99 protein-coding genes (1 of these 99 only partly in view) are annotated in these 115,343 nt (G+C 62.5%); 46 read left to right on the top strand and 53 right to left on the bottom strand.

Annotated features, from left to right (window positions below):
- The 3 genes in view from ACP7E3_RS00755 to ACP7E3_RS00745 are tightly spaced (at most 43 nt apart) and all read left to right on the top strand, a layout consistent with a single transcriptional unit that may run on beyond the window.
- Positions 1-1,469, top strand: the 3' portion of a protein-coding gene (locus tag ACP7E3_RS00755) for a putative bifunctional diguanylate cyclase/phosphodiesterase (RefSeq protein ID WP_411220668.1). It extends 637 nt beyond the left edge of the window; only the last 1,469 of its 2,106 coding nucleotides appear in the window; the start codon falls outside the window, past its left edge; the stop codon is at positions 1,467-1,469.
- 43 nt (positions 1,470-1,512) lie between these two features.
- A complete protein-coding gene (locus tag ACP7E3_RS00750; protein ID WP_411220667.1) occupies positions 1,513-2,013 on the top strand; it encodes a M48 metallopeptidase family protein in 501 nt (166 codons plus the stop codon).
- Between the two features lie 19 nt (positions 2,014-2,032).
- Positions 2,033-2,329, top strand: coding sequence for a winged helix-turn-helix domain-containing protein (locus tag ACP7E3_RS00745; protein ID WP_046381788.1), 297 nt, complete (start codon positions 2,033-2,035; stop codon positions 2,327-2,329).
- Positions 2,330-2,364: 35 nt separating this feature from the next.
- On the opposite strand, the gene ACP7E3_RS00740 is transcribed toward ACP7E3_RS00745, so the two are convergent.
- Entirely contained in the window at positions 2,365-2,817 is a 453-nt protein-coding gene (locus ACP7E3_RS00740; protein ID WP_017844948.1) for a GNAT family N-acetyltransferase, read from the bottom strand.
- A gap of 202 nt (positions 2,818-3,019) precedes the next feature.
- Between ACP7E3_RS00740 and ACP7E3_RS00735 the strand changes: the two genes are divergently transcribed.
- Positions 3,020-3,757: a substrate-binding periplasmic protein gene (locus tag ACP7E3_RS00735; protein WP_046487940.1), complete on the top strand. Its 738-nt coding sequence runs from the start codon at positions 3,020-3,022 to the stop codon at positions 3,755-3,757.
- Positions 3,758-3,761: 4 nt separating this feature from the next.
- Here ACP7E3_RS00735 and yccS read toward each other — a convergent pair whose 3' ends face one another.
- From yccS to betI, 10 genes are all read right to left on the bottom strand, one after another.
- On the bottom strand, positions 3,762-5,945 hold the full coding sequence (yccS, locus tag ACP7E3_RS00730; RefSeq protein ID WP_108524899.1) for a YccS family putative transporter: 2,184 nt from the start codon (positions 5,943-5,945) through the stop codon (positions 3,762-3,764).
- Positions 5,946-6,106: 161 nt separating this feature from the next.
- A complete protein-coding gene (locus ACP7E3_RS00725; RefSeq protein WP_046487938.1) occupies positions 6,107-7,285 on the bottom strand; it encodes an NAD(P)/FAD-dependent oxidoreductase in 1,179 nt (392 codons plus the stop codon).
- 150 nt (positions 7,286-7,435) lie between these two features.
- Positions 7,436-8,773, bottom strand: coding sequence for an ATP-dependent RNA helicase DbpA (gene dbpA, locus ACP7E3_RS00720; protein WP_232566626.1), 1,338 nt, complete (start codon positions 8,771-8,773; stop codon positions 7,436-7,438).
- Positions 8,774-8,904: 131 nt separating this feature from the next.
- Entirely contained in the window at positions 8,905-10,332 is a 1,428-nt protein-coding gene (mdtD, locus tag ACP7E3_RS00715; protein WP_017844943.1) for a multidrug transporter subunit MdtD, read from the bottom strand.
- A gap of 35 nt (positions 10,333-10,367) precedes the next feature.
- The gene (locus ACP7E3_RS00710; protein WP_017844942.1) at positions 10,368-11,258 is read right to left on the bottom strand and encodes an alpha/beta fold hydrolase; all 891 of its coding nucleotides are present in this window, start codon (positions 11,256-11,258) and stop codon (positions 10,368-10,370) included.
- A 234-nt stretch (positions 11,259-11,492) separates the two neighbouring features.
- Entirely contained in the window at positions 11,493-12,809 is a 1,317-nt protein-coding gene (locus ACP7E3_RS00705; RefSeq protein WP_126585130.1) for a TldD/PmbA family protein, read from the bottom strand.
- Complete coding sequence (locus ACP7E3_RS00700) at positions 12,809-14,251, bottom strand: TldD/PmbA family protein (protein WP_046381792.1); 1,443 nt, start codon at positions 14,249-14,251, stop codon at positions 12,809-12,811. The genes ACP7E3_RS00705 and ACP7E3_RS00700 overlap by 1 nt, the downstream gene beginning before the upstream one ends.
- Before the next feature lie 206 nt (positions 14,252-14,457).
- Positions 14,458-16,161, bottom strand: a complete 1,704-nt coding sequence (betA, locus tag ACP7E3_RS00695) for a choline dehydrogenase (RefSeq protein WP_057003932.1) — start codon at positions 16,159-16,161, stop codon at positions 14,458-14,460.
- 143 nt (positions 16,162-16,304) lie between these two features.
- Positions 16,305-17,777 (bottom strand): betaine-aldehyde dehydrogenase, encoded by a 1,473-nt coding sequence (gene betB / locus ACP7E3_RS00690; RefSeq protein WP_017844938.1) that lies wholly within the window; start codon positions 17,775-17,777, stop codon positions 16,305-16,307.
- A gap of 110 nt (positions 17,778-17,887) precedes the next feature.
- Positions 17,888-18,481, bottom strand: a complete 594-nt coding sequence (betI, locus tag ACP7E3_RS00685) for a transcriptional regulator BetI (RefSeq protein ID WP_017844937.1) — start codon at positions 18,479-18,481, stop codon at positions 17,888-17,890.
- A gap of 390 nt (positions 18,482-18,871) precedes the next feature.
- On the opposite strand from betI, the gene ACP7E3_RS00680 reads away from it, so the two are divergent.
- Positions 18,872-20,806, top strand: coding sequence for a BCCT family transporter (locus ACP7E3_RS00680; RefSeq protein WP_231590018.1), 1,935 nt, complete (start codon positions 18,872-18,874; stop codon positions 20,804-20,806).
- A 174-nt stretch (positions 20,807-20,980) separates the two neighbouring features.
- On the opposite strand, the gene choV is transcribed toward ACP7E3_RS00680, so the two are convergent.
- The 3 genes from choV to ACP7E3_RS00665 form a co-directional block, all read right to left on the bottom strand.
- Entirely contained in the window at positions 20,981-22,159 is a 1,179-nt protein-coding gene (gene choV, locus ACP7E3_RS00675) for a choline ABC transporter ATP-binding protein (RefSeq protein ID WP_046381796.1), read from the bottom strand.
- On the bottom strand, positions 22,156-23,001 hold the full coding sequence (gene choW, locus ACP7E3_RS00670) for a choline ABC transporter permease subunit (protein ID WP_015886271.1): 846 nt from the start codon (positions 22,999-23,001) through the stop codon (positions 22,156-22,158). Before choW ends, choV begins: the two co-directional genes overlap by 4 nt.
- A gap of 69 nt (positions 23,002-23,070) precedes the next feature.
- Positions 23,071-24,018 (bottom strand): choline ABC transporter substrate-binding protein, encoded by a 948-nt coding sequence (locus tag ACP7E3_RS00665; RefSeq protein WP_017844933.1) that lies wholly within the window; start codon positions 24,016-24,018, stop codon positions 23,071-23,073.
- 415 nt (positions 24,019-24,433) lie between these two features.
- Here ACP7E3_RS00665 and ACP7E3_RS00660 point away from each other — a divergent pair, with 415 nt between their 5' ends.
- Complete coding sequence (locus ACP7E3_RS00660) at positions 24,434-25,810, top strand: L-serine ammonia-lyase (protein ID WP_017844932.1); 1,377 nt, start codon at positions 24,434-24,436, stop codon at positions 25,808-25,810.
- A gap of 516 nt (positions 25,811-26,326) precedes the next feature.
- Positions 26,327-27,430: a GlxA family transcriptional regulator gene (locus tag ACP7E3_RS00655; RefSeq protein ID WP_017844931.1), complete on the top strand. Its 1,104-nt coding sequence runs from the start codon at positions 26,327-26,329 to the stop codon at positions 27,428-27,430.
- Between the two features lie 94 nt (positions 27,431-27,524).
- On the opposite strand, the gene ACP7E3_RS00650 is transcribed toward ACP7E3_RS00655, so the two are convergent.
- The 5 genes from ACP7E3_RS00650 to ACP7E3_RS00630 form a co-directional block, all read right to left on the bottom strand.
- Positions 27,525-27,788 (bottom strand): hypothetical protein, encoded by a 264-nt coding sequence (locus tag ACP7E3_RS00650; protein WP_108524907.1) that lies wholly within the window; start codon positions 27,786-27,788, stop codon positions 27,525-27,527.
- 97 nt (positions 27,789-27,885) lie between these two features.
- A complete protein-coding gene (locus ACP7E3_RS00645) occupies positions 27,886-28,383 on the bottom strand; it encodes a thioesterase family protein (RefSeq protein WP_108524909.1) in 498 nt (165 codons plus the stop codon).
- Positions 28,384-28,396: 13 nt separating this feature from the next.
- Positions 28,397-29,362, bottom strand: a complete 966-nt coding sequence (locus ACP7E3_RS00640; protein WP_046381800.1) for an L-carnitine dehydrogenase — start codon at positions 29,360-29,362, stop codon at positions 28,397-28,399.
- 85 nt (positions 29,363-29,447) lie between these two features.
- Positions 29,448-30,335 (bottom strand): 3-keto-5-aminohexanoate cleavage protein, encoded by an 888-nt coding sequence (locus ACP7E3_RS00635; RefSeq protein ID WP_426122111.1) that lies wholly within the window; start codon positions 30,333-30,335, stop codon positions 29,448-29,450.
- An 87-nt stretch (positions 30,336-30,422) separates the two neighbouring features.
- Positions 30,423-31,367, bottom strand: a complete 945-nt coding sequence (locus ACP7E3_RS00630) for a choline ABC transporter substrate-binding protein (RefSeq protein ID WP_046381802.1) — start codon at positions 31,365-31,367, stop codon at positions 30,423-30,425.
- 193 nt (positions 31,368-31,560) lie between these two features.
- Here ACP7E3_RS00630 and ACP7E3_RS00625 point away from each other — a divergent pair, with 193 nt between their 5' ends.
- The gene (locus ACP7E3_RS00625) at positions 31,561-32,505 is read left to right on the top strand and encodes a GlxA family transcriptional regulator (protein ID WP_017844925.1); all 945 of its coding nucleotides are present in this window, start codon (positions 31,561-31,563) and stop codon (positions 32,503-32,505) included.
- A 68-nt stretch (positions 32,506-32,573) separates the two neighbouring features.
- A complete protein-coding gene (locus ACP7E3_RS00620; protein WP_128192439.1) occupies positions 32,574-33,752 on the top strand; it encodes an AAA family ATPase in 1,179 nt (392 codons plus the stop codon).
- Between the two features lie 444 nt (positions 33,753-34,196).
- Here the strand turns inward: ACP7E3_RS00620 and ACP7E3_RS00615 are convergent, their stop codons facing one another.
- Complete coding sequence (locus ACP7E3_RS00615; RefSeq protein WP_426122110.1) at positions 34,197-34,613, bottom strand: DUF3010 family protein; 417 nt, start codon at positions 34,611-34,613, stop codon at positions 34,197-34,199.
- Positions 34,614-34,815: 202 nt separating this feature from the next.
- Here ACP7E3_RS00615 and ACP7E3_RS00610 point away from each other — a divergent pair, with 202 nt between their 5' ends.
- The gene (locus ACP7E3_RS00610) at positions 34,816-35,778 is read left to right on the top strand and encodes a tyrosinase family protein (RefSeq protein ID WP_426122109.1); all 963 of its coding nucleotides are present in this window, start codon (positions 34,816-34,818) and stop codon (positions 35,776-35,778) included.
- Positions 35,779-35,818: 40 nt separating this feature from the next.
- On the opposite strand, the gene ACP7E3_RS00605 is transcribed toward ACP7E3_RS00610, so the two are convergent.
- The gene (locus tag ACP7E3_RS00605) at positions 35,819-36,220 is read right to left on the bottom strand and encodes a lysozyme inhibitor LprI family protein (RefSeq protein WP_046381806.1); all 402 of its coding nucleotides are present in this window, start codon (positions 36,218-36,220) and stop codon (positions 35,819-35,821) included.
- A gap of 219 nt (positions 36,221-36,439) precedes the next feature.
- Here ACP7E3_RS00605 and ACP7E3_RS00600 point away from each other — a divergent pair, with 219 nt between their 5' ends.
- The 6 genes from ACP7E3_RS00600 (at position 36,440) to ACP7E3_RS00575 (ending at position 44,199) form a co-directional block, all read left to right on the top strand.
- A complete protein-coding gene (locus ACP7E3_RS00600; RefSeq protein ID WP_017849539.1) occupies positions 36,440-37,417 on the top strand; it encodes a dipeptidase in 978 nt (325 codons plus the stop codon).
- A 51-nt stretch (positions 37,418-37,468) separates the two neighbouring features.
- On the top strand, positions 37,469-37,999 hold the full coding sequence (locus tag ACP7E3_RS00595; protein ID WP_017849540.1) for a DUF5943 domain-containing protein: 531 nt from the start codon (positions 37,469-37,471) through the stop codon (positions 37,997-37,999).
- A 16-nt stretch (positions 38,000-38,015) separates the two neighbouring features.
- Positions 38,016-40,076, top strand: a complete 2,061-nt coding sequence (gene dgcA, locus ACP7E3_RS00590) for a dimethylglycine demethylation protein DgcA (protein ID WP_046381808.1) — start codon at positions 38,016-38,018, stop codon at positions 40,074-40,076.
- Positions 40,077-40,249: 173 nt separating this feature from the next.
- A complete protein-coding gene (dgcB, locus tag ACP7E3_RS00585; RefSeq protein ID WP_046381809.1) occupies positions 40,250-42,193 on the top strand; it encodes a dimethylglycine demethylation protein DgcB in 1,944 nt (647 codons plus the stop codon).
- Positions 42,193-43,413, top strand: a complete 1,221-nt coding sequence (locus tag ACP7E3_RS00580) for an electron transfer flavoprotein subunit alpha/FixB family protein (RefSeq protein WP_046487912.1) — start codon at positions 42,193-42,195, stop codon at positions 43,411-43,413. Before dgcB ends, ACP7E3_RS00580 begins: the two co-directional genes overlap by 1 nt.
- Before the next feature lie 15 nt (positions 43,414-43,428).
- Entirely contained in the window at positions 43,429-44,199 is a 771-nt protein-coding gene (locus ACP7E3_RS00575) for an electron transfer flavoprotein subunit beta (protein ID WP_046381811.1), read from the top strand.
- A 685-nt stretch (positions 44,200-44,884) separates the two neighbouring features.
- Here the strand turns inward: ACP7E3_RS00575 and gbcA are convergent.
- Positions 44,885-46,177 (bottom strand): glycine-betaine demethylase subunit GbcA, encoded by a 1,293-nt coding sequence (gene gbcA, locus ACP7E3_RS00570; RefSeq protein ID WP_017847882.1) that lies wholly within the window; start codon positions 46,175-46,177, stop codon positions 44,885-44,887.
- 282 nt (positions 46,178-46,459) lie between these two features.
- Here gbcA and gbcB point away from each other — a divergent pair, with 282 nt between their 5' ends.
- Positions 46,460-47,560: a glycine-betaine demethylase subunit GbcB gene (gene gbcB, locus ACP7E3_RS00565; protein ID WP_017847881.1), complete on the top strand. Its 1,101-nt coding sequence runs from the start codon at positions 46,460-46,462 to the stop codon at positions 47,558-47,560.
- Between the two features lie 3 nt (positions 47,561-47,563).
- Here the strand turns inward: gbcB and ACP7E3_RS00560 are convergent, their stop codons facing one another.
- Both ACP7E3_RS00560 and ACP7E3_RS00555 read right to left on the bottom strand, forming a co-directional pair.
- Positions 47,564-48,379: a nitrilase-related carbon-nitrogen hydrolase gene (locus ACP7E3_RS00560; RefSeq protein WP_046381812.1), complete on the bottom strand. Its 816-nt coding sequence runs from the start codon at positions 48,377-48,379 to the stop codon at positions 47,564-47,566.
- A complete protein-coding gene (locus ACP7E3_RS00555) occupies positions 48,376-49,821 on the bottom strand; it encodes a purine-cytosine permease family protein (protein ID WP_426122108.1) in 1,446 nt (481 codons plus the stop codon). The genes ACP7E3_RS00560 and ACP7E3_RS00555 overlap by 4 nt, the downstream gene beginning before the upstream one ends.
- A 277-nt stretch (positions 49,822-50,098) precedes the next feature.
- On the opposite strand from ACP7E3_RS00555, the gene ACP7E3_RS00550 reads away from it, so the two are divergent.
- Positions 50,099-51,916 carry a flavin monoamine oxidase family protein gene (locus ACP7E3_RS00550; protein ID WP_261755669.1) on the top strand — a complete coding sequence of 606 codons (1,818 nt, stop codon included), beginning with the start codon at positions 50,099-50,101 and terminating at the stop codon, positions 51,914-51,916.
- Between the two features lie 59 nt (positions 51,917-51,975).
- Here ACP7E3_RS00550 and ACP7E3_RS00545 read toward each other — a convergent pair whose 3' ends face one another.
- Positions 51,976-53,016: a threonine aldolase family protein gene (locus ACP7E3_RS00545; protein ID WP_017847880.1), complete on the bottom strand. Its 1,041-nt coding sequence runs from the start codon at positions 53,014-53,016 to the stop codon at positions 51,976-51,978.
- Positions 53,017-53,106: 90 nt separating this feature from the next.
- On the opposite strand from ACP7E3_RS00545, the gene ACP7E3_RS00540 reads away from it, so the two are divergent.
- From ACP7E3_RS00540 to fdhA, 8 genes are all read left to right on the top strand, one after another.
- Positions 53,107-53,835: a TraX family protein gene (locus tag ACP7E3_RS00540; RefSeq protein WP_426122107.1), complete on the top strand. Its 729-nt coding sequence runs from the start codon at positions 53,107-53,109 to the stop codon at positions 53,833-53,835.
- Positions 53,836-54,086: 251 nt separating this feature from the next.
- Positions 54,087-55,340: a serine hydroxymethyltransferase gene (glyA, locus tag ACP7E3_RS00535; protein ID WP_017847878.1), complete on the top strand. Its 1,254-nt coding sequence runs from the start codon at positions 54,087-54,089 to the stop codon at positions 55,338-55,340.
- A gap of 22 nt (positions 55,341-55,362) precedes the next feature.
- Positions 55,363-56,613: a sarcosine oxidase subunit beta gene (locus ACP7E3_RS00530; RefSeq protein WP_426122106.1), complete on the top strand. Its 1,251-nt coding sequence runs from the start codon at positions 55,363-55,365 to the stop codon at positions 56,611-56,613.
- Positions 56,614-56,628: 15 nt separating this feature from the next.
- Complete coding sequence (locus ACP7E3_RS00525) at positions 56,629-56,931, top strand: sarcosine oxidase subunit delta (RefSeq protein WP_017847877.1); 303 nt, start codon at positions 56,629-56,631, stop codon at positions 56,929-56,931.
- Positions 56,928-59,945, top strand: a complete 3,018-nt coding sequence (locus ACP7E3_RS00520; RefSeq protein ID WP_046381816.1) for a sarcosine oxidase subunit alpha — start codon at positions 56,928-56,930, stop codon at positions 59,943-59,945. Before ACP7E3_RS00525 ends, ACP7E3_RS00520 begins: the two co-directional genes overlap by 4 nt.
- A 110-nt stretch (positions 59,946-60,055) precedes the next feature.
- Complete coding sequence (locus ACP7E3_RS00515) at positions 60,056-60,688, top strand: sarcosine oxidase subunit gamma (protein WP_046381817.1); 633 nt, start codon at positions 60,056-60,058, stop codon at positions 60,686-60,688.
- Between the two features lie 171 nt (positions 60,689-60,859).
- Positions 60,860-61,717 carry a formyltetrahydrofolate deformylase gene (gene purU, locus ACP7E3_RS00510; RefSeq protein ID WP_017847874.1) on the top strand — a complete coding sequence of 286 codons (858 nt, stop codon included), beginning with the start codon at positions 60,860-60,862 and terminating at the stop codon, positions 61,715-61,717.
- Between the two features lie 186 nt (positions 61,718-61,903).
- Positions 61,904-63,103, top strand: coding sequence for a formaldehyde dehydrogenase, glutathione-independent (gene fdhA, locus ACP7E3_RS00505; RefSeq protein ID WP_017847873.1), 1,200 nt, complete (start codon positions 61,904-61,906; stop codon positions 63,101-63,103).
- 274 nt (positions 63,104-63,377) lie between these two features.
- Here fdhA and ACP7E3_RS00500 read toward each other — a convergent pair whose 3' ends face one another.
- On the bottom strand, positions 63,378-63,836 hold the full coding sequence (locus ACP7E3_RS00500) for an anti-sigma factor (protein ID WP_057003918.1): 459 nt from the start codon (positions 63,834-63,836) through the stop codon (positions 63,378-63,380).
- Between the two features lie 136 nt (positions 63,837-63,972).
- Between ACP7E3_RS00500 and ACP7E3_RS00495 the strand changes: the two genes are divergently transcribed.
- Positions 63,973-64,545 (top strand): DUF2780 domain-containing protein, encoded by a 573-nt coding sequence (locus tag ACP7E3_RS00495; RefSeq protein WP_046381820.1) that lies wholly within the window; start codon positions 63,973-63,975, stop codon positions 64,543-64,545.
- Between the two features lie 66 nt (positions 64,546-64,611).
- Here ACP7E3_RS00495 and ACP7E3_RS00490 read toward each other — a convergent pair whose 3' ends face one another.
- On the bottom strand, positions 64,612-65,088 hold the full coding sequence (locus ACP7E3_RS00490) for a hypothetical protein (RefSeq protein WP_017847869.1): 477 nt from the start codon (positions 65,086-65,088) through the stop codon (positions 64,612-64,614).
- A 303-nt stretch (positions 65,089-65,391) separates the two neighbouring features.
- Between ACP7E3_RS00490 and ACP7E3_RS00485 the strand changes: the two genes are divergently transcribed.
- On the top strand, positions 65,392-65,595 hold the full coding sequence (locus ACP7E3_RS00485; RefSeq protein ID WP_017847868.1) for a hypothetical protein: 204 nt from the start codon (positions 65,392-65,394) through the stop codon (positions 65,593-65,595).
- Positions 65,596-65,598: 3 nt separating this feature from the next.
- Here the strand turns inward: ACP7E3_RS00485 and ACP7E3_RS00480 are convergent, their stop codons facing one another.
- Positions 65,599-66,504 (bottom strand): acyltransferase, encoded by a 906-nt coding sequence (locus ACP7E3_RS00480; protein WP_199918205.1) that lies wholly within the window; start codon positions 66,502-66,504, stop codon positions 65,599-65,601.
- Positions 66,505-66,676: 172 nt separating this feature from the next.
- On the opposite strand from ACP7E3_RS00480, the gene ACP7E3_RS00475 reads away from it, so the two are divergent.
- The 4 genes from ACP7E3_RS00475 to creD are packed head-to-tail and all read left to right on the top strand — an operon-like array spanning position 66,677 to position 70,719.
- Entirely contained in the window at positions 66,677-67,177 is a 501-nt protein-coding gene (locus tag ACP7E3_RS00475; RefSeq protein ID WP_046381822.1) for an ATP-dependent zinc protease family protein, read from the top strand.
- 9 nt (positions 67,178-67,186) lie between these two features.
- Positions 67,187-67,855 carry a two-component system response regulator CreB gene (creB, locus tag ACP7E3_RS00470; protein WP_057003915.1) on the top strand — a complete coding sequence of 223 codons (669 nt, stop codon included), beginning with the start codon at positions 67,187-67,189 and terminating at the stop codon, positions 67,853-67,855.
- Complete coding sequence (gene creC / locus ACP7E3_RS00465) at positions 67,855-69,294, top strand: two-component system sensor histidine kinase CreC (RefSeq protein ID WP_426122105.1); 1,440 nt, start codon at positions 67,855-67,857, stop codon at positions 69,292-69,294. The genes creB and creC overlap by 1 nt, the downstream gene beginning before the upstream one ends.
- 51 nt (positions 69,295-69,345) lie before the next feature.
- Positions 69,346-70,719, top strand: coding sequence for a cell envelope integrity protein CreD (creD, locus tag ACP7E3_RS00460; RefSeq protein ID WP_079444833.1), 1,374 nt, complete (start codon positions 69,346-69,348; stop codon positions 70,717-70,719).
- A gap of 84 nt (positions 70,720-70,803) precedes the next feature.
- Here the strand turns inward: creD and ACP7E3_RS00455 are convergent, their stop codons facing one another.
- The 8 genes from ACP7E3_RS00455 to ACP7E3_RS00420 form a co-directional block, all read right to left on the bottom strand.
- Positions 70,804-71,433 (bottom strand): glutathione S-transferase family protein, encoded by a 630-nt coding sequence (locus ACP7E3_RS00455; RefSeq protein WP_426122104.1) that lies wholly within the window; start codon positions 71,431-71,433, stop codon positions 70,804-70,806.
- Positions 71,434-71,831: 398 nt separating this feature from the next.
- Positions 71,832-72,014 (bottom strand): hypothetical protein, encoded by a 183-nt coding sequence (locus ACP7E3_RS00450; protein ID WP_046489074.1) that lies wholly within the window; start codon positions 72,012-72,014, stop codon positions 71,832-71,834.
- Positions 72,011-73,114 (bottom strand): PepSY-associated TM helix domain-containing protein, encoded by a 1,104-nt coding sequence (locus ACP7E3_RS00445; protein ID WP_046489076.1) that lies wholly within the window; start codon positions 73,112-73,114, stop codon positions 72,011-72,013. The genes ACP7E3_RS00450 and ACP7E3_RS00445 overlap by 4 nt, the downstream gene beginning before the upstream one ends.
- A 62-nt stretch (positions 73,115-73,176) precedes the next feature.
- A complete protein-coding gene (locus ACP7E3_RS00440; protein WP_177029896.1) occupies positions 73,177-75,606 on the bottom strand; it encodes a TonB-dependent siderophore receptor in 2,430 nt (809 codons plus the stop codon).
- A 228-nt stretch (positions 75,607-75,834) separates the two neighbouring features.
- Positions 75,835-76,803: a FecR domain-containing protein gene (locus ACP7E3_RS00435; protein ID WP_046381829.1), complete on the bottom strand. Its 969-nt coding sequence runs from the start codon at positions 76,801-76,803 to the stop codon at positions 75,835-75,837.
- On the bottom strand, positions 76,800-77,318 hold the full coding sequence (locus ACP7E3_RS00430; protein ID WP_426122102.1) for an RNA polymerase sigma factor: 519 nt from the start codon (positions 77,316-77,318) through the stop codon (positions 76,800-76,802). The genes ACP7E3_RS00435 and ACP7E3_RS00430 overlap by 4 nt, the downstream gene beginning before the upstream one ends.
- 97 nt (positions 77,319-77,415) lie before the next feature.
- A complete protein-coding gene (locus ACP7E3_RS00425) occupies positions 77,416-78,123 on the bottom strand; it encodes a 3'-5' exonuclease (RefSeq protein WP_057005411.1) in 708 nt (235 codons plus the stop codon).
- Positions 78,120-80,042: a DUF294 nucleotidyltransferase-like domain-containing protein gene (locus ACP7E3_RS00420; RefSeq protein WP_032804651.1), complete on the bottom strand. Its 1,923-nt coding sequence runs from the start codon at positions 80,040-80,042 to the stop codon at positions 78,120-78,122. Before ACP7E3_RS00420 ends, ACP7E3_RS00425 begins: the two co-directional genes overlap by 4 nt.
- A gap of 247 nt (positions 80,043-80,289) precedes the next feature.
- Here ACP7E3_RS00420 and ACP7E3_RS00415 point away from each other — a divergent pair, with 247 nt between their 5' ends.
- The gene (locus tag ACP7E3_RS00415) at positions 80,290-80,736 is read left to right on the top strand and encodes a response regulator (RefSeq protein ID WP_108524939.1); all 447 of its coding nucleotides are present in this window, start codon (positions 80,290-80,292) and stop codon (positions 80,734-80,736) included.
- A 156-nt stretch (positions 80,737-80,892) separates the two neighbouring features.
- Here the strand turns inward: ACP7E3_RS00415 and ACP7E3_RS00410 are convergent, their stop codons facing one another.
- Positions 80,893-83,070 (bottom strand): malate synthase G, encoded by a 2,178-nt coding sequence (locus ACP7E3_RS00410; RefSeq protein WP_046381831.1) that lies wholly within the window; start codon positions 83,068-83,070, stop codon positions 80,893-80,895.
- A 388-nt stretch (positions 83,071-83,458) separates the two neighbouring features.
- Here ACP7E3_RS00410 and ACP7E3_RS00405 point away from each other — a divergent pair, with 388 nt between their 5' ends.
- The gene (locus ACP7E3_RS00405) at positions 83,459-83,977 is read left to right on the top strand and encodes a glycine cleavage system protein R (protein ID WP_017847852.1); all 519 of its coding nucleotides are present in this window, start codon (positions 83,459-83,461) and stop codon (positions 83,975-83,977) included.
- 222 nt (positions 83,978-84,199) lie between these two features.
- Here ACP7E3_RS00405 and rarD read toward each other — a convergent pair whose 3' ends face one another.
- The 5 genes from rarD to ACP7E3_RS00380 all read right to left on the bottom strand — a co-directional run bounded on the left by rarD (position 84,200) and on the right by ACP7E3_RS00380 (position 90,050).
- Positions 84,200-85,084 (bottom strand): EamA family transporter RarD, encoded by an 885-nt coding sequence (rarD, locus tag ACP7E3_RS00400; RefSeq protein WP_017847851.1) that lies wholly within the window; start codon positions 85,082-85,084, stop codon positions 84,200-84,202.
- 119 nt (positions 85,085-85,203) lie between these two features.
- Positions 85,204-86,178: a serine/threonine protein kinase gene (locus ACP7E3_RS00395; protein WP_017847850.1), complete on the bottom strand. Its 975-nt coding sequence runs from the start codon at positions 86,176-86,178 to the stop codon at positions 85,204-85,206.
- Positions 86,179-86,500: 322 nt separating this feature from the next.
- Positions 86,501-88,399: a PhoX family protein gene (locus tag ACP7E3_RS00390; protein WP_046489087.1), complete on the bottom strand. Its 1,899-nt coding sequence runs from the start codon at positions 88,397-88,399 to the stop codon at positions 86,501-86,503.
- Positions 88,400-88,489: 90 nt separating this feature from the next.
- Positions 88,490-89,254 carry a TOBE domain-containing protein gene (locus tag ACP7E3_RS00385; RefSeq protein WP_126585116.1) on the bottom strand — a complete coding sequence of 255 codons (765 nt, stop codon included), beginning with the start codon at positions 89,252-89,254 and terminating at the stop codon, positions 88,490-88,492.
- A 58-nt stretch (positions 89,255-89,312) separates the two neighbouring features.
- On the bottom strand, positions 89,313-90,050 hold the full coding sequence (locus ACP7E3_RS00380) for a ComF family protein (protein ID WP_102618135.1): 738 nt from the start codon (positions 90,048-90,050) through the stop codon (positions 89,313-89,315).
- A gap of 92 nt (positions 90,051-90,142) precedes the next feature.
- Here ACP7E3_RS00380 and bioB point away from each other — a divergent pair, with 92 nt between their 5' ends.
- The 10 genes from bioB to ACP7E3_RS00330 all read left to right on the top strand — a co-directional run bounded on the left by bioB (position 90,143) and on the right by ACP7E3_RS00330 (position 102,436).
- Positions 90,143-91,198: a biotin synthase BioB gene (gene bioB / locus ACP7E3_RS00375; protein WP_017847846.1), complete on the top strand. Its 1,056-nt coding sequence runs from the start codon at positions 90,143-90,145 to the stop codon at positions 91,196-91,198.
- A gap of 154 nt (positions 91,199-91,352) precedes the next feature.
- Positions 91,353-92,534 carry an 8-amino-7-oxononanoate synthase gene (bioF, locus tag ACP7E3_RS00370; protein ID WP_017847845.1) on the top strand — a complete coding sequence of 394 codons (1,182 nt, stop codon included), beginning with the start codon at positions 91,353-91,355 and terminating at the stop codon, positions 92,532-92,534.
- Positions 92,527-93,258: an alpha/beta fold hydrolase gene (locus tag ACP7E3_RS00365; protein WP_426122100.1), complete on the top strand. Its 732-nt coding sequence runs from the start codon at positions 92,527-92,529 to the stop codon at positions 93,256-93,258. The genes bioF and ACP7E3_RS00365 overlap by 8 nt, the downstream gene beginning before the upstream one ends.
- On the top strand, positions 93,251-94,063 hold the full coding sequence (bioC, locus tag ACP7E3_RS00360) for a malonyl-ACP O-methyltransferase BioC (protein ID WP_426122099.1): 813 nt from the start codon (positions 93,251-93,253) through the stop codon (positions 94,061-94,063). The genes ACP7E3_RS00365 and bioC overlap by 8 nt, the downstream gene beginning before the upstream one ends.
- Positions 94,060-94,740 (top strand): dethiobiotin synthase, encoded by a 681-nt coding sequence (gene bioD / locus ACP7E3_RS00355; protein ID WP_046381837.1) that lies wholly within the window; start codon positions 94,060-94,062, stop codon positions 94,738-94,740. Before bioC ends, bioD begins: the two co-directional genes overlap by 4 nt.
- 104 nt (positions 94,741-94,844) lie before the next feature.
- A complete protein-coding gene (locus tag ACP7E3_RS00350) occupies positions 94,845-95,126 on the top strand; it encodes a hypothetical protein (protein WP_046381838.1) in 282 nt (93 codons plus the stop codon).
- Between the two features lie 249 nt (positions 95,127-95,375).
- Positions 95,376-97,181 (top strand): phenylacyl-CoA dehydrogenase, encoded by a 1,806-nt coding sequence (locus tag ACP7E3_RS00345; protein WP_046381839.1) that lies wholly within the window; start codon positions 95,376-95,378, stop codon positions 97,179-97,181.
- Positions 97,182-97,385: 204 nt separating this feature from the next.
- Complete coding sequence (locus ACP7E3_RS00340; RefSeq protein ID WP_057005403.1) at positions 97,386-98,675, top strand: GGDEF domain-containing protein; 1,290 nt, start codon at positions 97,386-97,388, stop codon at positions 98,673-98,675.
- Between the two features lie 90 nt (positions 98,676-98,765).
- A complete protein-coding gene (locus tag ACP7E3_RS00335) occupies positions 98,766-100,535 on the top strand; it encodes an acyl-CoA dehydrogenase C-terminal domain-containing protein (protein WP_426122098.1) in 1,770 nt (589 codons plus the stop codon).
- A gap of 122 nt (positions 100,536-100,657) precedes the next feature.
- Positions 100,658-102,436: an acyl-CoA dehydrogenase C-terminal domain-containing protein gene (locus ACP7E3_RS00330; RefSeq protein ID WP_046381842.1), complete on the top strand. Its 1,779-nt coding sequence runs from the start codon at positions 100,658-100,660 to the stop codon at positions 102,434-102,436.
- 226 nt (positions 102,437-102,662) lie between these two features.
- Here the strand turns inward: ACP7E3_RS00330 and ACP7E3_RS00325 are convergent, their stop codons facing one another.
- On the bottom strand, positions 102,663-103,562 hold the full coding sequence (locus ACP7E3_RS00325) for a LysR family transcriptional regulator (protein ID WP_046381843.1): 900 nt from the start codon (positions 103,560-103,562) through the stop codon (positions 102,663-102,665).
- A gap of 209 nt (positions 103,563-103,771) precedes the next feature.
- Here ACP7E3_RS00325 and ACP7E3_RS00320 point away from each other — a divergent pair, with 209 nt between their 5' ends.
- Positions 103,772-105,040 carry an aspartate aminotransferase family protein gene (locus ACP7E3_RS00320; RefSeq protein ID WP_046381844.1) on the top strand — a complete coding sequence of 423 codons (1,269 nt, stop codon included), beginning with the start codon at positions 103,772-103,774 and terminating at the stop codon, positions 105,038-105,040.
- Positions 105,041-105,222: 182 nt separating this feature from the next.
- Positions 105,223-105,381, top strand: coding sequence for a YqaE/Pmp3 family membrane protein (locus ACP7E3_RS00315; protein ID WP_010207008.1), 159 nt, complete (start codon positions 105,223-105,225; stop codon positions 105,379-105,381).
- 5 nt (positions 105,382-105,386) lie between these two features.
- On the opposite strand, the gene pqqE is transcribed toward ACP7E3_RS00315, so the two are convergent.
- From pqqE to ACP7E3_RS00265, 10 genes are all read right to left on the bottom strand, one after another.
- Positions 105,387-106,517, bottom strand: a complete 1,131-nt coding sequence (pqqE, locus tag ACP7E3_RS00310) for a pyrroloquinoline quinone biosynthesis protein PqqE (protein WP_017847834.1) — start codon at positions 106,515-106,517, stop codon at positions 105,387-105,389.
- Complete coding sequence (pqqD, locus tag ACP7E3_RS00305) at positions 106,510-106,785, bottom strand: pyrroloquinoline quinone biosynthesis peptide chaperone PqqD (protein WP_046381845.1); 276 nt, start codon at positions 106,783-106,785, stop codon at positions 106,510-106,512. Before pqqD ends, pqqE begins: the two co-directional genes overlap by 8 nt.
- Positions 106,782-107,534, bottom strand: coding sequence for a pyrroloquinoline-quinone synthase PqqC (gene pqqC, locus ACP7E3_RS00300; protein WP_017847832.1), 753 nt, complete (start codon positions 107,532-107,534; stop codon positions 106,782-106,784). Before pqqC ends, pqqD begins: the two co-directional genes overlap by 4 nt.
- Positions 107,535-107,639: 105 nt before the next feature.
- Complete coding sequence (gene pqqB / locus ACP7E3_RS00295; RefSeq protein WP_017847831.1) at positions 107,640-108,551, bottom strand: pyrroloquinoline quinone biosynthesis protein PqqB; 912 nt, start codon at positions 108,549-108,551, stop codon at positions 107,640-107,642.
- A 71-nt stretch (positions 108,552-108,622) separates the two neighbouring features.
- Positions 108,623-108,697 (bottom strand): pyrroloquinoline quinone precursor peptide PqqA, encoded by a 75-nt coding sequence (gene pqqA / locus ACP7E3_RS00290; protein ID WP_003194766.1) that lies wholly within the window; start codon positions 108,695-108,697, stop codon positions 108,623-108,625.
- A 159-nt stretch (positions 108,698-108,856) separates the two neighbouring features.
- Complete coding sequence (gene pqqF, locus ACP7E3_RS00285; RefSeq protein WP_426122096.1) at positions 108,857-111,247, bottom strand: pyrroloquinoline quinone biosynthesis protein PqqF; 2,391 nt, start codon at positions 111,245-111,247, stop codon at positions 108,857-108,859.
- 48 nt (positions 111,248-111,295) lie between these two features.
- Positions 111,296-112,090 (bottom strand): carbon-nitrogen hydrolase family protein, encoded by a 795-nt coding sequence (locus ACP7E3_RS00280; RefSeq protein WP_426122095.1) that lies wholly within the window; start codon positions 112,088-112,090, stop codon positions 111,296-111,298.
- Between the two features lie 11 nt (positions 112,091-112,101).
- Complete coding sequence (locus ACP7E3_RS00275) at positions 112,102-113,784, bottom strand: flavin monoamine oxidase family protein (RefSeq protein WP_169863694.1); 1,683 nt, start codon at positions 113,782-113,784, stop codon at positions 112,102-112,104.
- A 165-nt stretch (positions 113,785-113,949) separates the two neighbouring features.
- Positions 113,950-114,396: an Lrp/AsnC family transcriptional regulator gene (locus ACP7E3_RS00270; protein ID WP_046381848.1), complete on the bottom strand. Its 447-nt coding sequence runs from the start codon at positions 114,394-114,396 to the stop codon at positions 113,950-113,952.
- Between the two features lie 35 nt (positions 114,397-114,431).
- Positions 114,432-115,301 (bottom strand): LysR family transcriptional regulator, encoded by an 870-nt coding sequence (locus ACP7E3_RS00265; RefSeq protein ID WP_079444821.1) that lies wholly within the window; start codon positions 115,299-115,301, stop codon positions 114,432-114,434.
- Positions 115,302-115,343: the final 42 nt, after the last annotated feature.

Here is a 115,343-nt window from a genome sequence, read left to right as displayed (position 1 = left end):
TGTACGCCGGTTTCCGTCAAGGCCAAACCTGGCGTTTGCATGATGCGATCTTGCGTACCGGCCGCGGTCAGCAGGTGCCGGTGGCGCTCTCTTGTGCGCCGTTGCCCGCCGAGCAGAAGGCCATGGTGGTGACCGTGTTGGACATGTCCGAGGTCTGCCACCTGCATCAGCAACTGGAGTTCCAGGCGGTGACCGACCCGCTGACCGGGTTGTTGAACCGCCGTGGCTTTTACCAGGCCGTGGAAAACTCCCTGCTGCGCAGCGATCGTACCGAGCAGTCGCTGGTCTTGTTGTACCTGGACCTCGACGGCTTCAAACGGGTCAATGACTCGCTGGGGCATGACGCGGGTGATCGGGTGCTGCGCTGGGTTTCGGAACAGTTGCAGAGCTGCCTGCGTTCCTACGACATTCTCGGACGCATGGGCGGGGATGAATTCACGGCGTTGTTGGAGCTGGAGTTCCCCGAACAGGCGGCGAAGATTGCGGAAAAACTGATCGACCGGGTGTCTGTTTGCCAACAGGTGGATGGCTTGGAGGTGATGCTCGGGGTCAGCATCGGCATCGCGACTTTTCCGGATTGCGGCTCGGACTTGGGCGGCCTGTTGCGTGCGGCTGATATCGCCATGTATGAGGCCAAGCGTGCGGGGCGTCAGCAATATCGCTATTACGATCAGGAAATGAACGGTCGCGCCCGCTCGCGGCTGATGCTCGAGGACAGCGTGCGCAACGCCATCCAGAACAAGGATTTCACCCTGGTGTACCAGCCCCAGGTGTCTCTGGAGGACGGCCATCTGCGCGGCGTCGAGGCGTTGTTGCGCTGGCAGCACCCGAGTGTCGGCGATGTACCGCCGGGGCTGTTTTTGCCGCTGCTGGAAGAGGCGCGGCTGATCAGCCAGTTGAGTGCCTGGATCTACCACCAGGTCGCCGCCCAGCGTCAGGTGTGGCAAGCCATGTTCGAGGATGAACTGGTGTTGAGCGTGAGCCTGAGCAGCAGCCAGTTCAACATGCCCAACCTGGCGAGCCAACTGCAGCAGGTACTCGACCGACATGGGTTGCAGGGGCGCCAGTTGGAGGTGGAAATCGGCGAGGACAGCCTGATGCATAACCTCGAAGCGTCCGCCAAGCAGTTCAAGTTACTGCGCGCGGTCGGGGTACGCATCGCCCTGGATGATTTTGGTTCCGGCCACTGTTCCCTGGCCCATCTGCGCGACCTGCCATTCGACACGCTCAAGCTGGACCGCCAATTGGTCGCGGGCCTGCCGGGCTCGGCGCGGGATGCGGCGATGGCGCGCAGCATTATCGAGTTGTGCGGGCATTTCGGCGTGCTGGTAGTCGCCGAGGGCGTAGAGACGCTGGAGCAAGCCCAGTGGCTCAAGGCCAATGGTTGCCCGTTTGTCCAGGGGCCATGGGCGGCCCCACCGTTGATGGCCGGGGCGGTGGTCGACTGGTTGCGCGCCCGTTCCTGCTGAATTCGCTACACTGGCGCCCATTCGAACCCTGTTGCAGACCTCAATGACCGCGCTGAAATACCTCCAGGCCTATCCCGCTGCCCTTCAGGAGCAAGTGCGCCAACTGATCGCCAAGGACCAGTTGGGCGCCTACCTGGAGCAGCGTTACCCCGAACGTCACGCCGTGCAGAGCGACAAGGCCCTGTATGCCTACGCGCTGGCCTTGAAGCAGGAGCACCTGCGCAACGCGCCGGCTATCGACAAAGTGCTGTTCGATAACCGCCTCGACCTGACCCACCGTGCCCTCGGCCTGCACACCACGATTTCGCGGGTGCAGGGCGGCAATCTGAAGTCCAAGAAAGAAATCCGGATCGCCGCGCAGTTCAAGGAGGCCGCCCCGGAATTTTTGCGCATGATCGTGGTACACGAACTGGCGCACTTCAAGGAATCGGACCACAACAAAGCGTTCTACAAACTCTGTGAGTACATGATGCCGGGCTACCATCAGGTGGAATTCGACCTGCGCGTGTACCTCACGTATCGCGACCTGCAGGGCAAACCCTGACTTTCCAAGGCGGTTGACCATGGATGTGAGCAAGACCAAAAGCAGCTTCTACCGCCGCCTGTACGTGGCGTATCTGATCGACAGCGAGCAGGCCAGCAGCGTGCCGGCGCTGACCGAGGTGACGGGCATGCCCCGGCGCACCGCGCAGGACACGATTGCGGCATTGGCGGATCTGGATATCGTCTGCGAGTTCGAGCAGGAAGACGGCGCGCGCAATCATGCGGGGTGCTATCGGATTCGCGACTGGGGCGCGATCGATCGGCGGTGGATCGAGGCGAATCTGGCGTCGATCAAACAGGTTTTGGGTTATCCCTGAGGCTTGGCGGTCGCTGGGCTGACGCGATGGGGCCATCAGGCGCGCCGCATGCCGATGTGCGGAATGTCGTCCTCAAGGTATTCCTCACCCGCCACCAAAAAACCATACCGCGCGTAATACCCCTGCAAATGCGCCTGGGCTGAGAGAAAGATCGGCGTCTCTGGCCAGATATCGTCAATCTGCTTGAGCGTTTCTTCCATCAGCAGATGCCCCAGCCCGGTGCCGCGTGCCATCGGTGCCACGATCACCCGGCCGATCACCACATCCCCGGCCTGGGTCTCCGGGTCCAGCAGGCGCAGGTAGGCCACCAGGTCATCGCCTTTCCAGGCCATCAGATGGTGGGTATCGCCTTGCAGGTCCTGCCCGTCGATGTCCTGGTAGACGCACTTTTGCTCGACAACGAAGACCTCGCTGCGCAGGCGCAGAATGGCGTACAGCTGCTCCTTGCCCAGGTCGTTGTGATGTTTGCAGACCCATTCGACTGTCATGGTGTGATTCTCTTGGAAGTGTCTGTCCCGGATAGTAAGCGCGGCGGGCACTTCTGTCTAAATCGGTTGTTTGGAACAGTGACGTCAATCTGCCATCATTGTATGCATTCAGCGGCGGGTTCTTTGTGTAATCTGAGCTACTGTTACATCCTCAGGTACCGCCTGAGCCAGGGCCACCGCCTGCCTGCCAAGGACTTTAAGCATGCCGCGATTTTCTCGTGCCGTTGCTTTGATTGGAATGTTGTTGCTGGCCCAGCCGGCGTTCGCACAGCGTCTGCGCCTGGTGGCGGATGCCTGGCCACCCTTTACCGATGCCACCTTGATCAATGGCGGGCTGGCTACCGATATTGTCAGCACAGCCTTGGCCCGCGCCGGTTATGCCAGTGATTTCGAGCAGGTGCCCTGGGCTCGGGCGTTGATGGGGGTCGGCGATGGGCGCTACGACGTGGTGGTCAACGCCTGGTATGACGAGGCCCGCACGCGCCTGGGGCAGTTTTCCGCTGAATACCTGATCAACCGCCTGGTTTTTATCAAGCGTCGCGACGACCCGATCGAGTTCCAGAACCTTGAGCAACTGCACAACTATCCCATCGCCGTGGTGCGGGGGTATGCGTATTCCGCGGCGTTCGACCAGGACACGCAGTTACAGAAAGTCCCGGTACACAACTTCGCCATGGCGGTGCGGATGCTCGTTGCGCGTCGGGTACGCCTGACGGTGGAGGACGAATTCGTTGCCCGTTATTACCTGGCGCAGGAGTCGGCGCGGGTGCGCAATGCGGTGGAGTTTTTGCCGCAGCCGTTGAGTGAAAACAGCCTGCATATTCTGGTCAGCCTGAAGAACCCCGAGCATGAGCAGATCGTTGCCGGTTTTGACCGCGAGATTGCCAAGATGAAGGCCGACGGCAGTTATGCGCGGTTGATGAAGCAGCACGGCATGTAGTGGCCTACGCCGCGCTGGTGTCTTTGATCAGGTGGGCCGCCAGGGTGCGCAACGGCCCCAACTGCCGGCAAATCAACGCCAGTTGCGTCTGCACCAGACGTTGCCCCTCATCGATCTCATCCGGCATCTGTTCCAGCTCCGCAGCCAAGGCTTCCTCGGCATCGCTCTGAATCGAGATCGGCTGTTTATTGGCCAGCCCCGTGGCGATTTCGTCGATGCTCGCCGCCAGGGTTTTCCCCGCGCCGTCGATCAAGTGCTCGCGCACGTCGGCCGGCAGTTGGGTTTCGCGGTGCGCGCCGAGCCCCGACAGGTAGCTGAGCAAGGTGTGGGACAGCACCAGGAAGCGGAAGCCCACGTCGGCCTCCTTACGGAACTGCCCCGGCTCCATCAGCATATTCGCCAGGGTGGTGGACAGCGCCGCGTCGGCGTTGTGCGCGTTGCGTCGGGCCAGGCGGTAAGCCAGGTCGTCGCTTTTGCCGGCGGCGTATTGCTGCATGATTTGGCGCAGGTAGATGCTGTTGCAGGTCAGGGTATTGGCCAGCACTTTGTTCAGGCGCCGGCCTTGCCAGTCCGGCAGGAACAGGAACACGGTCAGGCCGGCAATCACGCTGCCGATCAAGGTGTCGAACAGGCGTGGCAGGAACAGCCCGTAGCCATCGCCCACCTGGTTGAAGCAGAACAGCACCATCAGGGTGATCGCCGCGGTGGCCAGGGTGTAGCGGGTGGTGCGGTTGATAAAGAACACCAGGCCCGCCGCGATGGCGAACATCGACTGCACCAGGGCGCTGGGGAACAGGTCGAACAGTGCCCAGGCCACGGTGAGCCCGATGGCTGTGCCGATGATCCGCTGGCCGAGCTTGCGCCGGGTGGCGCCGTAGTTGGGCTGGCAGACGAACAGGGTGGTGAGGATGATCCAGTAGCCCTGGGAAGCGTGGATCGCATGCAGGGTGCCATAGCCGATGGTCAACGCCAGGGCCAGGCGCAAGGCGTGGCGGAACAGCAGCGAAGTCGGCGTGAGCTGGGTGCGCAGGCGCGTCCACATTTCCTTGAGGTTGCGTGGGGCGCGGTCAAGCAGGTTGCTGTCGCTGGCGTCGGCCAGGGCGTCCGGGTTGCTCGCGTCGCCCAGCAGGCGGTCGAGGGTCGACAGGTTGGCCGCCAGCGCACGCAAGGAACGCAGCAGGCCGCGCCAGGCCGGGTTGCTCTGGATGCGCAGGTGTTCCATGGAGGCGTTCAGGTCGCCCAAGGCTTCGGCGAAGCTGGCGTCATAGATGAACGGCTGGCGCAGCTGGATCGATTCGGCCAGGGCCTCGCAGGCCTTGCCTTGCTGGCGCAGCAGGCGCTGGCAGCGGAACAGCACATCGCTGTGGAAGAAGGCCTCGGCCAGGGCGTTGTAGGGATAGTGCGACGAGCTGGCGCGTTCGTGGATGTCCTGGGCCAGGAAATACAGCTTGAGGTAACGACTGACCTTGGAGCCCGGCCGGCCATTGCCGACGCGGTGCAGGATGATTTCCTTCGCCGCATTCAGCGCGGCCACCACCCGGCCGTTTTGCTGGGCCAGCTCCAAGCGGCGCGCTTCCACGTCCAACTGGCGGATCGGCTCGAACAGCGACGATTTGAGCTTGAGGTAATGCCCCAACTCGCGAAACAACCGCGCCAGGCTCTGCTGCACCGGCTGGTTGGAAAACAGCACCTGCCACAGCACCGACAGCGCACCGTACCAGGCGGCGCCGGCCACCAGCAGCAGCGGTTCGTGCCAGAAATCCGTGACGGCACCGCCGCGCTGGTCCACGCCGATCATGGTGTAGACCGACAGGATCAAGGTGGCCGACGCGATCGCGCCATAACGCTCACCGAGGGCGCCGAGCATGGTCAGGCCGAAACTCGCCAGGGCCAGGGCGACCGCGAAGGCCCAGGGGTAGGGGAACAACAGCTCCACCGACAGCGCGGCAATGCTGAAACACACCAGCGTCACCGCCAGGGCGTTGAGGCGGCCTTGCCAACTGTCGTCGGTCTCGGCCAGGGCACTGGCGATAATCCCCAGGAACAGCGGGATCAGCAGTGTCATTTCATCCTGATACCAGCACAGCGTCATGCTGCCGGTGAGGGCGATGAATACCCGAACGCTGTAACTGAATTTATCCAGTGCCCATAGGCGCCGCATGGACTGCTTGAACGAGGTCGATGACATGAAGGCTGGAGTCTTCCGGGACGATGCCGCTAAATTGAGCTATCAAGGACGCTGCGGCAAGGGTGGTGATCACATCACTGCACAAAATTTCTCCCGGGCACACTGAAAATCAAAATGTGGGAGGGGGCTTGCCCTCCCTCCCACATTTTTACCGCGTTGTGTCAGGCATATTGCGCGGCGGCGTAGCCGGAAGCCCAGGCCCACTGGAAGTTGAAGCCGCCGAGGTGGCCGGTCACATCCAGCACTTCACCGATGAAGTACAAGCCCGGGCTTTTCAGCGATTCCATGGTCTTGGACGACACTTCCCGCGTATCCACGCCGCCCAGCGTCACTTCGGCGGTGCGATAACCTTCGGTGCCTGCCGGTACCAATTGCCAGCTCGCCAGTTTTTGCGCGATGTCGGCCAGTTCGGCGTGGGTGTACTGCTTCATCGGCTTGGACACGAACCAGGTTTCTGCCAGCAGGTTGGCCATCTTCTTGGTGAAGATTTCACCCAGCAGGGTTTTCAGCTCGCTGTTGGGGCGCTCGGCTTGTTGCTGTTGCAGCCAGGCGTGGGCGTCGTGGTCGGGCAGCAGGTTGATCTCGACCGTGTCGCCGGACTCCCAATAGGAGGAAATCTGCAGAATCGCCGGCCCGCTCAGGCCGCGATGGGTAAACAGGAGGTTCTCGCGAAAGCTCTGGCCGTTGCAGCTGACCAGGCAATCGACCGACGTGCCGGATAACTCGCCGCACAGCTCCTTGAGCTGGTCGGTGATGGTGAACGGCACCAGCCCGGCGCGGGTCGGCAGCAGTTCGTGGCCGAATTGCCTGGCCACCTGGTAACCGAAGCCGGTCGCGCCGAGGGTCGGGATCGACAGGCCGCCGGTGGCGATCACCAGGGATTCGCAGCGCAACTCGCCCAGGGTGGTCTGCAACTGGTAGCCGCTGTCGAGCTTGGCGATGGTTTCGATCGAGGTGTCCAGGTGCAGGCTCACGCCGGTCTGGATGCACTCGTCGAGCAGCATGCCGAGGATGTCGCTGGATTTGTTATCGCAGAACAACTGGCCGAGCTTCTTCTCGTGGTACGGCACGCCGTGCTTGGCCACCAGGCCGATGAAGTCCCATTGGGTGTAGCGGGCCAGGGCGGACTTGCAGAAGTGCGCGTTGTGCGAGAGGAAGTTCGCCGGTTCGGTGTACATATTGGTGAAGTTGCAGCGACCGCCGCCGGACATCAGGATCTTCTTGCCGGCCTTGTTCGCGTGGTCGATCAGCATCACCTTGCGCCCACGTCCGGCGGCGGTCAGAGCACACATCAAGCCTGCGGCGCCGGCGCCAATGATCACAACTTCGGTCGAGCGCACAACGGTGTCCTCATCTATGAATCAGTACGATCCCTGTAGGAGCGAGCTTGCTCGCGAAAACCCCATAGACGACACGGGCTACCTGATAGCGCAGCGTGATCGTTGAGGTTTTTCGCGAGCAAGCTCGCTCCTACAAGGGTGGTGGGTTTTTTACAGGATCCGCACGCGCAGCGAGCGGCCTTTGATCTTGCCGTCGTTCAAACGCTGCAACGCTTGCTTGGCGACGCTGCGTTCCACGGCCACAAACGCCTGGAAATCGAAGATCGCGATCTTGCCGACCTGGGCCCCCGGAATGCCGGCTTCACCGGTCAGTGCGCCGAGGATATCGCCCGGACGGACCTTGTCTTTACGGCCGGCGGCGATGCACAGGGTGCTCATCTGCGGCAGCAGCGGGCCACCGCTCTGTGGCTTGAGGTTGTCCAGTTGGTCCCAGTTCAGCGGCGACTTCTGCAGTTGCTCGATGGCCTGGGCGCGGTGCGCTTCGGACGGCGCCACCAGGCTGATGGCGATCCCGGTCTCACCGGCACGGCCGGTGCGGCCGACGCGGTGGATGTGGATTTCCGAGTCGCGGGCCAGTTCGACGTTGATCACCATGTCCAGCGAATCGATGTCCAGGCCGCGGGCAGCGACGTCGGTGGCGACCAGTACCGAGGTGCTGCGGTTGGCGAACATCGCCAGCACCTGGTCGCGGTCACGCTGTTCCAGGTCGCCATGCAGGCCGACGGCGGAGATGCCTTTGGAGGTCAGGTGGTCGACGGTTTCCTGCACTTGCTGCTTGGTGAAGCAGAACGCCACGCACGAGGCCGGGCGGAAATGCGCGAGGACTTTGGTGACGGCCTCCATGCGTTCTTCCGGCGAGATCTCGTAGAAACGCTGCTCGATCTGCTCATCGGAGTGGAACGCTTCGGCCTTCACTTGCTGCGGCGCGCGCATGAATTTTGAGGCCAACTGCTTGATGCTCACCGGGTAGGTGGCCGAGAACAGCAGGGTCTGGCGGCGGGCCGGGGTCTTGCTGATGATGTCTTCGATGGCGTCGTAGAAACCCATGTCGAGCATGCGGTCGGCTTCGTCGAGGATCAGCGTGTTCAAGCCGTCGAGCACCAGCGAACCCTTGCGCAGGTGTTGCTGGATGCGGCCCGGGGTGCCGACGATGACGTGGGCGCCATGTTCCAGGGAGGCGATCTGCGGGCCGAGGGACACGCCGCCGCACAGGGTCAGCACCTTGATGTTGTCTTCGGCGCGGGCCAGGCGACGGATTTCCTTGGCCACCTGGTCGGCCAGCTCGCGGGTCGGGCACATCACCAGGGCCTGGCAGCCGAAGTAGCGCGGGTTGATCGGGTTCAGCAGGCCGATGCCGAACGCAGCCGTCTTGCCGCTGCCGGTCTTGGCCTGGGCAATCAGGTCCAGCCCCTTGAGGATCACCGGCAAGCTCTGCGCCTGGATCTGCGTCATCTCGGCATAACCCAGCGAGTCGAGGTTAGCCAGCATGGCGGCGGAGAGCGGCAACGTATTAAAAGCGGTGGCGATGGTGGTCACGGGACTGGCTCTGCAAAAACAAAATGTCGCGCAGTGTAGCAGTCTCGTGGGATTTTCCCTGCAAGTTCTCGACGAGACGCCTGCTAGTGTTCGATGTCGTGTTCGCGGCTGCCAATGCGTTTGCCGTCTTTTGGCGACAGTTGCAGGAAGATCGCCGCCGCCAGCATTGCCATGATGCCCACGGTGAGGAAGGTCAGCTGGAAGGCGCCGAGTACTGTGCTCACGCCGTCATTGCCCGATTCGGCGGTGAACCCGCCGAGCAGCGCACCGGCGCAGGCTACGCCGAGGCTCAGGGACAGTTGTGCCACCACCGACAGCAAGCTGTTGCCGCTGCTGGCCTGGGCATCGTCGAGGTCGATCAGGGTAACGGTGTTCATCGCGGTGAACTGCAAGGAGTTGATCGCCCCGAGTATCGCCAACATGCCCAGCAGCAGCGGGTAGGGCGTCTGTTCGCTGACCAGGCCCATGCTCGCCAGCATCAGGCCCAAGGCCAGGGTGTTACCGGTCAGCACCACGCGGTAGCCCAGGCGTTCGATCAACGGCCGTGCAACCGACTTGGCCAGCATCGCCGCCGCCGCCAGGGGCAGCATGCTCATCCCGGCCTGGGACGGTGAATAGCCCAAGGCCACCTGCAACAGCAACGGCACCAGAAACGGCAAGGCGCCGCTGCCCAGGCGTGCGAACAGGTTGCCCAGGATGCCCACCGCAAAGGTACGGGTCTTGAACAGCGCCGGCGCAAACAGCGGGTTATCGATATGCCCGGCGCGCAGCCAATAGGCCGCCAGGCAGGCCAGCCCGCCGAACAGCAGCAACATTACCCGCAGGTGCGGCAGGTGCAATTCGCCCAGGCCTTCCATGGCGATGGTGATCAACACCATCGCCGCGCCGAACAGCAGGAAGCCGATGCCGTCGAACCGCGTGCGCTCGCTGCCGCGCAGGTCGGGGATCAGTTTCCACACGGCGTAGCAGCCGATCATGCCCACCGGCAGGTTGATCAGGAAGATCCAGTGCCAGGTCAGGTATTGCACCATCCAGCCGCCCATGGTCGGGCCGAGCAACGGACCGAGCAGGCCTGGGATGGTGATGAAGCCCATGATCCGCACCAGCTCGGAGCGCGGATAAGCGCGCAGCACCACCAGCCGGCCGACCGGCAGCATCAGCGCACCGCCCAGGCCCTGGACCACCCGCGCGCCGACGAGCATGGTCAAGCTGCTGGACAGCGCGCACAGCAGCGAGCCGATGCTGAACAGCATGATCGCGCCAAAGAAGATTTTCTTGGTGCCGAAGCGGTCGGCGATCCAGCCCGACGCCGGGATCAGCAAGGCGACGGTGAGCATGTAGGCGATCACCACCCCTTGCATGCGCAGCGGGTTTTCCGCGAGGTCCCGGGCCATCGCCGGCAGTGCCGTGTTGAGAATCGTCCCATCCAGCGATTGCATGAAGAAGGCAATCGCGACCACCCAGGGGAGCCAGCGGGCGGTCTTGGCATCGAGAGGGGCGCGATTTGGCATGGGATCCCTTTTGTTAGGAGGCTATGTGTCGGCGATTATGCGCCATTCGTCGCTCCTTTTCCCACTGAAGGTTCGTCTACATCCGACAACATCGCGTGCTCGCCCACCAGGAAGTCCAGCAGCGCGCGATGTACCGCCCGCGCCGCTTCGCGGGACTCCAGGTCGAGCAGATGCCCGGTATGTTCGGCGACGGCAAAGCTGCTGCGGCCTACGTAGTGCTGGAACAGTCGGGCCTCGGCGGCCGGGGTGTATTCGTCCAGCGTGCCGTTGAGGAAATGCACCGGCGTTTCGATCCGGCTGAGCTGTGGCAGGTAGTTGCCATCGCCCAGCGCCAGCACCTGGTGGATATGAAAGCGCGCCTGGCGGTATTCGGTGGTGGCCATGTTCGACAGGTGCCGATGGTTATTGCGCTTGAGTCGCGGCGACAGGTATTTGCCCACGGTGTCGTTGAGCAAATGGCCGACGGCGGATTTGTCGTCGGCTTCGATCAGCACGCGCACCCGCTCCACATAGTCGAGCATCGCCTGGTTGAGGTTCGGCGCCAGCGCCATCACCACCGAGCTTTCGATGGAGGGCGGGTTGTGTGCCAGGGTCAGCAGCGTGGAGATGCCGCCCCACGAGGCCGACACCAGGTGGTTGACCTGGAAGCGCTCCACCAGCGCCCGCAGGATTTGCACTTCGTCGTCCTTGGTCACCAGGTCCAGGTCGGTGTTGTGCTCGCGTGAATAGCCGGAGAACGGTAAATCGAACAGCAGCACATTGAAATGCTCGGCCAGGCATTTACTGGTGCGGGCGAAGGAGCGCGTGGTGGATAGCGCGCCATTGACCATCAGCACGGTTTTCTTTTGCGGATGGTGACCTAGTTGCTCAACATGAACGTTGTAGTGCTTGAACAGCTTTTCTATGACAAAACTTCCATGGTTCATGTCAGTGCTCCAGCTTGCCTTTTCCCGGGCGAGGTCATGCATCACGTGCGGGCACGTGGGTTAGGTGGCGGGGTGCCACTAACCGTTATAACGGGGTTTTTTACAGGCGACAACCGGCCTTGGGCGGGCGGTGAGAGAGGTCTGATTTAGCTGTAGGACATGTCGAAACAAGACGTCTGAAATCAACACAAAACAATGTGGGAGGGGGCCCTCCCACAAGCAGACTACTGTCGGTCAGAGGGTCAGGGTCAGGCGCTTGACCAATGCCCCCGGCAACAGATTGGACGCGGTGTTGCGCTGGCTGTAGGTACTGGCCGACAGCAACAGTTCGCGCTCTGCGGTCAGCGCTTCGAGTTGTGAGCCGAGCAGGCTGTAGACGCTGTCATCGAAGCGCATGGTGCTGACCGGCGCCTTGATCTCGCCGTCTTCCACCCAGAACGTGGCGAACCGCGTCATGCCGGTCAGGCGCGCTGCCGGCAGGTCGGAGTAGTTCAGGTACCACAGGTTGCTGATGTACAGCCCGGTGCCCAATTGCTTGAGGATATCGGCCTGGGCCAGGCTGCCCGCCGCCATCTGCAACGCGCTGGGGGACTCGTCGCTGCTGGCGCCGTTGGTGCTGAGGCCGTATTCGGCGGCGCTGCGCGAATTGACCAGTTGGCCGGCGCCCTGGCCGGCGTTGATCAGCGTGACGTCACTGCACGGGTAGCCTTCGCTGGAGAACGCCGGGCTCAGGGAACCGCTGATGTGCTCATCCACCGTCACCAGCGTGCTCAACGCCTGCTCGCCGGCATACAGCCGCTGTAGCGAGCTGCTTTTGCTGGCGATGGCCTGGGCGGAAAAACCGCCCCAGGTGATGATGCTGATGATTTCTTCCAGGGCCGCCGGCGCCAGGTAGGCGCGGTACTCGCCGGGCGCCAGCTTGTGCAGTGGCCGTCCGAGGAATTCCAGCTGTTCGCGAGCCTGCTGGAAGCGGCGGGCGAACTCGGCGCTGTTCCATTCATTGCCGGCGTAACTGGCTTTGACCGCTTCGCCGTTGGCGTGGAACAGGCTGAAGTCGAAGTTGAAACTATTGGCCTGATGCCAGCCGAACGCGCCGTCCGAACTGGCGAAGCCACGGCTGATCGGGCCAGCGGCGTAGAAACCGACCAGATCGACGCCGTGTGCCGCCTGGCTGATGTCTTCCAGCACCTGGCCCAGCTCGGGCAGCGGCCGGGCCTGTTCGTTTTGGCTCTGCCAGGCGTTGTGGTTCAGCAACAGGTACGGATCGTGCGGCAGCAACGGCAAGGTTTCGCGCAGCTGTTGCAGGCCAGCGGCGAGGCGCTGGCGGTCCAGCGCCGGCTCGCCGCCGAGGGTGATGCCGAGGTCGGCGTGGCGGCCATCGTTGATCAGTTTGAGGGTCAGGCTGGCCTGTTGCACCTGCCCGGCCTGACGCACCTTGGCGTGGTTGAAACGCACGAATTCGGAAGATTCCGCGGCGTAGCCCAGGTGAAATTGTTCTTTGTCGGTGAGGGCCTGCTTGAGCCACTCCACCAATGCCTTGAAGTTGTTCATCAGGCGTCTCCCCCAAATACGTCGACATGGCTGAATACACAGGCGGGCGAGGCATGGCCGACGCGGATCACCTGGTTGGGCTCGCCTTTGCCGCAGTTCGGCGTGCCCAACACCTGGAAGGTGCTGGCGTCGCCCACGGCGCTGAGCTTGCGCCAGAACTGCGCGGAAATGGCGCGGTAGTTGGGGTTTTTCACCACGCCTTTGAGTTCGCCGTTTTCGATCAACTGGCCCCATTCGCAACCGAATTGGAATTTATTGCGCGCGTCGTCAATGGACCACGAACGGTTGGTCGACATCAGGATGCCGTGTTCGATGCCGCCGATCAGTTGCGCCAGGTTCTGGTCGCCGGCCTCGATGTTCAGGTTGGCCATGCGGTCGATCGGCGGGCGGTTCCAGCTGCTGGCGCGGCTGTTGGCGACGCCGCTCATGCCCGCGCGAAATTGCGACAACGCCCCGCCCAGCGGTTTGAGCAGCAGCCCCTCGCGGATCAGGAATTGTTTGCTGGCCGGGGTGCCGTCGTCGTCGTGGCCGTAGCTGGCCAGTTGTTCGGGGATGTCCGGGTCGAAGGTCACGTTGAGCAGCTTGGAGCCGTATTGCAGGTGGCCGAAGTCGCTGGCCTTCACAAAACTGGTGCCGGCGTAATTGCGCTCGTCACCGAGGATGCGGTCGAGTTCCAGCGGATGGCCGATTGATTCGTGGATCTGCAGGATCATCTGGTCGGGCATCAACAGCAGGTCGCGCGGGCCCTGCGGCGTGTTCGGCGCCAGCAGCAGTTGCAGGGCTTCGTCGGCGATGCGCGGCGCGGCGCCGACCAGGCCGAAGCGCTCGATCACATCAAACCCGCCTTGCTGGCCGAAGTTACTGCCGCCGAGGGTGCGCGACTGGCTGTCGTTGCCGTCGTAGGCCGTGACGTTGACGCCAGGGAACACAAAACGCTGGGCCTGGCGCAGTTCCGCGCCGGCGCTGTTGAGGTAGATCTGTTCGACGTGGCTCAGGCCGAGGCTGACTTCCCAGTTCACCAGGCGCTCGTCCCGGGGCACGGCTGCAGATTCAGCGCCGAGCAATTGGTAGCAGTCGCTCAAGGAGGGGAAGGCTTGCTCAAGGTGGGGCGACAGGTAATCGGCGACGTCGCTGGACACGTGTTGCTCGCGCAGGTCGAGCAGGGCGTGGGGTTTTATCAGGCGTGCTTGCTGTTCGGCACGCTCGAGCGCGGCTTGCAGGCCGGGCAGGGAAATATCGTGGGTCGCGGCGTAGGTTTCGACACCGTTGACGCGCACGGTGAGCATGGCGCCTTCGTCGTGGTTCAGGTGCGGCGGTGCGGCGACGTTCTTGCGCACCGACAGGTAGTGGCCGGATTCGCGCACGTAACGCAGGGAGAAAAACTCGGCGGTGGTGCGCAGGGCACTGAAATGCTTTTTGAGTGTGGCGTGGTGTTCGAACATGGGGCCTTCCTTGTGGGCGGCTCAGCGCGGGCAGACGAACAGAGTAGGCCTGGGCTGGGGAGCGGATCAAGGAGAGTGTAGGCGTAAGGTTTGCGGTGTTGGGTCGGGCCCTATCGGGGGCAAGCCCCCTCCCACATTTTGAATGTATTCACAAATCGAAGTGTGGGAGGGGGCTTGCCCCCGATGCGGGCGACACGGTCTTCCAGTTACTGCGCAGTAGGCCCCACTTCACGCATCGGCTTGCCCCGCACCGGCGCATCGCCTGCCACGTAGTAGTCAGCGGTGCTGCGCGGCAGTGGCTTGCGGCCACGGATCTTGTCGGCGATTTTCTCGGCGATCATGATCGTCGGCGCGTTCAGGTTGCCGGTGGTGATGATCGGCATGATCGACGCATCGACCACCCGCAGGCCCTGCATGCCATGCACGCGGCCTTCGCCATCCACCACGGCCATCTCGTCGTTGCCCATCTTGCACGAGCAGGACGGGTGGAACGCGGTCTCGGCGTGTTCGCGGATGAACTGGTCGAGTTGCTCGTCGGTCTGCACCTCGATGCCCGGGCTGATTTCGCGGCCGCGGAACGGGTCGAGTGCCGGCTGTTGCATGATTTCGCGGGTCAGGCGGATGCCATCGCGAAATTCCTGCCAGTCCTGCTCGGTGGCCATGTAGTTGAAGAGAATGCTCGGGTAGTCCCGTGGGTTCTTCGACTTCAATTGCACGCGGCCACGGCTCGGCGAACGCATGGAGCCCATGTGCGCCTGGAAACCATGCTCTTTCACGCCGTTGCTGCCGTTGTAGTTAATCGCCACCGGCAGGAAGTGATACTGGATGTTCGGCCAATCGAAGTCTTCCCGGGTACGGATAAAACCGCCCGCTTCGAACTGGTTGCTGGCGCCGATGCCGGTGCCGTTGAACAGCCACTCGGCACCGATGGCCGGTTGGTTGTACCAGAGCAGCGACGGGTACAGCGACACCGGTTGGGTGCAGGCATATTGCAGGTACAGCTCAAGGTGGTCCTGCAGGTTTTCGCCGACGCCGGGCAGGTCGTGGACCACCGGGATGTCGAGGCTTTCGAGCAGTTTGGCCGGGCCGACGCCGGAGCGTTGCAGCAGTTGCGGCGAGGCGATGGCGCCGCTGCACACCAGCACTTCTTTACGCGCACGGGCTTCGACGCGTTCTTCGGCGGCGCCGATCAGGTAACGCACGCCGACCGCACGCTTGCCTTCGAACAAGACTTTGTCGGTCAAGGCGTGGGTGACGATGGTCAGGGTGGAACGCTTTTTAGCCGTGTCCAGGTAACCGCGTGCGGTGCTGGCGCGCCGGCCGTTTGGCGTGACGGTACGGTCCATCGGGCCGAAGCCTTCCTGCTGGTAGCCGTTCAAGTCTTCGGTACGCGGGTAACCGGCCTGTACGCCGGCTTCGACCATGGCGTGGAACAGCGGGTTGTTGCCGGCCTTGGGCGTGGTCACGCTGACCGGGCCGTCGCCGCCGTGGTAGTCGTTGGGGCCGATGTCGCGGGTTTCGGCTTTACGGAAATACGGCAGGCAGTCGAGGTAGGTCCAGTCTTCCAGGCCGGGCAGTTTCGACCAGTTGTCGTAGTCCATGGCGTTGCCACGGATGTAGCACATGCCGTTGATCAGCGAGGAACCGCCCAGGCCCTTGCCGCGCCCGCATTCCATGCGACGGCCGTCCATGTGCGGTTCTGGATCGGTCTCGTAAGCCCAGTTGTAGCGACGGCCCTGCAGCGGGAACGCCAGGGCGGCGGGCATCTGGGTGCGGAAGTCGAGACGGTAATCCGGGCCGCCGGCTTCCAGCAGCAGGACGGTGACGCCTTCGTCTTCGGTCAGACGGGTCGCCAGGGTGTTACCGGCGGAGCCGGCACCCACAATGATGTAGTCGTATTCTTGGGACATTGAATGCACCCTCTTTGAAGTGTGGTCAGGTCGGGCCTCATCGGGGGCAAGCCCCCTCCCACATTTGATCGGGTTTACACAGTCAAGGGTGGGAGGGGGCTTGCCCCCGATAGCGGCCTCACAGGCAACGCAAGGCTCAGGCTTTAGAACACCGAGGCGTAATCGCCCAACTCGACCTGTACCGATTTGATGCGGGTAAAGTTGTTCAGCGAGCTGATCCCGTTCTCACGGCCCACGCCCGACTGTTTGTAGCCACCGACCGGCATTTTCGCGTCGGACTCGCCCCAGGCATTGATCCAGCAGATGCCCGCTTCCAGTTGATGAATCACGCGGTGGGCGCGGTTCAGGTCCTTGGTCACCAGGCCGGCGGCGAGGCCGAAGTCGGTGTCGTTGGCGCGGCGGATCACTTCTTCCTCAGTCTCGTAGGTGAGGATGCTCATCACCGGGCCGAAGATTTCTTCACGGACGATGGTCATTTCGTCGGTGCAGTCGGTGAACACGGTCGGGGCAACAAAGGCGCCTTTGGCGAAGTCGCCGTCGGTCAGGCGGTCGCCGCCGCACAGCACGCGAGCGCCTTCGGCCTTGCCCTTGGCGATGTAGCCGAGCACGCTTTCCATGTGGGCGAAGCTGACCAGCGGGCCGAAGTTGGTGTTGTCGTCCTGCGGGTCGCCGATGCGGATGCGCGCAACACGTTCGGCGATCTTGGCTTCGAACGCGGCTTGCAGGTGCTTGGGCACGAACACGCGAGTACCGTTGGTGCAGACCTGACCGGAGCTGTAGAAGTTGGCCATCATCGCGATGTCGGCGGCGCGGTCCAGGTCGGCGTCTTCGAACACGATCAGCGGCGATTTGCCGCCCAGTTCCATGGTCACTTCCTTGAGCGAAGAGCTGGAGGCGCTGGCCATGACTTTCTTGCCGGTGTCGGTGCCGCCGGTGAACGAGACTTTCTCGATGCGCGGGTGCTCGGTCAGCCAGGTGCCGACTTCGCGGCCGCTGCCGGTCAACACGTTGAACACACCGGCCGGAACGCCGGCTTCGGTGTAGATCTCCGCCAGTTTCAGGGTGGTCAGCGAGGTGACTTCGCTGGGTTTGAAGATCATCGCGTTACCGGCGGCCAGGGCCGGTGCGGATTTCCACAGGGCGATCTGGATCGGGTAGTTCCACGCGCCGATACCGGCGACCACACCCAGCGGCTCGCGGCGGGTGTAGACGAACGAGGTGTCGCGCAGCGGGATCTGCTCGCCTTCGATGGCTGGCACCAGGCCCGCGTAATATTCCAGCACGTCGGCGCCGGTGACGATGTCGACGTACTTGGTTTCGGAGAAGGATTTACCGGTGTCCAGGGTTTCCAGGGCGGCCAGTTCGTCATTGCGCTCGCGCAGGATGTCGACGGCACGACGCAGGATGCGCGAACGCTCCATGGCGGTCATGGCGGCCCAGATTTTCTGGCCTTTTTCAGCGCTGACCACGGCACGTTCAACGTCATCGAACGTTGCGCGTTGCACTTGGGCGAGAACTTCACCGTTAGCCGGGTTGATGGCTTCGAAGGTGGCATCGCTGCCAGCGTCGCTGTAGCCGCCGTCAATGTAGAGTTTTTGCAGGTCGAAACGGGCCATAAAGTCCTCGCAAGTGCATAAGTGGTTGGCGTTAACCACTGAGGGGTGGCCAATAAGAGTCTGGCAACACCGATCAGTGGAGGTTCAGGGGTTGAGCGGTTATGTGTGCTCTAACTCACCTGCTTGGCCAATTGGAAATCCATGTATTCGTAAGCGATCCGTTGCGCCTGCGCCGTGTCGAATTCATCTCCCGACAGGGCGCCGCGCAACCACAAACCGTCGATCAAGGCCGCCAGGCCTCGGGCTGCGCTGCGTGCATCCGGCAGCGGCAACACGCGGCGGAACTGGCAGCACAGGTTGGAATACAGGCGGTGATCGTTGATCCGCTGCAACCTGTGCAAAGACGGGTGGTGCATGCTGGTCGCCCAGAAGGCCAACCAGGTTTTCATTGCCGGGCCGTTGACCTGGCTGGCGTCGAAGTTGCCGCCGATGATCACTTGGAGGTGCGCCCGTGGCGTGTCCTCCGTCAACGCTTGTCGCCGCTCGTGGACGTTCTCGATCAGCACATTCATCAAGTACCGCATCGTGGCCGCGATCAGGCCGTTCTTGTCCTTGAAGTAGTGACTGATGATGCCGTTCGAAACGCCGGCCAAACGGGCGATCAGCGCAATGCTGGCATCTCCCATTCCGACTTGATCGATGGCCGTCAGCGTGGCTTCGATCAGTTGTTGGCGGCGTATGGGTTGCATACCGACCTTGGGCATGGAGTACCTCTCCTCAGGCCTGCCGGCGGGCGATGACGTCCGTCGACTCGATGGCCAGTCTATTTTGTTTTGATTGAACGTTCAATCAACAAAGAATAAGCTCTGCGACAAATGGTCGCTGCCTGCCGGTATTTCCTACAGGTAGGTGGCGACATCTGACACCTGTGAAAACCCTTGAAACAGGCCATTTCAGAGCCTGAACACCGCTTCGGCGGGCTCAAGAATTTTCGGGGTGTCTTTATAACACCCGTCCGTCGACTGCCGAAAAATCGATGAGCACGGGATCACCGCTGCCTTGTGTTTCTCTCTCGCACTGCCTGGAGCATCTGCGCCATGAGTTCTGCCTCTCTAATAAAAACCCCACCGGAAAAGGTGCGGGTCAACGGTTGGGTGTTCTACACCTCCACCGCACTGATTCTGTTGCTGACCGCCATTTTGATCGTCGCCCCGCAAGAGGCCGGCCGGATGCTCGGCGTGGCGCAGGCGTGGTTATCGAAAAGCTTCGGCTGGTACTACATGCTGGTGATCGCCGCCTACCTGGTGTTCGTGGTCGGCCTGGCGTTTTCGTCCTACGGCAAGCTGAAGCTGGGCAGCAAGGACGACACCCCGGACTTCAGCTACGGCGCCTGGGCCGGCATGCTGTTTTCGTCGGGTATCGGCATCTCGTTGCTGTATTTCGGCGCATCGGAGCCGTTGGACCATTACTTCAACCCGCCCGAAGGCGCGGCCGCCAGCAACGGCGCGGCGCGCCAGGCGCTGCAATTGACCTTCTTGCACTGGGGCCTGCACGGCTGGGCGATCTATGCGCTGGTCGGCCTGGCCGTGGCGTACTTCGCGTACCGCCATAACCAGCCACTGGCCCTGCGTTCGGCGTTGTACCCGCTGGTGGGCGAGCGTTGGGTCAAAGGCGCGGCCGGCCATGCGGTGGACGGGTTCGGCATGTTCGTGACCCTGCTGGGCCTGGTGACCAACCTCGGTATCGGCGCGATGCAGGTGTCGTCCGGCCTGGAAAACCTGTTTGGCATGCAGCACAGCAACACCAACCTGCTGATCGTGATCATCGTGATGAGCACTGTGGCGACCATTGCCGCCGTGTCGGGGGTGGAGAACGGCATTCGTCGCCTGTCCAACCTCAACATCGTGTTGTTCAGCGGTTTGCTGATCTTCGTGCTGTTGTTCGGCCCGACCCTGCACCTGCTCAACGGCCTGGTGCAGAACACCGGTGACTACCTCAACGGCATCCTCCTGAAAACCTTCGACCTGTATGTGTACGAAGGCGACGCCGACAAGACCGAACGCTGGATGGGCCTGTGGACCCTGTTCTACTGGGCCTGGTGGATTTCCTGGGCGCCGTTCGTGGGCATGTTCATCGCACGGATTTCCCGAGGCCGCACGGTGCGTGAACTGGTGGCCGGCGTGCTGCTGATCCCGCTGGGCTTCACCCTGGCGTGGTTGTCGATCTTCGGTAACTCGGCGCTGGACCTGGTGTTGAACCAGGGCGCGGTGGCGTTGGGCAAGACGGCGCTGGAACAACCGTCGATGGCCATCTACCAATTGCTGGAGCATTACCCGGCGTCGAAAATCGTCATCGGCGTGTCGATCTTTGTCGGCTTCGTGCTGTTCCTGACCCCGGCGGACTCCGGCGCGGTGATGATGGCCAACCTTTCCTGCAAAGGCGGCAACGTGGACGAAGACGCGCCGCACTGGCTGCGGATCTTCTGGTCGGCGGTGATCACCCTGGTGACTATCGGCCTGCTGTTTGCGGGTAACTTCGAAGCCATGCAAACCATGGTGGTGCTGGCGGGGCTGCCGTTCTCGGTGGTGCTGATTGTCTTTATGTTCGGGTTGCACAAGGCGATGCGCCAGGACATGGCGACGGAACTGGAGCAGGCGCAATTGGCCGAGCGTGGCCGTCGTGGTTTCAGCGAGCGCTTGACCGCCCTGGACCTGCAACCGAGCCAGGCCACGGTGCAGCGCTTTATGGACAAGCACGTCACGCCGGCACTGGAAGACGCGACGAAGGCGTTGCGCGACCAGGGGCTGGATGTGCAGACCCTGTTGGGCAAATCCAAGCGTTGCATCGGCGTGCGTATCGAGATGGAAGAGGGCAACCCGTTTGTCTACGAAGTGAGCCTGGACGGCTACGCGGTGGCGTCGGACGAACTGCCCGAGGCGGAGCGCGCCCGTTACTACCGGGCCGAGGTGTACCTGCACAACGGGCCTCAGGAGTACGACCTGATGGGCTTCGCCCAGGAACAGATCACCCGGGACGTGCTCGATCAGTTTGAAAGCCATCGGCAGCTCCTTGGCCGTGTCTATAGCTGATGGTTGAAGCCTGGTGGTGTCCCCACTGACACCACTGGGGCAAAAAATGTGGGAGGGGGCTTGCCCCCGATTGCAGTGTGTCAGTCAGCTCATCTGTTACTGATACACCGCTATCGGGGGCAAGCCCCCTCCCACATTTTGACCCTGTTTCTCCAATGGGTTTTGCGGTGTTTGTTAGCCCAGGTTCTTGCCCAGCAGGGCATGGTAGAGCTCGCTGTCCCCCAGGATCCCCACCACCTGGTTGTTGTCGTGCAATACCAACTTGTTGCCCGTCTGGTAGCGGATCTGCAGCGCATCGCGCATGCCGATATTCGAGTCCACCAGTGTCGGCAGGCGGCCCAGGCCTTCCACGGGTTGCCCCGGTGCCCAGTTCTGCAGGTTCATCACCGCGCCATTCTGGCGTGCGCCCCGGATGGTGTTGCCTTCGGCCAGGTCGAGCCACGAGTCGCCGCCCGGATCGAGGCACACCGAGCCGTTGATGCGTTTGCAGTTGTCCAGCGTCCGCATCAGGCTGCGCCCGCACAGCACGTTCAGCGGGTTGGTATGTGCGACGAAGGTACGCACATAATCGTCCGCCGGGTTCAGCACGATTTCTTCCGGCACGCTGTACTGGATGATCTTGCCGTCTTTCATGATCGCGATGCGGCTGCCGAGCTTGAGGGCTTCGTCGAGGTCGTGGCTGACGAACACGATGGTCTTGCTCAGCTTGCTTTGCAGCTCCAGCAACTCGTCCTGCAGGCCTTGGCGGATCAGCGGGTCGAGGGCGGAGAAGGGTTCGTCCATCAGCAGGATGTCGGCGTCCATCGCCAACGCCCGCGCCAGGCCGACGCGCTGCTGCATGCCGCCGGAGAGTTCGTCTGGCTTCTTGTTACGCCATTGGCTCAGGCCCACCAGTTCGAGCTTTTCGTCCACCAGCTTGCGCCGGTCTTTCTCCGGGCGGCCCTGCATTTCGAGGCCGAAGCTGATGTTCTCGCGCACGGTCAGCCAGGGCATCAGGGCGAACTTCTGGAACACCATGGCGATGCGTTTGGTACGCATCATTTTCAGCTCGGCCGGGGTGCAGGAGGCGATGTCGATCTGGCGCCCTTCGTGCTCGACGAACAACTGGCCACGGCTGACGGTGTTGAGGCCGTTGATGCAGCGCAGCAGGCTCGACTTGCCGGAGCCCGACAGGCCCATCAGCACACAGATCTCGCCTTTTTCCACATCCAGGCTGGCTTTTTCAACGCCGACGATCTGGCCGGTCTTTTTCAGGATCTCGTTACGGCTCATGCCCTGGTCCAGCAGCTTGAGCGCTTCGCGTGGGTCTTTGGAGAAGATCACGTCGACATTGTCGAATCGGATAATGCTCATGCATCACCCCCTACTTTGGCGTCGGGTTGTTTGCAGATGCGGTCGAGCATGATGGCCAGCAGCACGATCGCCAGGCCGGCTTCAAAGCCCAGGGCGATGTCGGCGGTGTTCAGTGCGTTGACCACCGGCTTGCCGAGGCCGTCGGCACCCACCAGGGCGGCGATCACCACCATCGACAGCGACAGCATGATGCATTGGGTAATGCCGGCAGCAATGCTCGGCATGGCGTGGGGCAGTTCAATGCGCGAGAGCAATTGACGGCGCGAGCAGCCGAAGGCCTTGCCGGCGTCCATCAACTCTTGCGGTACATCACGGATACCCAGGTAGGTCAGGCGGATCGGCGCGGCAATCGCGAACACCACCGTGGAAATCAACCCGGGCACCACACCCAGCCCGAAGAGGGTCAGGGTAGGGATGAGGTAGACGAAGGTCGGTACGGTCTGCATCAGATCGAGCACCGGCCGCATCAGGGTGTAGAACATCGGTTTGTGCGCGGCAACAATGCCCAGCGGCACGCCGATGACCACGCAGACCAGGGTGGCGAACAGCACCTGCGCGAGGGTCTCCATGGTTTCCTGCCAGTACCCCAGGTTGAGGATCAGCAGGAAGGAGGCGATGACAAAAACAGTCAGGCCCCATTTACGTTGAATGAAGTGAGCCAGCAGCGCAATCAGACCGATCAATGCCAGCGGATTGAACCAGGTCAGCGCGAACGTCACGCCGTGGATCATCGTTTCCAGGGTCGATGCGATTGCGTCGAAGTAGTTGGCACCGTGTTGGGTCAACCATTCGACGAAGGCAGCGATGTACTGGCCTAGTGGGATTTTCTGTTCAGTCAGCATGGTAGTGAATGTCCACATGCGAAGGGGAAAACATCCCGGACCAGCGCACCAGCCCGGGGTCAGCAGGGATTACTTGGCGAGGTAAGCTTTGACGGCCTCCAGACCTGGTTTGCCATCGACGGTGGTGACACCGGCAAGCCAGGTATCGAGCACTTGCGGGTTCTTCTTCAGCCAGGCCTTGGCCGCGGCGTCGGGTTTCATCTTGTCGTCCAGGACGTTACCCATCAGGGTGCTTTCCATGTTCAGGGTGAACGACAGGTTTTTCAGCAACTGGCCGACGTTGCTGCATTCCTGGGTGTAGCCCTTGCGCACGTTGGTGTAGATGGTGGCCTGGCCGTAGTTGGGGCCGAACGAGTCGTCACCCCCGGTCAGGTATTTCATCTTGAAGCGGGTGTTCATCGGGTGCGGTTCCCAGCCGAGGAACACGATGGCCTTGCCGCGCTTGGTGGCGCGTTCGACCTGCGACAGCATCCCGGCTTCGCTGGACTCGACGACTTTGAAACCGGCCGACTTCAAGCCGAACGCGTCCTTGTCGATCAGGGTTTGAATGGTGCGGTTGCCGTCGTTGCCGGGTTCGATGCCGTAGATTTTGCCTTCCAGCTCATCCTTGAATTTGGCGATATCGGCGAAGTCTTTCAGGCCTTTGTCATACAGCGCCTCGGGAACGGCCAGGGTGTACTTGGCGTTTTCCAGGTTGGCGCGCACGGTTTCCACGGTGCCGGCATCACGGTATGCCTTGATGTCGTTTTCCATGGTCGGCATCCAGTTGCCGAGGAAGATGTCCATGTTCTTGCCGTCGGCCAGGGACTTGTAGGTCACCGGCACCGAAATCATCGTGGTGCGCGGCTTGTAGCCGAGGCCCTTGAGGATTTCGCTGGTGGTCGCGGTCGTGACGGTGATGTCGGTCCAGCCGACATCGGAGAAGTTGACGGTCTGACATTGTGCCGGTTCTGCAGCGTGCGCCAGGACTGGCAGACTCAGCATGGCGGCCAACAACAACGAGGGTGAACCTTTCATGGGGCTAGACTCCTGTGTGCTTTCTGGCGGCATTCGCCGCGCTTTATAAGTGTTGCGGTTGGAACGTGCTTTGAGGCGGCGGCACGGTGCCTTGCCAACGAGTCGAGACTGATCATGTACCAGTGAAAATCTGACGCCTACAGGGGGCGTCGTATCCAGTACAGGCAGGGTCGCATCCAGTGTCGGTGACGTCGTTTACAGATTTTTCCTAAGGTAAAACCGCTGTTTTTACCCATCTGCACCGCTAAAAACGCCCAAAACAGGCCCTTGCTCGTGAGCGACGCTGATGAGCATGGTTGCGTCGGTGTGAGACGCCGTGATGGCGGATAAAAGCCTGATGATGCCGCCATCTGGGCGATCTGAGCGTAGCACCTCGTTCAAGCCTGGCCTGTGCTTATCGAGGAGTTCCACGGCAATGGCTATCAGTGTTTTCGACCTGTTCAAGATCGGCATCGGGCCTTCGAGTTCTCACACCGTCGGCCCCATGCGCGCCGCAGCGTTGTTCGTTCAACGGTTGCGTGAACGTGAATGGTTGGAACAGGTACGACGCGTCGAAGTTCAGCTCTACGGCTCATTGTCGGCCACCGGCATCGGCCACGGCAGCGACACCGCAACCATCATGGGCCTGATGGGCGAGTGGCCGGACGCAATCGATCCGGCGCAGATCGGCCTGCGTATCCATACCCTGCGCGAGACCGACACGCTGCTGCTGGACGGGCGTTTACCGGTGCCTTTCGTGTGGGCGCGGGACATGCGCCTGCTCGACGAAAACCTACCGTTCCACCCCAATGCCATGACCCTGGTGGTGTTCGGTGCTGACGGCGAGTTGCACCGCGACACCTACTACTCCGTCGGCGGCGGCTTTGTGGTGGATGAAGCCCAGGCGCAAAGCGGCGTGGCGGATATGGACCGCAGTGCATTGCCCTATGAATTCTCCAGCGCGGTGGAGCTGCTGCAACTGTGCAAGAGCCACAACCTGCGCGTCGCCGAGCTGATGCTGGCCAACGAAAAAGTCTGGCGCTCCGAGGATGAAATCCGCAGCGGCCTGATGACGCTCTGGCGCGCCATGCAAGCGTGCGTCGAGCAGGGCCTCAAGCACGAAGGCATCCTGCCCGGCGGCCTGAATGTGCGCCGTCGTGCCGCCAAGTTGCACCGCAGTTTACTGGAGTTGAGCAAGCCCAACGTGATCGGCTCGACCTTGAGCGCGATGGAGTGGGTCAACCTGTTCGCCCTCGCGGTCAACGAAGAAAACGCCGCCGGCGGGCGCATGGTCACCGCGCCGACCAATGGCGCGGCGGGGATCATCCCGGCGGTGCTGCACTACTTTATGAAGTTCAGCGACGACGTCACCGAAGCCAACGTGGTCGACTACCTGCTCAGCGCGGCGGCGGTGGGCATTCTGTGCAAGAAGAACGCCTCGATCTCCGGCGCCGAAGTCGGCTGCCAGGGCGAGGTCGGCTCAGCCTGCGCCATGGCGGCGGCGGGGTTGGCGGAGATCCTCGGCGCCACCCCGGAGCAACTGTGCAACGCTGCCGAAATCGGCCTGGAACACAACCTCGGCCTGACCTGCGACCCGGTGGGCGGCCTGGTACAAGTGCCGTGTATCGAGCGCAACGCGATTGCCGCGGTGAAGGCGATCAACGCCGCGCAGATGGCCCTGCGCGGCGACGGCCAGCACTTTATCTCCCTCGACCGGGTGATCCGCACCATGCGCGATACCGGGGCGGACATGCATGACAAGTACAAGGAAACCTCGCGGGGTGGGTTGGCGGTCAGTGCGGTTGAGTGTTGAGACCGCGTCGCCGCTATCGGGGGCAAGCCCCCTCCCACAGGGGAACGCATTTCAGATGTGGGAGGGGCGGTGCGACGATTCGACTTGCCCCCGATAGCGCCAGTCCAAACAACCCTGCTCATAAAGTGAACACCAAAACCAAAAGCGCCACCTTTTAGCGCGTCGCAAACAGATAAGTACCCCCCAAACACTTTCCCCTCCGACCACCCGTCACCCGTGCCTGCGGTGACAGACGCTTGCTTCGCCCTCAAAGCGCCTACCCACAAGTGCTACCGATCTGCTCACAGCCCTTGAACGGGGCCGCTTGCGCCGCCGATTCGGGGCATATTCCGCACTTCGTGCAGGGGCTTGTCTAGACACATCAAGAGGTCGTTTTCAGGAGTTATTGAATGGCCATTCAAATTTAGGCATGGCAATTGCTCTATCAACTCAACGCCTCTCTCTGCATCAGAGACGAGCGCAATAACAAGAGCCTCGCCTGAGGCCATCACCCGCTTTGTGTGAGGAGATACCGCGATGACGTCGTTCAACTCCGGGGCCCAACCCCAGAACCGTGCGCCTCAATCCATCGGCTTTCTGCTGCTGGACAATTTCACGCTGATTTCCCTGGCTTCGGCAGTGGAACCGCTGCGCATGGCCAACCAGTTGTCCGGGCGCGAGTTGTATCGCTGGACAACCCTGAGTGTCGACGGCAACCAGGTGTGGGCCAGCGACGGTCTGCAAATCACCCCCGATGCCGCCATGCACAAAGCCCCGGCCCTGGACACCGTCATCGTGTGCGGCGGCGTGGGTATCCAGCGCACCGTCACCCGTGAACATGTGTCGTGGCTGCAAAGCCAGGCGCGCCAGTCCCGTCGCCTCGGCGCGGTGTGTACCGGCAGTTGGGCCCTGGCCTGCGCCGGGCTGCTCGATGGCTTCGATTGCAGCGTGCACTGGGAATGCCTGGCGTCTATGCAGGAAGCCTTCCCGCGCGTGTCGATGAGCACCCGCCTGTTCACCCTCGACCGCAACCGCTTCACCAGCTCCGGCGGCACCGCGCCGCTGGACATGATGCTGCACCTGATCAGCCGCGACCACGGCCGTGAACTGTCGGCGGCGATCTCCGAGATGTTCGTGTACGAGCGCATCCGCAACGAACAGGATCACCAGCGTGTGCCGCTCAAGCACATGCTCGGCACCAACCAGCCGAAGTTGCAGGAAATCGTCGCGCTGATGGAAGCCAACCTCGAAGAACCGATCGACCTGGATGAGCTGGCGGTGTACGTCGCCGTGTCGCGGCGCCAGTTGGAGCGGCTGTTCCAGAAATACCTGCACTGCTCGCCGTCGCGCTACTACCTCAAGCTGCGCCTGATTCGCGCACGGCAGTTGCTCAAGCAAACGCCGATGTCGATCATCGAAGTGGCGTCGGTGTGCGGGTTCGTGTCCACGCCGCACTTCTCCAAGTGCTACCGCGAATACTTCGGTATTCCGCCACGGGATGAGCGCGTCGGTTCCAACACCACCCAGCAGGTGGCGATGATGCCGATTCCGCCGGCGTTGGTGTTGTCCCCGTTGTCGGGGCCGATGTCGGCGTTGAGCCAGGCGCGCAATGAGTCGACGTTTGCCAGTGTGAGGCTCTAGACCGAGTCGCCTGCATCGGGGGCAAGCCCCCTCCCACACTCGAATTGTGAATACAGTCAAATGTGGGAGGGGGCTTGCCCCCGATAGCGGTCTGTCAGACGCCGGAGTTCTGTTTGAACTGCATCAGCGCCGGCAATAACTGCTTATCGATCGCCTGCCGCACCGCCGGCAGAATCGTCGCACTGCCGCTGTACATCTGCTCGACCATGCCCTTGAGCGCCTTGGCCCGCGCTTCGCTCAAACCGCGTACCGCACATTCACAGGCCTGCTCGGCGCTGGCGCCGCTGGATACCTCGAAACCGAGCGAGCGCAGTTTGCTCAGCAGGTCATCCTGGTCAATCAAATCCGCATGCATCATGACGTTTATCCTGGTGAAGGGAGCGGGGGGATCGATTTGGATTCTGGTAGCCGACCAGGCGGTCGGCAAGGGCAGAATGCATGAATGGCTCGGATGGCTATGAACAGGTCGTTTTCGGGCCATTTGGCGCGGGCAGGCCAATGACGCGGCCGAGGAGGGCGGGAGTGGGCAGGTCGACTTGCGTGGCGCGGATGGCCGCGAGGCGTTCCAGTGTCGCCTCGGTGAACGGCGTCGAGCGCGGCCCGGCGAGGTCGACGTGCAGCAGCATCTGTTCGTTGCCCGCCAGTTCCTTGTCGTCGCTCACCAGGTGCAGGCTGTGATAGAGGTGCAGGCGCTTGGCATCGTGGGCGATCAGTTGGGTACGCACCTCCACGTCGGCGCCGAGTTTCACTTCGTGCAGGTAGTTCAGGTGCAGCTCCAGGGTGAACAGCGAATGGCCGCTGGCGGCGCGGTTTTCGCTGTCCAGGCCGAGGGTGTCCATCAACGCGTCGGTGGCGTAGCTGAAGATCAGCAGGTAGAACGCGTCGCGCAGGTGGCCGTTGTAGTCGACCCAGTCGGGGTGGACCTGGGTGGTGTAGGTGGTCAGTGCCGGCATGCTGGGGGGTTCCTTATTCGGCGAAGGTCATGCCGTGCTTGGCTTTAGTGGTCTTCACCGCTTCCAGCACCGCCAACAGACAATCATCACGGTAGCGCTCCAGCGCCGAAATGCTGTGGTTACCCAACTGCTCGCGGGTGCCGTCGACCACATCGTCGATCAACTTGTCGGTCAGCTCCGGCGCCGGCAGGTGGGTCCACGGCAACTGCAACGCCGGGCCGAACTGTGCCATGAAGTGCCGCATCCCGGCATCGCCGCCGGCCAGGGTGTAGGTCAGGAACGTGCCCATGAACGACCAGCGCAAGCCGGCGCCAAAACGGATTGCGTCGTCGATCTCGCCGGTAGTGGCAACGCCATCGTTGACCAGGTGCAGCGCCTCACGCCACAGGGCTTCGAGCAGGCGGTCGGCGATAAAACCGGGGACTTCCTTGCGCACATGCAACGGGCGCATGCCGAGGGATTCATACACCTGGATCGCCGCCTGGATCGCCTCGGGCGCGGTGTGTTTGCCGCCCACCACTTCCACCAGCGGCAGCAGGTACACCGGGTTGAACGGGTGACCGACGACGCAGCGTTCAGGGTGGGTCGAGCCTTCATAGAATTCGCTGGGCAACAGGCCCGAGGTACTGGAGCCGATCAACGCATTCGGCTTGGCGGCCGCGCTGATTTTGCTGTGCAGCTCCAGTTTCAGCTCCAGGCGTTCCGGGGCGCTTTCCTGGATGAAGTCGGCGTCTTTCACGCACGCCTCGATCGTGGCGACAAAACGCAGGCGGTCCTGCGATGCGCCGGGGGCCAGGCCTTGTTTCTCCAGGGCGCCCCAGGCATTGGCGACGCGTTGGCGCAGCGCGGCTTCGGCACCGGGCGCCGGGTCCCAGGCCACCACATCGAGGCCGTGGGCCAGGGCGCGGGACACCCAACCGCTGCCGATCACACCGCTGCCGAGGGCGGCGAAGGTTTTGATATCTGTAATAAAACGCATGGCGACATTCCTGAATAAGGTGATGTTCCCCTGTGGGAGGGGGCTTGCCCCCTCCCACAGGTTTTGATCCGGTTTGGGCTGGGGGTTAGCCGCGTTTTTTGAGGCCCATTTTCAGGCGCCCTTCGGCCGGGGTCATGACCCGCGCGCCCAGGCGGCTGAGGATTTCACTGGCGCGTTCCACCAGTTGACCGTTGGTGGCCAGCACGCCTTTGTCCAGCCACAGGTTGTCTTCCAGCCCGACCCGCACGTTGCCGCCCAGCAGCACCGCCTGCGCCGCCATCGGCATTTGCATGCGGCCGATGCCGAAGCCGGCCCACACTGCGTCGGCGGGCAGGTTGTCGACCATGGCTTTCATGGTGGTGGTGTCGGCCGGCGCGCCCCACGGGATGCCCAGGCACAGTTGGAACAGCGGGTCGTCGAGCAGGCCTTCCTTGATCATCTGCTTGGCGAACCACAGGTGGCCGGTGTCGAAGATTTCCAGCTCGGCTTTTACGCCCAGTGCCTGGATGCGTTTGGCGCCGGCCCGCAGTTGCGCCGGGGTGGACACGTAAATGGTGTCGCCATCGCCGAAGTTCAGCGTGCCGCAGTCGAGCGTGCAGATTTCCGGCAACAGCGCTTCCACATGGGCCAGGCGCGTCAGCGGGCCGACCAGGTCGGTGTTGGGGCCGAATGCCATGGGCGTCTCGCCGCCGCCGATATCCAGGTCGCCGCCCATGCCGGCGGTGAGGTTGACGATGATGTCGATGTCGGCCTCACGGATACGCTCCATCACTTCGCGGTACAAGGCGACGTCGCGGCTGAACTTGCCGGTCTCGGGGTTGCGCACATGGCAGTGAACGACAGTGGCGCCGGCCTTGGCGGCTTCCACGGCGGCGGCGGCGATTTGTTTGGGGGTGACCGGTACATGGGGGCTTCTGGCGCTCGTGTCGCCAGCACCGGTGAGTGCGCAGGTGATGATGACGTCGTGGTTCATGGGGCAGGTTCCTTACAGGCGTGATTTCAAGGCGTAGCGAGGCCGTTCGCGGTCAGGCACGACCGCGAAACGGTGCGTCGAATACCGTTATTTGCTGGTCAGTTGCAGGTTGGCGGCGGCGGGTTTGCCGTCGAAGGTGGTCACGCCTTCGAGCCAGCGCTGCTGGTCTTGCGGGTGATCCTTGAGCCACTGCTTGGCGGACTCGAAGGCGTCCTTGTGTTCCAGCAACGGCTGCATCATTCGGCTCTCGTCGGCGGCGGTGAAGGTCAGGTTGGTCAGCAGCTTGTGGACGTTGGGGCACTGCTCGGCGTAGGTCGGCGAGGTGACGCTCCACACGGTGGCCATGCCTTCGTTCGGGCCCAGGGCGTCTTCGCTGCCGGTGAGGTAGGTCATCGCGATGTTGACGTTCATCGGGTGCGGCGCCCAGCCGAAGAACACCACGGCTTCCTTGCGACGCACCGCGCGGTCGACGGCGGCGAGCATGCCCGCTTCGCTGGACTCCACCAGCTGGAATTTGCCCAGGCCGAACTGGTTCTTGGCGATCATCGCCTTGATCTGGGTGTTGGCGCCCGAGCCCGGCTCGATGCCGTAGAGCTTGCCGCCCAGTTCTTTCTCGAACCTGGCGATGTCGGCGAAGGTTTTCAGGCCTTTGTCGGCCAGATAAGTCGGCACCGCCAGGGTCGCGCGCGCGTCTTCCAGGCTCGGTTTATCGAGGACCTTGACCTGCTTGGCGTCGACGAACGGGGCGATGGTCTGGGTCATCAGCGGGTTCCAGTAGCCGAGGAACAAGTCCAGGCGCTGGTCGCGGATGCCGGCGAAGATGATTTGCTGGGACGCGCTGGTCTGTTTGGTCTTGTAGCCGAGGCCATCGAGCAACACTTGGGTCATGGCGCTGGTGGCGATCACGTCGGTCCAGTTCACCACGCCCATACGCACGTTCTGGCAGGATGGCGCGTCGGCCGCGAAGACGCTGGTACTCAAGATGGCGCTGGCGCTGAAGGCGAGCACGCAGCGGCTGATCAGTCGGTTCATGGTGGTTCCCTCGGCAGGTCGTTATTGTGGGGGCCGGCGTCTTTGTGCGCCGTGGGGTCACGTTACGCAGCTTGAGGGGCGACAAAACGCACGGCGGCGACCCGCTCTTGCACTGCAGCGACCTGTGCTCTTGAATGGGCCGTTGAACTGGCGTATCACAGTGACCACGCTGCCGGTCCTACGAGAGCGCACCATGTCCCAGGATTTCTACTTTCTGCTGATGCCAGGGTTCTCGGCCATCGGCTTTATCTCAGCGCTCGAACCGCTGCGCGTGGCCAACCGCTTTCGTGGCGAGTTGTACCGCTGGCATGTGTTGAGCGCGGACGGCGGCGCGGTGCTGGCGAGCAATGGCATGTCGGTCAACGCCGACGCGGCGCTGGAGCCGCTGAAAAAAGGCGCGACGCTGATGGTAGTCGCCGGTTTCGAACCGCTTGAATTCGCCACTCCGGCCCTCGAACATTGGCTGCGCCGCCTCGACCATGACGGTGTGACCCTCGGCGCCATCGACACCGGCGCCTGCATCCTGGCCGAAGCCGGGCTGCTCGACGGCCACCGCCTGACCCTGCACTGGGAAGCCATCGACGCCTTCAAGGAAGCCTATCCGCACCTGAGCGTGACCCAGGAACTGTTCGAGATCGACCGCCGCCGCATTACCTGCGCCGGCGGCACCGCTTCCATCGACCTGATGCTCGACCTGATCGCCCAGGCCCACGGCCCCGACCTGGCGATCCAGGTCTCCGAGCAATTCGTGCTCGGGCGCATCCGCCCGCGCAAAGACCACCAGCGCATGCAGATCGCCACGCGCTACGGCATCAACAACAAGAAGTTGGTGCAGGTGATCGGCGAGATGGAACAACACACCGAACCGCCGTTGAGCACCCTGGCCCTGGCCGAGGCGATCAAAGTCACGCGGCGTCAGTTGGAGCGGCTGTTTCGCCTGCATCTGAACGACACGCCGAGCAACTTCTACCTCGGCCTGCGCCTGGAAAAAGCGCGGCAGTTGTTGCGCCAGAGCGACATGAGCGTGCTGGAGGTGAGCCTTGCCTGCGGCTTTGAGTCGCCGTCGTATTTCACCCGCAGTTATCGGGCGCGATTTGCCAAGTGTCCGCGGGAGGATCGGCGACGGGAGGTGGTTTGATCGGCGATTATAGTCAATTATACTCACGGCTATAATTTATAGTTAGTTCAATAATTGAGTATAAAAGCATGTCCAAGCCCAGCGGTTTTGTGTTCCGCCGCCCCACCCTGGCAAGCAGTATTGCCGATGGCCTGGTGGGCGTGGGTATCCAGGATTTCACCTCTGGCCTGTTTCTCGCGGCGCCGCGTCGTACCGGCAAAAGTACTTTTCTGCGCGAAGACCTTCTCCCCGAGTGCCAGGCTCGGGGTTGGCTGACGGTGTATGTGGACCTGTGGGCCGACAAGGAGAAAGATCCCGCCGAGCTGATTTCCAGCGCCATTGCCGGTGCGTTGGTGCCTTTCGAAAAGGGCATCCGCAAACTGGCGAAGAACATCGGCATCGAAAAACTCAGCTTCCTGCGCACCTTGTCCTGGGACTTCACCAAGCCTCAACTGCCCGTGGGCGCGACCCTTACGCAAGCACTGGAATTACTTCACCGCGCCGCCGAAAAAACCGTGGTGCTGGTGATTGACGAAGCCCAGCACGCGCTCACCACCGAAGCGGGCATCAACGCCATGTTCGCCCTCAAGGCCGCACGCGACCAGCTCAACCAGGGCCGCGAAGGCGAGGGCAGTGGCTTACACCTGGTGTTCACCGGCTCCAACCGCGACAAGCTTGCTCATTTGGTGCTGGGCAAAAGCCAGCCGTTTTTCGGCTCCAGCATCACGCCGTTTCCGTTGCTGGGTAAGGCGTTCACTCAGGCTTACACCGCGCATCTCAACGCGCACCTGGCCAAGACCAACCAATTCAACGCGGCGGATATCGACGAAGCGTTTGAGTTGGTAGGCCGGCGCCCCGAGATGCTGCGCACCATCATCGGTGAAGTGGCCCTGGAGTTGGGCGAGGCGAGCAACCTGGGCCAGTTGCTGCACAGCCGCGCGGAAGTGCTGCGCGCCGGCGTCTGGAACGAATTCGAAAGCGCCTGGAACGCCCTCACCCTTGCGCAACGTGCCGTGCTGCAAGTGATGGTGGAGCGTTCGCAACACAATCAACCCTTCGCCCCGTTCACCGACAGCACCCTCACTGCGGTCAGCAAGGCGCTGGAGGAGATGGGCAGCGACGTGGTGCCCGGCACTCAGACCATCCAGGCGTGTATCGATGCCCTGCGTGACAAGGAACTGGTATGGAAGTCCAGCCGCGGCGGTTATGCCCTGGAAGACAAGTCCTTCGGCGACTGGCTGCTGCACAAGCACCGTACACCCGGCTAAACACACCACAAAGCCAATGTGGGAGGGGGCTTGCCCCCGATGACGGTGGATCTGCGGCACCTGAGTGGCTGACACACCGCCATCGGGGGCAAGCCCCCTCCCACAGTAAATTGTCGGTGTGCCTATTGCTTTATCAGGGCCGAACACGCTGCCTTGAAGGCTTCATGCTGGTACTACACCCCTTCTCCTGTAAGCGACAAAGATCAAATGTGGGAGGGGACAAGCCCCCTCCCACAGTAAATTGCCGGTGTGCTTATTGCTTTATCAGGGCCGAACACGCCGTCTTGAAGGCTTCATGCTGGTACTACACCCCTTCACCTGTAAGCGACAAAGATCAAATGTGGGAGGGGGCTTGCCCCCGATGACGGTGGATCAGCGGCACCTGAGTGGCTGACACACCACCATCGGGGGCAAGCCCCCTCCCACAGTAAATTGTCGGTGTGCTTATTGCTTTATCAGGGCCGAACACGCCGCCTTGAAGGCTTCATGCTGGTACTTGTTCAGCGTCGCCGGCAGATCGAAATTGTGCTTCTTGTTCTGCGCATTGATGGTCTGCGGCGACAGCAGCGTCACTTCAACCCCCTCCAGCAGTTGAAACACCCCTTCAATCTTGAACGTGGTCGGGCCGCCGGCGAATTCGCCTTTTTTGCTGCGCTTTTTGATGGCGATGCGTTCGATGGCGTTGTCCTGCACGAACGCCTTCACCTGGGTGGCGAAGGCTTTGACGTTGGCCGCGTCATCGTCGTCTTCGAGGGCGATTTTCTTGGTGGCCAGGGCGACGTGGGTCAGCGTCTGATTGTCCAGGGAGGCAACGGCGATGATGGCTTCGCTGCCTTTGATTTCGATGCCGCAGAGAGTCATTGGGTCGCCTTGGGGCAAAAAAGAGAGGCCGCAATAGTATCAGGGTCGAGGGCTGAGACGGCCGCCGTCCACCCGTCGGGAACGTGCTTGACCTGTTATTTTTGACAGTAGACCGCCGCGTGCCCGGTCTCATAGATTCCCTGAAGGAGCCTGCCGAGGGTTCCGGCCTGTTCCATGGCTATTCCGACAAGGGAGTTATGCAATGAATATTCGCAAGGAAATTCGCGCACTGACCGCAACGGAACAACTGGAGTTTATCAACACGTTATTGGCGATGAAGCGTTCCGGTGTCTACGACAAGTATGTTCATTGGCATCACGCCGTCATGAAGGCCACGGTCTACCCGAACGAACCCCAAGATCCCAACTACCGTAACGGTGCTCACCGGGGGCCGGCATTTCTGCCGTGGCACCGTGAAATGTTGATGCAGTTCGAGGCGGATCTACAAGCGATCAACGTCGGCGTGACGTTGCCTTATTGGGACTGGACGCAGGATGCGGCCGCCCCTGAACAATCGCCGGTCTGGCGCCAGGGTTTCCTGGGGGGTGATGGCGACCCAGCCGATCAGTTTCGCGTGCAGGATGGGGTCTTTGCCCACAAATACGGGAACTGGCCCGTGCCGCCCTATGACGAGGAGGGTTTGCCCGGGCCAGGCCTCAAGCGTCAGTTCGGGCAAGTGATCAGCTCACTGCCAACCGAGGACGACCTGCGAGTGGCGATGAACGAAAGCCTGTATGACGAACCCAATTACAACTCGAGCCCTTTCATCCGCGGTTTCAGAAACCGCCTGGAAGGCTGGATCACCCAGCGCGGCGATCCTGCTGTCAAAACCTCCGGTTCGCAGCTGCATAACCGTGTGCATTTGTGGATTGGCGGCAATATGTTGCCCATGACCTCACCGGATGACCCGGTGTTCTTCCTGCATCACTGTTTCATCGACAAGATCTGGGCGGACTGGCAGGCGCAGAAGCGCCTGGATGAGCCGGACCTGGCCCCGCACTATTGCCCCATGCAGGACGGTCCGCCGGGCCACAACTATGATGATGTGATTAATCCCTGGACCCGCCGGATCAGTGAAGTGATGGATATCGCCGCGCTGGGCTACAGCTATGCGCCCAGCCGCCCATTGACGAAAAGCCGGTTCAAGTCGCCCTTCATGGCCTGACGCCTGTGAAGCGTTCCCGCGTTCAATGCGCGGGAATGCTTCACTCCTGGCCGATCGATTCCAAAAACTCCGACCGCTCATCACTCATCCGCGCCAGGCAATCGTTCAGTTCGATCGCATAGGGCTTGGTGCCGGTCGCCGCCGGGAAGGTGTCCACCGCGCAATCGGCGTCACGTAATTTTTCCCACTTCTGCTGGGCATCCTTCAGACGAGCGGTAATGTCTGCCAGCTGTGACTTGTTGCTGCCATAGGTCGAACCCATGCGCTCCAGCAACCCTTGATAGTTATCCTTGAGCAATTGCTCGGCGGTGGTTTTGTTGTAGGTGGCGCATTCCAGGGTTTGCTTGTCGTTTTCGATGCCGTCGCACGGCGTGCTGTCGGTGTCTTCGGCCGCGTGGACGCCGGTTGCGATGAGTGCCAAAGCCAGGAAAATCGATTTCATTGCGCCGTCTCATATCGGTTGATGCGGGAATTCTGGCCCAAGCGTAAGACAAAGAACAGCCGCCAGACAGACCTGTCTTAGCGACCTTCGTCGCGGATTGACGCTTTCGGCAATTCCCCTGTCGTTTTTGCACCCGGTCCGCTCGGCCCCTCGGCATATGCTGGCCCCAAAGCGCCGGCAGACGATTCGGCGCACGAATCGCCAATAAGGGGACGCCTGATGAGCCCAGCGCAATTACACGCCGACAGCATCGTTATCGACGGGCTGATCATTGCCAAGTGGAACCGCGAGCTGTTCGAGGACATGCGCAAAGGCGGCCTGACCGCCGCCAACTGCACCGTGTCGGTGTGGGAAGGGTTCCAGGCGACGATCAATAACATCGTCGCCAGCCAGACCCTGATCCGCGAGAACAGCGACCTGGTGATCCCGGTGAAAACCACCGCCGACATCCGCAAGGCCAAGGAACAGGGCAAGACCGGCATCATCTTCGGCTTCCAGAACGCCCACGCGTTTGAAGACCAGCTCGGCTACGTCGAGATCTTCAAGCAGCTCGGCGTCGGTGTGGTGCAGATGTGCTACAACACCCAGAACCTGGTCGGCACCGGTTGCTACGAACGCGACGGCGGGCTGTCGGGCTTCGGTCGCGAGATCGTCGGCGAGATGAACCGCGTCGGCATCATGTGCGACCTGTCCCACGTCGGCTCCAAGACCAGCGAAGAAGTCATCCTCGAATCGAAAAAACCGGTGTGCTACTCCCACTGCCTGCCCTCCGGGCTCAAGGAACACCCGCGCAACAAGTCCGATGAAGAGCTGAAGTTCATCGCCGACCACGGCGGCTTTGTCGGCGTGACCATGTTCGCGCCGTTCCTGGCCAAGGGTATCGATTCGACCATCGACGACTACGCCGAAGCCATCGAGTACACCATGAACATCGTCGGCGAAGACGCCATCGGCATCGGCACCGACTTCACCCAGGGTCATGGCCAGGATTTCTTCGAAATGCTGACCCATGACAAGGGCTACGCCCGCCGCCTGACCAGCTTCGGCAAGATCATCAACCCGCTGGGCATCCGCACCGTGGGCGAGTTCCCCAACCTCACCGAGACCCTGCTCAAGCGCGGCCACAGCGAACGCGTGGTGCGCAAGATCATGGGCGAGAACTGGGTCAACGTCTTGAAGGACGTGTGGGGCGAATAAGCCAAACACCCACGGGCAACACCACTACGAATTTTCTGGAGTTAAGTTTCCATGGCCAAGATCGCCCCGCAATTGCCTATCGAAGTCGACAGCGAAACCGGTGTCTGGACCTCCGACGCCCTGCCGATGCTGTACGTACCGCGTCATTTCTTCGTCAACAATCACATGGGCATCGAAGAGGTACTCGGTGCCGAGGCCTACGCCGCGATCCTCTACAAGGCCGGCTACAAATCCGCCTGGCACTGGTGTGAAAAAGAAGCCGAATGCCATGGCCTTGAAGGCGTGGCGGTGTTCGAGCACTACATGAAGCGCCTGTCGCAACGCGGCTGGGGCCTGTTCAAGATCCAGGACATCGACCTCGACAAAGGCACCGCCAGCGTCAAGCTCGAACACTCGGCGTTCGTCTACGTGTACGGCAAGGTCGGGCGCAAGGTCGACTACATGTTCACCGGCTGGTTTGCCGGGGCCATGGACCAGATCCTGCAAGCGCGCGGCAGCACTATTCGCACCGTGGCCGAACAAGTCTACGGCGGCTCCGAAGAGGGCCATGACGACGGCCTGTTCACCGTCAAGCCGTTGTAAGTCGAGGAACCCTGCCATGGCTTTCGAAGCAATGTTCGCGCCGATCCAGATCGGCAAACTGACCATCCGCAACCGCGTGCTCAGTACCGCCCACGCCGAGGTGTATGCCACCGACGGCGGCATGACCACCGACCGCTATGTGAAGTACTACGAAGAGAAAGCCAAGGGCGGGATCGGCCTGGCCATCTGCGGCGGGTCTTCCAGCGTGGCCATCGACAGCCCCCAGGGCTGGTGGAAATCGGTGAACCTGGCCGATGACCGGATCATCCCGCACTTCCAGAACCTGGCCGATGCCATGCACAAGCATGGCGCCAAGATCATGATCCAGATTACCCACATGGGCCGCCGCTCGCGCTGGGACGGCGAGCATTGGCCGACCCTGCTGTCGCCCTCGGGCATCCGCGAGCCGGTACACCGTGCGACCTGCAAGACCATCGAGCCGGAAGAGATCTGGCGCGTGATCGGCAACTACGCCAGCGCGGCAGCGCGGGCGAAAGCCGGTGGCCTGGATGGCGTGGAGCTGTCGGCGGTGCATCAGCACATGATCGACCAGTTCTGGAGCCCGCGGGTCAACAAGCGCACCGACGAATGGGGCGGCAGCTTTGAAAACCGCATGCGTTTCGGCCTGGAAGTGCTCAAGGCGGTGCGGGCTGAAGTCGGCCCGGATTTCTGCGTCGGCATCCGCCTGTGCGGCGATGAGTTCCACCCGGACGGCTTGTCCCACGAGGACATGAAGCAGATCGCCAAGTATTACGACGACACCGGCATGCTCGATTTTATCGGTGTGGTCGGCTCGGGTTGCGATACCCACAACACCCTGGCCAACGTCATCCCGAACATGAGTTATCCACCGGAGCCGTTCCTGCATCTGGCGGCCGGGATCAAGGAAGTGGTCAAGGCCCCGGTGCTGCATGCGCAGAACATCAAGGACCCGAACCAGGCCACGCGCATCCTCGAAGGCGGCTATGTGGACATGGTCGGCATGACCCGCGCCCACATCGCCGACCCGCACCTGATCGCCAAGATCAAGATGGGCCAGATCGACCAGATCAAACAGTGCGTCGGCGCCAACTATTGCATCGACCGCCAGTACCAGGGCCTGGATGTGCTGTGCATCCAGAACGCCGCGACCTCCCGTGAATACATGGGCGTGCCGCACATCATCGACAAATCCACCGGGCCCAAGCGCAAGGTGGTGGTGGTCGGCGCCGGGCCAGCGGGGATGGAGGCTGCGCGCGTCGCCGCCGAGCGTGGCCACGACGTGACCCTGTTCGAGAAAAAAGCCTTTATCGGCGGGCAAATCACTACCGCCTCCAAAGCCCCGCAGCGCGACCAGATCGCCGGGATCACCCGTTGGTTCCAGCTGGAACTGGCGCGGTTGAACGTCGACCTGCGCCTGGGCGTGGCGGCGGACGCGGCGGCCATCCTCGACCTGCGCCCGGATGTGGTGGTGCTGGCGGTGGGCGGGCATCCGTTCCTGGAGCAGAACGAACACTGGGGCGCGGCCGAAGGCCTGGTGGTCAGCAGTTGGGACGTGCTCGACGGCAAAGTCGCGCCGGGCAAGAACGTGCTGGTCTACGACACCATCTGCGAATTCACCGGCATGTCGGTGGCCGATTTCCTCGCGGACAAGGGCAGCCAGGTCGAGATCGTCACCGACGACATCAAGCCCGGCGTGGCCATCGGCGGTACGTCGTTCCCGACCTACTACCGCAGCATGTACCCCAAGGAAGTGATCATGACCGGCGACATGATGCTGGAAAAGGTCTACCGCGAAGGCGACAAGCTGGTGGCGGTGTTGGAGAACGAATACACCGGCGCCAAAGAGGAGCGGGTGGTCGATCAAGTGGTGGTGGAAAACGGCGTGCGTCCCGATGAGGAGATCTACTACGCCCTCAAGCCCGGCTCGCGCAACAAGGGGCAGATGGACATCGAAGCGCTGTTCGCGATCAAGCCGCAACCGTGCCTGAGCGAAGCGGGCGAGGGCTACTTGCTGTTCCGTATCGGTGACTGTGTGGCGCAGCGCAATACCCACGCCGCGATCTATGACGCCCTGCGCTTGTGCAAGGATTTCTGACCCGACACCGAACCAATGTGTACTCGGTCTGAAAATGTGGGAGGGGGGCTTGCCCCCGATGGCGGTGGGTCAGCTACAGCTGTATCAACTGACAGTCCGCCATCGGGAGCAAGCTCCCTCCCACATTCAGACCCGGTTTCACAGTAGATCCGTGTGGTCTGTGGGAGCTCACCATGTTGAATACTCTTCTTCCGATTCTGCTGTTCGCGGCGCTGGGCCTTGCTGTTCTGGGCGCACTGCGGCGGGCAGCCATGTGGCGCCGTGGGCGGGCGTCGAAGGTCGACTTGATCAAAGGCCTGCTGGCCATGCCCAAGCGCTACATGGTCGACCTGCACCACGTGGTCGCCCGCGACAAATACATCGCCAACACCCACGTCGCTACGGCGCTGGGTTTTGTGCTGTCGGCGCTGCTGGCGGTCCTGGTGCATGGTTTCGGCCTGCATAACCGCATCCTCGGCGTTGCCTTGCTGCTGGCGTCGGTGCTGATGTTTGTCGGCGCCACGTTTGTCTATCTGCGCCGGCGCAATCCGCCGTCGCGCCTGTCGAAAGGCCCGTGGATGCGCCTGCCGAAAAGCCTGATGGCGTTTTCTGTGAGCTTCTTCCTGGTAACGCTGCCGGTGGCCGGGGTGCTGCCCGCCGACTTCGGCGGCTGGTTGCTGGCCGCGTTGTTGAGCGTGGGTGTGCTGTGGGGCGTGTCGGAAATGTTCTTCGGCATGACCTGGGGCGGGCCGATGAAGCACGCCTTCGCCGGTGCCTTGCACCTGGCCTGGCACCGCCGCGCCGAGCGCTTCGGCGGGGGCCGTTCCACCGGTTTGAAACCGTTGGACCTGAACGATAAAAGCGCGCCCCTGGGCGTGGAAAAACCCAAAGACTTCACCTGGAACCAACTGCTCGGCTTCGACGCCTGCGTGCAGTGCGGCAAATGCGAAGCGGCGTGCCCGGCGTTCGCCGCCGGCCAGCCGCTGAACCCGAAAAAGCTGATTCAGGACATGGTGGTCGGCCTGGCCGGCGGCACCGATGCCAAGTTCGCCGGCAGCGCTTATCCTGGAAAACCGATCGGTGAACACCGCGGCAACCCGCACCAACCGATCGTCAACGGCCTGGTGGACGCCGACACGTTGTGGTCCTGCACCACCTGCCGCGCCTGTGTGGAAGAGTGCCCGATGATGATCGAGCACGTGGACGCCATCGTCGACATGCGCCGCCACCTCACCCTGGAAAAAGGCGCCACGCCGAACAAGGGCGCCGAAGTCCTCGAAAACCTGATCGCCACCGACAACCCCGGCGGCTTCGCACCGGGCGGCCGGCTGAACTGGGCGGCGGATCTGAACCTGCCGTTGCTCAGCGAAAAAGGTCGCTGCGAGGTGCTGTTCTGGGTCGGCGACGGTGCCTTCGACATGCGCAACCAGCGCACCCTGCGCGCCTTCGTCAAAGTGCTGAAAGCGGCCAAGGTCGACTTTGCCGTGCTCGGCCTGGAAGAGCGCGACAGCGGCGACGTCGCCCGCCGTTTGGGCGATGAAGCGACCTTCCAACTGCTGGCCACGCGCAATATCCAGACCTTGGCCAAGTACAACTTCACGCGCATCGTCACCTGCGACCCGCACAGTTTCCATGTGCTGAAAAACGAATACGGCGCCTTCAACGGTGACTATGTCGTACAGCACCACAGCACCTTCATGGCCGAGCTGATCGGCGACGGCGCGCTGAACCTGGGCCAGCACAAAGGCAGCAGCGTGACCTATCACGACCCGTGCTACCTGGGCCGCTACAACGGCGAATACGAGGCGCCGCGCCAGGTGCTGCGCGCGTTGGGGATCGAGGTCAAGGAGATGCAACGCTCGGGCTACCGTTCACGCTGCTGCGGTGGCGGTGGCGGCGCACCGATCACCGACATTCCGGGCAAGCAACGCATCCCCGATATGCGGATGGACGACATCCGCACAACCGGCGCCGAACTGGTGGCCGTGGGCTGCCCGCAATGCACCGCGATGCTCGAAGGCGTGGTCGAACCGCGCCCACTGATCAAGGACATCGCCGAGTTGGTGGCCGATGCCTTGCTCGACGAGCCGGCGCCGGCCAAAGCCCCGATCACGCGTGAACCCGCGGAGGTACACTGATGAGCGACATTATCCGCCGCGACCCACGCGCCGAATGGATCGCCCGTAACCGCCTGCACCCGCTGCATGCGGCGATGCAGCCGGTGCAACACAGTTGGATGGGACCCAACGGCGTCATCCGCAAGAACGTCCATGGTGTCGGTTTTATCGGCCCCAACGGCATCAAGCGCATCGACCGCAGCGGTGCCCAGCAGGGCGGGGCGGCCAAGCGCACGGCGGCGGTGGCGGTGCAGTTGCCGCTGCATCAGGTGGCGGCGCCCGCGTTCTACATCAACGTGGTGCCGGACATGGTCGGCGGCCGCCTGAGCAGCCACGACCGTGACCTGCTCGGCCTGGCCCGGCAACTCGCCGGCAGCGACGGTGCGGTGCTGGCCGTGGTGTTTGGCGAACACAAGGAAAACGCATTTGCCACGGCCGGCGTCGACCGCTTGCTGGTGCTCGAAGGCCATGCCTTCGACGGTTATTCACCGGAGCAACGCGTGCAGGGCCTGCGGGCTGTGGATAACCAGTTCAGCCCGCGCCATTGGTTGCTGCCGGACAGCCGCAGCGGTGGCGGCGAACTCGGTCGGCGTTTTGCCGCCAGCCTCAACGAGCGCCCGGCCACGCGGGTCTGGCAGATCCAGGGCGAGCAGTGCATCGGCCGTGCCGGTGCCGGTCAGCAAGACGTGGCCCGGCCGTTGCCGCGCCTGATCCTGGCGGCTGCCGAGTGCGCCGATCCGGTCAGCGACACTCGGCATGAAGTGCTGCCCGTGGAGTTATCCACAGCCCTGGCGCGCAGCCTGCCGCGTATCGAAGACCTCGGCGCGGTGGCGGTGGACCCGGCGGCGATTCCGATGGCTGAAGCCGAGTTTATTTTCTCCGGCGGCAACGGCGTGAAGGACTGGGCGCTGTTCCACCAGACCGCCGCCGCCCTGGGCGCTACCGAAGGCGCCTCGCGCGTCGCGGTGGACGATGGCTTCATGGCCCGCGATCGCCAGGTCGGCGCCAGCGGCACCTGGGTCACGGCGCGGGTGTATGTGGCCGTCGGTATCTCCGGGGCGATCCAGCACCTGCAAGGCATCGGCGCCTGCGACAAGGTGGTGGCGATCAACCTCGACCCCGGCTGCGACATGATCAAGCGTGCCGACCTCTCGGTGATCGGCGACAGCGCCGCGATTCTGCAAGCCTTGATCGCCGCGGTCGAGGCCTACCGCCACGGCGCCAAGCGCGATGCGGCTTAAGCAAAGGATAAGGGCATGAACACGCAGGTAATCAGTTTGGTCTCCATCGGCGCCCACCCCACCTCCGGGCGACCGCGCCGCGCCGAGCAGGATGCGCGCGCGGTCGAGTTGGGCCTGCAAATGGCTGGGGATAAGTTGCAGGTGCTGCATGCCGGCGACATCGCCGAACCCACGCTGCGCAGCTACCTGGGCATGGGGCTGGCGCAGTTGCATGTGCTCGAACAACCGCCTGGCGCCGATGCTTTGCCGGTGCTCAGTGAGTATCTGCGCGACGCCGGTGCCCAGGTGGTGCTCACCGGTAGCCAGGCCGAAACCGGCGAAGGTTCGGGGATGTTGCCGTTCCTGCTCGCCGAACACCTCGGCTGGCCGCTGATTGTCGGGCTGGCGCAGGTGGAGTCCATCGAGAGCGGCGTGGCCCTGGTGCTGCAAGCCTTGCCCCGTGGGCAGCGGCGGCGCTTGAAGGTGCGCCTGCCGTTTCTGGCCACGGTGGATAACGCCGCACCCAAGCCTCGGCAGAGCGCCTATGGCCCGGCGCAACGCGGCGAACTGGCGGCCCACGAGGTCGAGGTTGAAGCGGACGAGTTATTCACAGGCGCCGTGCTGCAACCGGCCAAGCCACGACCCAAGCGGCTCAAGGTGATCAAGGCCAAGAGCGGTGCGGACCGGATGAAGGCGGCCACGGCCAAGGCCAGTGGCGGCGGCGGGCAGGTACTCAAGGGCGTGAGCGCCGAAGAGGGCGCCCAGGCGATTCTCAAGTTGCTGGTTGAGGAAGGCGTGGTTCGCTGAGCCGCAACGGGGAGAATGGCTTACCCACAATCCCTGTTGACCCGTCTGTGGATAACCTGTTCGCGGTTGTCCACACCCCCTGTAAATCAAGCCCTGCAGCCCTCCGTACAAAAAACGACCAGGCTAACCCTCGGTTTTTCCTTGGGTTTCTGTGTGATCACAGCGATTACCCCGCGCAGAGTTTCCCCCAAAGTCTGTTGGCGCTTCTGTGGATAAGATGTTCGCTTACCGCTGCAGCCCTTATAAATAAAGGCTTACGCTAGGCTGATCGAAATTTGATCAATTGCGCGCATTTGCCCGCTGAAACGCGTGGATAGCCCGGTTTATGAAGGTTTGAAGGGGTTTTCCACAGCCGCGTCAAAGTTGCCCCCAAAGTCTGTTGGTGCTTCTGTGGATAAGGTGTTCGCGTACCGCTACAGGGCACGGTTCATATGGCTTACACGGAGTTGTTCAAAAATTGATCAGTGGCGCCTTAAAACGGCCAAGTCGAATAAGTCACGGATTTTCTTGATTTAATTTCGGCGGGCAGGCGCACTTGCGCACAATTGCTGTGGGTGGCTCTGTGGATAAGTTGTTGGGCAAAGGCTGGAGGGCAGGCGGCGAGAGGGGTTCAGTGTGCTTGAACAAATTTTGATCAGTGCGCAACCCAATGTAGGAGCGAGCAAGCCCGCTCCCACAGGGATGGTTACTGGGCGGCCACGCCTTTGAGGTAGGGCGCCGGCGCCGCGCCGAGGTTGCTCAGCATGCGCTCGCTGTACCAGTCGATGAAGTTCACCACGCCGAACTCATAGGTCTTGGAGTAGGGGCCCGGCTGGTAGGCGGTGGAGTTGATCCCGCGCTGGTTTTCTTCGGCCAGGCGACGGTCCTGGTCGTTGGTGGCGTCCCATACCTGGCGCATGCGCTCCACGTCGTAGTCCACGCCTTCGACCGCGTCCTTGTGGACCAGCCACTTGGTGGTGACCATGGTTTCCTGGGCGCTGATCGGCCACACGGTGAACACGATCACATGGTCGCCCATGCAGTGGTTCCACGAGTGCGGCAGGTGCAGGATACGCATCGAGCCCAGGTCCGGGTTCTTGATGCGGCCCATCAACTTCTTGCAGCCCTGTTTGCCGTCCAGGGTCATCGACACGGTGCCTTTGAGCAGCGGCATACGCACGATGCGGTTGCGCAGGCCGAAGCTGGCGTGGGCGTAAGGGATTTTTTCGGCTTCCCAGGCCGCGGCGCTGGCGGCCACGTGGTCCTTGAAGGCCTGGTCGGCGCGCGGGTCGGTGACGTCGTCCCACTCGAGCAGGGTTTTCAACAGCTCGGGGTGCGAGGCGTTGCAGTGGTAGCACTCGCGGTTGTTTTCCAGCACCAGTTTCCAGTTGGCCTTTTCCATCAAGGTGGTTTGCACCGCCACCTTGGTGTTTTCCATGTCGTAGGGTTCCATGTAGTGGTTCAGGGTCGACAGGAAGTCATCGATGGCCGGCGGGTTCTGCGCCAGGCTGATGAAGATGTAGCCGCCGGCGGTCTTCACGTTGATCGGCTTGAGGCCGTACTGCTTCATGTCGAAGTCGGCGCCCATCTCGGTGCCGGCGAACAGCAGGCGGCCGTCCAGTTCGTAGGTCCACTGGTGGTACGGGCAGACCAGCTTGGCGACCTTGCCTTTGTCGCTGGTACACAAGCGCGAACCGCGGTGGCGGCAGACGTTGTGGAACGCATGCACCACGCCATCGGCGCCACGGATCACGATGATCGGGTTCTTGCCCACTTGCAGGGTCAGGAAGTTGCCCTTGGTGGGGATCTCGCAGGTCATGCCGGCGATCAACCATTCTTTCTGGAAGATCTCCTGCATATCGATATCAAACAACCGCTCATCAGAGTAGAACGGCTGTGGCAGCGAGAACGTGCGTTCGCGCTCTTGCAGCATCTGCGCGGTGGCCTTGCGTGCGGGTTCCAGCGGATCGCCCAAGCTTAAGGTTGCGGTGACGTCCATCGTGTGTGTCCTCATGGCCATTCTGTGTGGCCGGCGAAAGTGGCTACGGTTAGTGCAGTGCAAGGCGTAAAGAAAGTGTCGTTGTTGGCAGCGAGTGTGCGGCCGCCGTTGCGGTGAACCTTATCCATGGGCGACATGGCCCAATCTGTTCCCGACGCGCAACCCCCTGTCGTTGGGGGCTGGTCGCGATAAGTATGTGAATGTCGCAGATAGGTAAATGGGTGGTTCTCGCGTTACGCAGAATCGCCACCATAAGGCCGAGCCTCGGCGGTGGAGAACAGCATGTCCAGTAACTTCCTGAATCCGGTAACCACCCAGACCTGGGCCAATGGTCGGCACATTGTCCGTTGCGTCAAAGTCATCCAGGAAACCTGGGACGTTCGCACCTTCTGCTTCATGGCCGACCAGCCGATCCTGTTCTTTTTCAAGCCGGGGCAGTTCGTCACCCTGGAGCTGGAAATCGACGGCCAGCCGATCATGCGTTCCTACACCATCTCCAGCTCGCCGTCGGTGCCTTACAGCTTCTCGGTGACGATCAAGCGCGTGCCGGGCGGCAAGGTCTCCAACTGGCTGCACGACACCCTGCACGAGGGCCAGGAGCTGGCGGTCCACGGGCCGGTCGGGCTGTTCAATGCCATCGACTTCCCAAGCCCCAAGGTGCTGTACCTCAGCGGCGGCGTCGGGATTACCCCGGTGATGTCCATGGCGCGCTGGTTCTACGACACCAACGCCAACGTCGACATGACGTTTATCCACAGCGCGCGCTCGCCCAAAGACATCATCTACCACCGCGAACTGGAGCACATGGCCTCGCGGATCGACAACTTCAGCCTGCACCTGATCTGCGAGAAGCACGGCCTGGGCGAGCCCTGGGCCGGGTATCGCGGTTACCTGAACCACAAGATGCTCGAATTGATGGTGCCGGACTTCCTGGAGCGCGAAGTGTTCTGCTGCGGCCCCACGCCGTACATGACCGCAGTGAAGCGCCTGCTGGAAGCCGCCGGTTTCGACATGACGCGTTATCACGAAGAGTCCTTCGGCGCGACGCCAGCGGAAGCCCGCGCCGATGCGGTGGAACAGGCCGAACAAGCCGCCGATGCGCCGGAAATCGACCTGGCGGACCTGCATCAGGTCGAGTTCATCACCTCGGGCAAGAGCATCCGCGTGGCGCCGGGCGAAACCGTCCACGCCGCTGCGGCCAAGCTCGGCCTGCTGATTCCCAAGGCCTGCGGCATGGGGATTTGCGGCACATGCAAGGTGCTCAAGCTGGGCGGCGAGGTCGAGATGGACCACAACGGCGGGATTACCGAGGAAGACGAAGCCGAGGGCTACATCCTGTCGTGCTGCAGCGTGCCGAAGGGCGACGTGCGGATTGAGTTCTGACGCTCAGTACAGCCCAGGCCGACGATCCCGGTGAACGTGGTTGTGCTCGCTGATTGACTTGTTCCTGGCCTGCGCCAAGGGCAAGTCAGCCACCAATTGTTGTTCCGTCGGGTGGGCGCTTGCTCCGGCCAGCGGGTAGCCATCGGCGTCGACGATGACCGAGCCGCCCACCCAGTTGACGCCACGTTCTTCGCCATGGCGGTCGCACGCCGCGATGAACATGCGGTTGACCGCCGCATTGGCCTGGACTCGCACGATCTCTGCCGGCCGCTCACCCACGGGGCGCGGGCCGTCCGGCCAGTTCACCGGGGTGCAGAGCAAGTCGGCTTGCGCCAGCGCGGCCAGGCGTACCCACTCGGGCAGCTCCAGGTCGTAGCAGATCATCATGCCGATCCGCCCGACGGCGGTGTCGACCACCGGTGGCGGCGCATCACCGGCGGTGAAGATCAGCTTTTCACGGTCCCACAGATGCGCCTTGCGATACACCGTCAGCCTACCGTCGGGCTCAATCAACGCGGCGCTGTTGGCAACTCGGCCGGCACTCAGACGCTCGCAGAAGCCGGCGACGACGATCAAGCCCAACTCGATAGCCAGGGCTTTCCACAGACACAGCGTCGGGCCGTCGAGCGGTTCCGACACCGCTCTGGCTTCTGCCAGGTCATTGAACGCGTAGCCGCTTTGCATGAGTTCGGGCAGCACCACCACATGGGCGCCCAGGGCGGCGGCGCTGCGGATCGCCGTTTCACTCAGACGACGGTTGTAGTCGGTGTCGCCCAGGTGCGGTTCCAATTGATGACAGACAACGCGTACCGGTGTCATGACTCTTCGCCTTCAAACAGGCGGTCGCTGGCTTCAATTGCGCGTTGCTCGGCGGTCAGGTCACGTGTACATGACAGCAGGCAGTAGGCGATTGCAGAAACTGCCAGGCCGACCACGAATGCAATATCGGCCCCGTCCAAAGCCGTCGCGATGGGCCCTTGGTAAAACCCCAGGGAGATGAACGGTGTCATCGCCCCCAGGCCGAGGAAATAGGAAACAAGCCCGGCACCCGACCAGCGGCCGTAGATCCCGTCCGGGTTGAAGATGTCGCTGATTGCGTATTGCCCCTTGCGGACAACATAGAAGTCCGCGAGGTTGACGGCGGTCCACGGCACCAGGAAATACAGCATCAGCAAGACGAAGGTATTGAAACTCTCCAGGTAGCTCTGCGGGATACTCAAGGCGATGGCGAAAATCACCCCGCCCACCAGGCTGATCCCCACGATGCGCCCTTTGATGCCCGGTTTGATCGACACGAAGCCGTCAATCGCGCTGATACCGGTCAGCATGGCGCCGTAACAGTTGACCGCCATGATGCCAACCAGCGCGGGTACTGCGATCAACACGGTAAAGGTGCCAAACCCTGGAAGCAGTTGGTTGCCCACCGCCTGCACGCTGCCGATGGCGTCGGGTGAGGGCAGCGCCGAGGCGAGAAACGCCCCCAGCGACATCAGCCACAGTGCCGAACTGGCAGCCCCCAGGTACGTCCAGGTGATGACCCTGCGCGACGGCGTGTCATGGGGCAGGTAGCGCGAGTAGTCCGAGACATAGACGGCGTAGCTGATCTGGTAACCGGCAGCGGCTGAAAGCTGGATCAGAAAGGCCGACCAGGAAAAATGCGCGTCGACCACCGCCGCGTCGGCCTGCAGGTTCATCACGGCAGCGACCGTGAGGACCGCGAACACACTGATCATCACGTAGGTCAGCCAGCGTTGCACGGTGTGCAGGAGGTTGTGGCCGATCACGGCAATCACCACGGCCAGGAGGATCATCAAGGCGTACCACGGTGCGCGGTTGCCGGGCAGCACGGTATTGATGGCGTCGGTCGCCAGGATCACGTTGAACACGTTAAAGCCGATATACACGAACACCACTGCGATAAAGGGCACGATTGCCCCGCGCAGGCCGAACTGTGCCCGCGACTGGATCATCTGCGGCAAACCCATGCGCGGCCCCTGGTTGGCGTGGAACGCCATGGCGAACGTGCCCAGGCACACGCCGATGACAATCGCCAGGATCGCATACACCAGGCTCAGCCCCAAGGCTGCGCCGGTAAACCCGGTGACCAGGGTGGTCAGTACGAAGTTACCGGTGAACCAGAACGGTGCCTGATGCCAGACCTTGCCGTGGCGCTCATTACGCGGCACGTAGTCAATGGAGCGGGTTTCGATTTTCAGTGTGGTGGATGGCGGAGCAGCCGAACGGTTGGGGGGCGTGTTCATAGGCATCACGGTCTGTTTTTATTAAGTGAGACTATGAAGAGTCTTGTAACTAAAAAGATTATTGAATCGGCATTTGCAAATAATCACTTCACGAATTTCTGAACTGATTGCCTGAAGCCTTCTGAAGCAAGGCTTGTATTACGCATTGGCTTTTTATTTCCAAGTGATATAGAGCCATTTCCTACAATTATCTACGCTGAGCAGCACATACGTCGTATTCGCCCTTCGCATTGAAGCAGTAGGTGGACGTCCTGATTACATACCAAGGACGATTGCCATGTCTGCTATCCCCTCCCGCAGTAAAGGCGCAGCGCGCTTGCTTGCCAAGAATGTCACTGCACTTGTTCCGGACTTTCCTTTTCATTACGCCCGGTTTCTTGAAACGGCTGACAGTTTAGGCACGCCGTTGGCGCAGGTATCCCGCCAGGCCTATGGCAAGCAGGTCTTGATCGTCGGCGCCGGCGTCGCTGGAATGGTCGCGGCCTATGAAGCCATGCGTATGGGGTTGCACCCGGTGGTGGTGGAGGCCAGTGACCGCATCGGTGGGCGACTGTATTCCTATGTGGCGGGTGATCCGCAAGATCCTGCTAACTGTGTTATCTGCGAAAAGGGTGCCATGCGCTTTCCTGTTTCAGGCAAAGCGTTGATGCACTATTTCAATAAAGTTGGCATGACGGCCAATTCGACAGACTTTCCCAACCCGGGGTCGCCTTTTACTCCCAGCACGGTCGTCGACTATCAGCAAAAACAGGTCTATTACGAAGGCGATAATCTGCCGTTTGAATACGCCGAGATCGAGCGCAAGCTATTCGAAGTGTTTCTTGAACAGGACCCGATCAAGTTCACGGAGATGGAAACCGCAATGTCCGAGGACAGCCTTGATCCGGTCAAGATCAAAGCCTTGTGGAACGCCATTCTTGATGCGGGTTGGGACAACCTGAGTTTTTTTGCCGCGATGGTCGAGCAGGCGGGGTGGAGTCGCGAAGATATCGATCTGTTCGGCCAGATCGGCTTCGGCACGGGCGGCTGGAACACCGATTACCCGAACTGTTTCCTGGAAGTGCTGCGGGTGCTGTATACCGGGCTGGATACCAACCACAAGCTGATGTATGACGGCTCCAGCGAGCTGCCGGGCCGGCTTTGGAGGCGCGCCCCGGATACCTTCGGCGACACCATGGTCCATTGGCCTGCGGGGACCACCGTCGAAGGCCTGACCACCCAGGTCATCTCTCAGCCTTTGAACCAGGAAGTGCGACAGATCGTGCGTCGGTCGGATGGCGAGTTCGATGTGTGGGTGTTTGATCGCACTCTGGGAAGCGAGCACTCATACACCTTTCCTGCCGTGGTCTATACCCCTCACAAACGGATCCTCGACAAATTCCGTTATATGGATGGCGCTGCCCGCTTTAACCAGATGAATGACCTGCTATCCCCCAAGGAATGGGAAGCGGTGATGTACACCCATTACATGCAGTCAGCCAAAATTTTCGCGCAAACCAAACGGCCGTTCTGGACCGATGTGGGGACTGATTTGCAATACAGGATGAGCGTGACGTTGTCGGAACGAATCACCCGTGGCACCTACCTGCTGGACTATGCTCAGAGCCAGGGACCTTACAAAGGCTGTGGCCTGTTTTTGTCCTACACCTGGAATGATGACGCCCTCAAATTCCTCGGTGATCGTGGTGCGCCGCTACCGTCCCACGTGCAGTTATGCACGACCCTGCTGGATAGCGTGTATGCCCCACATCAGTTGAATCTGGCCGCGGAGTTCGGCATGACCAACCCCTTTGTCGAAATCAACTGGGAGGAGCAGCCGTTTTTCCTGTGCGCGTTCAAAATGAACCTGCCGGGGCAGTACGAGTACCAGCGCTTGCTGTTTTCGCAGTTCATGAACGGAGTGTCGGTTTTGAACCCCGATGGGTTCATTCTCGCGGGTGACGACGTTTCGTGGACGGGTGGCTGGGCGGAAGGGGCGGTGACGACGGCCTTGAACGCCGTGAATAAACTGGCGGTGAAATTCAACGGTGGGACCCTTCTCACGAACCGCGGCCCCATTGATGAATGGCAAGCGCTTCAGCCGAAGGCCTTGTAAGCCCGCCAGTTACCGCCGGCCCGCGTCGCAGGTCATGACCTGCGACGTGGGCCGTCGTTTCAGGCCCCCATCACTTCGCGAATATCCGCCGCCAGCTCGCGCACGCGTTCTTCCTCGGTGTCCCACGCACACATGAAGCGCGCGCCGCCTTTGCCGATGAAGGTGTAGAAGCGCCAGCCCTTGGCCGTCAGCGCGGCGATCGCCGGTTCCGAGAGTTGCAGGAACACGCCGTTGGCCTGCACCGGGAACATCAATTCCACGCCGGGAATATCCGCCACCAGGCTGCTCAACAACTGCGCGCAGTGGTTGGCGTGGCGCGCGTGTTTGAGCCAGGCGTCGTTTTCCAGCAGGCCCACCCACGGCGCAGAGAGGAAGCGCATCTTCGACGCGAGCTGGCCGGCCTGTTTGCAGCGGTAGTCGAAGTCTTCGGCCAGTGCGCGGTTGAAGAACAGAATCGCTTCGCCCACGGCCATGCCGTTTTTCGTGCCGCCGAAGCACAACACATCCACCCCGGCTTTCCAGGTCAGGTCGGCCGGCGAACAGCCGAGGAACGCGCAGGCGTTGGCGAAGCGCGCGCCGTCCATGTGCAGGTTCAGGCCGAGCTCTTTGCAGGTGGCGCTGATGGCGCGGATTTCGTCCGGGGTGTACACGCTGCCGACTTCAGTGGCCTGGGTCAGCGTCACCACGCGGGGTTTGGGGTAATGGATGTCCTGGCGCTTGAGGGCGATCTCGCGGATCGATTCCGGGGTCAGCTTGCCGTTTTCGGTGCGCGCGGTGAGCAGCTTGGAACCGTTGGAGAAAAACTCCGGGGCGCCGCATTCGTCGGTCTCGACGTGGGCGGTTTCCGAGCAGATCACGCTATGGTAGCTCTGGCACAGCGACGACAGCGCCAGGGAGTTGGCGGCGGTGCCGTTGAAGGCGAAGAACACTTCGCAGTCGGTCTCGAACAGGTTGCGGAAACCGTCGGCGGCGCGGTGGGTCCATTCGTCATCGCCATAGGCGCGCTGATGGCCGTGGTTGGCTTGTTCCATGGCGGCCCAGGCTTCCGGGCAGATGCCGGAATAGTTATCGCTGGCGAATTGTTGGCTCTTGTCGGTCATGGCCCATTCCTGTGGTCGATGTTGGTGCACACTTTAACCAAGATTGTCTGGGGTGCACACGCACTGTAAATGCAAAGTCACTGGGGAATTATGCACGCTACTGAAACGATTCCTGTCGGACGTGTCCGCGATGGCGCCTTGGATTTGCTCAAGTGGCTGGCGCTGCTGAGCATGGTGCTGGACCACTTGCGTTATGTCGGGTTGAGCCTGGATGGCCTGTATGTGCCGGGGCGCCTGGCGTTCCCGTGGTTTTGCCTGGCGATTGCGGCGAATGTGCATCGGGTGCGAGACGCGCCGGTGAGCGGCCGCTGGCGTTACCTGGGCTGGTTGCTGTTGTTCAGCCTGATCAGTGAAGTGCCGTACCGGCTGTTCATCGAAGATGCCGATACGTTGAATGTGTTGCCCACCTTGGCGTTGGGCCTGCTGGTTGCCCGAGGATGGCAGCAGAAGGCGCTGGTTGATCGAGGATCGGCGCTGATTGCCCTGGCGATAGGCGCTGTGTTTTCCACGCAGCTGATGTTCGGTTTCTTCGGTGTATTGCTGCCGTGGGCGATGGTGTTGGTGTTTCGTCGGCCATGGTATTTCAGCGTATTTCCGGGGCTGCTGTGTGTGGCAGCCAATCAATGGCAGATTCTGCTCGATAGCGGCACGCCGGTGGCGTGGATGGGGTTGGCGGCATGCCTGATCGCGCCATTGGCCGGCCTGGTCCTGTTGCGACATGTCAAAAACGCCACGCCGCCGGCCATGCGCCGCTGGGCGTATGCCCTCTATCCTGTGCATTTCCTGCTGCTGCTACTCGTCCGTCAAATCATCGCCTAACCAGTGTGGGAGGGGCGGTGCGACGGTTCGACTTGCCCCCGATAGCGGTGGATCAGCTTGCACATGCCGTGGCTGACACACCGCTATCGGGGGCAAGCCCCCTCCCACATTTGTTCTGCGTTGTTCCAGCAATGTCGTAAACGCACCTTTGCGTGGCGTCCGTAGGCATTTGACCTGCCGGCGCCAGCCCTACCATCGCATCAAAGGGCCCTGCACGGGCCTTAACAATACGAAAGGCTGGGAGAGACGCGATGTTCAGCAAACAAGACCAGATCCAGGGTTATGACGATGCACTGCTCGCGGCGATGAATGCCGAGGAGCAGCGGCAGGAAGATCATATCGAGCTGATCGCGTCGGAGAACTACACCAGCAAGCGCGTGATGCAAGCCCAGGGCAGCGGCCTGACCAACAAGTACGCCGAAGGCTACCCGGGCAAGCGCTACTACGGTGGTTGCGAGCATGTGGACAAGGTCGAAGCCCTGGCCATCGAGCGCGCCAAGCAGTTGTTCGGCGCCGACTACGCCAACGTGCAGCCGCATTCCGGCTCATCCGCCAACAGCGCGGTGTACCTGGCGCTGTTGAACGCCGGTGACACCATCCTCGGCATGAGCCTGGCCCACGGCGGCCACCTGACCCACGGCGCCAAAGTGTCGTCCTCGGGCAAGCTGTACAACGCGGTGCAATACGGCATCAACACCGACACCGGGCTGATCGACTACGACGAAGTCGAGCGCCTGGCCGTGGAGCACCAGCCGAAGATGGTGGTGGCCGGTTTCTCCGCCTACTCCAAGACCCTGGATTTCCCACGCTTCCGTCAGATCGCCGACAAGGTCGGTGCGCTGCTGTTCGTCGACATGGCCCACGTCGCCGGCCTGGTGGCCGCCGGTCTGTACCCGAACCCGCTGCCTTACGCCGACGTGGTCACCACCACCACCCACAAGACCCTGCGCGGTCCGCGTGGCGGCCTGATTCTGGCGCGTGCCAACGAAACGATCGAAAAGAAACTCAACGCCGCTGTATTCCCTGGCGCCCAGGGCGGCCCGCTGATGCACGTCATCGCCGGCAAGGCGGTGTGCTTCAAGGAAGCCCAGGAGCCTGGCTTCAAGGCCTATCAGCAGCAAGTGATCGACAACGCCCAGGCCATGGCCGGCGTGTTTATCAAACGCGGCTACGATGTAGTGTCCGGCGGCACCGATAACCATCTGTTCCTGGTCAGCCTGATTCGCCAGGGCCTCACCGGTAAAGACGCGGACGCCGCCCTCGGTCGCGCCCACATCACCGTCAACAAGAACGCCGTGCCGAATGACCCACAGTCGCCGTTCGTGACGTCGGGCCTGCGTATCGGCACGCCGGCGGTGACCACGCGCGGTTTCAAGGTGCCGCAATGCATCGAGCTGGCCGGCTGGATCTGCGACATCCTCGACAACCTCGGCGACGCCGATGTCGAGGCCGACGTGGCCAAGCGCGTGTCGGCCCTGTGCGCTGATTTCCCGGTTTATCGCTGAGCGCGGTTTTGGAGTAATGACTATGCAACGCTACTCGGGCTTCGGCCTCTTCAAGCACTCACTCAGCCACCACGAAAACTGGCAGAAGATGTGGCGCACGCCGACCCCTAAAAAGGTGTACGACGTGGTCATCGTCGGCGGTGGCGGGCATGGTCTGGCGACCGCCTACTACCTGGCCAAGGAGCACGGCATCACCAATGTGGCCGTGGTCGAAAAGGGCTGGCTGGGCGGCGGTAACACCGCGCGCAACACCACCATCGTGCGTTCCAACTATCTGTGGGACGAGTCGGCGCACCTGTACGAACACGCGATGAAACTGTGGGAAGGCCTGTCCCAGGACCTGAACTACAACGTGATGTTCTCCCAGCGCGGCGTCTACAACCTGTGCCACACCCTGCAGGACATCCGCGATTCCGAACGTCGCGTCAGCGCCAACCGCCTCAACGGCGTGGACGGCGAACTGCTCAACGCCAAACAGGTTGCGGACGAGATTCCGTACCTGGATTGCTCGAAGAACACCCGCTACCCGGTGGTGGGCGCCACCGTGCAACGGCGCGGCGGCGTGGCCCGTCACGATGCCGTGGCCTGGGGCTTTGCCCGCGCCGCCGACGCCCTCGGAGTGGATTTGATCCAGCAGACCGAAGTGATCGGCTTTCGCAAGGAAAACGGCGTGTGCATCGGCGTCGAAACCAACAAAGGCTTTATCGGCGCCAAGCGCGTCGGTGTAGTCACGGCCGGTAACTCCGGGCACATGGCTTCGCTCGCCGGTTTCCGCCTGCCGATCGAATCGCACCCGCTGCAAGCACTGGTGTCGGAGCCGATCAAGCCGATTATCGACAGCGTGATCATGTCCAACGCCGTACACGGTTACATCAGCCAGTCCGACAAGGGCGACCTGGTGATCGGCGCCGGTATCGACGGCTACAACGGCTACGGCCAGCGCGGTTCGTACCCGGTGATCGAACACACCATCCAGGCCATCGTCGAGATGTTCCCGGTGCTCTCGCGCGTGCGTATGAACCGCCAGTGGGGCGGCATCGTCGACACCACGCCGGACGCCTGCCCGATCATCTCCAAGACCCCGGTGCCGAACATGTTCTTCAACTGCGGTTGGGGCACCGGCGGTTTCAAGGCCACTCCCGGTTCAGGCAACGTGTTTGCCGCGAGCCTGGCCAAGGGTGAAATGCACCCGCTGGCCGCACCTTTCTCCATCGACCGTTTCCACAACGGTGCGTTGATCGACGAACACGGCGCTGCGGCCGTCGCCCACTAACAGGAGAAATTCCCTATGTTGCATATCTTCTGTCCTCACTGTGGCGAACTGCGCTCCGAAGAGGAATTCCATGCCTCCGGCCAAGCGCACATCCCACGCCCGCTGGACCCCAACGCCTGCACCGATGAAGAGTGGGGCGACTACATGTTCTTCCGCGACAACCCCCGGGGCCTGCACCACGAGCTGTGGATTCACGCCGCCGGTTGCCGTCAGTACTTCAACGCGACCCGCGACACGCTGACCTACGAAATTCTTGAAACCTACAAAATCGGCACCAAGCCGCAATTCACCGCCAAGGCTGCTGGAGCGAAGGTATGAGCCAGATCAATCGCCTGTCCAACGGTGGCCGGATCGACCGTAACAAAGTCCTGACCTTCAGCTTCAACGGCCAGACCTACAAAGGCTTCGAAGGCGACACTCTGGCCGCCGCGCTGCTGGCCAACGGTGTCGACATCATCGGCCGCAGCTTCAAGTACTCGCGCCCACGCGGCATCTTTGCTGCCGGTGCCGAAGAGCCGAACGCGGTGCTGCAGATCGGCGCCACCGAAGCCACCCAGATTCCCAACGTGCGCGCCACGCAACAGGCGTTGTACCAGGGCCTCGTCGCCACCAGCACCAACGGCTGGCCGAGCGTGAACAACGACGTGATGGGTATTCTCGGCAAAGTCGGCGGCAAGCTGATGCCACCGGGTTTCTACTACAAAACCTTCATGTACCCGCAGTCGTTCTGGATGACCTACGAGAAGTACATCCGCAAGGCTGCAGGTTTAGGCCGCTCGCCGACCGAGAACGACCCGGACACCTACGACAACTTCAACCGGCATTGCGACGTGCTGGTGGTCGGTGCCGGCCCGGCCGGTCTGGCCGCTGCACTGGCCGCTGCGCGCAGCGGCGCCCGCGTGATCATCGCCGATGAGCAGGAAGAGTTCGGCGGCTCGTTGCTCGATTCGCGCGAAAGCCTCGACGGCAAGCCGGCCACCGAGTGGGTCGCCAGCGTCATCGCCGAACTCAAAGCCCTGCCGGATGTGGTGCTGCTGCCCCGCGCCACCGTCAACGGTTACCACGACCATAACTTCCTGACCATTCACGAGCGTCTCACCGATCACCTCGGCGACCGTGCGCCGATCGGCCAGGTGCGCCAGCGTATCCACCGTGTGCGTGCCAAGCGCGTGGTGCTGGCGACCGGTGCGTGCGAGCGTCCGCTGGTGTACGGCAACAACGACGTGCCGGGCAATATGCTCGCCGGTGCAGTCTCGACTTACGTGCGCCGTTACGGCGTGGCGCCGGGCAAGAAACTGGTGCTGTCGACCAACAACGACCACGCCTACCGCGTCGCCCTGGACTGGTTGGAAGCCGGCCTGAAAGTGGTGGCCGTGGCCGATGCCCGCCATAACCCACGCGGCGCGCTGGTGGAAGAAGCCCGCGCCAAAGGCATTCGTATCCTCACCGGCAGCGCCGTGATCGAAGCCCGTGGCAGCAAGCATGTGAGCGGCGCCCGTGTTGCCGCCATCGATGTCAAAGCGCATACCGTCACCAGCCCCGGCGAGTGGCTGGACTGCGACCTGGTGGCCAGCTCCGGCGGCTACAGCCCGGTGGTCCACCTGGCCTCGCACCTGGGCGGCAAACCGACCTGGCGCGAAGACATCCTCGGTTTTGTACCGGGTGAAGCACCGCAAAAGCGCGTGTGCGTTGGCGGTATCAACGGCGTCTACGGCCTGGGCGATTCCCTGGCGGACGGTTTTGAAGGGGGCGTGCGCGCCGCCAGCGAAGCCGGTTTTAGCCCGGTGGAAGGCACGCTGCCCAAAGCCTTGAACCGCTTGGAAGAGCCGACGCTGGCGCTGTTCCAGGTGCCTCACGAGAAAGCCACTGCACGGGCGCCCAAGCAATTCGTCGACCTGCAGAACGACGTCACCGCGGCCGCCATCGAACTGGCGACCCGCGAAGGTTTCGAGTCGGTGGAACACGTCAAGCGCTATACCGCGCTGGGCTTCGGCACCGACCAGGGCAAGCTGGGTAACGTCAACGGCCTGGCCATTGCGGCGCGTTCGCTGAACGTGACCATCCCGCAGATGGGCACCACCATGTTCCGCCCCAACTACACGCCGGTGACCTTCGGCGCGGTTGCGGGGCGGCACTGTGGGCACATCTTCGAGCCCGTTCGCTACACCGCGCTGCACGCCTGGCATGTGAAGAATGGCGCCGAGTTTGAAGACGTCGGCCAGTGGAAACGCCCGTGGTACTTCCCGCGCAACGGTGAAGACCTGCACGCGGCGGTCAAGCGCGAATGCCTGGCGGTGCGCGACAGCGTCGGCCTGCTGGATGCGTCGACCCTCGGCAAGATCGACATCCAGGGCCCGGATGCCCGCGAGTTCCTCAACCGCATCTACAGCAACGCCTGGACCAAGCTCGACGTGGGCAAGGCGCGCTACGGCCTGATGTGCAAAGAAGACGGCATGGTCTTCGACGACGGCGTGACCGCTTGCCTGGCCGACAACCACTTCCTGATGACCACCACCACCGGCGGCGCGGCCCGTGTGCTGCAATGGCTGGAAATCTACCAACAGACCGAATGGCCGGACCTCAAGGTCTACTTCACCTCGGTCACCGACCACTGGGCGACCATGACCCTGTCGGGCCCCAACAGCCGCAAGCTGCTGGCCGAAGTCACCGACATCGACCTGGACAAGGACGGCTTCCCGTTCATGACCTGGAAAGAAGGCCTGGTCGGCGGCGTACCGGCGCGGGTGTTCCGCATCTCGTTCACCGGCGAGCTGTCGTATGAAGTCAACGTGCAGGCCGACTACGCTATGGGCGTGCTGGAGCAAATCGTCGAGGCCGGCAAAAAGTACAACCTGACCCCGTATGGCACCGAAACCATGCACGTCCTGCGGGCCGAGAAGGGCTTCATCATCGTCGGCCAGGACACCGACGGCTCGATGACCCCGGACGACCTGAACATGGGCTGGTGCGTCGGCCGTACCAAGCCGTTCTCGTGGATCGGCTGGCGCGGCATGAACCGCGAAGACTGCGTGCGCGAAGATCGCAAGCAATTGGTCGGCCTCAAGCCGATCGATCCAGCGGTGTGGCTGCCGGAAGGCGCGCAACTGGTGTTCGACGCCAAGCAGACGATCCCGATGAAGATGGTCGGCCACGTCACCTCCAGCTACGCGCATAACTCCCTCGGTTATTCGTTTGCGCTGGCGGTGGTCAAGGGCGGCTTGAAGCGCATCGGCGAGCGGGTGTTTTCGCCGCAAGCGGATGGCAGCGTGATCGAGGCGGAGATTGTGTCCTCGGTGTTCTTTGATCCGAAAGGCGATCGCCAGAACATCTGATAGACCGAGGCGCGGCCATCGGGAGACAGGGGAATGCATTCCAAATGTGGGAGGGGGCTTGCCCCCGATGACGCCAGTAGCCACACAACAGAATTCAGCAAAGGTGCTCTATGACAGCAGCCAACGTATACCAACAACGCCCCACCACCGGGGCCAAGGCCGAGTCGTCGCTGCACCATGCCGACCTCGCCAGCCTGATCGGCAAGGGCCGCAAGAATGCCGGCGTGACCGTGCGTGAAAAGAAACTGCTCGGCCACCTGACTATTCGCGGCGACGGCCATGACGCCGCCTTCGCCGCTGGCGTCCACAAGGCCCTGGGCATCGAACTGCCCGGCGCGCTGACGGTGATTGTCAACGGCGACACCAGCCTGCAATGGCTCGGCCCGGACGAGTGGCTGCTGGTGGTGCCGAGCGGTGAAGAATTCGCCGCCGAACAAAACCTGCGTGCCGCCCTGGGCGATCTGCATATCCAGATCGTCAATGTCAGCGGCGGCCAACAGATCCTCGAACTGCGCGGCCCGAACGTGCGCGACGTGCTGATGAAGTCCACCAGCTACGACGTACACCCCAACAACTTCCCGGTGGGCAAGGCGGTGGGCACGGTGTTCGCCAAGTCGCAACTGGTGATCCGCCATACCGCCGAAGACACCTGGGAGCTGGTGATTCGTCGCAGCTTCTCGGATTACTGGTGGTTGTGGTTGCAGGATGCCTCGGCCGAATTCGGCCTGAGCGTTCAAGCCTGATATGACCCCCACCCCCCTCACCCGCCACCCTGTAGGAGCGAGCTTGCTCGCGAAAACCTCAAGGGCACTGCGGTCATCCAGGATGCCCGCGTTATCGTTGACGATTTTCGCGAGCAAGCTCGCTCCTACAGGGGTGGGTGAGGCCGGGCTTTGCTTGAGGAGTGACCTGTCATGAGCCGCGCACCCGATACATGGATTTTGACCGCCGACTGCCCCAGCGTGCTCGGCACGGTGGACGCGGTCACCCGCTACCTGTTCGAGCAGGGTTGCTACGTCACCGAGCACCACTCGTTCGATGACCGGCTGTCAGGGCGCTTTTTTATCCGCGTGGAGTTTCGTCAGCCGGAGGGTTTCGATGAGCAAGCGTTCCGCGATGGCCTGGCCGCGCGCGGGGAAGCCTTTGGCATGGTCTTCGAACTGACGGCGCCGAACTATCGGCCCAAAGTGGTGATCATGGTGTCCAAGGCCGATCACTGCCTGAACGACTTGCTGTACCGCCAGCGTATTGGCCAACTGTCGATGGACGTGGTCGCGGTGGTGTCCAACCACCCCGATCTGAAACCGTTGGCCGACTGGCACCAGATTCCCTACTACCACTTCGCCCTCGACCCCAACGACAAACCGTCCCAGGAACGTCAGGTGTGGCAAGTGATTGAAGACACCGGCGCGGAACTGGTGATCCTTGCGCGCTACATGCAAGTGCTGTCGCCGGAGCTGTGCCGCAAGCTGGATGGCAAGGCGATCAATATCCACCACTCGTTGTTGCCGGGGTTCAAGGGCGCCAAGCCGTATCACCAGGCGTACAACAAGGGCGTGAAGCTGGTCGGCGCGACGGCGCACTACATCAACAACGACCTGGATGAAGGCCCGATCATCGCCCAGGGTGTGGAGGTGGTGGATCACAGCCACTACCCCGAGGATCTGATTGCCAAGGGGCGCGATATCGAAGGGCTGACCCTGGCCCGGGCGGTGGGGTATCACATTGAACGGCGGGTGTTTTTGAATGCCAATAGAACGGTGGTGCTCTGACTGACGCCATCGGGGGCAAGCCCCCTCCCACAGTTGAATGTGTTCACAAATCAAAATGTGGGAGGGGGCTTGCCCCCGATGAGGCCCTAACAAACAACACAAGAAACAGCATCTGTACCCGAGCACTCAACGCGCTGCCCACCCACGGGCAACGCGCTTTCATAAAAACAACAGCGAGGTGAAAGCATGTCTGGTAATCGTGGTGTCGTGTATCTCGGCAACGGCAAGGTCGAAGTACAGAAAATCGACTATCCCAAAATGCAGGACCCCCGTGGCAGGAAGATTGAGCACGGCGTCATCCTGCGCGTGGTCTCCACCAACATCTGCGGCTCCGACCAGCACATGGTGCGCGGCCGCACCACTGCCCAGACCGGCCTGGTGCTCGGTCACGAGATCACCGGTGAAGTGATCGAGAAGGGCAGCGACGTCGAGAACCTGAAAATCGGCGACCTGGTGTCCGTGCCCTTCAACGTTGCCTGCGGCCGCTGCCGCTCCTGCAAAGAGCAACACACCGGCGTGTGCCTCACCGTCAACCCGGCCCGTGCCGGTGGCGCCTACGGCTATGTCGACATGGGCGACTGGACCGGCGGCCAGGCCGAATACGTGCTGGTGCCTTACGCCGACTTCAACCTGTTGAAACTGCCGGACCGCGACAAGGCCATGGAGAAAATCCGCGACCTGACCTGCCTCTCCGACATCCTGCCCACCGGCTACCACGGCGCCGTCACCGCCGGCGTTGGCCCTGGCAGCACCGTCTACATCGCCGGTGCCGGCCCGGTCGGCCTGGCCGCTGCCGCTTCCGCACGCCTGCTGGGCGCGGCGGTGGTGATCATCGGCGACGTCAACTCCATCCGCCTGGCTCACGCCAAGGCGCAAGGGTTTGAAGTGGTCGACCTGTCCACCGACACGCCGCTGCACGAACAGATTGCGGCCTTGCTCGGTGAGCCGGAAGTGGACTGCGCCGTCGACTGCGTGGGCTTCGAAGCACGCGGCCACGGGCATGACGGCGTCAAGCACGAAGCCCCGGCCACGGTGCTCAACTCACTGATGGGCGTGGTGCGCGTGGCGGGCAAGATCGGTATCCCCGGCCTGTACGTCACCGAAGACCCTGGCGCCGTCGACGCCGCCGCGAAGATGGGCAGCCTGAGCATCCGTTTTGGTCTGGGCTGGGCCAAATCCCACAGCTTCCACACCGGGCAAACGCCGGTGATGAAGTACAACCGCCAGTTGATGCAGGCGATCATGTGGGACCGCATTCACATTGCCGACATCGTCGGGGTCGAAGTCATCAGCCTGGATGACGCGCCGCGTGGGTATGGCGAGTTTGATGCGGGCGTGCCGAAGAAGTTTGTGATTGATCCGCATAAGTTGTTCAGCGCGGCGTAAACGCTAGAGCAAAAAACAAGGGCGCCTCGACGGGCGCCCTTATCAATTAGAGTGGGGCCGAGAGTCGAAGGTTAGCGGTCGATTTTATAGTTTCTGGCTTGCCCTCTTCATTTTCCGTCTGTACTTCAAGTGTTTTTCCACCATAGTTGCAGAATAGCTTTCCGTTAGCCTCCTGAACCCTGACCACGTTTTGCCATTGCCATTGGCGGTGTACGAACGGGGTTGATTGGATGCCGGAGCAGCAGGGCACTGCGAAATCCGCGGTGCCCGTGGCTTAGCGAATCGCCAGCGCGCCTTGATACACCGTCGGCCCGGTCGGCTGCTTGCTCACCGATCCACCCTTGGTTTCCGAGCTCACCATCAAGCCCACCGGTTTGCTGATGGATTCCTGCTGGCGTGGATTCAAGCCGATGATGCCTTTGCCATCTTCCGGCAACAGGCCGAGGGATACCGGCGTGCCGTCCTCGGGGATGGCCCACAGCTCCAGGCTCTGATCTGGGGCAGGGGCCGTGGAGGCAATCGGCTGCACTTCCAGGTAGTCCTTGTGGGCCATGATCTGCGCTGCCGGCTGCTGGGTGGTGGTCACCAGGGTGGCGGCGGATTTGACGCTGTCCTGGGTGTAGAGCGCGCCGCCGATACCGGCGGCCACTACAGCGCAGGCGCCGATGAACAGGCGCGGGCGGCTCCAGAATGAAGGCTTGTGATCAATCACTTGGGGGTGGATCGTCGTCATAAGTCTCTTCCTGACAAATTTTGTAGTCAGTTCATGGACCGGCTTATCGCAGTTGGGTTCCGGAGCGGGTTTGGAACAAGTGACGAAAAGGCCAGTCAAACGCCTGCTTTCACCCCTACATCCAGAGGTTGTTTCGATGAAGATTTCACGCGGTTTCGCCCTTTCCTGCCTGATGACCCTGGCAGCCGGCCCGGTATTCGCCGCCGGGTTCAGCCTTGGCGATGCGGCCAATGCGATTTCCGGTATGCAGGGCGGCAACAACAAAGCCGCTGCCGTTGCGCCGTCGTCCGAAACGGCCGGTTTGCTGAGTGCCCTGACCTCACAATTGAATGTCACCCCCGAGCAAGCCGTCGGCGGCACCGGCGCCATGCTGGGCCTGGCCAGGAACCAACTGAGCAGCAGCGACTATTCGCAACTGGGGAAAAGCGTGCCGGGTCTCGATCAACTGTCGGGCAGCAATGCGTTGGGCAGCCTCGGCGCCTTGAGCGGGATGCTCGGCCAGAGCGGCGGCAGCAAGACCAGCGGCCTCGACGGCCTGCTGGGTAACGTGAAGAACACCAACGACCTGAACACCGCGTTCAGCGCGCTGGGCATGGACAGCGGCATGATCGGCCAATTCGCCCCGGTGATCCTGCAATACCTGGGCGGCCAGGGTGCCAACAGTTCGCTGCTGGGCAAACTGGGCCAGGCTTGGGGCACCGGCAGCTAAGGCCGTGGTCCTTCAAAGCGGGTTCGCCCCCGCTTTGAAGTGGCCAGCAGGTTGCGGGGAACAGCGTTACGGTTGGTACTCAAAAGTACATTGGGAGGCGTCGATCGATACAGCGCCGCCTTGATTCCCGCAGCTGGTTCCTTTCCATGCTGTACCGGTCGCGGCCTTCGGGTTGTTAAACGGCAGGCCCAATTGAACATAGGGTTTGGAAACGTTGTTTACCGGCTCTGCGTTTTCTCTTTGCGTTGTACCGCCATAACTGCAGAGTATTTTCCCGTGGATCATTTCGGCACTGACTAACATCAGGTTGTATTTAGGTTCGAGGTAGGTCTCGCTTGTGGCCGTGGACTGGCCCTCCCACATCTGGCCACCGGGCCCGGGGGCTTCGTATTTGAAGCCTTGGTTGAAGTCCGGAGGAAGGTCCGGGTCGGTATACGGCGTAGCTTTTATTGAACTGACTGCGGGGCACGTGGCCATTTCTGCATGGGCAATGTTCGCTGCTGTCAGTAACGCTATGCCGGCGAAGAGGACTTTGATGGTCATGATCAGGGCACTCGACTGAGATGGAGTCCTTAGCCTAATCAGCCGCCCAAGGCGGGCGGAACTGTTAACTCTGACAGTTTTTTATGCGTTTTCAGACGATGCCCTATCGCGGGTTCGCTGCAGGGCAAGCGGGTCCAGGCGTGGGGCGCGGGTAGCCAAGGATTGAGTCAGCCCCTCGTTTGGCAATGCTGCGCAACAACTCCCGAGGAACTGTGTGGGATGTTTCACCACCTACGGGGACTGCTCCAGGAAAACCAACCCTCCTGGGGTGGATTCTTCAATCCGGTCAGGTAGGAGTCTTCCATGAACATCGTCAACACCTACAACGCTCTCGCTAGCGCTTCGTATCACGCCGCGACCCACAAGCCCGCTGCCGCAGAGCAAGGAAAAGCGCCCCACGACGCCAGCCAGGAGCAGGCTGATACCGTGAGCAGTCACGACACCATCGAGATAGCGCACGGGTGGCGTACCGGTGACGATTCGGCCACGTGGCCTAAGCGTCCGTAACGGTTACTTTGCCCATAAGGCCCCAGCGGTTTCGCCTCGCAGTTCCTGAATCCGCTGATCTTTCTCCATCCAGAGCCGGTTCACCCAGTTCTGTACGACCTGGCGAAACGCCGGGTCGTTTTCGTAGTCGCCCTGCCACAGCGCCGGGTCCAGCTCACGGGTGCGGATATCGATGATCACCTTCGGTACCGCCCCGCTGATCAGATCCCAGAACCCCGGCGTCTTCGCTTGCGGATAGACCACGGTCACGTCGAGCACGGCATCCAGTTGTTCGCCCAGTGCCGCCAACACAAACGCCACGCCGCCGGCCTTGGGCCTGAGCAGGTGGGCAAACGGTGAGCCTTGCTGGGCACGCTTGGCCTCGCTGAACCGGGTGCCTTCCAGGTAGTTGACCACCGTCACCGGCTGGCGCTTGAACAGCTCGCAGGCCTGGCGGGTGATCTTCAAGTCCTGGCCCGCCAGTTCCGGGTGCTTGGCTAGGAACGCCTTGGTGTAGCGCTTCATGAACGGATAATCCAGCGCCCACCAGGCCAGGCCCAGGAAGGGCACCCAGACCAGTTCTTTCTTCAGGAAGAACTTGAAGAACGGCGTGCGGCGGTTGAGGGCCTGGATCAGCGCGGGGATATCGACCCAGGATTGGTGGTTACTGATCACCAGGTACGAGGTGTCGCCGCGCAGGTCGTCTGCGCCGCGGATGTCCCATTGGGTCGGGATGCACCGCGCGAAGATCAGTTTGTCGATTTCGGCCCAGGTCTCGGCGATCCACATCACGGCCCATGACGCGTAATCGCGATAGCGACCGGGGGCCACCAGCTTGAGCAGGGCAAACACCGTCAGCGGCCCGATCAGGACCAGGGTGTTGAGCAGGAGCAGCAGCGAGACGAAACAGCCGGTGAGCAGGCGGCGCATAAGTAACTCTTGGAATCCTGTGGGCGGCACATAATAAGAGAGCGGCGTCTAGAGGCCAAATCGCAAATCGCCCGACGAATGTTTCACAATATGCCGGGTATGGTTGCAGAACTAACTAAGTGCTGCCTTTGCGGTCTAGAATTCGCCTACTTCTTTCCGAGGAAATCACTTCGTGAAACTGCTCCTTGCCTCGCTCGCCCTGGCGGCCTTGCCCGTTATGGCCGCCGAACCGACCGTTTACGGTCGCTACGAATACATCCAACTGCCGGAGATCGGCGAAACCTTCAAGGCCAAGATGGACACCGGCGCGCTGACCGCCTCGCTGTCGGCCCGTGACATCGAGACCTTCACCCGTGACGGCGACGATTGGGTGCGCTTCCGCGTCGGCGGCAAGGACGCCGGCAACAAAGTCTACGAACACAAGGTGGCGCGCATCAGCAAGATCAAGAGCCGCGCCGACGAAGACGAGGACAAGGAAGAAGCCACCGTGGCCACGCGCCCGGTGATCGACCTGGAAATGTGCCTGGGCAACGTCAAGCGCACCGTCGAGGTCAACCTCACCGACCGCAGCAGCTTCAACTACCCGCTGCTGATCGGCGCCAAGGCCCTGCGTGAGTTCGGCGCCGCGGTGAACCCGGCGCGTCGCTACACCGCCGACAAGCCGGACTGCTGACGGACCGCCATGCCGCATATCCTGATTGTCGAAGACGAAGCGGCGATAGCCGACACACTGGTTTTCGCCCTGCAAGGCGAGGGCTTTACCACCACCTGGCTGAGCCTCGGCCAGGAAGCGCTGGCCCACCAGCGCCAGACCCCGGCCGACCTGATCATCCTCGACATCGGCCTGCCCGACATCAGCGGCTTTGAAACCTGCAAGCAACTGCGGCGCTTCAGCGAAGTGCCGGTGATGTTTCTCAGTGCCCGCGATAGCGAGATCGACCGCGTGGTCGGGCTGGAGATCGGCGCCGACGATTATGTGGTCAAGCCGTTCAGCCCACGGGAAGTGGCGGCGCGGGTCAGGGCGATCCTCAAGCGCGTCGGCCCTGGCGTCGCTCCGGCGTTGTTCCAGGTCGACCTGGAGCGCATGCAGATCACCTACCGTGGCCTGGCACTGAGCCTGACCCGCCATGAGTTCCGCTTGCTGCAAAGCCTGCTGGAACAACCCGAGCGTGTGTTCAGCCGCGAACAACTGCTGGACGCGGTCGGCGTGCCGGCCGATGCCGGCTATGAGCGCAATATCGACAGCCATATCAAAAGCCTGCGCAGCAAATTACGCAGCGTGGCGGCGCAGGCCGAACCGATCCAGACCCATCGCGGCCTCGGCTACAGCTACAGCCCGAGCCACAGCTGATGCGCCTGGGGCTGCGGTTTTTCCTGGTCTACGCGCTGTTTATCGGCTTCACCGGTTACTTCGTGCTGAACACCGTGATGAAGGAAATCCGCCCCGGCGTGCGCCAGTCCACCGAAGAAACCCTGGTGGACACCGCCAACCTGCTGGCCGAAATCCTGCGCAACGACGTCAAGAACGGCACCCTCGCCCAAAGCCACTGGCCGGAGCTGCTCAAGGCCTACGGCACCCGTCAGCCGGGCGCGACCATCTGGGGCCTGCCGAAAAACCAGGTCAACCACCGCATCTACGTGACCGACGCCAACGGCATGGTGTTGCTCGACTCCAGCGGCGAAGCCGTGGGCCAGGACTACTCCAAATGGAACGACGTGTACCTGACCCTGCGCGGCGAGTACGGCGCGCGTTCCACCCGCAGCGCGCCGGATGATCCGGCCTCGTCGGTGATGCACGTGGGCGCGCCGATTCGCGACAACGGGCAGATCATCGGCGTGGTCACGGTGGCCAAGCCGAACAGTTCGCTGCAGCCTTATGTCGATCGCACCGAGCACCGGTTGCTGTGGTACGGCGCCGGCTTGGTGATCCTCGGCCTGCTGCTCGGCGCGCTGTTGTCGTGGTGGTTGAGCGTGGCACTGCGCCGGCTTACCGCGTATGCCGAGGCGGTCAGCGAGGGGCGGCGCGCCGAATTGCCGCATTACCGTGGCGGCGAGCTGAAGCAGTTGTCCACCGCTGTGGAGCACATGCGGACACAGTTGGAGGGCAAGGCTTATGTGGAGCATTACGTCCACACCCTGACCCACGAATTGAAGAGCCCGCTGGCGGCGATTCGCGGCGCGGCCGAGCTGTTGCAGGGCGACATGAGCCGCGAGCAGCAACAGCGCTTTTTCGGCAATATCGACAGCGAAAGTACCCGCCTGCAGCAGTTGATCGAGCGCTTGCTGAACCTGGCCCAGGTCGAGCAACGCCAGGGCCTGGAGGCGCAAGCCAGCCTGCCGCTGGCCGCGCTGGTGGACGATGTGCTCAAGGCCCAATGCGCGCGCATCGAAGGTGCCGGCTTGTGCATCGAACAAACGATCGGCGCTGAGGTGAAGGTCTTCGGCGAACCGTTCCTGCTGCGCCAGGCCCTGGGCAACCTGCTTGACAACGCCCTGGACTTCACGCCGGCGGGCGGGGTGTTGCGGTTCAGCGCACAGACCCGGCACAACGCTGTGCAGTTCAGCCTGTTCAACCAGGCCGCGCCGATTCCCGACTACGCCTTGCCGCGCCTGAGCGAGCGTTTCTACTCGCTGCCGCGTCCGGCCAGCGGGCGCAAAAGCACCGGCCTGGGCCTCAACTTTGTCGAGGAAGTGATGAAGCTGCATGGCGGCACGTTGCAGATCGGCAACGTACACGGTGGCGTGCAAGTGGTGCTGCATCTCCACACAGTCTCCACATTGCCCACATAAATTTCCCACATGCGCGGCTCACGCTTTCCCCATCAAAACAGGGAGAGTCCCATGAACCGCAGCCTGCTTTTCAAACTTGGCGCGATTGCGCTATTGATCCTGCTATTGCTGATTCCATTGCTGATGATCAACGGCCTCATCGCCGACCGCCAATACACTCGCGACAGTGTCCTGATGGATATCGCCCGTAGCTCCAGCTACAGCCAGCGCCTCACCGGCCCGGTGATGGTGGTGCCGTACCGCAAGACTGTCCGCGAGTGGAAGCTCAATGAAAAACTCAACAGGCGCTACGAGGAAACCCGTGAAGTGCGCGGTCGTCTGTATTTCCTGCCGGAGCGTTTTGAGCTCGACGGGCGGGTGCAGACCGAACTGCGCGCGCGTGGCATCTACCAGGCCCGGCTGTTCCACGCCGACAACCGCATCAGCGGACGCTTCGTCTTGCCGGAGCAATGGGGCATCAAGGAAAATTTCGCCGATTACCGCTTTGAGCCGGCGTTTCTGGCGGTGGGTATCAGCGATATTCGCGGTATCGAAAACGCACTGAAGCTGGAGCTGGGCAGCCAGCGCCTGGAGTTTGCGCCAGGCACCCACGTGGAGTGGCTGGGCGAGGGGGTGCATGTGGCGCTGCCGGAGCTGGACAGCAAAACCCCGGCCGCGCTGGACTTCGCCTTCGACCTGCGCCTGCAAGGCACCGAGCAACTGCAAGTGGTACCGGTGGGCAAGACCAGCCAGGTCACGCTGGCCTCCAACTGGCCGCACCCGAGCTTCATCGGCAACTTCCTGCCGGCGCAACGGGAAGTCACCGACAAGGGCTTCAGCGCCAACTGGCAGACCTCATTCTTCTCCACCAACCTCGAAGAAGCCCTGCGCGGCTGCCTGGACGAACGCGGCTGTGACGACTTCAACAACCGCAGCTTCGGGGTGAACTTCATCGACCCGGTGGACCAGTACCTCAAGAGCGACCGCGCGATCAAATATGCGCTGCTGTTCATCGCCCTGACCTTTGCCGGTTTCTTCCTGTTCGAAGTGCTCAAGGGCTTGGCGGTGCATCCGATCCAGTACGCCCTGGTGGGGTTCGCCCTGGCGTTTTTCTATCTGTTGTTGCTGTCGTTGTCCGAGCACCTGGGCTTTGCCTTGGCGTACCTGATCTCGGCCAGTGCCTGTGTGTTGTTGATTGGTTTCTACGTGTGCCATGTGCTGCGCAGCGTCGCCCACGGCCTGGGGTTTTCGGCCGGGCTGGCGGCGTTGTATGGCTTGTTGTACGGGTTATTGAGTGCCGAGGACTACGCGCTGCTGATGGGCTCGCTGTTGCTGTTCGGCCTGCTGGGGACGGTGATGGTGCTGACACGCAAACTGGATTGGTACGGCGTGGGCAAACGCAAGGCGGCCGAGCCTTTGGCATTTGATCTGGAGGCCGTGCAATGATCGGGTTGCGTGAGGACCAGCGGGAGCGAGCGCAGTTGGTGGCGAGGATTGTGGCGTTGTTTCCTGCGCCACCTATGCGCAGGGTCAAACCGGCGGCTGTGTCTCAAGCATCGAAGGGCGCTGGCTGACTTCGGCGTACCAGGCGGCAAGCTGGGGGTTGGCGTCGCGCCAGTGCAGGTCCGGGTGGCGGAAATCCAGGTAACCCAAGGCGCAGGCCACGCTGATCGCGGCGATATCGAAGTGGCTGGCCAGTTCGGCAATCGCATCCGCTTCCAGCTCCGCCAGGGTGCGCCGGATCTTGTGGCGCTGTTCGTCGAGCCACGGCGCCCAGTGTTTTTCCGGCGGGCGCAGGGCGCTCTCGTAACGCACCAGCACGGCGGCATCCATGATGGCGTCGGCCATCGAGGCCAGGGTCAGGCGGCGCCAGCGGGCCGAGCCGTCACGCGGGATCAGCGGGTTGCCGACGTGCTGGTGGTCGAGGTAATCGAGGATCACCCGGCTGTCGTGCAACACCGTGCCATCGGCCAGGCGCAAGGCCGGGATCTTGCCCGCCGGGTTTTCGTTGACCAGTTGCACGTCCGGGTTGACCGGTGTCGGCATGCAGAGCTGCAGGGCCACACGGTTCTGCTGGCCGGTTTCGGCCAGCAGCACGCGGACTTTGCGCACGAACGGCGAAGCGGGGTTGTGGAACAAGGTCATGCTGGGAGCGGACATAGGCATTCCTCTGGATGGGATGGGCAGTCGCTAGCCTAGTGGGTTGCGCCGTTGCTGGCGAGGGGGGCTGTGGTTCTTGAGGGCCTCATCGGGGGCAAGCCCCCTCCCACAGGGGAATGCATTCCAATGTGGGAGGGGGCTTGCCCCCGATGGCGTCCTCAGCCACGCCGCCTGAACAACGCCCAAGTCCCAATGACCGCAGGAATACCCAACCCGACCCAACTCAGCGCATCCCACAGCCAATCCCTCTGGATGGGATGGGCAGTCGCTAGCCTAGTGGGTTGCGCGGTGGCTGGCGAGGGGGGGCTGTGGTTCTTGAGGGCCTCATCGGGGGCAAGCCCCCTCCCACAGGGGAATGCATTCCAAATGTGCGAGGGGGCTTGCCCCCGATAGCGTCCTCAGCCACGCCGCCTGAACAACGCCCAAGTCCCAATGACCGCAGGAATACCCAACCCGACCCAACTCAGCGCATCCCACAGCCCATCCCCCAGCAACGCGGCAAACAAACCGACGGCGCTGAGCAGGCCGATCCCCAGCGGAATGCCGAACACTTTCCAGAAACTCGATTGACGCGGCCTCATGCCTTGCCCGCCTTGCGCCGCACCCACCACAGGTACACACCGCTGCCGAGCACGACGATGGTCAGCCCATCCAGCAGCGCCCAGAGGATTTTCATCGGCATGCCGCCGTAGTCGCCGAAGTGCAGCGGCTGCGACATGCCCATGGCGTCCATGTACCACGGCCGCTCGGCGATCGCGGTGACGGCCAGGCTGCTGGCGTCGATCAGCACCGGCGTGAGCAGGTGCGAGGTCAGGTGGGTGCTGCCCTTCATGAACACCGCGTAATGGTGTTCACTGGAAAAGCGCGTGCCGGGGAAGGCGATGAAGTCCGGCTGCATGCCGGGCGCGGCCGCGGCGGCGATCTTGAGCAGATCGTTGGCCGGTGCGCGCAGGGTCAGCGGCGGGGCGTGCTGGTACGGTTCGATCATTGCGCTGAGGCTGTCGTTGCGCCAGGCGGCGATGATCAGGTCGGCGCAGGCGCTGATCACGCCGGTCACGCCGACCACCAGCGCCCAGGTCAGGGTGACCACGCCGATCAGGTTGTGCAGGTCGAGCCAACGCAGGCGGGTGGATTTGTCCTGGCGCACGGTGGCGAACGTCAAGCGGCGCATGAACGGCAGGTAAAGCAGCGTGCCCGAGACAATCGCCAGCACAAACAGCAGGCCCATGAACGCCAGCAGCCACTTGCCCGGCAGGCCGGCGAACATATCCACATGCAGGCGTAGCAGGAACAGCGTCAAGCCGCCGTTGGCCGACGGCATCTCCACGGTTGCGCCGGTGCGCGCGTCGAGCATGAACGTGTGCGACGCATTGGGTTCGGTGCCGGCGGTGGCGGCCATGATCGCGATCACGCCGTGCGGGTCGTCTTCGTCCCACGCCAGGTACTGCATGACTTCGCCAGGGCGATGCGCCTGGGCTTTGGCCACCAGTTGCTCGAGGTTCAGCTGTGGTGTGTCGGCGGGCATCTGCTGCAACTCGGGTTCGTTGCCCAGCAGGTGATCGAGCTCGTGGTGGAAAATCAACGGCAGGCCGGTAAGGGCGAGCAACAGCAGGAACAAGGTGCAGATCAGGCTGGTCCAGGTGTGGATAAAGGACCAGCGGCGGATGGTTCGGCTTTTCATTTGTTGGCCTTCAGACACACCCAAGCCGCCCCTGGGGGCGGCCGGGAGGTCAACTCAGTCGTTTACCACTGGTAGGTGGCGCTGGCGACCACACTGCGCTGGTCGCCGAAGTAGCAGTAGGAACCGTCACAGGTGGAGAGGTAGTCCTTGTCGAACAGGTTGGTCGCGTTCAGTTTCAGCGAGGCGCCTTTGAGGCTGTTGTCCAGGCGGCCGAGGTCGTAATGTACGGCGGCGTCGAACACCGTGTAGGCGTTGGCCTTGCCCGTCCAGGTATTGCCCTGGTCGCCATAGGTATTGCCGGTGTAGCGGGCCCCGGCGCCAATGCCGAAACCGTCGAGCATGCCGCTGTGCCAGGTGTAGTCCGTCCACAGGGAGGCTTGCTGGTTCGGCATCAGCTGCAGGCGGTTGCCCTTGTATTGGCCTTTTTGCACTTCAGACTTGGCCAGGGTGTAGGCGGCTATCAGCTTGAGGTTTTCACTCACGTCAGACACGGCTTCGAGTTCCAGGCCCTTGACCTTCACTTCGCCGGTCTGGTCGGTCACCGATTCGCCCCCGGCGCCGAAGCTGGTGACCAGCACGTTTTTCTGGGTAAGGTCGTAAACCGCTGCGCTGAGCAATGTGTTGGAGCCGGGAGGCTGATACTTGACCCCCAGTTCCCATTGCTTGCCCTGCGTGGGCTTGTACGATTTGACCGGGTCGACGCTGGCATTGCTCGCCGGCTGGAAGGACTCGGCGTAGGACAGGTACGGCACGAAGCCCGAATCGAAGACATAGCTCAGCGCCGCGTTGCCACTGAAGTTCCGGCTGCGGTCGGTGTTGGTCGCGTCGTCCTTGTTGAAGTACGTGGTGCCCTGATGCACCCAGTCTTCACGCCCGCCGAGGGTCAGGCGCCATTTGTCGAGGGCCATCTGGTCTTGCACGTAGAGGCCGGTCTGTATGGTTTTCTGGTTGTAGTCGTAGTACGCGTCGGAGCGCGGCGGGCGGACGATCGTCTGGCCGTAGGTCGGGTTGAAGATATTGGTCGTCCCGGCGCTGCCGAAAATCGACAGATACGAAGTGTCGGTGCGTTGATGATCGAGCCCCAGCAACAGCGTGTGCGTGATGTCAGCCGTGTTGAAGTCAGCCTGGAAATGGTTGTCGACCGCGAATTGGCCGATGTTTTCGTCAACGTTGGTCGACGAACGACCGATGTTGCCCGCAGCGTCGGCAGGGCCGTAGATCAGTGAGCCCACGGTCAGTTGCTGGAACGCCAGCTCCGACTTGGTGTAGCGCAGGTTCTGGCGGAACTGCCATGTATCGTTGAAGCGATGCTCGAACGCATAGCCCAGCGCGTAGTAGGTGCGGTCGTAAAATTCATAGTCCGGATCGCCCAGGTTCTTGTGGTGGGAGACCTCGCCCAGCGGCGATTTGATCTTGGTGCCCTGGATCGGCAGGAACTGGCTGGTGGTGCCGGTATCGTCGCGGGTGAACTGCGAGAGCAGGGTCAGCTTGGTGTCGGTGTCGATGTTCCAGACCAGGCTGGGGGCGATGTTGTAGCGCTTGTTGTCGATATGGTCGACCTGGGTGCCAGCATCCCGGACCACGCCGCTGACGCCATAGAGGAACTGGCCTTCATCATCGATCTTGCCGGTGCTGGCGAAATTGATCTGGCGATAGTTGTCGCTGCCGTACTGCACTTGAATGGCATGGCTCGACTCCGCGCTGGGGCGCCGGCTGACCATGTCCAGCAGGCCGCCCGGCGGGGTCTGGCCATAGACCGAGGAGGCTGGGCCACGCAGCAGGGCGAGGCGATCCAGGTTCCAGGTTTCGGCCTTGGGGTTGGCGTACACGCCGCGTGGCAACGGCAGGCCGTCGAGGAATTGGGTCGGTTCGAAGCCGCGAACGCGCATCCAGTCGTAGCGGGTGTCGCTGCCGTAGCTGGCGGACACAATGCCGGGCATGTATTTGACGGCGTCATCCAGGTTCTGCACGTTGCGGTCCTGCATCTGCTCGCGGGTGGCGACGGAGATCGAGCGCGGTGCTTCGACCAGCGCGGTATCGGTCTTGGTGCCGGCGGCGGTGCGCGTCGCCAGGTAGCCCTGCACCGGGCCCCAGGCGCTTTCAGTGTTGCCCTGGGCAACGATGCTGGTTTGCGGCAACGCCACGACCCCGTCCGCAATCGCCACCAGCGTGTAAGTCCCCGCGCTGCTCTGCTCCACCTGCAAGCCGCTGCCGCGCAGTGCCTCGCGCAGTGCGCCTGGGGCGTCGAACTGGCCCTGGACCGGCGCCGAGGTTTTGCCCGCGGCCAGTGCCGGGCTGAGGGTCAGTGCGAGGCCGGCCTGGCTGGCGATCTGGTTCAGGGTGGCGGCCAATGGCGCGGCGGGCAGGTTGTAGGCGCGCACGCTGGACGCTTGCTCGGCGGCGATCAGCACGCTGCTGGTCAGCGGGGTGCTGAGGGCAATGGCCACGGCTAACAGGCTGGGGCGCAACAAGGTGTCTAGCGTGCGGGACATAGGGCGGCTCCTGAATGGAAGTAATTCGCAATTACCCATGTGCCGAGCGAGATTCGAAAAGTGATAGGGCTTGGGGAAAATAATTGTTGCCTGGGGCTATTCGGTGTTCTTGAGGGCCTCATCGCGGGCAAGCCCGCTCCCACATTCGACCGCGTTCAGCCTGATACAACGCGGTCGAAGGTGGGAGCGGGATTTCTCGCGCGAGCAATATCCCCGACACCGCCGGACCTAGGGCCTACCCTTCACCGTCACCCACCACGGCGTGCGCTGTTCGATCCGCACCGGCAGCGTCGGCAGCAGTGCGTTGAGCGCCAGGGTGGTGTCGTGCAGCGGGAAGCTGCCGGTGATGCGCAGGTCGGCCACGGCGTTATCCACACCCAGGTAGCCGCGGCGATAACGGCTCAGTTCCTCGACCACATCGCCCAGGCGGGCGTTGTCCACCACCAGCATGCCGCGGGTCCAGGCGTCGGTGGCGGGGGTGACGGCGAGCAGCGGGCCGAGGCTGTCGCTGCGCATCAGCACTTGCTGGCCGGCCTTGAAGATCTGTTCCTGATGCAGCGCCTCGGGTTGCGCGGCCACCGCCGATTGCAGCACGCTCAGGCGCGTGGCGGCGTCCTCGCGCTTGACGATAAACCGCGTGCCCAGTGCGCGCAGGCTGCCGTCGCGGGTCTGCACATAGAACGGGCGCGCATCGTTGTGGCCGGTTTCGACGAGGATTTCGCCTTCCTGCAACACGATCAGCCGGCGTTTTTCATCGAAGCGCACATCGATGGCGCTGTGGGTGTTGAGGTTGATCTGCGTGCCGTCCGCCAGTGTCAGCGTGCGTTGTTCGCCGGTGGCGGTGCGTTGATCGGCCAGCCAATAGTGGAGCGGTACATAACGTTCCCCGGCAAACAAGGCCAGGCCGCAGACCAGTGCGATACTCGCCAGGCCGCTGCCGAGTTTGCGCACGCGCTGGCGAATGCCCTCGCGTGACTGCAACAACGCCGCCCGCGCCGGGCCCGAGGCCACGCTGAAGCGCTGGTCGAGCAGGCCCAGTTGGCGCCAGGCGCGGGCATGTTCTGCATCGCTGGCCAGCCATTTGGCGAACTCCTCCTGTTCCACGGCGCTGCCGTCCCCTGAGTCGAGGGACAGCTGCCAGGCAATCGCCGCATCCAGCACCCGAGCTGACACCGGTTTGCAACTGATCGCACTCACAGCGGCTCGCCATACAACGCGATGTAGCACTGACGGATGCCCTGGGCCAGGTACTGGCGCACGCGCGGCACCGACACGCCGAGGCGCCGGGCGATGTCGGCGTGGCCCAGGCCGTCGATGCGGTTGTAGAGGAACGCGGCGCGGGCCTTGCTCGACAGCGTGCCGAGCAGGCGGTCGATGGTCTTGAGGTCTTCGAGGATCAGTTGCTGGTCTTCCGGCGACGGCTGTTCGCTTTGCGGGATCAGCATCAATTCGCTGAGGTAGGCCTGTTCCAGGGCGGCGCGGCGGAAGTAGTCGAACAGCAAGCCTTTGGCGATCGCCACCAGGAAGGCGCGGGGCTCGCGGGGTTCGCGCAACCCGTCGCGGCCGAGCAGGCGCATGAAGGTGTCCTGGCTCAGGTCTTCGGCGCGGCTCGGGCAGGCCACATTGCGCCGCAGCCAGGCCAGCAGCCAGCCGCGATGGTCGCGATACAACGCACCGACAAGCTCACTGTGTGGGGTCTGGACCGACGACAAGGCATCACCGAATAAACAAGTTTAAACTAACGAGAATTATTCGCGATTGTGTCAGAGGCGTGCAGCGGGCGCAATTGGCGTCTGTCCGGCGGTGCTATTAAAACGATGGCGCTTGCTTGCGCCGTTTCCATTGGCTCAAACGTGCTTGCAGGGCGCGCGGTGTGTCGATGTGCTGCTGGCGCGCGCGGCTGAGCAGGATCAGCATCAGCTCCGCAGTGGCCAGGGCGTCGGCGCTGGCGTGATGGCGTTCGCCCACCTGCAGGTGGAAGTGGTCGATCCAGTCGTCCAGCCCGGCTTCGCGCAGCAGCGCCTCGGGGTACAGCAGCGGGGCGATGTCGGCCACGTCGAGGAAGGTATGGGCCAGGCGATAACCCAGGCTGTCCTTGAGCGCCCGGGCCAGCATGTGTTGATCGAACGGCGCATGGAAGGCCAGCAACGGGCTGTCGCCGACGAACTCCATGAAATCCAGCAACGCGTCCACCGGGTCACTGCCGGCGGCGATCGCGCTGGGGCCGAGACCGTGGATCAGCACGCTGGGGCTGAGTTTTGTTTCGGCGCGTTGCAGGGTGCGCTCGAACATCTGGGAAAAATCCACCGCGCCGTCCTCGATCACCACCGCACCGATGGACAACACCTGATCGCGGTTGAGGTTCAGGCCGCTGGTTTCCAGGTCCAGCACCACCCAGCGCTGGCTGCGCAATGCCGCGTCGCCCAGCGCGACCGGCTGGGGTAACTGCGCCAGGCGCTGCTGTTGTGTTGCGTCGAGATGGGGTTTGGCCGTGCGCAACCAACCAAATAAGTTCACAGCTGATACCGCACGGTCAGGCTGCTTTGCAGGCGCTGGGCCTGGCGCAGGGATTCGCGCAGGATGCGCCGGTCCAGATGGTTGAGGCTGTCGGGGTCGACGCGGTTGGAATACGGTTGGTTTTCCCGCATCTGCAATTGGTGCTGCTGCATGCGGGTTTGCTGGATAAAGTGATACGCCTCTTCATAGGCGGCGCCATCCAGCGGCTCGATCACTTCCTTGACCACCAACTGGCGCAGGCGCTCCAGGGTGTTGATGGCGTGGACGTCGTTGGCCAGGGCCAGCAGGCGCGCGCCGTCGACAAAGGGCGTCAGGCCTTGCACCTTGAGGTCGAGGGTGGCTTTTTCGCCGCCTTTGCGCGTCAGCACGAAATCGCGGAAGCGCCCCACCGGCGGGCGCTGGCGCAAGGCGTTCTCCGCCAGCATGCGCTGGAACAGGCGGTTATCCGCGACCTGGTCGAGAATGCCCTGGCGCAGTTGTTCACAGCCCTGTTCATCGCCCCACACCACCCGCAGGTCGAAATAGATGGTCGACCCCAGCAGGTTCTCCGGCGTGGCTTCGCGGATGAACGCCGCAAACCGTCGCGCCCATTCGGCCCGCGACAGGCACAGCTCGGGGTTGCCGGCCATGATGTTGCCTTTGCACAAGGTGAAGCCGCACTGCGCCAGGCTCTGGTTGATCTGCTGCGCGAGGGGCAGCAGGCGCGCGCGGATCTCAGCCGCTTCGGCGGCGTCCTTGGCGTCGAACAGGATGCCGTTGTCCTGGTCGGTGTAGAGCGTCTGCTCGCGCCGGCCTTCGCTGCCGAAACACAACCAGGTGAACGGCACGCCGGGGTCGCCTTTGTCGGCGAGGGTCAGCTCGATGACTCGGCACACGGTGTGATCGTTGAGCAGGGTAATGATGTGGGTGATCTGGGTCGACGACGCGCCATGGGCCAGCATGCGCTCCACCAACTGGCCGATCTCGCCGCGTATCGCCACCAGGTTTTCCACCTTGGGCGCGTTGCGGATGGTACGGGCCAGGTGGACCAGGTCCACGCGTTGCAGGGAAAACAGGTCGCGCTCGGACACCACGCCGCACAGACGCTGGTCTTTGACCAGGCACACGTGGGCGATATGCCGCTCGGTCATCGCGATGGCGGCGTCGAAGGCGCTGTGGTCCGGGGTGAGGAAGAACGGCGCATGGGTCATGTGTGCGTCGATCGGCAGGGTGAAATCGCTGGTGCCGTCGGCCACCACCTGGCGCAGATCGCGCAGGGTGAAGATCCCCAGGGGCGCCTTGTGCTCATCCACGATCACAATGCTGCCGACCTGTTGCTCGTGCATCAGCGTCACCGCTTCGCGCAACGGTGTAGCCGGGCTGCACGTCACCGGGTGGCGCATGGCCAACTCACCGAGGCGGGTGTTCAAGGAATATTGGGTGCCGAGGGTTTCCACGGCTTTTTGCTGCACTTGCTGGTTGACCTGATCGAGCAGGCTGCTGACGCCGCGCAAGGCGAAATCGCGGAACTCGCTGGACAGCGCGAACAGCTTGATAAACGCCGGCTTGTTCAGTTGCAGGCAGAAGGTGTCTTCGGCGGCCTTGTGCTCGGTGCGCGTCGCACGTTCGCCCAGCAGTGCCGCAAGGGGGAAGCACTCGCCGGTGGCAATCTCAAAGGTGGGTTCGGCCGAATCCGGCCGTTCGCCGATGACCCGGCCCTGCTTGACGATGTAAAAGTGCTCCACCGGCCCGGCCGACGGCTTGAGGATGCTTTCGCCGGGGCCATAAAAGCGCAATTGGCACTGCTCTACCAGGAACGCGAGGTGCGCGTTTTCCATTTGGTTGAACGGCGGGAAGCGTTGCAGGAACTGCAAGGTGCCGTGGATGTTCTGCAACACCGCAGTTTTTCCCGCCTGGGCGAATGCATCAGCTTTACTCATAACTATGACCGCGATGTTTTTGTCGTTATCGTCCTGCATGGTCGACTCCTGCACGGCGGGTGCCCATTGGACGTAAGTCTAGGTCGATGAAAACGGCGCATAACTAGGGAAAAACCTTACATGACGATCGTCCAAACCCCGTAGAACGCCCACTAGGCAAACTTTCCGACGAAGTGCACATTGTTCGCCCTTCCGCAGATGTCTGACGAGTGTGCTGGGAGATTGATGAGAGCTAGCTGAGAACCGTATGTCCGACCACGATATTTTGAGTGATGCCGAGCGCGAAGCGCTGAGCGCTGTGATGCTGAAGCCTGATTTACCGCCACAACGCGTGTTGATCGTCGACGACGACAAGGATGCGCGCGAACTGCTGGCGGAAATCCTGGGCCTGGACGGGATTCGCTGCATGACCGCCGAGAGTAGTGAGGCAGCCTTGAAACTCTTGAAGTCGAGCCGCTCCATTGGGTTGCTGATCACCGACCTGCGCATGGCGCCGAGCAACGGCCTCCAGTTGATTCGCGAAGTGCGCGAATCCGAGCGCGCGGCGTTGCCGATCATCGTTGTGTCCGGGAACGCCGGAGCGCTGGATGTGATCGATGCGATGCATTTGAGCGTGGTGGACTTTCTGCTCAAGCCGATTGATAGCGTGAAGTTGGCGAAGATGGTCAAGCGCGAGTTGGGGATGAGTTCCTGATTTTTGCGGTGTATGTAATGGCCTCATCGGGGGCAAGCCCCCTCCCACAGTTGACCGCGTACATCCTGTGGGAGGGGGCTTGCCCCCGATGAGGCCATTCCGGACACCACAAGCCTCAAAGAAAAAGCCCTGATCGCAAGACCAGGGCTTTTTCATTTACAGGCCGTTTTTAGCCTTGAACTCCCGACGCCTGCGATGCAACACCGGCTCGGTATAACCGTTAGGCTGTTTGGTGCCTTCAATCACCAACTCCACCGCCGCCTGGAACGCGATATTGCTATCGAAGTCCGGCGCCAGCGGGCGGTACAACGCATCCCCGGCATTCTGACGGTCTACCACCGGCGCCATGCGCTTGAGGCTTTCCATCACCTGATCCTGAGTGACCACGCCGTGGCGCAGCCAGTTGGCGATGTGCTGGCTGGAAATGCGCAGGGTGGCGCGGTCTTCCATCAGGCCGATGTCGTTGATGTCCGGCACTTTCGAGCAGCCGACGCCCTGGTCGATCCAGCGCACCACATAACCGAGGATGCCCTGGGCGTTGTTGTCCAGCTCGTTGCGGATCTCTTCGTCCGACCAGTTAGGGTTGTTCGCCAGCGGGATGGTCAGGATATCGTCCAGCGACGCGCGCTCGCGCTTGGCCAGTTCGGCCTGGCGCGCGAACACGTCGACCTTGTGGTAGTGCAACGCGTGCAACGCAGCCGCCGTCGGCGACGGCACCCAGGCGGTGTTGGCGCCGGCCAGCGGGTGGGCGATTTTCTGTTCGAGCATCGCCGCCATCAGGTCGGGCATGGCCCACATGCCTTTACCGATCTGCGCACGGCCTTGCAGGCCGGTAGCGAGGCCGATATCGACGTTCCAGTTTTCGTAGGCGCCGATCCATTTTTCCGCCTTCATCGCGGCCTTGCGCACCATCGCGCCGGCTTCCATGGAGGTGTGGATTTCATCGCCGGTGCGGTCGAGGAAGCCGGTGTTGATAAACACCACGCGCTCGCTGGCGGCCTTGATGCAGGCCTTGAGGTTGACCGTGGTACGGCGCTCCTCGTCCATGATCCCGACCTTGAGGGTGTTGCGCGGCAGGTTCAGCACGTCTTCGATGCGGCCGAACAGCTCGTTGGTGAACGCCGCTTCTTCCGGGCCGTGCATTTTCGGTTTCACGATGTACACGGAGCCGGTGCGGCTGTTCTTGCGGCTGCTGTTGCCGTTGAGGCTGTGGATCGCCGCCAGGCTGGTGAGCAGGCCGTCGAGAATGCCTTCCGGTACTTCGTTGCCGTTTTTGTCGAGGATCGCGTCGATGGTCATCAAGTGGCCAACGTTGCGCACGAACAGCAGCGAGCGACCGTGCAGTGTCACGTCCTGGCCGTTCACGCCGGTGTAGACGCGGTCGGCGTTCATGGTGCGGGTGAAGGTCTTGCCGCCTTTGGCCACTTCTTCGGCCAGGTCGCCTTTCATCAGGCCGAGCCAGTTGCGGTAGATCACCACTTTGTCGTCGGCATCGACGGCGGCGACGGAGTCTTCGCAGTCCATGATGGTGGTCAGCGCGGCTTCCATTAGCACGTCTTTGACGCCGGCCGCGTCGGTCTGGCCGACCGGGGTGCTGGCATCGATCTGGATTTCGAAATGCAGGCCGTTGTGTTTGAGCAGGATCGCAATCGGCTGGGCGCTGTCGCCCTGGAAACCGATCAACTGGGCATCGTCGCGCAGGCCGCTGTTGCTGCCGCCTTTGAGGCTGACCACGAGTTTGCCGTCAACGATCTTGTAGCCAGTGGAATCGACGTGGCTGCCGGCGCTGAGCGGTGCGGCTTCGTCGAGGAAGGCGCGGGCGAAGGCGATGACCTTGTCGCCGCGCACCTTGTTGTAGCCCTGGCCCTTTTCGGCGCCGTCGGCTTCGCTGATGGCGTCGGTGCCATACAGCGCGTCATACAGCGAGCCCCAGCGCGCATTGGAGGCGTTGAGGGCGAAACGGGCGTTCATCACCGGCACAACCAGCTGGGGGCCGGCCATGCGGGCGATTTCGTCATCGACGTTTTGGGTCGAGGCCTGGAAGTCTGCGGCTTCTGGCAGCAGGTATCCGATATCTTGCAGGAAGGCTTTGTAGGCCACCGGGTCATGCGCCTGGCCGGCGTGAGTCTGGTGCCAGGTGTCGATCCGCGCTTGGAAATCGTCGCGTTTGGCGAGTAGGGCTTTGTTCTTCGGTGCCAGGTCGTGGATGACCTTGTCGGCACCGGCCCAGAACTGGTCGGCAGTGATGCCGGTACCGGGAATGGCTTCGTTGTTCACGAAGTCGAACAGGACTTTGGCGACCTGCAGGCCACCGACTTGAACGTGTTCAGTCATTGCTTGCCTCACTCTGCGGAGCTTATGCGCTTTTCAGCTTTTCAATTTACCAATGAAGCCTCTGGCCATTTAAACCGCGGGCACGCTGCGCCGGTACATGCCTGTGAAGGCGGCTGGGCAGGCTGTGTCGCGGAGCATGGTTGCCGTGGCAGACATCGACCCAACGTTATGTAGTGCGCGATTGCGCATACTACATGATGACTTGCGCTTGTGAAAATTAGACTAAATACGTCGTTTAGCGACCCACTTTGGTCGTATGGTCACAGTGGGGTCTTGGATGTTCTCAAGAAACAGATGGATTGTTCCAGATAAATATAAAAATGGTACACGATTTGTTTTCGGGGGCATCTGCGTCCACCTTGTAGATTGAATTCCAGAGGGCTTCGCCATGGACCATCTTGTACTCACTATCATTGCCGCCGACAAACCCGGCCTGGTTGAACGCATTGCGCAGAACATCGCGGCCCACGGCGGCAACTGGCTGGAGAGCCGCATGGCGCACATGGCCGGGCAGTTTGCCGGGATTCTGAGGGTCAGCGTTCCCGCCGAGAACCGTCAGGCCCTGGTGAATGCGCTGGAGGACTTATCCACACACGGCATTCGCGTGCTGGTGGGCGAGAGCGGCGCCGGGCAGGCGGCGGCGTCCAAACCGATCACCATGACGCTGGTGGGCAACGACCGGCCGGGGATCGTGCGTGAGATCACCGCGCTGTTGAGCAAGCAGGGGGTGAACCTCGAACGCTTGAGCACCGACGTGCGCCCGGCGCCGATGAGCGGCGATCCGCTGTTCCACGCCGATGCATCACTGGCGGTGCCGTCTGGCTTGGCGCTGGACACCCTGCAAGCGGCCCTGGAAACCCTGGCCGACGACTTGATGGTGGAGTTGGAACTGCGCCGCGAGGAATAGCCACCCACAAGGTTATGCATGGAAATCTTGCATGGGCCTGTGGATAACCTGTAGAGACCCGGCGCCAGGCCACGCCGGCCGTGCTTCTCCGTCAGCTGAGCAAAAAACGAGCAGTTTCAAGGGCTTGTACACAAATGGCGGGGATCAGGTTGTGGATAACCTTGGGGTGGATCTCTGCAAGCCATGCGGGCCGTGGCTTGCAGAAGTTTGTACGTTATTTGATCAGCGTTTGCGCACGGTCAGCCAGGCGTCCAGGCTGTAGACCACCAGGCCGGCCCAGATAAACGCGAAGGCGATCAGCGTGCTGGTTGCCAGTTGTTCACCAAACAGCAGCACCGCTTCGAGCAGCACCAGGGTCGGCGCCACGTACTGCAAAAAGCCCAGGGCGGTGTAGGGCAAATGCCGTGCGGCGGCGTTGAAGCACACCAGTGGGATCAGCGTCACCGGGCCGGCGGCCACCAGCCACCAGGCTTCGGACGTACTCCAGAATGCCAACTGCGCGCTGTGCGCCGACGGGTTGAACAGCAACCAGGCGACGGCGATCGGCACCAACATCCAGGTTTCCACCACCAGCCCCGGCAGTGCCTTGACCGGCGCCTGCTTGCGGATCAGGCCATAGAAACCGAAGGTCAGCGCCAGCGCCAGCGACACCCACGGCAAACTGCCCACCTGCCACACCTGTTGCGCCACCCCCGCGGCGGCGAGACCGACGGCGAGCCATTGCAGGCGGCGCAGGCGTTCGCCGAGGAGCAGCATGCCGAGCAACACGTTCACCAGCGGGTTGATGTAGTAACCCAGGCTGGCTTCGAGCATGCGTCCGCTGTTCACCGACCACACATAGGTCAGCCAGTTAGCCGCAATCAACGCCCCGCTGAGCGCCAGGATCGCCAGGCGCCGCGGGTTATCGCGCAGTTCGCGGAACCAGCCGGGGTGTTTCCAGACCATCAGCAACAGCGTGCCGAACAGCGCCGACCAGAGCACGCGGTGTACGATGATTTCGGCGGCGGGGACACTGGCGATGGCTTTGAAATAGAGCGGGAACAGACCCCAGATGACATAGGCGCTCAGGCCCAGGATGTAGCCCTTGCGGGGGTTGGCGGCGTGCATTGCAGAATCCTTGCTTAGGCAGCTAACAAAGCGCGATTGTAAGGATATTTGTCTGCTCGTGGGGCCTGCAGTGCTTTATGTGGGAGGGGGCTTGCTCCCTCCCACAGGAAGCAACGCCGTCAGAACAGTTTCAGCGGTTCTTCGTTGAGCGCCGACAACTGTTCGCGCAACGCCAACACCTGATCACCCCAATACCGCTCGCTGCCGAACCACGGAAAGCTGTGGGGGAACGCCGGGTCATCCCAACGCCGCGCCAGCCAGGCGCTGTAGTGCATCAGGCGCAAGGCCCGCAGCGGTTCGATCAGCGCCAGTTCGCGCGGGTCGAAATCGTGGAATTCCTGGTAGCCGTCCATCAACTCCGACAGCTGGCCCAGACATTCCTGACGGTCGCCGGCGAGCATCATCCACAGGTCCTGTACGGCCGGGCCCATGCGGCAGTCATCGAGGTCGACGATGTGGAACATCTCGTCGCGGCACATCATGTTGCCGGGGTGGCAATCGCCGTGCATGCGGATGTTCTTGTGCGGCGTGGCCTTGTACACCTCTTCCACACGCTTGAGCAGGTCGCGGGCCACGGACTCGTAGGCCGGCAGCAGGCTTTTGGGAATGAAGTTGCCTTCGAGCAGGGTGGTGAGGGAGTCGTGGCCGAAGTTCTTCACGCCCAGGGCTTCGCGGTGTTCGAACGGGCGGGTCGCGCCGACCGCGTGCAAGCGCCCGAGCAACTGGCCAAGGCGATAGAGCTGGTCCAGATTGCCCGGCTCCGGCGCCCGGCCGCCACGGCGCGGGAACAGAGCGAAGCGGAACCCGGCGTGTTCGAACAGGCTTGAGCCGTTATGGATCATCGGCGCGACCACCGGCACATCGCACTCGGCCAGCTCGAAGGTGAAGCTGTGTTCTTCGAGGATCGCTTCGTTGCTCCAGCGCTGCGGTCGGTAGAACTTGGCGATCAGCGGCTCGGCGTCTTCGATGCCCACTTGATACACACGGTTTTCGTAGCTGTTGAGCGCCAATACGCGCGCATCGCTGAGGAATCCGATACTTTCGACAGCATCGAGCACCAGGTCGGGGGTGAGTGTTTCAAACGGATGGGCCATGCGAACTCCTGCGCGCAGCAGGGCGCCGCGTCCGGCCGGGTATGGTAACGCACCGGGCTTGAGATAGGGGGCGGCTGTGCCATTGCTATCGGGGGCAAGCCCCCTCCCACAGTTGAAGGTATTCACAAATCAAAATGTGGCAGGAGGCTTGCCCCCTCCCACAGTTGAAGGTATTCACAAATCAACATGTGGCAGGGGCAAGCCCCCTCCCACAGTTGAAGGTATTCACAAATCAACATGTGGCAGGGGCAAGCCCCCTCTCACAGTTGAAGGTATTCACAAATCAACATGTGGGAGGGGGCTTGCCCCCGATAGCGGTCTGTCAGGCGCCCACGATCCCACCATCATCCCGCCGAATCGCCATCACCGACGAACGCGGCTTGCCATTGGGCAGATGCTCCGGCCACGTCGAACCACCGGTTTCGCCGGGATGCTGAATCCCCACGAACAAGGTCTTCTGATCCGGCGAGAAGCTGATCCCCGTCACCTCGCACGCCACCGGCCCGACCATGAAACGGCGGATTTCGCCGGTGTTGGGGTCGGCGCAGAGCATCTGGTTATTGCCCATGCCGGCGAAGTCGCCGCCGTTGCTGTAGTCACCGTCGGTCAGAATCCACAGGCGCCCGGCTTTGTCGAAACCCAGGCCATCGGGGCTGTTGAACATGTTCTGTGGGTTGATGTTCGACGAGCCGCCCTTCGGCGTACCGGCATGCACGCCGGGGTTGCCCGCGACCACAAACAGATCCCAGGTGAAATCGGCGGCGCCGTGGTTATCGGCGTTGGGCTTCCAGCGCAGGATCTGGCCGTAGACGTTTTTCTCGCGTGGGTTGGGCCCACCGACCGGCTGGCCGTCTTCGCCGCGCTTGGCGTTGTTGGTCAGGGTGCAATAGACCTGGCCGTCGGTGGGGCTGACCACGATCCATTCCGGGCGGTCCATGCGCGTGGCTTTCACCACACTGGCAGCCAGGCGTGCATGGATCAGCACTTCGGCCTGGCTGGCGAAACCGGTGCTGGCGTCGATGCCGTTCTTGCCATGGGTCAGCTCGACCCATTGGCCGTTGCCCTTGGGGTGGTCGGCGTTGCCGTCGCCGGCGTCGAAGATCGCCACAAACAACGTGCCATGGTCGAGCAGGTCTTTGTTGGCCTTGGGGTTCTGGTGGTCGATCGGGTCGCGGCTGACGAACTTGTAGATGAATTCGCCGCGCTCGTCGTCGCCCATGTACACCACGGCGCGGCCGTCGCGGGTTTCCGCGAGGGCTGCGTTTTCATGCTTGAAGCGGCCAAGGGCGGTGCGTTTGACGGGAGTGGAGTGCGGGTCGAACGGGTCGATTTCCACCACCCAGCCATGGCGATTGAGTTCGTTGGGATTCTTGGCCATATCGAAACGCGGGTCGTGCAGGTGCCAGTTGATCTCTTTGCTCGCCGCCACCACGCCGTAGCGCTTTTGCCCGGCGTCGAAGGTTTGTTGTGGGTTGCTGCTGCCGAAGCAGTCGGTGAAGTTCTCTTCGCACGTCAGATAAGTGCCCCACGGCGTCTTGCCGTTGGCGCAGTTCTGGAAGGTGCCGAGGGCTTTTTTGCCGGATTTGTCGGCGCTGGTTTTCAGCCAGTCATGGCCGGCCGCCGGGCCGCTCAGGCGGATCGGCGAGTTGCCGTGGATGCGCCGGTTGTAGCGCGAGTCCTGGACGAACTGCCAGGTGTCGCCCTGGCGGCGCACTTCGATCACCGACACACCTTCGCTGGCCTGGGCCTTGCGCACGTCTTCGGCCGATTGCGGCGCGCCGCCGTGGGCGAAGAGGTAGCGGTAGTTGGTGTATTCGTTATTGATCGCCATCAGCGCGCGGTTGTCGTCGCCGGGGAAGGCGAACAGGCTCATGCCATCGTTGTTGTCACCGAACTGCTGCTCCTGGGCCTTGGCCGTGCCGTTGCCGGACGGGTCGAACGCCGGGGCATTCTTGTGCAGCGGCTGGCCCCAACTGATCAGCACCGAGGCGCTGTAGCCGGGCGGCAGGGTGATGCTGTCGCTGGTGGCGGCGGCGATGCTGGCGAACCCCAGCAGCGGGCTGGCGTTGGCGGCATTCACGGCCAGCGCGCTGCGGGTCAGCAGGTTGCCGCCGAGGAACATCGCGGCTCCGCACAGGGCACCGGCGCCGATGAAGCGGCGGCGGGTGAGGCCGACCATCTGTTCGAGGTCGGTGGCTTGGTTTTCTTCTAATAGGCTCATGTCAGGCTCCCTGCGGTTTTTGCAGACACCATAAGGAGCGGGCATGACGAAATTGTTGCAGTTTGACGGCGGGCGCAGCAGGCCCGGCGCTTAGACGGGCGTGCCGAGCAATACATTGCTCGGCGCGAATTGCACCTGGATCGGCTGACCTTCGGCGGCATCCAGGGCCTTGAGCGCGTGGGGCTGGGCCAGGGCGCAAAGTACCTGGCCGTTGGGCAGGGCGATTCGCACTTCGCTGGGGCCGTCCTCGGCGTCGAGAATGGCGTCGACGCTGCCGATCAGGCAATTGTGTCCAGGTGTTTCTGGGTGCTGGCTGGCACACACCTCCAGCCAGCCGGCCTTGATCAGGGCGACCACTTCGACACCGGCTTCCAGCTCCAGCCGTTGCGTGCTGTCGTGGGTGATCTGCGCGCTCAGGCTCAGGCCGCCGGCCAGTTGCAGGCGGATCAGATCATTGCGGCCGTGACGCTCGATGGCGACGACCTGGCCATGCAGTTGGTTGCGCGCACTGGTGCGCAGCATCAGGCGGCCCAGCAGGTTGAAGTCGCTGGCAGCTTCGTCCGAGCCGAGCACTTCGGCCTGTAACACTTGCAGGCGCTGATAGAGACGCAGCACGCGCTCGCCTTCGGCCGTCAGCCTGGCGCCGCCGCCGCCCTTGCCGCCGACGCTGCGTTCCACCAACGGGTTTTGCGCGAGGTTGTTCAGTTCGTCGATGGCGTCCCAGGCCGCTTTGTAGCTCAAGCCGGCGCTTTTCGCCGCGCGGGTGATCGAGCCCTGCTCGGCGATATGCGCCAGCAAAGCGATGCGCTGCGGGCGACGGATGATGTGTTGGCTGAGGGAGGTCGGCAGAGACATGGGGTTACGCTTCGATGAGATGAGCGGAACGTTGCGGGCAAGGCCGGCCGGAGTCAAGTCAGGCACCCGGTTTGGGCGTGCGCGCCAGGCAGTACACGTCGACCTGCCGCGCTCCGGCCTCCATCAACAGACGTGCCAGGCTATGGGCGGTCGCACCGGTGGTGAGCACGTCGTCGACCAGCGCAAAGTGGCGGTCGTGTACCGGTATGTCGCGCGCCAGGGCGAAGGCGCCGCGCAGGTTGCGTTGGCGGCTCTTGGCGTCGAGCGCCTGTTGCGCGACGGTTTCACTGGGGCGTAACAACAGGTGTTCATTGTAGGCAATGTGCAGTTCGGCGCTGAGCCAGCGTGCCAGCATCAACGCCTGGTTATAACCGCGCTCGCGCAGGCGTTTGCGCGCCATGGGCACCGGCAGCAGGCAGTCGGGGCGCGGCAGTTCGGCGTTGTCGAAGCGGTGTTGCAGATGGCGTCCCAGCAAGCGCCCCAGCAGATGCCCGAGGGGCCAGCGCGCCTGATGCTTGAAGCGGCTGATCAGGCTATCGACGGGGAAGCTGTAGCGCCAGGCGGCGATGACCTGTTTAAAGGCTGGCGGGTGTTTCTGGCATTGGCCGCAGATCAGACCGTCCAGCGGCAGGGGCAGGGCGCAGACCTCGCACTGCTCCATCAGCCAGGGCAGCTCGGTTTCGCAGGCGTTGCACACACAATCGGCCGACTCAGTGGCTTCATCGCAGATTAAACAGTGCTGTACGTTTTTTGACCATATGTAAACTTGGTGTTTGTATCCAGGTTGACAGTGCATGAATCTTCCTTAAATATGCCGAGCATCCGTGTCGTGCCTGTGGGTATTGCCCTTCCCACAGCGTTTGCCAAAGCATAATCAAGGAATCGCCCATGAGCGCCAGCACCACTGCCACCCTGCGTCACGATTGGTCCTTGGCCGAAGTCAAAGCACTGTTCGTGCAACCGTTCAATGACCTGTTGTTCCAGGCGCAGACCGTGCACCGCGCGCATTTCGATGCGAACCGTGTGCAGGTGTCGACCCTGCTGTCGATCAAGACCGGCGCCTGCCCGGAAGATTGCAAATATTGTCCGCAGTCGGGCCACTACAACACCGGCCTGGAAAAAGAAAAGCTGATGGAAGTGCAGAAGGTCCTCGAAGAGGCGGCCCGCGCCAAGGCCATCGGTTCGACCCGCTTCTGCATGGGCGCGGCGTGGAAACATCCGTCGGCCAAAGACATGCCCTACGTGCTGCAGATGGTCAAAGGCGTGAAGGCCATGGGCCTGGAAACCTGCATGACCCTCGGCCGTCTCGACCAGGACCAGACCGAAGCCCTGGCCCAGGCCGGCCTCGACTACTACAACCACAACCTCGACACGTCGCCGGAGTTCTACGGCTCGATCATCACCACCCGCACCTACGCCGAGCGCCTGCAAACCCTGGCCTACGTGCGTGATTCGGGGATGAAGATCTGCTCCGGCGGCATTCTCGGCATGGGCGAGTCCCTCGACGACCGCGCCAACCTGCTGATCCAGCTGGCCAACCTGCCGGAGCATCCGGAATCGGTGCCGATCAATATGCTGGTGAAGGTGGCGGGCACGCCGCTGGAAAACGCCGAGGAGATCGACCCGTTCGACTTTATCCGCATGCTGGCGGTGGCGCGCATCCTGATGCCGCAGTCCCATGTGCGCCTGTCGGCCGGCCGTGAGGCGATGAACGAGCAGATGCAGGCCCTGGCGTTCTTTGCTGGCGCCAACTCGATCTTCTACGGCGACAAACTGCTGACCACCGCCAACCCGCAGGCCGACAAGGACATGCAACTGTTCTCGCGCCTGGGCATCTTGCCGGAAGCGCGGGAAGAGCACGCCGACGAAGTCCACCAGGCGGCGATCGAGCAAGCGCTGGTGGAACAGAAAAGCAGCGAGCAGTTCTACAACGCCGCGGTTTAAAGCACCACGGCGATCCAAATGTGGGAGCTGGCTTGCCTGCGATAGCGGTCTTTCTGACACTTCGGTGGTGACAGTCCTGCCGCTATCGCAGGCAAGCCAGCTCCCACAGGGGATCGCGCCCTGTCTTACATTTCTCTGATCTGCCGAGGCCTGCATGTCTTTCGATCTCGCCGCGCGTCTCGCTGCCCGTCGTGCCGAACACCTTTACCGCCAACGCCCTCTGCTGGACAGCCCGCAAGGCCCGGAAGTGGTGGTGGACGGTCAACCGTTACTGGCGTTCTGCAGTAACGATTACCTGGGCCTGGCCAATCACCCGCAGGTGATCGAGGCCTGGCGTGCCGGTGCGTCCCGTTGGGGCGTGGGCGGTGGCGCTTCGCACCTGGTGGTCGGGCATGCCACGCCGCACCATGCGCTGGAAGAAGCCCTGGCCGACTTCACCGGACGCCCGCGTGCGTTGTTGTTTACCACCGGTTACATGGCCAACCTCGGCGCGGTCACGGCGCTGGTGGGGCAGGGCGATACGGTGCTGGAAGACCGCCTCAACCATGCTTCATTGCTGGATGCCGGCCTGCTGTCCGGGGCGCGCTTCAATCGCTACCTGCACAACGACGCCGCCAGCCTGGCCAAGCGCCTGGAGAAAGCCACCGGCAATACTCTGGTGGTCACCGATGGCGTGTTCAGCATGGACGGCAACCTCGCCGACTTGCCGGCGCTGGCCCGTGAAGCGCGGGCCAAAGGCGCCTGGTTGATGGTGGACGATGCCCACGGTTTCGGCCCGTTGGGCGCGAACGGCGGCGGTATCGTCGAGCATTTCGGCCTGAGCCAGGCGGATGTGCCGGTGCTGGTCGGCACCCTGGGCAAAGCGTTCGGCACTGCGGGCGCCTTTGTCGCGGGCAGTGACGATTTGATCGAAAGCCTGATCCAGTTCGCCCGGCCCTACATCTACACCACCAGCCAACCCCCGGCCCTGGCCTGCGCCACCCTCAAAAGCCTGGAGCTGCTGCGCACCGAGCATTGGCGGCGCGAGCACCTCAACGGCCTGATCCGCCAGTTCCGCCACGGTGCCGAGCAGATCGGCCTGACGCTGATGGACAGTTTCACGCCGATTCAGCCGATCCTGATCGGCGACAGTGCCAAGGCCATGGCGTTGTCGCGGATGTTGCGCGAGCGCGGCCTGATGGTCACCGCGATCCGCCCACCCACCGTGCCCGCCGGCAGCGCCCGTTTGCGCGTGACGCTGACCGCGGCCCACAGCGCGGCGCAGGTGCAGCTATTGTTAAACGCATTGGAAGCGTGTTTCCGCTTGTCCGGTACGACGGAGCCCGACCATGCGTGATCGCTTGATCCTGCTGCCCGGCTGGGGCCTCGGCGTGTCGCCGCTGGAGCCGTTGGCCGCCGCCCTGCACGGCCTGAACGAGCACCTGCGCGTACAGGTCGAGCCGTTGCCGGCGTTGGCCTCCAGCGACCTGGATGAATGGCTCGACGAACTCGACGCGAGCCTGCCGGACGACGCCTGGCTCGGTGGCTGGTCGTTGGGCGGCATGCTCGCTTCCGAGCTGGCCGCGCGGCGCGGCGAGCGTTGTTGTGGGTTGCTGACCCTGGCGAGCAACCCGTGTTTCGTCGCCCGTGATAGTTGGCCGAACGCGATGCCCGGCGCAACCTTCGAGGCGTTCCTCGCCGGTTGCCACGCCGACGTCCCGGTCACCCTCAAGCGCTTCGGCCTGTTGTGCGCCAAAGGCGCCGCGGACCCTCGCGGCTTGGCGCGTCTGCTGACCAGCGCGGCACCACAGACGCCGTCGAACGTGTTGATGAACGGCCTCGAGCTGCTTGCCCAACTGGATACCCGCGACGCCTTGGTGGCCTTCCGCGGCCCGCAATTGCACCTGTTCGCGGGCCTGGATGAATTGGTGCCCGCCGAAGCCGCCAGCGACCTGCTGAGCCTGCTGCCCGATGTCGAAATCGGCCTGATTGAACAGGCCGGCCACGCTGTTCTCCTGGAGGACCCCCACGGTGTAGCGGGGGCCATCCAGGCTTTTTTGCACGAGTGCGTTGATGACTGATTTAGCCCATGCCTGCCTGCCAGGCGCGTTGCCGGACAAGCGCCAGGTGGCGGCCTCCTTTTCCCGTGCCGCCGCCAGTTACGACAGCGTGGCCGAGTTGCAGCGCGCGGTGGGGCATGAATTGCTGACCCGTCTGCCGCCGGCCTGCAGTGCGCAGCGCTGGTTGGACATGGGCTGCGGCACCGGTTATTTCAGCCGCGTGCTGGGCGAACGGCTGCCGGCCGGCCAAGGCGTGGCGCTGGATATTGCCCAAGGCATGCTCGACCATGCGCGGCCGTTGGGCGGCGCGCAGCATTTCATCGCCGGTGACGCCGAGCGCCTGCCGTTGCAGGCGGCCAGCTGCGGGTTGATCTTCTCCAGCCTGGCGGTGCAATGGTGCGCGGATTTCGCGGCGGTGCTCAGCGAAGCCCATCGCGTGCTGCAGCCGGGCGGCGTGCTGGCGTTCGCCAGCTTGTGCGTGGGCACATTGGACGAGTTGCGCGAAAGCTGGCGGGCGGTGGACGGGCGGGTCCACGTCAACCGCTTCCGCAGCTTCGAAGCCTATCAACAGCTGTGCGCGACCAGTGGCTTCAAGGTGCGGAGCCTGGAGCGGCGTGCTCATGTGTTGCATTACCCGGATGTGCGCAGCCTGACCCACGAATTGAAAGCGCTTGGCGCGCACAATCTCAACCCGGGGCGGCCGGGAGGGTTGACGGGCCGCGCGCGGATTGTTGCACTGATCGACGCCTACGAGCAGTTCCGCCAGGCCCAGGGCCTGCCGGCCACCTACCAAGTGGTGTACGCCGTACTGGAGAAGCCTCTATGAACGCCGCTTATTTCATCACCGGCACCGATACCGATGTCGGCAAGACCACCATCGCCGCCGGCCTGCTGCATGCCGCGCGCCTGGCCGGCAAAAGCACCGCCGCCGGCAAGCCGGTGGCTTCCGGTTGCCAGGTCACCGCCAAAGGCTTGCGCAACGCCGATGCGCTGGCACTGCTGGCCGAGTGTTCGTTGCCGTTGAGCTACGCCGAGGTCAACCCGGTGGCGTTCGAGCCGGCCATCGCGCCGCACCTGGCCGCGCGCGAGGCGGGCGTTGCGCTGACGGTGCAATCGCTGCTCAAACCCATGCAACAGATCCTGGCGCGAAAAGCGGATTTCACCCTGATCGAAGGCGCGGGCGGCTGGCGCGTGCCGTTGGCCGACCAGGACAACCTGTCCGACCTGGCCATGGCGCTGCAATTGCCGGTGATCCTGGTGGTGGGCGTGCGCCTGGGGTGCATCAGCCATGCCCTGCTCACCGCCGAAGCGATCGCGCGCGATGGCCTGCCGCTGGCCGGTTGGGTGGCGAATATCATCGAGCCGAAGACCTCTCGTCTGGAAGAAAACCTCGCCACCCTGGCCGAACGCTTGCCCGCGCCGTGCCTGGGCCGGGTGCCCAAACTCAAGCACGCCAGCAGCGCCGCGGTGGCTGAGTACCTGCACTTGGACTTGCTTGACTGATTTTGGCTATCGATAAGGCATTATGCCATTAGTGTTTTTGACGGGCCTTTTGCCCGGATGTCTGTTTCAATTCAACTTCACGATTCTCTCAGCAGGTCCACGCCATGGAAATCTCTGGCAGCAGCGCGTTTTATTCAGGCCTGAGCACCATTCAGGCCGGGCAGAGCCGCGTCGACCAGGCCGCCGGCAGGATTGCCAGCGCCGCCACTACCCAGCCGTCGGACGCCCAGAGCGACCTGCTGCAGGCCAATGACCGCGCCCAGCCGACCAACTCGGCGAGCAATATGGTCGAAATGGCCCAAGGCAAGTTTCAGGTGGAGCTGGGCGCGAAAGTCGCCAAGGCTTCCGATGAAATGCTCGGCACGTTGATCGACACCTTCGCCTGACCCCCTGAAGCAACGCGGTGTGCCAGGCACACCGCTCGCGCCTGCACCTTCGCCTTTTTCCCGATAACCCTTGTGGCGCCTCGCCGCAGGCATCGTCGTGCGCGCTCTTGAGCGGTGTCATGACAAACGGCAGCGGGACGACGCTTGACATCCCCAGGTCGTAAACGTATGTTTCAAACACCTGTTTGACCGCCATAACAAATCCCACGCGGTTGTTCATCCCAGACACATCAGCAGAGGTTTATCGCTATGCCTGACTACAAGGCCCCCTTGCGTGATATTCGCTTCGTTCGTGACGAACTGCTCGGCTATGAAGCGCATTATCAAAGCCTGCCGGCTTGCCAGGACGCTACTCCGGACATGGTTGACGCCATTCTTGAAGAAGGCGCCAAGTTTTGTGAGCAAGTACTGGCACCGTTGAACCGCGTGGGTGACATCGAAGGGTGTACCTGGAGCGAGTCAGGCGTTAAAACCCCTACTGGTTTCAAAGAAGCCTACAAACAGTTTGTCGAAGGCGGCTGGCCGAGCCTGGCCCACGACGTGGAGCACGGTGGCCAAGGCCTGCCGGAATCCCTGGGCCTGGCGGTCAGCGAAATGGTCGGCGAAGCCAACTGGTCGTGGGGCATGTACCCAGGCCTGTCCCATGGCGCGATGAACACCATCTCCGAGCACGGCACCCCCGAGCAACAAGACGCCTACCTGACCAAGCTGGTGTCGGGCGAATGGACCGGCACCATGTGCCTGACCGAGCCTCACTGCGGCACCGACCTGGGCATGCTGCGCACCAAGGCCGAACCTCAGGCCGACGGCACCTACAAAGTCTCCGGCACCAAGATCTTCATCTCGGCCGGCGAACACGACATGGCCGACAACATCGTCCATATCGTCCTGGCCCGCCTGCCGGACGCACCGGCCGGTACCAAAGGCATCTCGCTGTTCATCGTGCCCAAATTCCTGCCGAACGCCGATGGCTCGATCGGTGCGCGCAACGCGGTGACCTGCGGTTCCCTGGAACACAAGATGGGCATCCACGGTAACGCCACCTGCGTGATGAACTTCGACGCAGCCACCGGTTTTCTGATCGGCCCGGCGAACAAAGGCCTGAACTGCATGTTCACCTTTATGAACACCGCTCGCCTGGGCACCGCGCTGCAAGGCCTGGCCCACGCCGAGATCGGCTTCCAGGGCGGCCTGAAATACGCTCGCGATCGCCTGCAAATGCGTTCCCTGACCGGCCCGAAAGCGCCGGACAAAGCGGCCGACCCGATCATCGTCCACCCCGACGTGCGCCGCATGCTGCTGACCATGAAAGCCTTCGCCGAAGGTAACCGTGCGATGGTGTACTTCACCGCCAAGCAAGTGGACATCGTCAAGTACGGCACCGACGACGAAGCCAAGAAACAGGCCGATGGCCTGCTGGCCTTCATGACCCCGATCGCCAAGGCGTTCATGACCGAAGTCGGCTTCGAGTCCGCCAACCACGGCGTGCAGATCTACGGCGGTCACGGCTTCATCGCCGAGTGGGGCATGGAGCAGAACGTGCGCGACAGCCGCATTTCGATGCTGTACGAAGGCACCACCGGCATCCAGGCGCTGGACCTGCTCGGCCGTAAAGTGCTGATGACCCAAGGCGAAGCGCTGAAGGGCTTCACCAAGATCGTCCACAAGTTCTGCCAAGCCAACGAAGGCAACGAAGCGGTCAAAGAGTTCGTGACACCGCTGGCCGCGCTGAACAAAGAGTGGGGCGAGTTGACCATGAAGGTCGGCATGGCGGCGATGAAAGACCGTGAAGAAGTCGGTGCCGCGTCGGTGGACTACCTGATGTACTCCGGTTACGCCTGCCTGGCTTACTTCTGGGCCGACATGGCACGCCTGGCGGCCGAGAAACTGGCCGCCGGCACCAGCGAAGCGGCGTTCTACACCGCCAAGCTGCAGACCGCGCGCTTCTACTTCCAGCGCATCCTGCCGCGTACCCGTACTCACGTGGCCACCATGCTGTCGGGCGCCAATAACCTGATGGACATGAAAGAAGAGGACTTCGGCCTGGCTTACTAAGCCTCACCGAGCCCACTTGAAAAACCGTCGCTCCTGTTGGGGGCGACGGTTTTTTTTTGCCGATAAAAAACGCAGCGGGGCGCTCAGGGATTGCGATTGGCTGCCGTTACAGTGATGGCAATGTGATACAGGCCGGGCAGGGTATGTTTAACTGTCTGGAGTAAGGCACAGTGCCATCATTCCTGGCGGGTCGGAGTTTTACCCTTGTCACGCGCGTCCGCTTTACGTTTCAGTCATTTCCTCCCTTCATTGCTGCTGTTACTGGCCGGGCTCTCGGCTGCGTATGTCAAGGACCTCAACGTCTTCTTCACCTCGCTGTTCAACGTGTTGCCGACCCTGGTGCTGTTGCTCGGCGGTTCGTATTGCGCGGTCTATCGTCGCCAGCGTGAACTGTTCCTGATGATCACGGTGTACATCGCCTACTTCCTGCTCGACACCCAGACCGACTACTACCGCGACAACGGCCGCGTGCGCGAAGACGCCGCGGTGGTGTTCCACTTGTGCTGCCTGTTGCTGCCGCTGCTGTTCGGCCTCTATGGGCTGTGGCAGGAAAAAACCCACTTGTTCCGTGATTTTGTCGCGCGCTGTGCGGTGCTGCTGGCGGTCGGCAGTGTCGCGTTGGCGCTGGAGCAAAGTTATCCCCAGGCGCTGCTGAACTGGCTGGCGGAAATTCGCTGGCCGGCGCTGCATGGCGCCTGGATGAGCCTGATCCAGCTGTCGTACCCGATGTTCCTGATCGGTTTCCTGACCCTGGTGGCGCAATACTGGTACCAGCCGCGCCCGCTGCACGCGGCGCAGATGGTGGGGCTGGTGGGATTGTTCTGGATGTTGCCGCAGACGTTTATCCTGCCGTTCACTCTGAACATCATGTGCAGCCAGGTGATGCTGATGATTGCGGCCGCGGTGGCCCACGAGGCCTATCAGATGGCGTTTCGTGACGAGTTGACCGGCCTGCCGGGGCGTCGCGCACTCAATGAGCGCATGCAGCGACTGGGGCGCAACTATGTGCTGGCGATGAGCGACGTCGATCACTTCAAGCGCTTCAACGACACCCATGGCCACGATGTCGGCGACCAGGTGCTGCGCCTGGTCGCCAGCAAGCTGTCGAAGGTCAATGGCGGCGGACGCGCCTACCGTTATGGCGGTGAAGAGTTCGCCGTGGTGTTTGCCGGCAAGACCCTGGATGAATGCATGCCGCACCTGGAAGAAATCCGCGAGATCATCGCCAACTACGACATCAAGCTGCGCAACCCGGACCGCCCGCAGGATGACCTGCAAGGTCGCCAGCGGCGCGCGGGCAGCGGTGCGTCGAGTGTCTCGGTGACCGTCAGCATCGGCGTGGCCGAGCGCCAGGCCGAGCATCGCACCTCCGAAGAGGTGCTCAAATCCGCCGACCAGGCGCTGTATGCCGCCAAGGGCGCGGGGCGTAACTGCGTGATTGCGGCCGGGCAAACCCGCCGTGGCGCGGTACGCACGCAGAGTGCTGCCGGTTGAGTGATGGTGCTGTATTCAGCGGCGCTACAGTGATTGTCCGGGGCGGTGGCCGGCAGTAGGTTGAAACCATCTGCTGCCGGAGACATCGCCATGCCTGAGTACAAAGCTCCCCTGCGCGACATGCGCTTTCTGATCGACAACGTGTTTGATTTCCACGCTCACTACGCCGCCCTCGGCGCGACGGACGCCAGCCCGGACATGGTCAGCGCGATCCTCGAAGAAGGTGCGAAATTCTGCGAGAACGTGCTCGCGCCGCTCAACCGCAGCGGCGATGAAGAAGGCTGCCATTTCGACAAAGGCGTGGTGACCACGCCCAAGGGCTTCAAGGAAGCCTTCGCTCAGTATGTGCAAGGCGGCTGGCACGGCGTGGCAGCCGACCCGGCCTACGGCGGTCAAGGCCTGCCGCAATCCCTGGGGTTGGTGCTCAGCGAAATGATCGGCTCCAGCAACACCTCCTGGGGCATGTACCCGGGGCTGACCCACGGCGCGATGTCGGCGATCCACGCCCACGGCAGCGCCGAACAGAAAGCCACCTACCTGAGCAAACTCACCGCTGGCGAATGGACCGGCACCATGTGCCTGACCGAAGCCCACTGCGGCACCGACCTGGGCCTGATCAAGACCCGCGCCGTGCCCCAGGCGGATGGCAGCTATGCGGTCAGCGGCAGCAAGATCTTCATCTCTGCCGGTGAGCACGACCTGAGCACCAACATCATCCACCTGGTGCTGGCCAAGCTGCCGGACGCCCCGGCCGGCACCAAAGGCATCTCGCTGTTTATCGTGCCCAAGTTCCATGCCGATTCGGGCGAGCGCAACGCGGTGCATTGCGGCTCCATCGAGCACAAGATGGGGATCAAGGCCTCGGCCACCTGCGTGCTGAACTTCGACGGGGCCAAGGGCTTTTTGATCGGCGAGGCGAACAAAGGCCTCAACTGCATGTTCACCATGATGAACCACGCGCGCCTCGGCACCGGGATGCAAGGGCTGTGCAACGGCGAAGCGAGCTTCCAGGGCGCGATCAGGTACGCCAACGACCGCCTGCAAATGCGCGCGCTGACCGGCGCCAAGGCCCCGGAAAAAGCCGCCGACCCGATCATCGTCCATCCCGACGTGCGGCGCATGCTGCTGACCATGAAGGCGTTCAACGAAGGCAACCGGGCGCTCACCTATTTCACCGCGCAACTGCTCGACACCGCGCACTTGAGCGCCGACGCCGGCCAGCGCCAGGAGGCCGAAGACCTGTTGGCATTCCTCACGCCGATCTGCAAAGCCTTCATGACCGACACCGGGCTGGAAGTGACCAACCACGGCATGCAGGTGTTCGGCGGCCATGGTTTTATTCGCGAGTGGGGCATGGAGCAGTTGGTGCGCGATTGCCGCATTGCGTCGATCTACGAAGGCACCAACGGCATCCAGGCGCTCGACTTGCTGGGGCGCAAGGTGTTGGGCAGCCAGGGCAAGCTGCTGCGCGGTTTTACCCGGATTGTGCATAAGTTCTGTGAGGCGAATGCCGAGCATGCGCAGCTCAAGGCGTATGTGGCGCAGCTCGATCAACTGAACCGGCAATGGGGCGAGCTGACGACCGAGGTCGGCATGGCCGCGATGAAAAACCCTGACGAAGTGGGCGCCGCCGCGGTGGACTACTTGATGTACAGCGGTTACATCGTCCTCGCCTATTTGTGGCTGCGCATGGCGATCGCGGCGCAGACCCACGACGATGCCGACTTCGCCAAGGCCAAGCTGGCCACCTGCGACTTTTACTTCAAGCGCCTGCTGCCGCGCACTGCCACCCATCGGGCTGCCGTGCAAGCGGGCAGCGAGTGCCTGATGAGTCTGCCTGCGGAGGCATTCGGCGGCTGATGACTTAAAAATACCAATCAGTCAAAAGTGGACCCTATGTGTCTGAAAAGTTGTTCGGGTACACTCGGCGCCTGTAAAACCGACCCTATCGAATTACTTTTCACGTTCTCACGAGGTTTGCCATGGCTGATTACAAAGCGCCGTTGCGTGATATGCGCTTCGTCCTCAACGAAGTTTTTGAGGTCGCCACACTTTGGGCCCAATTGCCGGCATTGGCAGACACTGTCGACGCCGAAACCGTTGAGGCAATCCTCGAAGAAGCCGGTAAAGTCACCGCCAAATCCATCGCCCCGCTCAGCCGCAGCGGCGATGAACAGGGCTGCCGCTGGGCCGACACCGTTGTCAGCACCCCGGACGGCTTTCCACAGGCCTACACCACCTACGCCGAAGGCGGCTGGGTGGGCGTAGGCGGCGATCCGGCGTTTGGCGGCATGGGCATGCCCAAGGCGGTGTCGGCGCAAGTCGAAGAGATGATCAACTCGTCGAGCCTGGCGTTTGGCCTGTACCCGATGCTGACTTCTGGCGCCTGCGTGTCGATCAACACCCACGCCAATGAAGCACTCAAGGCCACTTACCTGCCGAATATGTACTCCGGCAAGTGGGCCGGTTCCATGTGCCTGACCGAGGCGCATGCCGGCACCGATCTGGGCATTATCCGCACCAAGGCCGAGCCTCAGGCGGACGGTTCCTACACCATCAGCGGCACCAAGATCTTCATCACCGGCGGCGAACACGACCTCACCGAGAACATCATCCACCTGGTCCTGGCCAAACTGCCGGATGCGCCTGCGGGGCCGAAGGGCATTTCGCTGTTCCTGGTGCCGAAGTTCATGGTCAATGCCGACGGCAGCCTGGGCGCGCGTAACCCGGTGAGCTGCGGCTCCATCGAACACAAGATGGGGATTCAAGCGTCGGCGACCTGTGTGATGAACTTCGACCAAGCCGTGGGTTACCTGGTGGGCGAGCCTAACCGGGGCCTGGCGGCAATGTTCACCATGATGAACTACGAGCGTCTGGGCGTAGGCATCCAGGGCCTGGCGTCCGGTGAGCGGTCCTACCAGAACGCGATTGAATATGCGCGCGACCGCCTGCAGAGCCGTGCGCCGACCGGTGCCCAGGCCAAGGACAAAGTCGCCGACCCGATCATCGTCCACCCCGACGTGCGTCGCATGCTGTTGACCATGAAGGCGTCGAACGAAGGCGGCCGTGCATTCTCCACATATGTGGCGATGCAGCTGGATATCGCCAAGTTCAGCGAAGACGCCGCCGCCCGCGAGCGCGCGGATAACCTGGTGGCCTTGCTGACCCCGGTGGCCAAGGCATTCCTCAGCGATCTGGGCCTGGAAACCACGGTGCTCGGCCAACAAATCTTTGGCGGCCACGGTTACATCCGCGAGTGGGGTCAGGAGCAATTGGTGCGTGATGTACGCATTACCCAGATCTACGAAGGCACCAACGGCATTCAGGCCCTGGACCTGATGGGACGCAAGATTGTCGGCAGCGGCGGCGCGTTCTACACCCTGTTCGCCGACGAGATCCGCCAGTTCACCGCCACCGCGGGCGCGGAGCTGGCTGAGTTCACCGCGCCGCTCAATGCCGCGGTGGATAGCCTGGATGAGTTGACGGCCTGGGTGCTGGACCGTGCCAAGAGCAACCCGAATGAAATCGGTGCGGCCTCGGTGGAGTATTTGCATGCATTCGGTTACATGGCCTACGCCTACATGTGGGCAAGGATGGCCAAGGCGGCGCTGGGCAAAGAAGCCGAGGAAGGTTTCTACGCCAGCAAGCTGGGCACCGCACGTTTCTACTTTGCCCGTCTGCTGCCGCGTATTCAGTCGTTGAGCGCGTCGGTAAAAGCCGGTAGCGAATCGCTGTTCTTGCTGGATGAGGCCCTGTTCTAAGGGTGTAGAGGCTTTGTAAGCATTCTCTTACATGACGTGCTGCTAATCGTCCTCTATCGCCAAATTGGATCCACGGATAATCTACTTCACATGGACGTCGCGCAGGAAGCGCAAAGCAACAACACGGACACGTAGGATTCTGCCAGGATGGCGGAGTGAAATGGATGTCAGGGAAACAGTCTGCAAAGCCCCGCTTCGGCGGGGTTTTCTTTTGCCCGCGAAAAAGTCAGCCCGGCACCTGCGGAGCGTTCATCACGTCCTCCAGCAAGGTGCGCAGCAGTGCCAACGTCGCTTGCTGGCGCTGCACATCGCGGCACACCAACCCGACTTTCAGCGGCACCCTCGGTTCACTCAAGGGTTTCCACAGCAGCGCCTGGCTGTTGTGTTGGTCCTGGGAACGTCCCGGCAGTACCGTGGCCAGTTTGGTATGCGGCAGGCTGTCGAGAATCCCCACCATGGTATTCAACTCCGCCTGCACCTGCGGGCGCCGCCCGAGGTTGGATAGCTGGCCCTGCCAGATCTGCCGGATTTGAAACTCCTCCCCGAGCAGCAACATCGGCAACTCGGCCGCTTGTGTCAGGGAGACTTTCTTGAATTCACGCAGGGGGTGATCCTCCGGGATGACCACCTTCAGCTCATCTTCATACAGCAGCACGCCGTGCAACCCTGGCTGGCGGGGCGGCAGGTAACTGATGCCGATGTCCAGCGAACCATTGAGCAGGCGCCGTTCAATCTCCAGCCCGGTCAGTTCGTAGATTTGCACCACCAGGTGCGGCTGGGCCTTGCGCACACGCTCCAGCATCTGCGGCACCAGGCTGGTGTGTACGGTTTGCAACACACCGATGGCCAAGGTGCGCAATGCCTGGCCCTTGAAGTTGCGCAACGCCTCCACGGCTTGCTGCATGCCATCGATCAACGGCAAGGCGTGGTTGTATAACGTATGGGCCGCGAGGGTCGGCAGCAGGCGCTTGCTGCTGCGTTCGAACAGGCTCACATCGAGGTTTTGTTCGAGCTGGCGGATCTGCTGTGACAGGGCCGGTTGGGAGATCGACAGACGCTCAGCGGCACGGCCTACGTGGCCTTCCTCATACACCGCGACGAAATAACGCAGTTGCTTAAAATCCATAAGTAATTCTTATCGAAAAAGCTGGAAAATCGAAATGGCCGTTGGCCCCCAAGACGCCTAGTCTAGCGCCTATCCACAAGGCTTACAGGGCCAGATCGGGCGATGATTAGCGTTTATGTTGATGGTGTTTGCATAGGCAAGTCAAAAAACCTCCAGGTAGGTTTTGCGGGGTACACCGACCACGGCATGGTTGCCATGGGAGGAAAAGTGTGAACCTGTTCAATTTGCGCCGCTCGGCGGCCAGTCTGGATGACCTGATCCTGGATGCTTGTGGCGAAGATTTTCCCAGTGGATGCCTGATGCCTACCGTAGCGCGCCCCCCGCAGGTCTTTGTGCGCGGCCAGGGTTCCTGGTTGTGGGACAGCGATGATCGCGCCTATCTGGACTTCAGCCAGGGCTGCGCGGCCAACAGCCTCGGCCACAGCCCGCAGGTATTGATCCGGGCCCTGGCCGATCAGGCCCAGGCGCTGATCAATCCCGGTAACGGCTTGCATAACCGTCCCCAACTCAACCTCGTCGACCGCCTGTGCCACCGCACCGGCAGCGACCAGGCGTATTTGCTCAACAGCGGCGCGGAAGCCTGCGAAGCGGCGATCAAACTGGCGCGCAAGTGGGGTCAGCTGTATCGCGGCGGTGCTTATCGCATCATCAGCGCCAGCAACGGTTGCCATGGGCGCAGCTTCGCGGCGATGTCGGCCTCGGCGAGCAGCCGTGAAAACCGCTTTGAACCGCAACTGCCGGGCTTCAGTCACGTCCCGCTCAACGACCTGGCGGCGCTGCACGCGGCCGTTGACGCGCAAACCGTTGCCATCATGCTCGAGCCGATCCAGAGCGAAGCCGGCGTCATCCCGGCGACCGAGCATTACCTCAAGGGTGTCGAGCGGCTGTGCCGCGAGCTGGGCATTCTGCTGATCCTCGACGAAGTGCAAACCGGCATCGGCCGTTGCGGCACCTTGCTCGCCGAAGAGTACTACGGTGTACGCGCCGACATCATTGCGCTCGGCAAAGGCCTGGGCGGTGGCGTACCGCTGGCGGCACTGCTGGCGCGTGGCAAGGCTTGTTGCTTTGAAGTCGGTGAGCTGGAAGGCACCCATCATGGCAATGCGCTGATGGCCTGCGCCGGGGGGGCGGTGCTCGATGCTGTGCTGGGGCATGGCTTCTTCGAGCATGTGCGTGAGTCTGGTTGTTACCTCGGCGAAGGTCTGGCTCGCCTGGCTTATCGCTATGGCCACGGTCAACTGCGCGGCCAGGGCCTGATGTGGGGACTGACGTTATCGGATGATTCTGCGGATGCCGTAGTAAAAGCGGCTCTGGACGAAGGACTGATCCTCAACGCCCCGCAACCCAACTGCCTGCGCTTCACCCCGGCCCTGACGGTGAGCAAAAGCAACATCGACGAAATGCTCCTGCGCCTGGGGCACGCCTTTTCCCGGGTACGCACCGCACAACTGCAATGCCGCAAGGGCATCGCCGTCTGACCCCTTATTCCTGAACCGTCTCGCGGTATACGCGGCGCCCCCAGCTTGTTTTTTTTGGCTGGGGGCGTTTTTTTTTGTGCAGCGAACGATGGTCGCGGTGCCAGATCCTACTGAACCCTCACGAACGTCCAAGGTCGATTAGCTAGACGGCTCACACGAGCCGATTTTCAGGAGCTGAACCCATGGACATCATTCGTATCATCATCGCCATTCTGTTGCCGCCACTGGGTGTGTTCCTGCAAGTGGGTTTCGCCGGCGCGTTCTGGCTGAATATTCTGCTGACCTTGTGCGGTTACTTCCCAGGCATCATTCACGCGGTGTACATCATCGCCAAGCGCTGAGGCCCTCAGCTTTTTGCGATGAGTCGTGAGTTGCGCTCGTTGCGAAAGGCCAGTTGCTCGATGGTCTGGGTGGCGTGTTCGGCCTCTTCCCGTGCTTGAAGGATGATGCCGTGGTGCTCGGACTTGCTGCACACCGGGTCGGCATTGCTCGCATCCCCGGTCAGCATGAACGCCTGGCAGCGGCAGCCGCCGAAGTCCTTTTCCTTTTCATCGCATGAACGGCACGGCTCGGGCATCCAGTCGTAGCCGCGAAAGCGGTTGAAACCGAAAGAGTCGTACCAGATGTGCTGCATGCTGTGGTCGCGCACGTTGGGAAACTGCACCGGCATCTGTCGGGCGCCGTGGCAGGGCAGGGCGGTACCGTCCGGAGTTACGGTCAGAAAGATGCTGCCCCAGCCGTTCATGCAGGCTTTCGGGCGTTCTTCGTAGTAATCCGGGGTGACGAAAATCAGCTTGCACGGGTGCCCTTCGGCTTCGAGCTTGGCGCGGTATTCGTTGGTGATGCGTTCGGCGCGCACCAACTGTTCCTGGGTCGGCAACAACCCCACACGATTGAGCTGCGCCCAGCCATAGAACTGGCAGGTGGCGAGTTCGACAAAATCCGCTTCCAGCGCAATGCACAGCTCGATGATGCGGTCGATCTTGTCGATATTGTGCCGATGGGTGACGAAGTTCAGCACCATCGGGTAGCCATGGGCCTTCACTGCGCGGGCCATTTCCAGCTTTTGCGCGAAGGCCTTTTTCGAGCCGGCCAGCAGGTTGTTCACCTGTTCGTCGCTGGCCTGGAAGCTGATCTGGATGTGGTCCAGGCCAGCCTTCTTGAAGTCGCTGATCTTCTGCTCGGTCAGGCCGATGCCGGAGGTGATCAGGTTGGTGTAGAAGCCCAGCTTGCGCGCTTCGGCGATCAGTTCGGCGAGGTCCTGGCGCACCAGCGGTTCACCGCCGGAAAAGCCCAACTGCGCGGCGCCCATCTCACGGGCTTCGCGAAATACCTTGAACCACTGCTCGGTGCTCAGCTCCTTGCCCTGCTCGGCGAAATCCAGCGGGTTGGAGCAATACGGGCACTGCAGCGGGCAGCGATAGGTCAGCTCGGCGAGCAGCCACAAGGGCAGGCCGATGGCTGGTTTTTCAGGCAAGGGTGATCCAGTGCTCGGCACGGGCGACCTCCATGAATTGCTCTACGTCATTGCCCAGCTCAGGCACACCGGGAAATTGTTTATCCAGCTCACCGATGATCGTGGCGACGTCGCGCTCGCCGTCGATCAGTCCACCGATCAAGGCGGCACTTTCATTGAGCTTGATCATGCCCTCGGGGTAGAGCAGTACATGGCCTTTTTGCGCAGGCTCGTACTGGTAGCGATAACCCTGGCGCCAGGTCGGTTTCTTGCTGCGATCAAAGCTCATAGGGCGATCCCTTTATGCCAGACCCGCTGTGTGGTCACGCTGTGATAGGGCGGGCGTTTCAATTCGTAGGCCATGCTCATGGCATCGAGCATGCTCCACAGGATGTCCAGTTTGAACTGCAGAATTTCCAGCATACGCTCCTGGCCTTCGCGGGTGGTGTAGTGCTGCAGGGTGATCGCCAGGCCATGTTCGACATCGCGGCGGGCCTGGCCCAGGCGGGTGCGGAAATACTCATAGCCGGTGGGGTCGATCCACGGGTAATGCTGCGGCCAGCTGTCGAGGCGCGATTGGTGGATCTGCGGCGCGAACAGTTCGGTCAGCGAGCTGCTGGCGGCTTCCTGCCAGCAGGCGCGGCGGGCGAAGTTGACGTAGGCGTCCACCGCAAAGCGCACGCCGGGCAACACCAGCTCCTGGGAGCGCAGTTGGTCCGGGTCGAGGCCGACGGCCTGGCCCAGGCGCAGCCAGGCTTCGATGCCGCCGTCTTCGCCGGGGGCGCCGTCGTGGTCGAGCAGGCGCTGAATCCACTCGCGGCGGATTTCACGGTCCGGGCAATTGGCCAGGATCGCGGCGTCCTTCAGCGGGATGTTCACTTGATAGTAGAAGCGGTTGGCGACCCAGCCCTGGATCTGCTCGCGGGTGGCGCGGCCTTCATACATCGCCACGTGGTACGGGTGATGGATATGGTAGAAGGCGCCCTTGGCCCGCAGGGCTTTTTCAAATGCATCGGTGCTCATCGGTATATCAGTCATATGGGTCTCCTGTGGGAGCGAGCTTGCTCGCGAAGGTCGTTAACGGTGACGCGTGCACCCTGAATATCTGCGGTGTTCTTGCGTTTTTCGCGAGCAAGCTCGCTCCTACAGTTCAATGCTCATGCCGTCGTAAGCCACTTCGACATTGCGCCGCACCAGCTCGGCCCGCTCGGGAGAATCTTCATCGAGGATCGGGTTGGTGTTGTTGATGTGGATAAGTACCTTGCGCTGCTTCGGCAGGTGTTCCAGCACTTCGAGCATGCCACCGGGGCCGTTCTGCGCCAGGTGGCCCATCTCGCGGCCGGTGCGGGTGCCGACGCCACGGCGCTGCATTTCATCATCGTCCCACATCGTGCCGTCCACCAGCAGGCAGTCGCTGCCGGCCATGATTTCCAGCAATGGCGCGTCCACCTTGCCCAGCCCTGGGGCGTAGAACAGTTTGCCGCCGGTGCGCAGGTCTTCGACGATCAGGCCGATATTGTCGCCGGGGTGCGGGTCGAAGCGGTGCGGCGAATACGGCGGTGCGGCACTGCGCAGCGGCAGCGGGGTGAAACGCAGGTTGGGGCAGGCCGGGATGGTGAAGCTGGCGTCCAGCTCGATACGGTTCCAGGCCAGGCCGCCATTCCAATGGGTGAGCATGGTGAACAGCGGGAAACCGCTGCTGAGGTCTTCATGGACCATGTCGGTACACCACACCTGGTGCGGGCAGCCTTCGCGCAGGCTCAGCAGGCCAGTGGTGTGGTCGATCTGGCTGTCCATCAGGATGATCGCGCTGATGCCGGTGTCGCGCAGGGCGCGGCCGGGTTGCATCGGCGCGAAGCCCTGCAGTTGTGCGCGGATATCCGGCGAGGCATTGCACAGTACCCAGTTCACGCCATCGTCGGAAATCGCGATGGATGACTGGGTACGCGCCTGCGCTCGCAGGCTGCCATCACGAAAGCCTGCGCAGTTCGCGCAATTGCAGTTCCACTGCGGGAAGCCGCCGCCGGCGGCGGAACCTAGAATCTGGACAAACATGGCCGCTCCATCAAACAAAGCTGAAAACAAAAACGCCCCGGACGAGCCGAGGCGTTGTCTTACCCAGCCAATCAGCGGCTGGCGAAGTACATAGTCACTTCGAAACCGATGCGCAGATCAGTGTAAGCAGGTTTGGACCAAGTCATATTCTTACTCCTACGAAGGGATGGGACGTTTACTACCAAGTAATACATATAGTCCACCTCCAGTCGGAGATGTTCAGATGTGTGCCTATGAATATTACGCATTTTTTTCCAAGTTAGCGCTGTCTTGGTGGAAAAAGCCTATTGCGGCAGCGGCAACGATCAGTCTGCCGATTGCCAGTCACCGCCGCTGCGCGGGCCGTTGGCGATGCAGCGCCAGCCGCCCGCGGCGTCCTGCACCTGTTGGGCGGCGCGCTGCAGATCCGCGTGCGTCAGGGCTTGGATCTGGTGTTGAAGCAGCGTCAGATAATCCGCTGGATGGCCGGCCAGGCGCGCCTGCCACAACAGTTCGGCGGCCTGGGCGAGGGGCAGCGCCTGCGCCGTGAATTGTTGCGCCAGCGCTGGGTGGCCGAGGTCGTCGCTGGCGTCGATCAATGCCGGCAATTGCGTGAGGAAGGTGCGCAGGTGCTGCATGATGCCCTCAAGGGAAACGCTGGGCGACTGCACGCCAAACAGCAGGCCGGTTTGCCCATTGATCTGTCGGATACCGCTGAACACCGCGTAGCCGATTTGCAGTTCTACCCGCAGGCGTTGGTAGAACGGCCCTTGGAGCAGGTGCGCCAGCAGGCGCCATGCGGCTTCATCTGCCAGGGCGCGCGTCGGCGTCGGGCAGAACAGCAGCAGGGCCGCATCGTGGGCATCGGTGTGGACCTCATGCCATAGACGCTGGCCGTTGAGGCTGGGGCATTCGGATTCAAGAATGGCCGGTTGCCCGGGCAAGCGGGTGGCGGCGGATCTGAGCGCCGCTTCGCAGTGGGCGGGCAGCCCAATGCCCAGGCCTTCCCAGCGTGCGTGGGCCCACGACAGCGAGGGCGCAGGCGGGTTTGGTCGAACGCCGACACAGCACGCCGGCAGCGCCTTGAGCAATTGCCGGATGGCAATCAGCGGTGTGCCGGCAGGGGCGTGTTGCCGATCCTCCTCAAGCAGGTTCAGGCTGCGCGCGAGTTCATCGAGTATCGCCGGCATGGGTTGGTGAAGACCGACCATCTTCACCAGCCAGTCATTGCCGATCGCGTCGAAGGATAAGTCGACGCCGGCCTGGCGGGCATTTTCGCGCAACGGTGCCAGGGTGTTTTCCAGCGTCGATGGGCGCGCGCAATCCAGCCGCCAGCGCAGGTAGAGCGCGCCTTCCTCTTGGGCATCGGCCAACGCCGGGCTGAACGACAACGCCGACAGCTCTCGCCGCCCTCGGGAACGGTCCTGGGCAAAGGTGCGCAGGCCCCGGTGGGCGCTGGTCTGGCCGCGAATCAGGCCGGCGCGTTCGTCCTTCACGGGTGGGCGCAGGAACGGGTTGTTGGGCGGCAGTTGCCACGCATGTCGGCAGGCTTGCAGCGGCAGGGCGTCGAGCAGGGTCTTGAGGGCGGCAACGTGCTGCTCCGACACCGGCGCTTCGAGTTCTTCGCTGTCATGCCGCGCCAACGCGAGGGCGCCTTGGACCTGCTGTTGGCGTGCGTTGAGCAGGGCGAATTCCTCGCGCAGAGATGTCCAGTCGCTGTGTGCGAAAAAGCTCAGCCAGTCGTACAACAACGCTTCGATCTGTGTCGCCGCGTCGCTTTGAGTTCCGAGGGTAAAGTCGAGATCCAGCAGCGCTTGCCCGGCGAAATGGTAGAGCACGGAGGCCTGCACAGTGCTCGCCAATTGCCGCGCTTGCAGTTCCGCGCGCAGCCCGCCGGGCGCCGAGGCGTTGAGCCCGAAACAAAGGAAATCCAGGGCTTCCCTGGGGGCGTCGACGCTGATGACGTGATGCAGATGGCCGTCGGCGCTGTGTTGGAAATGCTGTGTATGAGCGGGCATCAGCGCCGGCGGGGCCGCCTGCGGGTGTCGCGGGCCGGCGCGCAGTTGCTCACTGAAGCGCCGCGCCAGGCGTTCCAGTTCTGCCAGCGGTTGTGGGCCGGCCAGACTCAAGGTCATTTGCCCCGACTGATAGAAGTGCTGGTGGAAATCCCGCAATGCTTGCTGAAACGCCTGACGTTCCACCGGCAGGCTGTCGCGATTACCCGCATGGAAGCCGCGCAGCGGATGATCGGCCGCCAGGCCCTCCAGCAGCGCGACCTGTTGTTGCGCGTTGGCGTCCTGGGACCAGGCGATGAACTCCGCGTGCAGCACTTCGCGCTCGCGCAGTTGATCGTCCAGCGCCAGGCGCGGATGGGTCAGCAGATCGGCCAGGCGTTCGAGCCCATCGGCAAAGGTCGACAACGGCAGTTCAACGAAGAAATCCGTGGTGCGCTCGCGGGTGCTGGCATTGACCTGGCCACCGTGGCGCTGCACGTAGGTCATCAGCCCTTCATCGCTCGGAAAACGCTCAGTGCCAAGAAACAACAGATGTTCCAGAAAGTGCGCCAGGCCGGGCCACGCCAACGGCACGTCATGGCTGCCGGCCGCCACCCGCAAAACAGCGGCGCAACGCTTTAAACGCGGGGCATGGCGCAGGGAAACCCGCAGGCCGTTGGCCAGGGTCAGGTGAAGGTGATGGGGCTGGGCCGGCGCAGGCATGGGCACTTCCGATACGAGGGAAGTGCCTATGCTAGCAAACCCTCCAGATCAGGGCTTGTGCAGCGTGCCGTACAGTTCGGGGCGGCGGTCTTGCAGGTAGTCATTGGCGGCGCGGGCATCGAGAATCGATTGGTGTTCCAGCGTGCCGACGATCAAGGCTTCATCCAGGCCTGCCTGGGCGATTCGCTGCCCATCCGGCGCGGCGATGCTGCTTTGCCCGCAATACTGAATCTCGCCTTCGTGCCCGCAGTAATTGGCGTAGGCCACGTAGCACCGGTTCTCGAAAGCCCGCGCCCGCACGGTGACGTCGGCGACAAAGTCGAACGGCACCATATTCGCGGTGGGCACCACGATCAGGTCGGCGCCGGCCAGGGCCAGGCGCCGCGTGTTTTCCGGGAACTCCAGGTCGTAACAGATCAGCACGCCCAGTTTCCAACCGTTGAGTTCCACCAGCGGAAAATCATCGCCGCCGGCACTGAACATCGAATGATCGAGGTCGCCGAACAGGTGCGTCTTGCGGTAGTTGCACAGGCGCTGGCCGTGGGCATCGACCAACTGCACGGCGTTATAGATCTGCCCGTTCGCGGCGCGCTCCGGGTAGCCGTACAGGATTGCCAGCCCGGCACTTCGCGCCAGTTCGGCAATCGTTCGCGCCGACTCGCCATCCTGCGCCTCGGCCAATGCGCCGACAGCTTCGGCACCGATGTTGTAGCCGGTGAGGAACATCTCCGGCAGCACCAGCAGGTCGGCGCCGGATGCCTCATGCGCGAGTCGGTGCAGGCGCTCGAGGTTGCCGGTCACGTCCAGCGGCAGCGGCGGGCATTGGTACAGGGCGACACGCATGGCTTGGCTCCTTAATCGGCCAGGGCAATTGGCCCGATTTCATCGAACACATCACCCGGCCCCGGGTTCTCTGGGTGAGTGTGGCCGCCGAAGTGGGTCATGATGCCCCACACCGCGTTCAATGAGGTTTGCACCGCGCCTTCGACCCAGGCCGGTGTCCAGGATACGTCATCGCCGGCGATAAAAATCCCACGTTGCTCGGCGGGCATGTCCTTCTGCATGAAGTGCGCGTACATCCGCTGGTTGTAGCGATAGTGACCAGGCAACGCACCTTTGAAGGCCCCGAGGAAATGAGGGTCGGCTTCCCAGGACACGGTGATCGGGTCGCCGATGATGCGCGCCTTGATGTCGACTTTCGGGTAGATCTTGTTCAGTGCGTCGAGGGCCAGCTTCACGCGTTTATCGATGGGCTGCGGGAGCATTTTCAGCGCATCGCTCATCCATGAGTACGACAGGCAGATCACGCCCGGCTTGTCGTCGCCGTTGTCGAACAGGTAAGTGCCACGGGTCAGGCGATCGGTGAGGGTCATGCTCATCAGGTCGCGGCCGGTTTGCGGGTCTTTGTCTTTCCAGAACGGGCGGTCGACCATCACGAAGGTCTTCGACGATTGCATGTAGCGGGTGCGGTCCAGGGCCATCCACATCTTTTGCGAGAACAGGGTTTCGTCGCATTCGATCTGGGTGGTCAGCAGCCAGCTTTGGCAGGTGGTCAGCACGGCGGCGTATTCGCGGGTATCGCCGTAGTTGTCGGTCACGGCGAAACGGCCGCCGGGCGCGTGGGCAATGCGCTTGACCCCGGCCCGTGGCGCGCCGCTGTGCAGCGAACTCAGGCTGGTGCCCGCCGGCCAGTGGGCGCAGCGCTCCGGCACATGGCGCCAGATACCCATGGGCACCTGCGCCACGCCGCCGACCACCAGGTGTTGATGGTCGTCGCAGTTGGTCATCACCACGCGGAAGATTTCCAGCATGGAGTTGGGGAAGTCCGAATCCCAGCCACCGGTGCCGAAGCCGACCTGGCCAAACACCTCGCGGTGATGGAAGGACAGCTTGGCAAAGGCCTTGGAGGTGGCGACGAAGTCGTAGAAGGTGCGGTCGTCCCACAGCGGCACGAGTTTGTTCCACAGCGCCTTGAGGCGCGGCACGTCGCGGTCGCGGATGGCTTGCTGGATATCGCCGAACTGCGAGCCGGCTTCCAGGGCGTCGGCCCACGCGTCAGCCACTTCCTGGAACAGTGCAGGCAAATCGGACAGTTTTTGTGCGTAGTGGGTCTGGCCTTCCAGGTCGATGACCGTGCTGCCGGAAGCCGGCGTCAGCGGGTTGGGGAAGGGTTTGGTGTCCAGGCCGAGCTTGTCGACATAGTGGTAGAACGCGGTGGACGACACCGGGAAACGCATGCCGCCCAACTCGGCGATGATCCCTTCGGCGCCTTCAAACGCCTGGGAGCGCAAACGGCCGCCCATCTTCGAGGCCTCGTACACCACGGGCCTGAGGCCCAGCTTCATCAGTTCGTAGGCGGCCACCAGGCCGGCGATCCCGGCGCCGACGATCGCCACTTCGGCGCCGTGGTTGGCGGCCGGAATACTGCCCAGGCCGGCGGGGTGTTCGATCCAGTCATCAAACGCAAAGGGGAAATCCGGGCCGAAGATGGTGATCGGTTTTTTACCGTCGGCGGGGTGGCGATTGGTCTTGCTGATGCTGCTGGACGGAATGCTCATGGCTGACCTTACTAGCGGCTCGCGGGACGTACCCGCTGAGTATAGGAAAAGATGGCAGCCAGTTTAGGGAGCGTAGCGTTCGTTAATAAGACGCAAAGTGTCGTCGAATTGAATTGTTTTCAGTCAAAGTGACGAGGTTGGCGGTCAGATTGGTTGTCTGCGATCGAGTTTGTTGCTGAGGATGATCGACGTGGTGGTTTTTTCCACGCCGTCGACGCTGCCGATCTGGTCCAGCAATTGATCGAGCTGTTCTGGCGAATCGGTGCGCAGCCATGCCACGTAATCGAACTCGCCGCTCACCGCGCACAGTTGCTGAACCTGGGCCATGGCGCTGAGCTTGCGCAGCACGTCCTTGCCCGAGCGCGCCTGCACGGTGATGCCGACATACGCCTGCAGCCCGCCATCCACCACACGCTGGCCGAGGCGCACGCCATAACCGGTAATCACCTGGGTTTTCTCCAGACGAGCCAGGCGCGACGTCACCGTGGTGCGCGCAATGCCGAGTTGCCGTGCCAGCATGGCGACGCTTTCACGGGCATTGATCTGCAATGCGGAGATCAGTTGGCGGTCGATTTCATCGAGGACAGGCAAGGGCAGCTCCGGTGCGGACGGATAGGGGGCATATGTTACAGGCTTGCGTCAGCCAACAGACAGCGGGCAAACAGTTGCGGCACGGGCAGGTTGCGGTGGTTGTAGCGACTGAGCAGGATGATCTCCCGGTAAAAGGTCAGATGGCCTAGCGGAATAATTCGTACCTGGGGCGAGCGTTCGAGCCACAGCCCCGCCTGAGGAATCAGCGACACCCCCAGGCCACACTCGACCATCTTGACGATGGCTTCCAGCTCATCCAACTCTAGCGCCACCCGCACCTCGAGCTTCTGCTCGCGCAGAAACCGGCTGACCAATCGACCGCCAAACGACGCCCGGTCGTAGCGCACATGGGGTTGGCTGCCGAGCAACTGCAAGGGGTCATCGCCTGCCAGTGCATGCGGCACGATCAGCGCAAAAGGCTCCTTGCGCAGCACCTGTACGTGCAGCTCCTTAGGCAAGTCAAAAGGCGGTCGAATGATAATCGCCGAGTCCAGCTCGCCAGCGTCCACCTGGCTCAGCAATTCCAGGGACACGCCGGGCACCAACTTGCATTCCACGGTCGGCGCGGCCTGACGTAACCGGACCAGGGCCTGGGGCAACAACCCGGTCTGCGCAGTGCTGATCGCCCCGACTTTCAGCTCGCCCCGGTATTCATTGGCATCCACCGGCACTGCCATGCGGTTGAACGTCTCCAGAATCTCCTTGGCCAGCGGCAAGGCGCGAACGCCTGCGGCATTCAGCGTAGCCTGGCGCCCGGTGCGGTCGAACAACGCCACCCCGAGCGCCTGCTCCAGTTGACGAATCTGCGCACTGACCGCCGATTGCGTCAGCCCGATATGCATGCCCGTCGCGGCGAACGTACCGTGGCGCGTTACCGCGATAAAGGTCTTCAATTCACGCAGCATGGGCGCCTCAACTCATCGAAATTATTTGAGCTCGGCGCAAAA

This window comes from Pseudomonas sp. PSPC2-3 (assembly GCF_049898265.1).
Lineage (GTDB): Bacteria > Pseudomonadota > Gammaproteobacteria > Pseudomonadales > Pseudomonadaceae > Aquipseudomonas > Aquipseudomonas veronii.
This window is presented reverse-complemented; position numbering and strand designations above follow the sequence as displayed.

Coding starts and splice junctions, on each gene's coding strand:
- ACP7E3_RS00455 (WP_426122104.1), bottom strand. CDS start 71,433: ATGTCCGCTCCCAGCATGACCTTGTTCCACAACCCCGCTTCGCCGTTC.
- ACP7E3_RS00450 (WP_046489074.1), bottom strand. CDS start 72,014: ATGAGGCCGCGTCAATCGAGTTTCTGGAAAGTGTTCGGCATTCCGCTG.
- ACP7E3_RS00380 (WP_102618135.1), bottom strand. CDS start 90,050: ATGCACTGTCAACCTGGATACAAACACCAAGTTTACATATGGTCAAAA.
- ACP7E3_RS00735 (WP_046487940.1), top strand. CDS start 3,020: ATGCCGCGATTTTCTCGTGCCGTTGCTTTGATTGGAATGTTGTTGCTG.
- ACP7E3_RS00515 (WP_046381817.1), top strand. CDS start 60,056: ATGACAGCAGCCAACGTATACCAACAACGCCCCACCACCGGGGCCAAG.
- ACP7E3_RS00635 (WP_426122111.1), bottom strand. CDS start 30,335: ATGAACCACGACGTCATCATCACCTGCGCACTCACCGGTGCTGGCGAC.
- ACP7E3_RS00365 (WP_426122100.1), top strand. CDS start 92,527: ATGCGTGATCGCTTGATCCTGCTGCCCGGCTGGGGCCTCGGCGTGTCG.
- ACP7E3_RS00440 (WP_177029896.1), bottom strand. CDS start 75,606: ATGTCCCGCACGCTAGACACCTTGTTGCGCCCCAGCCTGTTAGCCGTG.
- ACP7E3_RS00480 (WP_199918205.1), bottom strand. CDS start 66,504: ATGCGCCGCCTGCTCACCGGCTGTTTCGTCTCGCTGCTGCTCCTGCTC.
- ACP7E3_RS00325 (WP_046381843.1), bottom strand. CDS start 103,562: ATGGATTTTAAGCAACTGCGTTATTTCGTCGCGGTGTATGAGGAAGGC.
- pqqB (WP_017847831.1), bottom strand. CDS start 108,551: ATGTTTGTCCAGATTCTAGGTTCCGCCGCCGGCGGCGGCTTCCCGCAG.
- creD (WP_079444833.1), top strand. CDS start 69,346: ATGAACCGCAGCCTGCTTTTCAAACTTGGCGCGATTGCGCTATTGATC.
- ACP7E3_RS00390 (WP_046489087.1), bottom strand. CDS start 88,399: ATGAGCCTATTAGAAGAAAACCAAGCCACCGACCTCGAACAGATGGTC.
- ACP7E3_RS00265 (WP_079444821.1), bottom strand. CDS start 115,301: ATGCTGCGTGAATTGAAGACCTTTATCGCGGTAACGCGCCACGGTACG.
- ACP7E3_RS00335 (WP_426122098.1), top strand. CDS start 98,766: ATGCCTGAGTACAAAGCTCCCCTGCGCGACATGCGCTTTCTGATCGAC.
- betA (WP_057003932.1), bottom strand. CDS start 16,161: ATGTCCCAAGAATACGACTACATCATTGTGGGTGCCGGCTCCGCCGGT.
- ACP7E3_RS00575 (WP_046381811.1), top strand. CDS start 43,429: ATGAACACGCAGGTAATCAGTTTGGTCTCCATCGGCGCCCACCCCACC.
- glyA (WP_017847878.1), top strand. CDS start 54,087: ATGTTCAGCAAACAAGACCAGATCCAGGGTTATGACGATGCACTGCTC.
- pqqD (WP_046381845.1), bottom strand. CDS start 106,785: ATGAGCTTTGATCGCAGCAAGAAACCGACCTGGCGCCAGGGTTATCGC.
- ACP7E3_RS00600 (WP_017849539.1), top strand. CDS start 36,440: ATGAGCCCAGCGCAATTACACGCCGACAGCATCGTTATCGACGGGCTG.
- betI (WP_017844937.1), bottom strand. CDS start 18,481: ATGCCCAAGGTCGGTATGCAACCCATACGCCGCCAACAACTGATCGAA.
- ACP7E3_RS00495 (WP_046381820.1), top strand. CDS start 63,973: ATGAAGATTTCACGCGGTTTCGCCCTTTCCTGCCTGATGACCCTGGCA.
- ACP7E3_RS00280 (WP_426122095.1), bottom strand. CDS start 112,090: ATGCGTGTCGCCCTGTACCAATGCCCGCCGCTGCCGCTGGACGTGACC.
- purU (WP_017847874.1), top strand. CDS start 60,860: ATGAGCCGCGCACCCGATACATGGATTTTGACCGCCGACTGCCCCAGC.
- ACP7E3_RS00745 (WP_046381788.1), top strand. CDS start 2,033: ATGGATGTGAGCAAGACCAAAAGCAGCTTCTACCGCCGCCTGTACGTG.
- ACP7E3_RS00330 (WP_046381842.1), top strand. CDS start 100,658: ATGGCTGATTACAAAGCGCCGTTGCGTGATATGCGCTTCGTCCTCAAC.
- ACP7E3_RS00705 (WP_126585130.1), bottom strand. CDS start 12,809: ATGAACAACTTCAAGGCATTGGTGGAGTGGCTCAAGCAGGCCCTCACC.
- ACP7E3_RS00500 (WP_057003918.1), bottom strand. CDS start 63,836: ATGACGACGATCCACCCCCAAGTGATTGATCACAAGCCTTCATTCTGG.
- ACP7E3_RS00350 (WP_046381838.1), top strand. CDS start 94,845: ATGGAAATCTCTGGCAGCAGCGCGTTTTATTCAGGCCTGAGCACCATT.
- ACP7E3_RS00620 (WP_128192439.1), top strand. CDS start 32,574: ATGTCCAAGCCCAGCGGTTTTGTGTTCCGCCGCCCCACCCTGGCAAGC.
- ACP7E3_RS00525 (WP_017847877.1), top strand. CDS start 56,629: ATGTTGCATATCTTCTGTCCTCACTGTGGCGAACTGCGCTCCGAAGAG.
- ACP7E3_RS00345 (WP_046381839.1), top strand. CDS start 95,376: ATGCCTGACTACAAGGCCCCCTTGCGTGATATTCGCTTCGTTCGTGAC.
- choW (WP_015886271.1), bottom strand. CDS start 23,001: ATGCTGACTGAACAGAAAATCCCACTAGGCCAGTACATCGCTGCCTTC.
- ACP7E3_RS00555 (WP_426122108.1), bottom strand. CDS start 49,821: ATGAACACGCCCCCCAACCGTTCGGCTGCTCCGCCATCCACCACACTG.
- ACP7E3_RS00650 (WP_108524907.1), bottom strand. CDS start 27,788: ATGATGCATGCGGATTTGATTGACCAGGATGACCTGCTGAGCAAACTG.
- ACP7E3_RS00605 (WP_046381806.1), bottom strand. CDS start 36,220: ATGAAATCGATTTTCCTGGCTTTGGCACTCATCGCAACCGGCGTCCAC.
- ACP7E3_RS00445 (WP_046489076.1), bottom strand. CDS start 73,114: ATGAAAAGCCGAACCATCCGCCGCTGGTCCTTTATCCACACCTGGACC.
- ACP7E3_RS00405 (WP_017847852.1), top strand. CDS start 83,459: ATGGACCATCTTGTACTCACTATCATTGCCGCCGACAAACCCGGCCTG.
- bioF (WP_017847845.1), top strand. CDS start 91,353: ATGTCTTTCGATCTCGCCGCGCGTCTCGCTGCCCGTCGTGCCGAACAC.
- ACP7E3_RS00410 (WP_046381831.1), bottom strand. CDS start 83,070: ATGACTGAACACGTTCAAGTCGGTGGCCTGCAGGTCGCCAAAGTCCTG.
- ACP7E3_RS00550 (WP_261755669.1), top strand. CDS start 50,099: ATGTCTGCTATCCCCTCCCGCAGTAAAGGCGCAGCGCGCTTGCTTGCC.
- dgcA (WP_046381808.1), top strand. CDS start 38,016: ATGGCTTTCGAAGCAATGTTCGCGCCGATCCAGATCGGCAAACTGACC.
- ACP7E3_RS00595 (WP_017849540.1), top strand. CDS start 37,469: ATGGCCAAGATCGCCCCGCAATTGCCTATCGAAGTCGACAGCGAAACC.
- pqqF (WP_426122096.1), bottom strand. CDS start 111,247: ATGCCTGCGCCGGCCCAGCCCCATCACCTTCACCTGACCCTGGCCAAC.
- ACP7E3_RS00625 (WP_017844925.1), top strand. CDS start 31,561: ATGTCCCAGGATTTCTACTTTCTGCTGATGCCAGGGTTCTCGGCCATC.
- ACP7E3_RS00710 (WP_017844942.1), bottom strand. CDS start 11,258: ATGAACCATGGAAGTTTTGTCATAGAAAAGCTGTTCAAGCACTACAAC.
- yccS (WP_108524899.1), bottom strand. CDS start 5,945: ATGTCATCGACCTCGTTCAAGCAGTCCATGCGGCGCCTATGGGCACTG.
- ACP7E3_RS00580 (WP_046487912.1), top strand. CDS start 42,193: ATGAGCGACATTATCCGCCGCGACCCACGCGCCGAATGGATCGCCCGT.
- pqqC (WP_017847832.1), bottom strand. CDS start 107,534: ATGACTGATATACCGATGAGCACCGATGCATTTGAAAAAGCCCTGCGG.
- ACP7E3_RS00415 (WP_108524939.1), top strand. CDS start 80,290: ATGTCCGACCACGATATTTTGAGTGATGCCGAGCGCGAAGCGCTGAGC.
- ACP7E3_RS00520 (WP_046381816.1), top strand. CDS start 56,928: ATGAGCCAGATCAATCGCCTGTCCAACGGTGGCCGGATCGACCGTAAC.
- rarD (WP_017847851.1), bottom strand. CDS start 85,084: ATGCACGCCGCCAACCCCCGCAAGGGCTACATCCTGGGCCTGAGCGCC.
- ACP7E3_RS00315 (WP_010207008.1), top strand. CDS start 105,223: ATGGACATCATTCGTATCATCATCGCCATTCTGTTGCCGCCACTGGGT.
- bioD (WP_046381837.1), top strand. CDS start 94,060: ATGAACGCCGCTTATTTCATCACCGGCACCGATACCGATGTCGGCAAG.
- gbcB (WP_017847881.1), top strand. CDS start 46,460: ATGTCCAGTAACTTCCTGAATCCGGTAACCACCCAGACCTGGGCCAAT.
- choV (WP_046381796.1), bottom strand. CDS start 22,159: ATGAGCATTATCCGATTCGACAATGTCGACGTGATCTTCTCCAAAGAC.
- ACP7E3_RS00640 (WP_046381800.1), bottom strand. CDS start 29,362: ATGCGTTTTATTACAGATATCAAAACCTTCGCCGCCCTCGGCAGCGGT.
- ACP7E3_RS00700 (WP_046381792.1), bottom strand. CDS start 14,251: ATGTTCGAACACCACGCCACACTCAAAAAGCATTTCAGTGCCCTGCGC.
- gbcA (WP_017847882.1), bottom strand. CDS start 46,177: ATGGACGTCACCGCAACCTTAAGCTTGGGCGATCCGCTGGAACCCGCA.
- ACP7E3_RS00615 (WP_426122110.1), bottom strand. CDS start 34,613: ATGACTCTCTGCGGCATCGAAATCAAAGGCAGCGAAGCCATCATCGCC.
- dgcB (WP_046381809.1), top strand. CDS start 40,250: ATGTTGAATACTCTTCTTCCGATTCTGCTGTTCGCGGCGCTGGGCCTT.
- creC (WP_426122105.1), top strand. CDS start 67,855: ATGCGCCTGGGGCTGCGGTTTTTCCTGGTCTACGCGCTGTTTATCGGC.
- ACP7E3_RS00385 (WP_126585116.1), bottom strand. CDS start 89,254: ATGTCTCTGCCGACCTCCCTCAGCCAACACATCATCCGTCGCCCGCAG.
- ACP7E3_RS00560 (WP_046381812.1), bottom strand. CDS start 48,379: ATGACACCGGTACGCGTTGTCTGTCATCAATTGGAACCGCACCTGGGC.
- ACP7E3_RS00665 (WP_017844933.1), bottom strand. CDS start 24,018: ATGAAAGGTTCACCCTCGTTGTTGTTGGCCGCCATGCTGAGTCTGCCA.
- ACP7E3_RS00645 (WP_108524909.1), bottom strand. CDS start 28,383: ATGCCGGCACTGACCACCTACACCACCCAGGTCCACCCCGACTGGGTC.
- creB (WP_057003915.1), top strand. CDS start 67,187: ATGCCGCATATCCTGATTGTCGAAGACGAAGCGGCGATAGCCGACACA.
- ACP7E3_RS00490 (WP_017847869.1), bottom strand. CDS start 65,088: ATGACCATCAAAGTCCTCTTCGCCGGCATAGCGTTACTGACAGCAGCG.
- ACP7E3_RS00660 (WP_017844932.1), top strand. CDS start 24,434: ATGGCTATCAGTGTTTTCGACCTGTTCAAGATCGGCATCGGGCCTTCG.
- ACP7E3_RS00530 (WP_426122106.1), top strand. CDS start 55,363: ATGCAACGCTACTCGGGCTTCGGCCTCTTCAAGCACTCACTCAGCCAC.
- ACP7E3_RS00740 (WP_017844948.1), bottom strand. CDS start 2,817: ATGACAGTCGAATGGGTCTGCAAACATCACAACGACCTGGGCAAGGAG.
- ACP7E3_RS00485 (WP_017847868.1), top strand. CDS start 65,392: ATGAACATCGTCAACACCTACAACGCTCTCGCTAGCGCTTCGTATCAC.
- ACP7E3_RS00750 (WP_411220667.1), top strand. CDS start 1,513: ATGACCGCGCTGAAATACCTCCAGGCCTATCCCGCTGCCCTTCAGGAG.
- ACP7E3_RS00395 (WP_017847850.1), bottom strand. CDS start 86,178: ATGGCCCATCCGTTTGAAACACTCACCCCCGACCTGGTGCTCGATGCT.
- ACP7E3_RS00630 (WP_046381802.1), bottom strand. CDS start 31,367: ATGAACCGACTGATCAGCCGCTGCGTGCTCGCCTTCAGCGCCAGCGCC.
- mdtD (WP_017844943.1), bottom strand. CDS start 10,332: ATGCCAAATCGCGCCCCTCTCGATGCCAAGACCGCCCGCTGGCTCCCC.
- bioB (WP_017847846.1), top strand. CDS start 90,143: ATGAGCGCCAGCACCACTGCCACCCTGCGTCACGATTGGTCCTTGGCC.
- fdhA (WP_017847873.1), top strand. CDS start 61,904: ATGTCTGGTAATCGTGGTGTCGTGTATCTCGGCAACGGCAAGGTCGAA.
- dbpA (WP_232566626.1), bottom strand. CDS start 8,773: ATGCTGGCTAACCTCGACTCGCTGGGTTATGCCGAGATGACGCAGATC.
- ACP7E3_RS00420 (WP_032804651.1), bottom strand. CDS start 80,042: ATGAGTAAAGCTGATGCATTCGCCCAGGCGGGAAAAACTGCGGTGTTG.
- betB (WP_017844938.1), bottom strand. CDS start 17,777: ATGGCCCGTTTCGACCTGCAAAAACTCTACATTGACGGCGGCTACAGC.
- ACP7E3_RS00610 (WP_426122109.1), top strand. CDS start 34,816: ATGAATATTCGCAAGGAAATTCGCGCACTGACCGCAACGGAACAACTG.
- ACP7E3_RS00545 (WP_017847880.1), bottom strand. CDS start 53,016: ATGACCGACAAGAGCCAACAATTCGCCAGCGATAACTATTCCGGCATC.
- bioC (WP_426122099.1), top strand. CDS start 93,251: ATGACTGATTTAGCCCATGCCTGCCTGCCAGGCGCGTTGCCGGACAAG.
- ACP7E3_RS00655 (WP_017844931.1), top strand. CDS start 26,327: ATGACGTCGTTCAACTCCGGGGCCCAACCCCAGAACCGTGCGCCTCAA.
- ACP7E3_RS00540 (WP_426122107.1), top strand. CDS start 53,107: ATGCACGCTACTGAAACGATTCCTGTCGGACGTGTCCGCGATGGCGCC.